The organism is Phenylobacterium sp. GW821-FHT12F10 (assembly GCF_058806695.1).
Window position 1 is genome coordinate 2,400,952 of the sequence record NZ_JBXAPY010000001.1, and the last position, 84,868, is coordinate 2,485,819.

General features: G+C 69.9%; 81 protein-coding genes and 1 pseudogene (1 of these 82 cut by a window edge). 42 read left to right on the forward strand and 40 right to left on the reverse strand.

Features of this window, described 5'->3' with window-relative positions; translation table 11 throughout:
- The 6 genes from rpoD to AC1RN5_RS12095 all read right to left on the reverse strand — a co-directional run.
- On the reverse strand, positions 1 to 1,001 hold the 5' portion of the coding sequence (rpoD, locus tag AC1RN5_RS12070; RefSeq protein ID WP_493041384.1) for an RNA polymerase sigma factor RpoD. 958 nt of this gene lie to the left of the window's left edge; the window shows 1,001 of its 1,959 coding nt (coding positions 1-1,001); its start codon is at positions 999 to 1,001; the stop codon falls past the left edge of the window.
- A gap of 102 nt (positions 1,002 to 1,103) precedes the next feature.
- On the reverse strand, positions 1,104 to 2,981 hold the full coding sequence (dnaG, locus tag AC1RN5_RS12075; RefSeq protein ID WP_493041385.1) for a DNA primase: 1,878 nt from the start codon (positions 2,979 to 2,981) through the stop codon (positions 1,104 to 1,106).
- A 38-nt stretch (positions 2,982 to 3,019) separates the two neighbouring features.
- A complete protein-coding gene (gene sigJ / locus AC1RN5_RS12080; RefSeq protein WP_493041386.1) occupies positions 3,020 to 3,877 on the reverse strand; it encodes an RNA polymerase sigma factor SigJ in 858 nt (285 codons plus the stop codon).
- A 3-nt stretch (positions 3,878 to 3,880) separates the two neighbouring features.
- Positions 3,881 to 4,429: a hypothetical protein gene (locus tag AC1RN5_RS12085; protein WP_493041387.1), complete on the reverse strand. Its 549-nt coding sequence runs from the start codon at positions 4,427 to 4,429 to the stop codon at positions 3,881 to 3,883.
- A 1-nt stretch (position 4,430) separates the two neighbouring features.
- Positions 4,431 to 4,814 carry a hypothetical protein gene (locus AC1RN5_RS12090; RefSeq protein WP_493041388.1) on the reverse strand — a complete coding sequence of 128 codons (384 nt, stop codon included), beginning with the start codon at positions 4,812 to 4,814 and terminating at the stop codon, positions 4,431 to 4,433.
- Between the two features lie 59 nt (positions 4,815 to 4,873).
- A complete protein-coding gene (locus tag AC1RN5_RS12095) occupies positions 4,874 to 5,575 on the reverse strand; it encodes an HAD family hydrolase (protein ID WP_493041389.1) in 702 nt (233 codons plus the stop codon).
- A 194-nt stretch (positions 5,576 to 5,769) separates the two neighbouring features.
- On the opposite strand from AC1RN5_RS12095, the gene AC1RN5_RS12100 reads away from it, so the two are divergent.
- Complete coding sequence (locus tag AC1RN5_RS12100) at positions 5,770 to 6,912, forward strand: response regulator (RefSeq protein ID WP_493041390.1); 1,143 nt, start codon at positions 5,770 to 5,772, stop codon at positions 6,910 to 6,912.
- A gap of 27 nt (positions 6,913 to 6,939) precedes the next feature.
- On the opposite strand, the gene AC1RN5_RS12105 is transcribed toward AC1RN5_RS12100, so the two are convergent.
- The 3 genes from AC1RN5_RS12105 to AC1RN5_RS12115 form a co-directional block, all read right to left on the reverse strand.
- Positions 6,940 to 7,731, reverse strand: a complete 792-nt coding sequence (locus AC1RN5_RS12105) for a DUF4328 domain-containing protein (protein ID WP_493041391.1) — start codon at positions 7,729 to 7,731, stop codon at positions 6,940 to 6,942.
- Between the two features lie 523 nt (positions 7,732 to 8,254).
- The gene (locus AC1RN5_RS12110; RefSeq protein ID WP_493041392.1) at positions 8,255 to 8,497 is read right to left on the reverse strand and encodes a DUF1272 domain-containing protein; all 243 of its coding nucleotides are present in this window, start codon (positions 8,495 to 8,497) and stop codon (positions 8,255 to 8,257) included.
- 80 nt (positions 8,498 to 8,577) lie between these two features.
- Positions 8,578 to 9,012, reverse strand: coding sequence for a DUF1330 domain-containing protein (locus AC1RN5_RS12115; RefSeq protein ID WP_493041393.1), 435 nt, complete (start codon positions 9,010 to 9,012; stop codon positions 8,578 to 8,580).
- A gap of 135 nt (positions 9,013 to 9,147) precedes the next feature.
- Between AC1RN5_RS12115 and carA the strand changes: the two genes are divergently transcribed.
- Positions 9,148 to 10,317, forward strand: coding sequence for a glutamine-hydrolyzing carbamoyl-phosphate synthase small subunit (gene carA / locus AC1RN5_RS12120; protein ID WP_493041394.1), 1,170 nt, complete (start codon positions 9,148 to 9,150; stop codon positions 10,315 to 10,317).
- A gap of 3 nt (positions 10,318 to 10,320) precedes the next feature.
- On the opposite strand, the gene AC1RN5_RS12125 is transcribed toward carA, so the two are convergent.
- From AC1RN5_RS12125 to AC1RN5_RS12145, 5 genes are all read right to left on the reverse strand, one after another.
- Complete coding sequence (locus AC1RN5_RS12125) at positions 10,321 to 11,040, reverse strand: anti-sigma factor (protein ID WP_493041395.1); 720 nt, start codon at positions 11,038 to 11,040, stop codon at positions 10,321 to 10,323.
- A complete protein-coding gene (locus tag AC1RN5_RS12130; protein ID WP_493041489.1) occupies positions 11,037 to 11,552 on the reverse strand; it encodes a sigma-70 family RNA polymerase sigma factor in 516 nt (171 codons plus the stop codon). The genes AC1RN5_RS12125 and AC1RN5_RS12130 overlap by 4 nt, the downstream gene beginning before the upstream one ends.
- Positions 11,553 to 11,614: 62 nt before the next feature.
- A complete protein-coding gene (locus AC1RN5_RS12135) occupies positions 11,615 to 13,117 on the reverse strand; it encodes a tetratricopeptide repeat protein (protein WP_493041396.1) in 1,503 nt (500 codons plus the stop codon).
- Positions 13,118 to 13,232: 115 nt separating this feature from the next.
- A complete protein-coding gene (locus tag AC1RN5_RS12140; protein ID WP_493041397.1) occupies positions 13,233 to 16,160 on the reverse strand; it encodes a TonB-dependent receptor domain-containing protein in 2,928 nt (975 codons plus the stop codon).
- A gap of 171 nt (positions 16,161 to 16,331) precedes the next feature.
- Positions 16,332 to 16,754 (reverse strand): cupin domain-containing protein, encoded by a 423-nt coding sequence (locus tag AC1RN5_RS12145; RefSeq protein WP_493041398.1) that lies wholly within the window; start codon positions 16,752 to 16,754, stop codon positions 16,332 to 16,334.
- A gap of 248 nt (positions 16,755 to 17,002) precedes the next feature.
- Between AC1RN5_RS12145 and AC1RN5_RS12150 the strand changes: the two genes are divergently transcribed.
- Together AC1RN5_RS12150 and carB are read left to right on the forward strand one after the other, a co-directional pair.
- Positions 17,003 to 17,209 carry a cold-shock protein gene (locus AC1RN5_RS12150; protein WP_421930643.1) on the forward strand — a complete coding sequence of 69 codons (207 nt, stop codon included), beginning with the start codon at positions 17,003 to 17,005 and terminating at the stop codon, positions 17,207 to 17,209.
- A gap of 218 nt (positions 17,210 to 17,427) precedes the next feature.
- Positions 17,428 to 20,718: a carbamoyl-phosphate synthase large subunit gene (gene carB / locus AC1RN5_RS12155; RefSeq protein WP_493041399.1), complete on the forward strand. Its 3,291-nt coding sequence runs from the start codon at positions 17,428 to 17,430 to the stop codon at positions 20,716 to 20,718.
- A gap of 4 nt (positions 20,719 to 20,722) precedes the next feature.
- Here the strand turns inward: carB and AC1RN5_RS12160 are convergent, their stop codons facing one another.
- On the reverse strand, positions 20,723 to 22,060 hold the full coding sequence (locus AC1RN5_RS12160; RefSeq protein ID WP_493041400.1) for an NRAMP family divalent metal transporter: 1,338 nt from the start codon (positions 22,058 to 22,060) through the stop codon (positions 20,723 to 20,725).
- A gap of 228 nt (positions 22,061 to 22,288) precedes the next feature.
- Here AC1RN5_RS12160 and AC1RN5_RS12165 point away from each other — a divergent pair, with 228 nt between their 5' ends.
- Positions 22,289 to 22,468, forward strand: a complete 180-nt coding sequence (locus AC1RN5_RS12165; RefSeq protein WP_421930640.1) for a hypothetical protein — start codon at positions 22,289 to 22,291, stop codon at positions 22,466 to 22,468.
- 37 nt (positions 22,469 to 22,505) lie between these two features.
- On the opposite strand, the gene AC1RN5_RS12170 is transcribed toward AC1RN5_RS12165, so the two are convergent.
- The gene (locus AC1RN5_RS12170; RefSeq protein ID WP_493041401.1) at positions 22,506 to 23,024 is read right to left on the reverse strand and encodes a GNAT family N-acetyltransferase; all 519 of its coding nucleotides are present in this window, start codon (positions 23,022 to 23,024) and stop codon (positions 22,506 to 22,508) included.
- A gap of 101 nt (positions 23,025 to 23,125) precedes the next feature.
- On the opposite strand from AC1RN5_RS12170, the gene AC1RN5_RS12175 reads away from it, so the two are divergent.
- Both AC1RN5_RS12175 and AC1RN5_RS12180 read left to right on the forward strand, forming a co-directional pair.
- Complete coding sequence (locus AC1RN5_RS12175) at positions 23,126 to 23,926, forward strand: SDR family NAD(P)-dependent oxidoreductase (RefSeq protein ID WP_493041402.1); 801 nt, start codon at positions 23,126 to 23,128, stop codon at positions 23,924 to 23,926.
- 10 nt (positions 23,927 to 23,936) lie between these two features.
- Complete coding sequence (locus AC1RN5_RS12180; protein WP_421930637.1) at positions 23,937 to 24,437, forward strand: P-loop nucleotide/nucleoside kinase family protein; 501 nt, start codon at positions 23,937 to 23,939, stop codon at positions 24,435 to 24,437.
- A 6-nt stretch (positions 24,438 to 24,443) separates the two neighbouring features.
- On the opposite strand, the gene AC1RN5_RS12185 is transcribed toward AC1RN5_RS12180, so the two are convergent.
- Positions 24,444 to 25,076: a glutathione S-transferase family protein gene (locus tag AC1RN5_RS12185; protein WP_493041403.1), complete on the reverse strand. Its 633-nt coding sequence runs from the start codon at positions 25,074 to 25,076 to the stop codon at positions 24,444 to 24,446.
- Between the two features lie 227 nt (positions 25,077 to 25,303).
- On the opposite strand from AC1RN5_RS12185, the gene greA reads away from it, so the two are divergent.
- The 6 genes from greA to AC1RN5_RS12215 all read left to right on the forward strand — a co-directional run bounded on the left by greA (position 25,304) and on the right by AC1RN5_RS12215 (position 30,681).
- Positions 25,304 to 25,777 (forward strand): transcription elongation factor GreA, encoded by a 474-nt coding sequence (gene greA / locus AC1RN5_RS12190; protein ID WP_421930635.1) that lies wholly within the window; start codon positions 25,304 to 25,306, stop codon positions 25,775 to 25,777.
- Between the two features lie 87 nt (positions 25,778 to 25,864).
- Positions 25,865 to 26,857 (forward strand): mitochondrial fission ELM1 family protein, encoded by a 993-nt coding sequence (locus tag AC1RN5_RS12195; RefSeq protein ID WP_493041404.1) that lies wholly within the window; start codon positions 25,865 to 25,867, stop codon positions 26,855 to 26,857.
- The gene (locus AC1RN5_RS12200; RefSeq protein ID WP_493041405.1) at positions 26,854 to 27,315 is read left to right on the forward strand and encodes a GNAT family N-acetyltransferase; all 462 of its coding nucleotides are present in this window, start codon (positions 26,854 to 26,856) and stop codon (positions 27,313 to 27,315) included. The genes AC1RN5_RS12195 and AC1RN5_RS12200 overlap by 4 nt, the downstream gene beginning before the upstream one ends.
- A gap of 105 nt (positions 27,316 to 27,420) precedes the next feature.
- Entirely contained in the window at positions 27,421 to 28,185 is a 765-nt protein-coding gene (locus tag AC1RN5_RS12205; protein ID WP_493041406.1) for an SDR family oxidoreductase, read from the forward strand.
- Between the two features lie 67 nt (positions 28,186 to 28,252).
- Complete coding sequence (gene pseG / locus AC1RN5_RS12210) at positions 28,253 to 29,320, forward strand: UDP-2,4-diacetamido-2,4,6-trideoxy-beta-L-altropyranose hydrolase (RefSeq protein WP_493041407.1); 1,068 nt, start codon at positions 28,253 to 28,255, stop codon at positions 29,318 to 29,320.
- A gap of 89 nt (positions 29,321 to 29,409) precedes the next feature.
- Positions 29,410 to 30,681 carry a flavin monoamine oxidase family protein gene (locus tag AC1RN5_RS12215; protein WP_493041408.1) on the forward strand — a complete coding sequence of 424 codons (1,272 nt, stop codon included), beginning with the start codon at positions 29,410 to 29,412 and terminating at the stop codon, positions 30,679 to 30,681.
- Here AC1RN5_RS12215 and pseI read toward each other — a convergent pair.
- The 3 genes from pseI to AC1RN5_RS12230 all read right to left on the reverse strand — a co-directional run bounded on the left by pseI (position 30,678) and on the right by AC1RN5_RS12230 (position 34,642).
- The gene (pseI, locus tag AC1RN5_RS12220; RefSeq protein ID WP_493041409.1) at positions 30,678 to 31,733 is read right to left on the reverse strand and encodes a pseudaminic acid synthase; all 1,056 of its coding nucleotides are present in this window, start codon (positions 31,731 to 31,733) and stop codon (positions 30,678 to 30,680) included. The two genes, AC1RN5_RS12215 and pseI, sit on opposite strands and share 4 nt — an antisense overlap.
- Positions 31,734 to 31,807: 74 nt before the next feature.
- Positions 31,808 to 33,019, reverse strand: a complete 1,212-nt coding sequence (locus AC1RN5_RS12225; protein ID WP_493041410.1) for a calcium-binding protein — start codon at positions 33,017 to 33,019, stop codon at positions 31,808 to 31,810.
- A gap of 99 nt (positions 33,020 to 33,118) precedes the next feature.
- A complete protein-coding gene (locus AC1RN5_RS12230; protein ID WP_493041411.1) occupies positions 33,119 to 34,642 on the reverse strand; it encodes an MFS transporter in 1,524 nt (507 codons plus the stop codon).
- Positions 34,643 to 34,839: 197 nt separating this feature from the next.
- Here AC1RN5_RS12230 and trxB point away from each other — a divergent pair, with 197 nt between their 5' ends.
- Both trxB and AC1RN5_RS12240 read left to right on the forward strand, forming a co-directional pair.
- Entirely contained in the window at positions 34,840 to 35,850 is a 1,011-nt protein-coding gene (gene trxB / locus AC1RN5_RS12235) for a thioredoxin-disulfide reductase (RefSeq protein WP_493041412.1), read from the forward strand.
- A gap of 64 nt (positions 35,851 to 35,914) precedes the next feature.
- Positions 35,915 to 37,216 (forward strand): UDP-N-acetylglucosamine 1-carboxyvinyltransferase, encoded by a 1,302-nt coding sequence (locus AC1RN5_RS12240; RefSeq protein ID WP_493041413.1) that lies wholly within the window; start codon positions 35,915 to 35,917, stop codon positions 37,214 to 37,216.
- A gap of 6 nt (positions 37,217 to 37,222) precedes the next feature.
- Here AC1RN5_RS12240 and AC1RN5_RS12245 read toward each other — a convergent pair whose 3' ends face one another.
- Positions 37,223 to 37,414: a YgaP family membrane protein gene (locus AC1RN5_RS12245; RefSeq protein ID WP_493041414.1), complete on the reverse strand. Its 192-nt coding sequence runs from the start codon at positions 37,412 to 37,414 to the stop codon at positions 37,223 to 37,225.
- A gap of 155 nt (positions 37,415 to 37,569) precedes the next feature.
- Between AC1RN5_RS12245 and AC1RN5_RS12250 the strand changes: the two genes are divergently transcribed.
- The gene (locus AC1RN5_RS12250) at positions 37,570 to 38,394 is read left to right on the forward strand and encodes an AraC family transcriptional regulator (RefSeq protein ID WP_493041415.1); all 825 of its coding nucleotides are present in this window, start codon (positions 37,570 to 37,572) and stop codon (positions 38,392 to 38,394) included.
- 20 nt (positions 38,395 to 38,414) lie between these two features.
- Complete coding sequence (locus AC1RN5_RS12255) at positions 38,415 to 38,897, forward strand: GNAT family N-acetyltransferase (RefSeq protein WP_493041416.1); 483 nt, start codon at positions 38,415 to 38,417, stop codon at positions 38,895 to 38,897.
- A 3-nt stretch (positions 38,898 to 38,900) separates the two neighbouring features.
- Here the strand turns inward: AC1RN5_RS12255 and AC1RN5_RS12260 are convergent, their stop codons facing one another.
- Positions 38,901 to 40,064: a cell wall hydrolase gene (locus tag AC1RN5_RS12260; protein ID WP_493041417.1), complete on the reverse strand. Its 1,164-nt coding sequence runs from the start codon at positions 40,062 to 40,064 to the stop codon at positions 38,901 to 38,903.
- A gap of 168 nt (positions 40,065 to 40,232) precedes the next feature.
- Between AC1RN5_RS12260 and AC1RN5_RS12265 the strand changes: the two genes are divergently transcribed.
- The 6 genes from AC1RN5_RS12265 (at position 40,233) to AC1RN5_RS12290 (ending at position 47,544) form a co-directional block, all read left to right on the forward strand.
- Positions 40,233 to 42,611 (forward strand): hybrid sensor histidine kinase/response regulator, encoded by a 2,379-nt coding sequence (locus AC1RN5_RS12265; protein WP_493041418.1) that lies wholly within the window; start codon positions 40,233 to 40,235, stop codon positions 42,609 to 42,611.
- 155 nt (positions 42,612 to 42,766) lie between these two features.
- The gene (nadA, locus tag AC1RN5_RS12270) at positions 42,767 to 43,849 is read left to right on the forward strand and encodes a quinolinate synthase NadA (protein WP_493041419.1); all 1,083 of its coding nucleotides are present in this window, start codon (positions 42,767 to 42,769) and stop codon (positions 43,847 to 43,849) included.
- A 1-nt stretch (position 43,850) separates the two neighbouring features.
- The gene (locus AC1RN5_RS12275; RefSeq protein WP_493041420.1) at positions 43,851 to 45,377 is read left to right on the forward strand and encodes an L-aspartate oxidase; all 1,527 of its coding nucleotides are present in this window, start codon (positions 43,851 to 43,853) and stop codon (positions 45,375 to 45,377) included.
- The gene (nadC, locus tag AC1RN5_RS12280) at positions 45,374 to 46,219 is read left to right on the forward strand and encodes a carboxylating nicotinate-nucleotide diphosphorylase (RefSeq protein WP_493041421.1); all 846 of its coding nucleotides are present in this window, start codon (positions 45,374 to 45,376) and stop codon (positions 46,217 to 46,219) included. The genes AC1RN5_RS12275 and nadC overlap by 4 nt, the downstream gene beginning before the upstream one ends.
- 59 nt (positions 46,220 to 46,278) lie before the next feature.
- Positions 46,279 to 46,476, forward strand: coding sequence for a hypothetical protein (locus AC1RN5_RS12285; RefSeq protein WP_493041422.1), 198 nt, complete (start codon positions 46,279 to 46,281; stop codon positions 46,474 to 46,476).
- Between the two features lie 84 nt (positions 46,477 to 46,560).
- Positions 46,561 to 47,544, forward strand: coding sequence for an NADP-dependent oxidoreductase (locus AC1RN5_RS12290; RefSeq protein WP_493041423.1), 984 nt, complete (start codon positions 46,561 to 46,563; stop codon positions 47,542 to 47,544).
- A 125-nt stretch (positions 47,545 to 47,669) separates the two neighbouring features.
- On the opposite strand, the gene AC1RN5_RS12295 is transcribed toward AC1RN5_RS12290, so the two are convergent.
- Complete coding sequence (locus tag AC1RN5_RS12295) at positions 47,670 to 48,287, reverse strand: TetR/AcrR family transcriptional regulator (protein WP_493041424.1); 618 nt, start codon at positions 48,285 to 48,287, stop codon at positions 47,670 to 47,672.
- 191 nt (positions 48,288 to 48,478) lie between these two features.
- Here AC1RN5_RS12295 and AC1RN5_RS12300 point away from each other — a divergent pair, with 191 nt between their 5' ends.
- From AC1RN5_RS12300 to AC1RN5_RS12310, 3 genes are read left to right on the forward strand one after another with little or no spacing between them, the layout of a single operon-like run.
- Positions 48,479 to 49,861, forward strand: a complete 1,383-nt coding sequence (locus tag AC1RN5_RS12300) for an efflux transporter outer membrane subunit (protein ID WP_493041425.1) — start codon at positions 48,479 to 48,481, stop codon at positions 49,859 to 49,861.
- A 38-nt stretch (positions 49,862 to 49,899) separates the two neighbouring features.
- Positions 49,900 to 51,012 carry an HlyD family secretion protein gene (locus AC1RN5_RS12305; protein ID WP_493041426.1) on the forward strand — a complete coding sequence of 371 codons (1,113 nt, stop codon included), beginning with the start codon at positions 49,900 to 49,902 and terminating at the stop codon, positions 51,010 to 51,012.
- Positions 51,013 to 51,025: 13 nt separating this feature from the next.
- Positions 51,026 to 52,564 carry a DHA2 family efflux MFS transporter permease subunit gene (locus AC1RN5_RS12310; protein WP_493041427.1) on the forward strand — a complete coding sequence of 513 codons (1,539 nt, stop codon included), beginning with the start codon at positions 51,026 to 51,028 and terminating at the stop codon, positions 52,562 to 52,564.
- On the opposite strand, the gene AC1RN5_RS12315 is transcribed toward AC1RN5_RS12310, so the two are convergent.
- The gene (locus AC1RN5_RS12315; protein ID WP_493041428.1) at positions 52,561 to 53,253 is read right to left on the reverse strand and encodes a DJ-1/PfpI family protein; all 693 of its coding nucleotides are present in this window, start codon (positions 53,251 to 53,253) and stop codon (positions 52,561 to 52,563) included. The two genes, AC1RN5_RS12310 and AC1RN5_RS12315, sit on opposite strands and share 4 nt — an antisense overlap.
- A gap of 85 nt (positions 53,254 to 53,338) precedes the next feature.
- Here AC1RN5_RS12315 and AC1RN5_RS12320 point away from each other — a divergent pair, with 85 nt between their 5' ends.
- Positions 53,339 to 54,277, forward strand: a complete 939-nt coding sequence (locus tag AC1RN5_RS12320; protein WP_493041429.1) for a GlxA family transcriptional regulator — start codon at positions 53,339 to 53,341, stop codon at positions 54,275 to 54,277.
- Here AC1RN5_RS12320 and AC1RN5_RS12325 read toward each other — a convergent pair.
- Entirely contained in the window at positions 54,274 to 54,834 is a 561-nt protein-coding gene (locus AC1RN5_RS12325) for a DUF1003 domain-containing protein (protein WP_493041430.1), read from the reverse strand. The genes AC1RN5_RS12320 and AC1RN5_RS12325 overlap by 4 nt on opposite strands.
- Positions 54,835 to 54,949: 115 nt before the next feature.
- Positions 54,950 to 56,032 carry a cell wall hydrolase gene (locus AC1RN5_RS12330; protein ID WP_493041431.1) on the reverse strand — a complete coding sequence of 361 codons (1,083 nt, stop codon included), beginning with the start codon at positions 56,030 to 56,032 and terminating at the stop codon, positions 54,950 to 54,952.
- 337 nt (positions 56,033 to 56,369) lie between these two features.
- Between AC1RN5_RS12330 and AC1RN5_RS12335 the strand changes: the two genes are divergently transcribed.
- The 4 genes from AC1RN5_RS12335 to AC1RN5_RS12350 all read left to right on the forward strand — a co-directional run bounded on the left by AC1RN5_RS12335 (position 56,370) and on the right by AC1RN5_RS12350 (position 58,404).
- Positions 56,370 to 56,552, forward strand: a complete 183-nt coding sequence (locus AC1RN5_RS12335; RefSeq protein WP_421930606.1) for a hypothetical protein — start codon at positions 56,370 to 56,372, stop codon at positions 56,550 to 56,552.
- A gap of 187 nt (positions 56,553 to 56,739) precedes the next feature.
- Positions 56,740 to 57,138 carry a hypothetical protein gene (locus tag AC1RN5_RS12340; protein ID WP_493041432.1) on the forward strand — a complete coding sequence of 133 codons (399 nt, stop codon included), beginning with the start codon at positions 56,740 to 56,742 and terminating at the stop codon, positions 57,136 to 57,138.
- Between the two features lie 176 nt (positions 57,139 to 57,314).
- Positions 57,315 to 57,677: a hypothetical protein gene (locus AC1RN5_RS12345; RefSeq protein ID WP_493041433.1), complete on the forward strand. Its 363-nt coding sequence runs from the start codon at positions 57,315 to 57,317 to the stop codon at positions 57,675 to 57,677.
- Positions 57,678 to 57,915: 238 nt separating this feature from the next.
- Positions 57,916 to 58,404 (forward strand): DUF4136 domain-containing protein, encoded by a 489-nt coding sequence (locus AC1RN5_RS12350; RefSeq protein ID WP_493041434.1) that lies wholly within the window; start codon positions 57,916 to 57,918, stop codon positions 58,402 to 58,404.
- Here the strand turns inward: AC1RN5_RS12350 and AC1RN5_RS12355 are convergent.
- From AC1RN5_RS12355 to AC1RN5_RS12370, 4 genes are all read right to left on the reverse strand, one after another.
- Entirely contained in the window at positions 58,401 to 60,614 is a 2,214-nt protein-coding gene (locus AC1RN5_RS12355) for a CHASE2 domain-containing protein (protein ID WP_493041435.1), read from the reverse strand. The genes AC1RN5_RS12350 and AC1RN5_RS12355 overlap by 4 nt on opposite strands.
- A 3-nt stretch (positions 60,615 to 60,617) precedes the next feature.
- Positions 60,618 to 61,925, reverse strand: coding sequence for a FecR domain-containing protein (locus AC1RN5_RS12360; RefSeq protein WP_493041436.1), 1,308 nt, complete (start codon positions 61,923 to 61,925; stop codon positions 60,618 to 60,620).
- Complete coding sequence (locus AC1RN5_RS12365) at positions 61,922 to 62,629, reverse strand: response regulator transcription factor (protein WP_493041437.1); 708 nt, start codon at positions 62,627 to 62,629, stop codon at positions 61,922 to 61,924. The genes AC1RN5_RS12360 and AC1RN5_RS12365 overlap by 4 nt, the downstream gene beginning before the upstream one ends.
- Before the next feature lie 91 nt (positions 62,630 to 62,720).
- Entirely contained in the window at positions 62,721 to 63,593 is an 873-nt protein-coding gene (locus AC1RN5_RS12370) for an alpha/beta fold hydrolase (protein ID WP_493041438.1), read from the reverse strand.
- 161 nt (positions 63,594 to 63,754) lie between these two features.
- Between AC1RN5_RS12370 and AC1RN5_RS12375 the strand changes: the two genes are divergently transcribed.
- A complete protein-coding gene (locus AC1RN5_RS12375; protein ID WP_493041439.1) occupies positions 63,755 to 64,342 on the forward strand; it encodes a thioredoxin domain-containing protein in 588 nt (195 codons plus the stop codon).
- A gap of 2 nt (positions 64,343 to 64,344) precedes the next feature.
- On the opposite strand, the gene AC1RN5_RS12380 is transcribed toward AC1RN5_RS12375, so the two are convergent.
- Positions 64,345 to 64,935 carry a TetR/AcrR family transcriptional regulator gene (locus AC1RN5_RS12380; RefSeq protein WP_493041440.1) on the reverse strand — a complete coding sequence of 197 codons (591 nt, stop codon included), beginning with the start codon at positions 64,933 to 64,935 and terminating at the stop codon, positions 64,345 to 64,347.
- 56 nt (positions 64,936 to 64,991) lie between these two features.
- Here AC1RN5_RS12380 and AC1RN5_RS12385 point away from each other — a divergent pair, with 56 nt between their 5' ends.
- The 4 genes from AC1RN5_RS12385 (at position 64,992) to AC1RN5_RS12400 (ending at position 69,916) form a co-directional block, all read left to right on the forward strand.
- Entirely contained in the window at positions 64,992 to 65,984 is a 993-nt protein-coding gene (locus AC1RN5_RS12385) for an alpha/beta fold hydrolase (protein ID WP_493041441.1), read from the forward strand.
- Positions 65,981 to 67,036 (forward strand): alpha/beta fold hydrolase, encoded by a 1,056-nt coding sequence (locus AC1RN5_RS12390; RefSeq protein WP_493041442.1) that lies wholly within the window; start codon positions 65,981 to 65,983, stop codon positions 67,034 to 67,036. Before AC1RN5_RS12385 ends, AC1RN5_RS12390 begins: the two co-directional genes overlap by 4 nt.
- 145 nt (positions 67,037 to 67,181) lie before the next feature.
- Positions 67,182 to 69,428 (forward strand): excinuclease ABC subunit UvrB, encoded by a 2,247-nt coding sequence (uvrB, locus tag AC1RN5_RS12395; protein WP_493041443.1) that lies wholly within the window; start codon positions 67,182 to 67,184, stop codon positions 69,426 to 69,428.
- A 191-nt stretch (positions 69,429 to 69,619) separates the two neighbouring features.
- Entirely contained in the window at positions 69,620 to 69,916 is a 297-nt protein-coding gene (locus AC1RN5_RS12400; protein WP_493041444.1) for a GIY-YIG nuclease family protein, read from the forward strand.
- 193 nt (positions 69,917 to 70,109) lie between these two features.
- Here the strand turns inward: AC1RN5_RS12400 and AC1RN5_RS12405 are convergent, their stop codons facing one another.
- From AC1RN5_RS12405 to AC1RN5_RS12415, 3 genes are all read right to left on the reverse strand, one after another.
- Complete coding sequence (locus tag AC1RN5_RS12405; RefSeq protein ID WP_493041445.1) at positions 70,110 to 70,991, reverse strand: alpha/beta hydrolase family protein; 882 nt, start codon at positions 70,989 to 70,991, stop codon at positions 70,110 to 70,112.
- Positions 70,992 to 71,183: 192 nt separating this feature from the next.
- Positions 71,184 to 71,570, reverse strand: coding sequence for a hypothetical protein (locus AC1RN5_RS12410; RefSeq protein WP_493041446.1), 387 nt, complete (start codon positions 71,568 to 71,570; stop codon positions 71,184 to 71,186).
- A 224-nt stretch (positions 71,571 to 71,794) separates the two neighbouring features.
- A complete protein-coding gene (locus AC1RN5_RS12415; protein ID WP_493041447.1) occupies positions 71,795 to 73,201 on the reverse strand; it encodes an aldehyde dehydrogenase family protein in 1,407 nt (468 codons plus the stop codon).
- A 237-nt stretch (positions 73,202 to 73,438) separates the two neighbouring features.
- Between AC1RN5_RS12415 and AC1RN5_RS12420 the strand changes: the two genes are divergently transcribed.
- The 3 genes from AC1RN5_RS12420 (at position 73,439) to AC1RN5_RS12430 (ending at position 74,338) form a co-directional block, all read left to right on the forward strand.
- Positions 73,439 to 73,708, forward strand: a complete 270-nt coding sequence (locus AC1RN5_RS12420; RefSeq protein WP_493041448.1) for a hypothetical protein — start codon at positions 73,439 to 73,441, stop codon at positions 73,706 to 73,708.
- 55 nt (positions 73,709 to 73,763) lie between these two features.
- Positions 73,764 to 74,108 carry a hypothetical protein gene (locus tag AC1RN5_RS12425; protein WP_493041449.1) on the forward strand — a complete coding sequence of 115 codons (345 nt, stop codon included), beginning with the start codon at positions 73,764 to 73,766 and terminating at the stop codon, positions 74,106 to 74,108.
- Between the two features lie 86 nt (positions 74,109 to 74,194).
- Complete coding sequence (locus AC1RN5_RS12430) at positions 74,195 to 74,338, forward strand: hypothetical protein (RefSeq protein ID WP_421930585.1); 144 nt, start codon at positions 74,195 to 74,197, stop codon at positions 74,336 to 74,338.
- On the opposite strand, the gene AC1RN5_RS12435 is transcribed toward AC1RN5_RS12430, so the two are convergent.
- A complete protein-coding gene (locus AC1RN5_RS12435; protein WP_493041450.1) occupies positions 74,335 to 76,746 on the reverse strand; it encodes an ATP-binding protein in 2,412 nt (803 codons plus the stop codon). The two genes, AC1RN5_RS12430 and AC1RN5_RS12435, sit on opposite strands and share 4 nt — an antisense overlap.
- 213 nt (positions 76,747 to 76,959) lie before the next feature.
- Positions 76,960 to 77,226 carry a GNAT family N-acetyltransferase gene (locus AC1RN5_RS12440; RefSeq protein WP_421930583.1) on the reverse strand — a complete coding sequence of 89 codons (267 nt, stop codon included), beginning with the start codon at positions 77,224 to 77,226 and terminating at the stop codon, positions 76,960 to 76,962.
- Positions 77,227 to 77,300: 74 nt separating this feature from the next.
- Here AC1RN5_RS12440 and AC1RN5_RS12445 point away from each other — a divergent pair, with 74 nt between their 5' ends.
- The gene (locus AC1RN5_RS12445; RefSeq protein WP_493041451.1) at positions 77,301 to 77,861 is read left to right on the forward strand and encodes a DUF3617 domain-containing protein; all 561 of its coding nucleotides are present in this window, start codon (positions 77,301 to 77,303) and stop codon (positions 77,859 to 77,861) included.
- 20 nt (positions 77,862 to 77,881) lie between these two features.
- Here AC1RN5_RS12445 and AC1RN5_RS12450 read toward each other — a convergent pair whose 3' ends face one another.
- Both AC1RN5_RS12450 and mnmA read right to left on the reverse strand, forming a co-directional pair.
- Positions 77,882 to 79,072 carry an acetyl-CoA C-acyltransferase gene (locus AC1RN5_RS12450; RefSeq protein ID WP_493041452.1) on the reverse strand — a complete coding sequence of 397 codons (1,191 nt, stop codon included), beginning with the start codon at positions 79,070 to 79,072 and terminating at the stop codon, positions 77,882 to 77,884.
- Between the two features lie 136 nt (positions 79,073 to 79,208).
- Positions 79,209 to 80,375 (reverse strand): tRNA 2-thiouridine(34) synthase MnmA, encoded by a 1,167-nt coding sequence (mnmA, locus tag AC1RN5_RS12455; RefSeq protein ID WP_493041453.1) that lies wholly within the window; start codon positions 80,373 to 80,375, stop codon positions 79,209 to 79,211.
- A 216-nt stretch (positions 80,376 to 80,591) separates the two neighbouring features.
- On the opposite strand from mnmA, the gene AC1RN5_RS12460 reads away from it, so the two are divergent.
- Complete coding sequence (locus AC1RN5_RS12460; RefSeq protein ID WP_493041454.1) at positions 80,592 to 80,777, forward strand: hypothetical protein; 186 nt, start codon at positions 80,592 to 80,594, stop codon at positions 80,775 to 80,777.
- 16 nt (positions 80,778 to 80,793) lie between these two features.
- On the opposite strand, the gene AC1RN5_RS12465 is transcribed toward AC1RN5_RS12460, so the two are convergent.
- Both AC1RN5_RS12465 and flgK read right to left on the reverse strand, forming a co-directional pair.
- Entirely contained in the window at positions 80,794 to 81,723 is a 930-nt protein-coding gene (locus AC1RN5_RS12465; RefSeq protein ID WP_493041455.1) for a flagellin, read from the reverse strand.
- A 16-nt stretch (positions 81,724 to 81,739) separates the two neighbouring features.
- Positions 81,740 to 83,821: a flagellar hook-associated protein FlgK gene (flgK, locus tag AC1RN5_RS12470; RefSeq protein WP_493041456.1), complete on the reverse strand. Its 2,082-nt coding sequence runs from the start codon at positions 83,819 to 83,821 to the stop codon at positions 81,740 to 81,742.
- A gap of 408 nt (positions 83,822 to 84,229) precedes the next feature.
- Between flgK and AC1RN5_RS12475 the strand changes: the two are divergent.
- Positions 84,230 to 84,868 (forward strand): annotated as a pseudogene (locus AC1RN5_RS12475) (hypothetical protein); the annotation flags it as partial.

Below are 84,868 nucleotides of genomic sequence, written 5' to 3' on the forward strand. Positions count from 1 at the left end.
TAGCTGTCGGCCAGGCGCAGCAGGCGGCCTTCCAGGCCCATCAGGCGCTTGTTGATGGCGTAGAGCTGCTCGACCAGGGCCTCGATGCGGTTGTTGTTCAGCTTCAGGGTCTTGAGGTGCTGAACGATCGCCAGGCTGGCGGTCTCGTAGGCCTTGCGGTCGGCGTCGGAGAGGTCCTCGCCCTTCAGACGCTTGCCCACCAGCTTTTCCTGCAGGGCGCGGAAGGCGTCGAACTCAGCGGCGATAGCGTCCAGGGTCGCCATGACCCCTTCGCGCAGTTCGCCTTCCATGGCGCTGATCGTCGGGCCGGCCCCGTCGTCGAAGTCGTCGTCGTCGTCGCTTTCGCCCTTGGCCACGGCCTCGCCGTCGGCGGTGACCTCGGCTTCGGCCTCCTCGGCCTCTTCTTCCTCGGGCGGCGCGTTGGCCAGGGCCTCGGCGGCGGCGGCGGCGTTGATGCCGTTATAGGTGAGGTCGAGGTCGATGACCTCGCGCAGCAGGATCCGGCCGGTGCCCAGTTCCTCGCGCCACACCATGATGGCTTCGAAGGTGAGCGCGCTCTCGCACAGACCCCGGATCATGGTGTCGCGGCCGGCTTCGATCCGCTTGGCGATGGCGATTTCGCCCTCGCGCGACAGCAGTTCGACCGAACCCATCTCGCGCAGATACATGCGCACCGGGTCATCGGTGCGGTCGTAGGCGGCTTCCTTCGGGGTCTCGACGACCGCGGTCTCCTCGCGGACCGCGACCTCGCCGCCCTCGGCGTCTTCCTCGGCCTCGACGACGTTGACGCCCATCTCCGAGAGCATGGCCAGCGTGTCTTCAATGGCCTCGGAGGTGACTTCCTCGCTCGGCAGCACCTTGTTCAGCTCGTCCATCGTGACGTAGCCGCGGGCCTTGGCCTGCTTGATGAACTTCTTGACGCCGGCATCGGTCAGGTCGAGCAGGGGCCCGTCGCCGCCAGTGGTTTCCGTCGGTTCAGCTTCAGCCGTGGTCGTGCTCATCTAGGTCTCCGATTCAGCCGCGACCCTCATGCAAGGGTCGGGCCGAAGATGGTGAATGGCGGTCAAAACAGGATCGCACCCAAGTACGACCCGTCATCCGCCCTAATCGTTCCATTCTCTGATGGCGCGTTTCAGTGCGTCGCGTTCACCCTTCAGGCGCTCGAGGACCTCCATGTCGGAGCGGCCGCGAAGGTTGCCCTTGGCGGATCCGATAGCCTCGTCGAGCGCCGCCAGCCTGGAAAGGCGGGCGAAGGCCTGCGACCACTGCGATCTAGCGGCTTCGAGGGAGACATCCGGTTTCATGAAGGGCGCGCCCGCTTGCGTGGCGGCCCGGTCGATGTCTGTCAGGAGCGCGTTAAACCCGCAAGACGCCAGATGGCGTGTGAGGGTCGCAGAGTCAAGGTGTTCGGCCTCCAGACGCAGACGGATGATTTCCTTCGCCAATTCCGAAAGGGCCGGATCGCCGAACCCCTTGGCGGTGAAGGACTCCTCCAGATGGTCGTCCAGGACCGCCGGATCGTTAAGGGCGTACTGGGCCAGGGCCGCCAGGGTCGGATCAAGGCGTGAGCCCGTGGCCACCATGTTCCGGGTCTGGGCCAGGGCCGATTGCGGGCGCATGGCCTCGTCCTCGGGCTTCCAGAACCGCCCCTTGGTGTAGGGCCTGCGCCCCTGTTGGGGCTGGAAGGCCTGCTGCGGCGGGCGGCCGAAAGCGGCGTCGAACCGTTTTAGCAGTTCCTCGCGATAGGCCTGCTGCAGGTCCTTGTCGGCGATGGTCGCGGAGATCTGGCGTAGGCGGGCCTTGAAGCCGGCCTTGCGCTCCGGCGTGTCCAGGTTCTCCAGGTCCCGCTCGCGGGCGAACAGGGCCTCGACGAAAGGAATGGTGTCGGCCAGCTGGCCGCGCAGGGCCGCGGGTCCCTGCTCGCGCAGCACCTCGTCGGGGTCCTTGCCGCCTTCCACCACCGCGAACTGGAAGCTCTTGCCGGGCTTGAGGATCGGCAGGGCGCGGTCAATGGCGCGGCCGACCGCTTGGACGCCGGCGCGGTCACCGTCGAAACAGAGGGTCGGCTCGGCGTGGTGGCGCCACAGCAGCTCCATCTGCTCCTCGGTCAGGGCCGTGCCCATGGGCGCCACGGCGGCGATCCCCGCTCGCTGGCAGGCGATGGCGTCCATATAGCCCTCCACCACCGCCAGCGGCGGGGTCTCGCCGGAGGGGGCGGCGGCCAGGATCTTGCGGCTCTCGGCCAGGCCGTAGAGCAGGTGACCCTTGTGGAAGAGCGAGGTCTCGGGGCCGTTCAGGTACTTGGCGCGAGCCTGGGGATCGAGGGCCCGGCCGCCGAAGGACACCACCCGGCCCCGGGGGTCGGTGATGGGGAAGATGATGCGGTCGCGGAACCGGTCATAGGGCGAGCCGCCCTCCTCCGGCGCGATCAGCAGCCCGGTCTCCACCAGCTCACCGGGCAAGGCGCCCTTGGCGATCAGATAGTCCTTCAGGGCCGTACGGCCGGCGGGGGAATAGCCCAGGCGGAAACGGGCCCACTCGCTCTCCGGCAGGCCCCGGCGTTCCAGATAGTCCCGGGCGGCCTTGCCCACGGGGCGCCGCAGCTCGGCCTCGAACCACTGGGCCGCCAGCTCCAGCCAGTCCGACAGGCCCTGGCGAACCTTCTCCTGCTCGGCGGCGCGGGGATCGACGGCGGGCAGCGGCACGCCGGCCTCGGCCGCCAGCCGCTCCACGGCCTCCACGAAGGACAGCCGCTCGGTCTCCTGCAGGAAGCTGATCAGGTCGCCGGTCTTGCCGGAGGAGAAGTCGAAGAACTGGCCCTTGTCGTCGTTCACATAGAAGGAGGGCGTCTTCTCCTTGGTGAAGGGCGACAGCCCGACATACTCGCGCCCCTGCCGCCGCAGCTTCACCGTCTTTCCGATGACATCGGAGGGGCGAAGGCGGGACTTGATCTCGTCGAGGAAGCGTTCGTCGAAGCGCACGGCCTATCTAGGCCCTCGCTAAGCGCCGGTCGACAACCTCAGTGCGGCAGATGCCCCAGCTTGTCGGGATTGCGCACCATGTAGATGCCGGCGAGCTTGCCGTCCGCGCCGGGCTGGAAGGCGACGGTCATCGGGCCGTCCTCGCGGATCAGCACCAGGCCCGGATAGCCGTTGATCCGCACGGAACGGAAGCTGAGGGGAAACGCCTCCGCGCCCCGCCAGGCCAGTCCCTCCAGCAGGCGCACGATGTCCTCTCGGCCGATCAGGGGGCGCAGGGCCGCCTTCCGCTTGCCGCCGCCGTCGGTGACCATCACCGCGTCCTCCGCCAGCACGGCCGACAGGGCCGCCATATCCCCCTGGGCGGCGGCGGCCATGAAGGCCGCGGCCAGCTTGGCGGCGTCCGCCTGGCTCACGGTGAAGCGGGGCTTGGTCTCCTTGACGTGGGCCCGGGCGCGGGTGGCCAGCTGGCGCACGGCGGGCTCGGTCTTGCCGAGGGTTTCGGCGACCTCCGCATAGTCCTCATCGAAGACGTCGTGCAGCAGGAAGACCGCCCGCTCCAGGGGCGACAGCCGCTCCAGGGCCAGCAGGAAGGCCACCGAGACATCCTCGGCCCGCTCCACCGGATCGACGGCGAGGTCCTCGATCAGGGGCTCCGGGAGCCAGGGGCCGCGATAGGCCTCGCGCCGGGTCTTGGCGGCGCGCAGCCGGTCGAGGCAGAGGCGGCTGGTGGCGCGCACCAGCCAGGCGGCGGGGTCGGCGACATCCTCGCCCGCCCGCGTCCAGCGCAGCCAGGCGTCCTGCACCGCGTCCTCGGCCTCCGCCACCGAACCCAGCATGCGGTAGGCCAGGCGGATCAGTCGGGGGCGCTGGGCTTCGAAGGCGTCGGTGTCCGTCATGGATCAGGCTGCGAGCTTGTGGACCACCGGCGCGGCCTCGCCGGCCACCGTGACACGGGAGCAGGCGCGGCCGTGGCCGAGGGCGTATTTCAGGGTGGGATACATCCGCGCGGTGGTGAGGGCGAGGCCGATGGCCACCAGGCCCTTGTCGCCCCAGCGGCGGACGATCTCGTCGCGCAGGGGGTCAGCCGCCGCCATGTCCCGGGCCAGGCTCGCCTGGGCGAAGCGCCAGGCGAGGGCCGCGGTCTCCCCCATGGCCGCCTCGTCGCCGGCCAGGATGGCGCGCAGGATCGCGGGCTTCACCCCACCGGCGGCGGCCATGTCCACGGATATCTGGGTGCAGGGGCCGCAGTCCTCCGCCAGGGTCCCGGCGATGCCGGCGGCGGCCAGGGCCGCGGCGGGGGCGGCCTTGCGGTCCACCATCTGACTGACGAAGCCGAACTTCAGGAAGCTCATCGGCGAGGCGCGCAGCACGTCGCGCATGTACGAGGCGTCATAGCCCCAGGTGCGCTCCATCTTGTCGATCTGGCCTTTCAGCAGGGCTCTCAGCATCTCAAATCTCCTTCGGCTTGCGGACAAGGGCGATCGCGGCGGCCAGCAGGGTCGGCAGGTAGACGCCCGGGAAATCGCGGATCAGGTCGGGGACGGGGCTGGCCGAGCAACTGGCGTCGAACAGGTGGATGCCGGTGTGCAGGGCCAGGAAGGTCGCTCCGGCCACCAGGGCCGGCCAACCCTGCACCGGCCGCCAGGCGAACCAGGCCAGGCCCAGAGCGGTCACCAGATAGGCCGCGCCGATGTCGCGGACGAAGTGCGGATTGAAGGCGCCGGTGCTCGGCACGCCCGGCACGGCGTCATACCACCAGAGCGGCGCCCCCAGCTGGACGAGCGCATTGGCGCCCAGGACCACGGCCAGAACCCCGGCGATGATGCGTGTCATCGAAATCCTCCCGATCAACACCCCTAGGACGGGGCGGACCGGGCGGCTGTGACATCAGGTCAGGGAATCTTCGCGATCCAGGCCGGAAGGTCCTCGATGGAGGCCAGCTCCACAAAGCGCGGATGGTCCACCGGGGCGTCGGCCATCTCGTGGGCCCAGGTCAGGGGATAGGGCACGTGGGCGCCATAGGCCCCGGCCGCGATGGCCGGCAGGATGTCGGAGCGCATGGAGTTGCCGCACATCACCGCCTCCGCCGCGCCCGACCCATGGCGGGCGAAGACGCGTTCATAGGTGCCGGCGTCCTTCTCGCTGACGATCTCCACGGCCGCGAACAGGTCCCCAAGCCCCGACGCCGCCAGCTTCTGCTCCTGGTGCAGCAGGTCCCCCTTGGTGATCAGCACCAGGCGGTAGCGTTCGGCGAGCGCGGCCAGGCAGCGCTCGACGCCCGGCAGGGGCTCCACGGGCTCGGTCAGCATCTCGCGGCCGGCGGCCAGGATCTCGCGGATCACGGCGGGGGGCGCCTCGCCGTCGGTCAGCTCCATGGCGGTCTCGATCATGGAGAGGGTGAAGCCCTTCACCCCGTAGCCGTAGAGCCGCAGGTTGCGCTTCTCCACCTCGGCCAGGCGGGCCTCCACCTCGGCGGGATCGGCGACTCCCGTCAGCAGGGCGCTGAACCGATCGTGGGTCAGGCGGAACAGGGTCTCGTTGTGCCAGAGGGTGTCGTCGGCATCGAGGCCGACGGTGGTGATGGTCGCGGACATGGCCCCTGAATACGCCGCGCCGGGCCGAGAATGGAAGCCGGTCACGCCTGCGGCGCCAACGGCCAAGCTCTGCCCAATCGGCAGGCGCCGGAACGATCCTGCTATCAGGGATGGCGCGGGTCGCACTTTCGCAACCAATTCCGGCTGTCCTGCGCCCCGTAGTCTGATTGATTCCTCCCCCGGGGACTTTGTGCATGGCGGTTGCTGGGTTTTCCGGCTGGTTCGGGCGTTTGCTTCGCAGGCTCAGCCGACGTCTCGGCGACCACGCCGTGGCGGCCGCGGAGGCCGACGCCGCCATCGCCCAGGACCGCTTGCGGGAGGCCATCGACCTGCTGCCGGAGGGCGTCGTCTTCCTGGACGCCGAGGGGCGCTACATTCTCTGGAACAAGCGCTACGCCGAAATCTACCACCGCTCGGCCGATCTCTTCCGTCCGGGCGAGCGGCTGTTCGACACCCTGAAGATGGGGGTGGCGCGGGGCGACTATCCCGACGCCATCGGCCGCGAGGACGCCTGGCTGGCCGAGCGTCTGGACAAGTTGAAGAACCCTTCGGGCGAGCGCCACGAGCAAAGGCTGGCCGACGGCCGCTGGCTGATGATCGAGGAGAAGCGCACCTCCGACGGCGGGGTCATCGGCCTGCGGGTCGACATCACCCAGATGAAGCGTCAAGCCGAGGCCCTGGAGGAGGCCCTGCACCGGGCCGAGGCCGCCAGCCGCGCCAAGACCGAGTTCGTCGCCGACATGAGCCATGAACTGCGCACGCCGCTGAACGGGGTCATGGGCCTGGGTCAGGCCCTGGCGGCCACCGAACTGACCGGGCAGCAACAGGCCCTGCTCCGCGACATGCTGGCCTGCGCCCAGGACCTCGACGGCCTGGTGAGCGGACTGCTGGACTATGGCGACGCCGCCCGCGCCGCCGACGCCGCCCCGCCGGCCCAGGTCCACGGCCATGAGGCGCCCGACGCCCCGCCCCTGCGGGTTCTGGCCGCCGACGACAACCCCACCAACCGCAAGGTGGTGGAGCTGATGCTGGGCGCCGCCGGCGCCGAGGTGGTGAGCGTGGAGAACGGCCAGCAGGCGGTGGACGCGTGGCGCAGCGGCGCCTTCGACGTGGTGCTGATGGACCTGCGGATGCCGGTGATGGACGGGCTGGACGCCATCCGGGCGATCCGCAAGGCCGAGGGGGCTGGCCTGCCCCGGGCGCCGATCATCGTCATCAGCGCCAATACCTCCACCGACGACGTGGAGGCCTCGGCCGCCGCCGGCGCCGACCGCCACATCGGCAAGCCCCTGCGCGCCGAGGCCCTGTTCGAGGCGATCTCCGGGGTTCTGGACTAGGTCGAATCTCTGGCGCGGGTCCGCCACCTAGGCGTCCGCTGGTGGTTCGAGTGGGGGCGTCGAAGGCCGGCTGACCAGGATCACGCCCGGACCGCTCAAGGTCGGCGTCCGCCGGGAGAGGTGCAGGGACGAATTGCCGGCCTCAACGAAGCGGGGAGGATCAACCGTCTCCACGGTGGTGGGCGGTGGTCGGAAGGCAGGGTCCTCGGGGACCACGTGATCTTGCTCAGGCGCCTCGCCGAACTCGGCCGCCATGGCAGCGAGCCGCTGGAAGCCGTCAATGCGGCGGGCGAGAATGAGAAAACTGAGCGTCGATCCCGCAAAGACGCCTTGAATGAACAGAGGCGCCTCGAAACCTAAGATCCATACTGAGCCGCCGTAGATGGATAGGACGGTGAAGCTCCACCATGTGATGAGGATCTTCGCCCGCTCCGGGCCACCGCTCCGCGTCCAGATTTCGTAGACGACCGACAGACTGAAGAGGAAGTTCAGAGCCGGTACAAAGAACCAGCCGACAGCCGCGCGCGGAGAGTGCTTCATACCGGGTGAAAGGGCGTGAGCATTGGCGCTCGCTCGGTAGAGCCAGGCAAGCCCGACCCCGGCGCTTGCCAAGAAGAGGCCTTTTAGCGCGAGATCCACCGGCGTCTCCACCGACGAGTTCAGCCAGGTTTCGCCGGCGCTTGCGGCCGCGAACGTCATCAGCCCCGCGCGGCCCGCGTGCAGCACCAGGCAAAGCAGCGAGACGGCGGTCAGAGCCCGGGTCCAGGGGGAAAGATCCCGGTAGTCGCCAGCATAGCGGTCGTCGATGTCCGCAGCCAAGACAAGCCCCCCAATCACTCGATCCTAGCGGGACGACGCAGCCTCTCAAGTTCGGCGCTGGCTCTGTTGCGCCAAGAGATTGGCATGACGCATTACCCCAGAGAAGGTCTCAAACCCGAGCCCGGAGCTGGCGTTGTTGCAGGCATACGCCAAGGACTGATCATCAGAAATATTTACAGAAGGGATACGATTGTTGGAAATAGCCGAACCGACCTCAACACTATTGAGTACATTTCCACGATCGTCGAGAAATTTAGAGGAAATCGATGCAGTATATTTCTCGTCACATGAATATCCGTCGCACGCTCGGCCGCGAAGGCTTGCTCCCTCGCCTGCCTCTTCGCGTTTGCGTTGTAGGCCTCGACGAACTGCCAAACCAGAAAGAGCGCGACAATCACCGCCGCAACCAGCGCGATGCGCTTCATCGATGACCGCGCCATTCCGCAACCAAGCCACTAAGGCGGGGCCAAGGTTTCCCGTCAAGGCTGTATCGGCCGTAGTGTAGAGCTGGTGACTATAGGCCCTAGGCGCGGGTCTTGTGCTTGCCGACCACCCGCTCGGTGGAGGCCGGGTACTTCACCAGCAGGGCCGCGGGCCGGATCGGTCGCACGGCGAAATTCCCGCTGCAGTTGGGACAGACCCCGCCGAGCGGACCATCCGCGCAGTCGGCGCAGAAGGTGCACTCGAAGGTGCAGATGCGGGCGTCGGCGCTGTCCGCCGGCAGGTCGCGGTCACAGCATTCGCAGTTGGGGCGAAGGGCGAGCATGGGAATCTCCAGGGCGTCTGCCGATCATCATGGCCTCGAAGGGACTTGGCCGAAATGACGTGGTTCCCTCGATTTCCGCCCTATTCCCCGAACCCCTCCCCGGGCTCGACCGGTTCCAGCCGCAGCAGGCGCGAGTCGGCCACGGCGGCGGTGCGGTGCTTGACGAACTCCCGGTAGTCGGGGTCCCGAACCATGGCCATGAAGGCTTCCGAGCTGGGATACTCGGCGATGAAGGCCAGGTCCCAGACCTCGTCCTGGGGCCCGGTCACCATCACCTGCGGCTTGCCCGCCCAGACCTGCCGCCCGCCCAGCCGCTTGAAGATCGGCGCGGTGGTCCGGCCATAGGCGCGATAGGCCTCCAGGCCGGAGATGTCCTTGCCGTGGTCGGGATGCCCCTCCGGGTACTCGGCTTTCGCCCGCACCCGCACAAGGTTCAGCATCTGGATCGGCTGGTCGCGCGGCAGGGACTTGAACAGTTCCCAGGCCTGGCGATCCGGGTCGATATGTCCGCTCATGGCTGGCTCCTCCAGAGGATCGCATTGACCCAGGGTCCGGGACTCACTACCTACGCGCCCGTTTACCCGGCGCAGATGCTATAGCCGGGCGGGCCTCGACGCCCACCCCTTTGCGACAAGATGGAGCCCCGGAACATGAGCGAGCTGCTGCCTGGCGTCACCGGGGTCCTCGTCCTCGCCGATGGGACCGTTCTGCAAGGCTTCGGGGTCGGCGCGACCGGCGAGGCGGTGGGCGAGGTCTGCTTCAACACCGCCATGACCGGCTACCAGGAGATCCTGACGGACCCCTCCTACATGGCCCAGATCGTCGCGTTCACCTTCCCGCACATGGGCAATGTCGGCACCAATGTCGAAGACCTGGAGCAGATGTCGGGCGGCGCCAGCACGGCGGCCCGCGGCGCGATCTTCCGCGACGTCCCCACCGCCCCGGCCAACTGGCGCGCCGACAGCGACCTGGCGGGCTGGATGACCCGGCGCGGCGTCATTGGCCTGGCCGGGGTCGACACCCGGGCCCTGACCCGGGCGATCCGCGAGAAGGGCATGCCCAACGCGGTCATCGCCCACGCGCCGGACGGCAAGTTCGACCTGGCGGCTCTGAGGGCCAAGGCGGCGGCCTGGGGCGGCATCGAGGGCCTGGACCTGGCCAAGGACGCCTCTTGCCTGCAGCCCTTCGTCTATGAGGAGGGCCTGTATTCCTGGCCCGAGGGCTACGCCAAGCCGGCCGAGACGCCCAAGTACGACGTGGTGGTCATGGACTACGGCGTGAAGCGCAACATCCTGCGCTCCCTGGTCTCCATCGGCGCCCGCGTCACCGTGGTGCCGGCCTCGACCACCGCCGAGGAGGTCCTGGCCCGCAAGCCCGACGGCGTCCTGCTGTCCAACGGCCCCGGCGACCCGGCGGCCACCGGCGAGTACGCCGTGCCTGAGATTCGCAAGCTGGTGGAGAGCGGTACGCCGGTGTTCGGCATCTGCCTGGGCCACCAGATGATGGCGCTGGCCCTCGGCGCCAAGACGGTGAAGATGGAACAGGGCCACCACGGGGCCAACCACCCGGTGAAGGACCTCACCACCGGCAAGGTGGAGATCGTCTCCATGAACCACGGCTTCACCGTCGACCGCGACAGCCTGCCCGAGCCGGTGAAGGAGAGCCACGTCTCCCTGTTCGACGGCACCAATGCCGGCCTGGAGCTCCAGGGCCGCCCGGTCTTCTCGGTGCAGCACCACCCGGAAGCCTCCCCCGGGCCCACCGATTCCCTCTACCTCTTCCAGCGCTTCGCCGACCTGATGGACGCCAAGAAGGGCTAAGCCCTAGATCTTCGCCAGCTTGCCGATCGCCGCCACCGGGCCCGAGGGACCGTCCGCCTTCGAGCCGCCCGGCGGCTCGACGGAGACGGCGATGGACGCGCCTTCCTTGGCCAGGGCCGAGAGGCCCGAGGGCACCGGCAGGGTCTTCGATGTCCCCGGCTCGATGAGGCCGAGCGAGCGCGCCTTGCCGTCGGCGGGGATCAGCCACAGCTCGTGCACGTGCACCGGGTCGGTCCCCGGGGTCACCAGGGACGTGACGATCAGCTTCTTGCGCACCGGGTCATAGGCCGCGACGAACAGGTGCTGGCCACCGCTGGTGTCCAGCCGGGCGTTGAGAAGTTGGGCGAAGTCAGGCTGGGGCGGCGTCACCACCTGCGGCGGCCGCACGGCGAGCACGATCACCGCCACCAGGCTGGCGGCCGCGACGCTCATCCCGCCCATGGCTAGGCCGCGCCACAGCTTCACGCTGGATCCGGCGTTGTCGTTGGCCGGCAGGGCGCGCTCGATCCGCGGCCACAGGCCCACCGGCGCCGAGACGGACGGGATGGCCGCCAGCATGGGGGCCAGGCGCTCGCGCCAGGCGTCGACGTGGGCGGCGAAGGTCGGATCGCGAGCCATGCGCACCTCGGCCGCGGCGCGCTCGGCGGCGGTCAGCACGCCCAAGGCGTGCTCGGCGGCCAGGGCCTCGTCCTCGGGCAGGTTGGGGGTCAGGGGCTCGCTCATGACTCAAGGCACCCCTTGAGCTTGGCCAGGCCCCGGCGGATCCAGCTCTTCACCGTGCCGAGCGGCGCATCCATCCGCGCGGCCAGGGCCTCATAGGTGACGCCGTCGAAGAAGGCGGTGCGGATCACCTTCTCGGTGCGCTCGTCGAGTTCGGACAGGCACTTGCCCAGGGCCTCGCTGGATTGGGCGGCCTCCAGCAGGGCCTCGGCGCGCGGCGCGCCGTCCTCGATCTCCAGCTCTTCCACCGGCTCGGCGTAGGCCAAGGGCCCGCGGGCGCGCAGCCGGTCGATGGCGCGGTTGCGGGCGATGGTGGAGATCCACGTCATGACGCTGGCCCGGCCCGCCTCGAAGCGGTCGGCGCGACGCCAAATCGTGATGTACACCTCTTGCAGCACGTCTTCGCTCTCATCCCTGTTGGAGAGGATACGAAGGCAGACGCCGAAAAGCTTCGAGGACGTGGCCTGGTAAAGTTGTCGCAGGGCCGCGCGGTCGCCCGCGGCGATCCTCGGCATCAACTCGGTAAGCGGATCGATCGCGGAGGTCGCGGGCAAGGGAAGGTCTTTGCTGTGGGAGGTCAGCCCCGAAGCTGCCCCATGCCGTGGTCCGCTGGCAAGGGGGAACGGCGCAACAGGAAGTAGTCTCCCCGCACCGGCGCACCGGCTTCCTGGCGCAGCACGCCGGTGGACTGGTCGACGATCTCGAACAGACCCGCCGCCAGGCCCGAGATATAGCCCCGGGCGTGGGTGTAACGGCCGTTCAGGCGCAGGGAGAAGCTGCCGCCGTCGCCGCCCTCGGTGGAGAAGACGAACCAGCCGCCGGGCTTCAGGGCTCCGGCGGCGGCCTCGAAGACCTCGTCCAGGGCGCCAAGATAGGGCAAGGCGTCGGCGGCGGCGATCAGGTCCCACTGGTCGGGCGTCTGGCGCAGCATGTCGGTGAGGTCGGCCACCTCGAGGGCGTCATAGAGCCCCCTCGCCTGCGCCTTGGCCAACATGCCGGGCGAGAGATCCACCCCGACCAGGGCGCGGGCGTAGGGCCGCAGGACCGGGCCGCAGAGGCCGGTGCCGCAGCCGGCGTCCAGCACCGCCAGGGCGCCGTCGGCGGGAATCTTCGAGGCGATCAGGGCCTGGAGGCGGTCGGGACCCTGATAGCCCAGGCGGCCCACCAGTTTTTCCTCGAAGTCCTCGGCCAGGCCGTCGAAATGCTGCGCCACCAGGGCGGCGGGCTGCCGGGCCACCTTGCGGCCCAGGGCGGCGTCGGCCAGGTGGCGCGCCTCCAGGTTGTCGGGACGCTGGGCCACCCAGGCCTTCGCGACCCGGCCCGCGGCCTGCGGCTCGCCGGCCCAGTCGAGGCACAGCAGGGCGGCCTTGAACAGGACGTCGGCGGGGGCGGCGAGCTTGCCGCAGAGGGCGGCGGCCCGGGACATGTCGTCCTCCAGGGCGGCCACCACGAACTTGGACAGCCGCGCCATCTGGGCGATGTCGGCGTCGTCGGGGCAGAGGGCGGCGGCGGTCTCGAGGTCGCGCTCGGCCTCGTGGAATCGGCCGCACTTGAACAGCGACACCCCCAGGTTGGCGCGCAGCGGGCCGTCCTCGCCGATGATGGCGAGCGTGCGGGCGAAGGCCTCGGCGGCGCCGGCGAAGTCGTCGCGGCCGGCGCGGACCATGGCGCGGATCTGCCAGGCGCCGCCGTTGTCGGCCTCCCGCAGGATGGCCGCGTCACAGGCCGCCTCGGCCTCCTCGAAGCGCTGGGACTGCAGGGCCGCGGCGGCCAGGCTGACCCAGATCGCCGTCTGGGTGGGATCCAGGTGCAGGGAGCGCCGCAGGAACTCGACCGCCTGCTCGTGATCGCCCAAGCCCCCCAGCGCCAGGGCCAGGTTGTTCCAGACCATCGGCTGCCGCGGCGCGGCGTCGGCCACGGCTCGGAAGGCCTCGACGGCGGCCTGGAAATCGCCCCGGGCCTGGCGTTCCAGCCCGTAGCGGGTCAGGGCCACGAGGGAGGCAGAGGTCCCCGCCCCGGCCTCGGCCTGCGGCGTGGCGGTCTCGGCCGGCGGCCCCAGCTTGCGCGCGAATGCAGACATAGCGATCTCCCCAGCCTGACTCAGTCAGGTCGAAGCTGCGCTCGGCGCATGAAATCATGGTTAACGGCGGCCTAAGGTCTCGCCCCGGCCCAGGTCGGCCGGGGCGAGGTCTTGGCTAGAAGCGGGCCTTCACCCCGGCGAAGACGTAGCGCCCGTAGATGTCATAGGCCGCCGTGGTGGAGGTGTTGCCGGTGAGGCCCACGGGGATGTGCTTGTCGAAGGCGTTGTTGATCCCGACATAGACCTCGGTCCCCGCGCCATAGTCGAATTTGTAGCGGGCGATGAAGTCCTGGTACCAGACGGCCTCCACATAGGGCCGGTCGTTGCGCTCCAGGGAGGTGTCCTTGTTGCGCCGGACCTTGTCGATGTACTGGCTCTCCCAGGTGAGGGTCCACGGGCCCTGGCTGTAGGCCACCGAGGAGATGAACGACCAGCGCGGGTTGCCCAGCTCCCCCTCCTGGCGGTCCACCTCGTCTGGACTGTCGGCGAAGGCGTAGGTGCGCAGCTTCTCGGTGTAGTTGGCGGTGATCGAGGAGTTGATCCGCCCGTCCAGCCGCTTCATCGGCCCCCACCAGTCCTGACTCCAGTCGCCGATCGCCCGGCTGTAGGTGAGCTGGATGTCGTAGCCCGCCGTCGTCAGGGCCGCCTGGTTCAGGAAGCTCGACCGGTAGGAGACGATCTGCTTGCTCACCGGATCGCGGATGATCAGGGCGCAGTACTGGGCCGCCAGGGTGGGCCCGTCGACGCACTTGTCGGCGGCGTCCTGCGGATCGAGGAAGCTGATCGCGTCCTCGATCTGGATGTCATAATAATCGACCGTCAGGGCCAGGCCCGGGGCGAAGCGGGGCTGCAGGATGAAGCCCGCCGTCCAGGTCTCGGCGGTCTCGGGCTTCAGGTTGACGTTGCCGCTGGTGACCCCCGGAAACTGGTTGTCCGTGGCGTCCTGGAAGGTCACCCCGAGCGCCGCGCAGTTGGCCGGGCGGTTGGGATCCACCGCCAGGGACGACGCCTCGCAGGGATCGAAGACGCCGCTGAAGCCGGCCGTCGCCGGCAGGAAGGCCTCTGTGATGTTCGGCGCGCGCACCGCCTTGGAATAGGTGCCGCGGAAGCTGAGGTCGCCGATCGGCGCCCAGGTCCCGCCGATCTTGTAGGCGGTGGCGTCCCCGGCGTGGCTGTACTCGGCCTGCCGCACCGCCCCGGTCAGGGTCAGCTCGTGGAAGAACCGGCGGTCCCGCAGGATCGGGGCGTTGAATTCCAGGAAGGCTTCCTTGACCTCGAAGCCGCCGATGGCGTCGGGCTGCGGCGCCGTCTCGGTGATGCCGCTCTGAACCAGCGGGTCGTTGATGTTGCGGCTCTGCTCCTTGCGCCACTCCAGGCCGCCGGCGAAGGCCAGCGGACCGCCGGGCAGGTTGAGGAACCGACTGGTGTCGAAGGTGAAGGTGGCGTCGGCCACCTGCTGGGTGATGGTGTGGCTGCGGTCGGCCTCGAAGCTCACATAGTCGATGGCCGCCCGGGAGTTCTGCGCCCCGAACAGGTTGAAGGGCACGCAGGGCCCGCCCAGCAGTTGGTCGGCCGGCACGGGCGCGTAGCCGGGATACCAGGCCGAGGGCACGTCGCGGCGGCAGCGGATCTGGCCGCTGGCCGGGTCCACCACCGCGTCGATGGCGGAGTTGAAGTTGCCCGGGATCAGGCCGTTGGTCCCGTGGAAGGCGTTCTTGGTGCGGCCGAAGTTGTAGGAGGTCTCCCACTTCAGGTCGGCGAACCCGGCGTCCACCTCCCCTTCGAGCTGGCCCACCACGCGGAAGGTCTTGCGGGTCGTGTCGTCGTTGCGGCCGCCGATGTCGTAATTGACCCGGTTCACATAGAAGAAGGGCTCGGTGGGGAACCGGTCGAGCTGAGCCTGGATGGCCGGGGTGATGAAGGCGTTGTCGGGATCCAGTCCGTATTCGAAGGTTGTGAAGGACGGGCTGAAGGTGTCCAGGACATGGGTCTCGACATACTTCACGTCGCCGATGAACCGCAGCCTGTCGCTGAACTCGTAGCGGAAGGTCGAGGCCGCCCCGAACCGCGCCAGGCGCGGGATCACCACCGCCCCCTCGTCGCTGGATTCGCAGACCGCGCAGGGGCCGGCGAAGGAGCCGAAGAACAGGTTGTTGTCCCCGGTCCGCGGCGGGATCGCCGCCGGATTTCCGGCCGCGTCGAAACCGGTCACCGGGGTCAGGCTGCCGCCGCCGACGATGTTGCCGTAGCGGCTGAAGTACTCGGTCAGGACATAGGGCCGGAAGAGGCGGTCGGGGACGCCGTCGCGGGGTCCGGTGTCGGCGGGGTTCTCGATGGTCGCCCAGTCGGCCAGTCCGTCGATATTCGGGCCGCGCACCCGCTCCTGCTTGTCGCCGAACAGGGTCAGGGTGACGTTGCCGCGGTCGTCGGCGAAGTTCCAGCCACCGGTGGCCGACAGCGAGTAATTCTGGCCGTAGTTGCCATTGATCGGCGAGCCGTACTCGGCGCGGACCTCATAGCCCTCGAAATGATCCTTGAGGATGATGTTGATCACACCGGAGACCGCGTCAGAGCCGTAGATGGCCGAGGCGCCTCCGGTCACCACCTCGACCCGGTCCACCAGGGCCGTCGGAATGCTGTTGAGGTCGACGGCGGTGTCGCCCGCGTCGCCGGCGACATGGCGGCGGCCGTTCACCAGGGTCAGCGTCCGCGAGGTGCCCAGCCCCCGCAGGTCGGGGAAGCTCAGGCCCCCGAGATTGGCCCCGGAATCGGAATTCGCCCGCACGGTGCCCGAGGAGGCGAGCGCCGGAAGCTGGGCCAGGACATCCCCAAGGCTGGAGGTGCCGGCGTTCTCGATGGCGATCGAACCGACCGTGGTCACCGGAGTCGGCTGGTCGAGGTTGGGACGCGGAATCCGCGACCCGGTGACCACGACCTCCGAGACCGAGACGTCCTCCTGGGCAAGGGCCGGCGAGACCCCCAGGAGCAGCGCCGCCGCGCCCGACAGCAGCGAGGTGGACAGCAGATGTGATTTCAACAGCACGAGGTGACTCCCCTTGATATGTCAGGGGAAATCACGGACCCGTGGCGACCTAAGCGGTCGTTTCCCCAACCCAAGGGTGAAACCAGATCAACCCCAGGGCGGGTTCCGCTCGCCTGCGAAGAGAGTTCGCACTGCGGCTTTCATGTCACATTTGTTACGGATTGGCGGGTCCTAGGGCGCCTTGCGGACGATATTGACCTGGCCCGGCGGCGCCTGGTCGATGACCAGCAGCGTCACCGGCTTGCCGTCGAGGGCGACCGCCTGGTGCCACTGGTCGCGGGACTCCACCGCGAACATTCCGGCCCGCAGCACCTGAACCGTGCCGGTGTCGAGGTTGGTGACCTCCAAGGCGCCCTCCTGGATATAGCCGTAGCGCGGGAAGGGATGCTTGTGGGCCGCGATGACGCCCCCGGCCGGGAGGGTGGTCTCGGTGACCGTGACCCGTATCGGCCCCTGGGGCAGCAGGATCGGCTGGCCCGACATGGTGGTGTCGATCACCGCCACGGGCTTGGCGATCGCGCCGGGCGGGGCCTGGGCGGCGGCCGGCGCGGCCAACAGGGCCAGGGCGGCGGCCAGCGGGAACAGCTTCGTCATGTGCAGTTGGCTCCGAATGGGGCGGCGCGGGCGCGCGTTGCTCTGTCTATCAGGGGCTCGTCAGCAACGCCCGCCCGTCTTGCTTTCAGGCGGCTTTTGCGACAAGATGGAGAGGTCAAACTCGTAGGTTCGGCTGACTTTCGACGTGTCCATGGACGCACCGGACCTGCTTCCGATCCCCCCGAAATTTGATCCTCCGTCCGAGAGCTTCGGGCGCGGGGAATATCTATCCAAGGACGAATATCTCTATGTCTACCGGCACCGTGAAATGGTTCAACGGCACCAAGGGTTATGGCTTCATTCAACCCGATGAGGGCGGCGCGGACGTGTTCGTGCACATCTCCGCCGTTGAACGCGCCGGGCTTCGTTCGCTGAACGAAGGCCAGAAGGTCACCTACGAGCTCGAGCGCGACAAGCGCAGCGGCAAGATGTCTGCGGGCAACCTGCAAGTCTAGCTTCGCTGCGGGCCTCGCGCCCTGACGAAGCCTACAGGAATGGGTCGGCGCTTCCCGCGCCGGCCCATTTTCTTTGGCCGGCCGCGCCGCATCCTCGCCTGCGAGCCCCTGCCCGCTTGCGCAGGCCCGACTCCCTCTCTAAACGGGCGCCTTAACCTACAGATTGAACGGGAACGGCGCGCGGCAACGCGCAGCCGCCCTTACGCGCGGACGCAACGATGCCCAAACGGACAGACATTTCCTCGATCCTGATCATCGGCGCCGGTCCCATCATCATCGGTCAGGCCTGCGAGTTCGACTATTCGGGGGTCCAGGCCTGCAAGGCCCTGCGCGCCGAGGGCTACCGCATCGTGCTGGTCAATTCGAACCCGGCCACGATCATGACCGACCCCGATGTGGCCGACGCCACCTATATCGAGCCGATCACCCCGGAGATCGTCGAGAAGATCATCGCCAAGGAGCGCCCGGACGCCCTGCTGCCCACCATGGGCGGCCAGACCGCGCTGAACACCGCCCTGGCCCTCGAGGCCTCCGGGGTGCTGGCCAGGTACGGGGTGGAGATGATCGGGGCCAAGGCCGACGTCATCGACAAGGCCGAGGACCGCCAGAAATTCCGCGACGCCATGGACAAGCTGGGCCTCGAGAGCCCCAAGTCCAAGGCCGCCCACTCCATGGACGAGGCCCTGGAGGGCCTGGAGTTCGTCGGCCTGCCGGCCATCGTCCGCCCGTCCTTCACCCTGGCCGGAACCGGCGGCGGCATCGCCTACAATCTCGAGGAGTTCCACGAGATCGTCGCCCGCGGCCTGGACCTCTCCCCCACCACCGAGGTGCTGATCGAGGAGAGCGTGCTCGGCTGGAAGGAGTACGAGATGGAGGTGGTCCGCGATAAGGCCGACAACTGCATCATCGTTTGCTCCATCGAGAACATCGACCCGATGGGGGTCCATACCGGCGACAGCATCACCGTCGCCCCGGCCCTCACCCTGACCGACAAGGAATACCAGATCATGCGCGCGGCCTCGATCGCCGTGCTGCGCGAGATCGGCGTCGAGACCGGCGGCTCCAACGTCCAGTTCGCGGTCAATCCCGCCGACGGCCGGATGGTGGTGATCGAGATGAACCCGCGGGTGTCGCGTTCCTCGGCGCTGGCGTCGAAGGCCACCGGCTTCCCCATCGCCAAGGTCGCCGCCCGCCTGGCCGTGGGCTACACCCTCGACGAGCTGATGAACGAGATCACCGGCGGGGCGACGCCGGCCTCCTTCGAGCCCAGCATCGACTATGTCGTCACCAAGATCCCCCGCTTCGCCTTCGAGAAGTATCCGGGCTCCGAGCCGCACCTGACCACCGCCATGAAATCGGTGGGCGAGGTCATGGCCATCGGCCGCACCTTCGCCGAGAGCCTGCAGAAGGCCCTGCGCGGCCTCGAGACCGGCCTGACGGGCCTGGACGAGATCGACATCGAGGGCGCCGACGATCCGGACACCGGCCGCGCCGCCGTGCTGCGCGCACTCGGCATGCCCACCCCTGATCGCCTGCGGGTGATCGCCCAGGCCTTCCGCCACGGCCTGTCGGTGGAGGAGATCCACGGCGCCTGCTCCTACGAGCCCTGGTTCCTGCGCCAGCTGGAGACCCTGGTGCGCACCGAGGGCCACATCCGGGCCGCCGGCCTGCCCGTCACCGCACAGGGCTTCCGCGCCCTGAAGGCGCAGGGCTTCTCCGACGCCCGCCTGGCCAAGCTCACCAATACCCCCGAGGCCAAGGTCCGGGCCCTGCGCCAGGAGTTGGCCGTCCGCCCGGTCTTCAAGCGCATCGACAGCTGCGCCGGCGAGTTCCGCGCCGCCACGCCCTACATGTATTCGACCTACGAGACCGGCGCGCTTGGCCAGGAGCCCGAGTGCGAGAGCGACCCCACCGACCGCAAGAAGGCCATCATCCTGGGCGGCGGTCCCAACCGGATCGGCCAGGGGATCGAGTTCGACTACTGCTGCTGCCACGCCGCCTTCGCCCTGGCCGACCTGGGCGTCGAGTCGATCATGGTCAACTGCAACCCGGAGACCGTGTCGACGGACTACGACACCTCCGACCGCCTCTATTTCGAGCCGCTGACCGCCGAGGACGTGCTGGAGCTGATCGCCGTCGAGCAGCGCAACGGGACCCTGCTGGGGGTCATCGTCCAGTTCGGCGGCCAGACCCCGCTGAAGCTGGCCCAGGCCCTCGAGGACGCCGGCATCCCGATCCTGGGCACCAGTCCCGACGCCATCGACCTGGCCGAGGACCGCGAGCGCTTCCAACAGCTGCTGCACAGGCTGGAGATCGCCCAGCCGATCAACGCCATCGCCCGCAGCCGCGACGAGGCCTTCGCCGGCGCCCACGCGGTGGGCTACCCCATCGTGATCCGTCCCTCCTACGTGCTCGGCGGCCGGGCCATGGAGATCATCCGGGACGACGAGCAGCTCGAGCGCTACGTCAACACCGCCGTCCAGGTGTCCGGCGATAGTCCGGTCCTGATCGACCAGTATCTCAGCCGCGCCACCGAGGTGGACGTCGACGCCATCTGCGACGGCAAGGACGTGTTCGTGGCCGGCGTCATGGAGCACATCGAGGAGGCCGGGGTGCACTCGGGCGACAGCGCCTGCTCCCTCCCCCCCTTCTCCCTGAAGCCGGAAACCATCGCCGAGCTGAAGGCCCAGACCGTGCGCATGGCCCTGGCGCTGAACGTGAAGGGCCTGATGAACGTGCAGTTCGCCATCGAGGAGCCGCACTCGGAGACCCCGCGGATCTTCGTCCTGGAGGTGAACCCGCGCGCCAGCCGCACCGTGCCCTTCGTGGCCAAGACCATCGGCAAGCCCCTGGCCGCCATCGCCGCCAAGGTGATGGCCGGCCGGCCCCTGTCGGAGTTCGACACCAGCGAGCCTCCCTATGACCATATCGCGGTGAAGGAAGCCGTCTTCCCCTTCGCCCGTTTCGCCGGGGTCGACACCATCCTGGGCCCGGAAATGCGCTCCACCGGCGAGGTCATGGGCCTCGACTGGCGTCGCGAGGGTGAGGACCTGGCGCCGGCCTTCGCGCGCGCCTTCGCCAAGGCCCAGCTCGGCGGCGGCGTCACCCTGCCCAAGACCGGCTGCGTGTTCGTCTCGGTCCGCGAGGCCGACAAGCCTTGGATCGTCGAGCCGATCCGCCTGCTGCTGGGCCAGGGCTTCCGGGTCCTCGCCACCGGCGGCACCGCGGCCTATCTGGGCGAACAGGGCCTGGCCGTCGAGCATGTGAAGAAGGTGCTGGAGGGCCGGCCCCACATCGTCGACGCCATGAAGAACGGCGAGGTCCAACTGGTCTTCAACACCACCGAGGGCAAGCAGTCAGTGGCCGACAGCTTCGAGATCCGCCGCACGGCCCTGATGATGAAGACCCCCTACTTCACCACCGCCGCCGGCGCCCTCGCCGCCGCCCAGGCCATCGCCGAGACCGCCAAGGCGCCCCTCGAGGTCCGTCCGCTGCAGAGTTACGCCTGATCGGCTAGAGCGCCCCGGCCATCTGGGCGAACATCACCCCGGCCGCCGCCGCCATGATCGCCACCGCCGCCCAGCCCACCACGCGCTGGACCGGGGTGGCGGTGAAGGCGCCCATGATCGACTTGCGGGTGGCCACCAGCATGATCACCACCATCAGCGGCACGGCGATCACGCCGTTGATCACCGCGCTCCAGAACAGGGCGCGGATCGGGTCCAGGGGCGAATAGTCGAGGATCACCCCGGCCAGGATCGCCACCCCGATCACCCCGTAGAAGCCGTGGGCTTCGCTGAAGCGGCTCTCCAGGCTGGCCTTCCAGCCCATGGCCTCGGAGAGCGCATAGGCCGCCGAGGCCGCCAGCACCGGCACCGCCAGCAGGCCGGTGGCGACGATGCCCAGGGCGAACAGGATGAAGGCCAGGTCCCCGGCCATCGGCCGCAGGGCCATGGCCGCCTGGGCCGCGGTCTGGATCTGGGTGATCCCGGCCGCGTGCAGGGTGGCGGCGGTGGCCAGCATCACGAAGAAGCCGATGCCGTTGCCGTAGGCCATGCCCAGATAGGTGTCCCAGCCGATCCGCTTGAGTTCGTACTCGGCCTCCTCGGGGTGCTCGGTGAGGGGGTGTTCGTTGGGGTGAAGGGTGACGTCCTCCACCTCCTCGGCGGTCTGCCAGAAGAACAGGTAGGGACTGATGGTGGTGCCGAACACCGCCACCACCACCGTGGCCGTCGCCAGGTCGAGCTGGATCCGAGGCGCGATGGTCTGGGCCACCACCTCGGTCCAGGGGATGTGGGTCGCGAACGCCACCGCCACATAGGAGAACAGGGCCAGCGTCATCCACTTCAGGAAGCCCACATAGCGGTGGTAGGGCACGAAAACCTGAAGTAGCAGGGAGAAGACCGCCAGGCCCAGGGTGAAGACGTGCCGGCTTCCGCCGAACACCAGCTGGGCGGCCTCGCCCATGGCCGCGACGTCGGCGGCGATGTTGAGCACATTGGCCAGCAGCAGCAGACCCACGACGCCCAGCACCACCCAGCGCGGGAACGTCCGGCCGATATTGGCCGCCAGGCCCCGGCCCGTCACCCGCCCGATCCGGCCGCAGACCGACTGGAAGGCCGCCATGAAGGGATAGGTGAGGAAGGCGGTCCACAGCATGCCCAGCCCGAACTGGGCGCCGGCCTGGCTGTGGGTGGCGATGCCGCCCGGATCCTCGTCGGCCGCTCCGGTGATCAGACCCGGACCAAGGGCGGTGAAGGGATTGAACCGCCGCCGCGTCGCCGTGGTGGTCGCCTCCGCCGGGCTTGAAGCCGGAGCCCTGCGCGCGTTCTCGCCCTTGTCGATGTCCATGCCTCGACATCTCATAGTCCGCGCCCGCTACACAACAGCTTGACCAGAGGCCGCGACAATTGACCGAACGCGGTTTGGGGAGCACGCTTCGGTTGTCGCCTTGCTTCGGCAGGCGCGAAGGGCGTGCTTCCGGCGGCCCCTGATGACTGACCGGACTAAGCCCTAGAGGGCGCCTGTCGCAGTCTGGCGTGAGGACTTGTTCCTCCAACAGAATGCGAGGGAAACGCCATGTCAGAAGATCTCAAGACCGGCGAAGGCGCCGTCCATCACCACAAGAACCGGCACCTCTATGAACGTTTCGAGGGGCTGATCGGCGTGTTGATGGTCGCCGCGGTCGTCGTGCTGGCCATCGGGCTGATCTACGGCGTCATGACCACCGGCGACTCGACGCCCGCCTGGATGCGCTAGAGCCCACCGGCGGCCTGGTCTGGCCGCGGGACGCGCTTCAGAGCGTCCGCGCCAGCACCGGGTCGTCGTAGACCCTGGCGCCCACCTTGAACTTGCGCACGCCCACCTCCACGAAACCCTGGCGGGCGTAGAAGGCCATTGCGCGCTCATTTTCGCGATAGACCCCCAACAACATGCGGCCAGATCCCGCCGCCCGGGCGCCCTCCAGCGCCGCCGCCATCAGCCTCCCGCCCAGACCCGAGCCGTGGAACCTGTGCAGCAGGTAGATCCGCTTCAGCTCGACATCGCCGGCCTCCGAGGGTGTCGGCAGGTCCGGCGGACAGAGCACGGCGTAGCCCACCGGCGCCTGGCCCTCCGCCATCTCCGCGATCCACAGCCGATGATCGGGCCGGGCCAGGGCCCGGGCGTAATAGGCCTCCCCATGCTCCGTCGCGCAGTGATCCAGGATGTCGGCCACCGGCAGGGTCCCGGCATAGGTCTCGAGGAAGGTGGCCTGCCCCACCAGGGCGAGCGCCGCGGCGTCGCCGGGGCCGCAGGGCCGGATCGTGATGCTCATGCTCGCGCATCTAGCACGGCTGACGCTGCGTGATGCTGGCGAAGACCCCGGCCCTGCGCTAGGCGTCAGGCAAGTTCGAACAACAGGTCTGGGGAAACGACATGACGGGACGCGTTTCAGGCAAGGTGGCGCTGATCACCGGCGGGGCGAGCGGCATCGGGCGCGGTTGCGCCGAGCGTCTGGCCGAGGAAGGCGCGATCGTCGTCATCACCGACCTGCAGGACGACAAGGGCGCGGAACTGGCCGCGGCCATCACCGCCAAGGGCGGCAAGGCCCAGTACCATCACCACGACGTCACCTCCGAGGAGGCCTGGATCAAGGTGGCCGCGGCCATCAAGGCCGACCACGGCCGGCTCGACATCCTGGTCAACAACGCCGGCATCGGCATCTCCGGCTCGGTGCTGGACATGGCGCTCAGCGACTTCCAGCGCCAGGTGGCGATCAATCTGGACGGGGTCTTCCTGGGCGTGAAGCATTCCATCCCGGTGATGCGCCTCAGCGGCCAGGGCGGCTCGATCATCAACATGTCCTCGGTGGCCGGCCTCAAGGGCTCGGCGATCCTGGCCGGCTACTGCGCCACCAAGGGCGGCGTGCGCCTGTTCACCAAGGCCGTGGCCATGGAGTGCGGGAACGCCAAGGACGGCATCCGGGTCAATTCCGTCCATCCGGGCATCATCGAGACCCCGATCTGGGACGACATCATCGGCACCGGCGAGCCCGGCGACAACGCCCGCCCGCCCCGGCCGCAGGTGCTGGACGCCATGAGCGCGGACGCGGTGCCCCTGGGCGGCAAGGGATATCCCCTGGACATCGCCAACGGCGTCCTCTGGCTGGCCTCCGACGAGAGCCGCTATGTCACCGGGGCCGAATTGGTCATCGACGGCGGCCTCTCGGTGAAGTAACCGGCGGCCCATGACCGCCACCCTGCACGTGATCTTCGGCCCCTCGGGCGCCGGCAAGTCCACCTACGCCCAGCAGCTCGCCCGCCGCGAGCCGGCGATCTGCTTCGCCATCGACGAGTGGATGGCCCGGCTGTTCGCCGCCGACATGCCCGAGCCGCTGGAGTTCGAGTGGATGATGAGCCGGGTCGAGCGTTGCGAGGCGCAGATCTGGTCGGTGGCCGCCGCCGCCATGGCCGCCGGGACCTCGGTGGTCCTGGACCTCGGCCTGATGCGCCGGTCGGACCGGGCGCGGGTCGCCGAGATCGCGGAGGCCTGCGAACTGCCGATCCAGTTCCACTTCGTCACCGCCGCCCCGGAGGTCCGCCGCGCGCGGGTCCTGGAGCGCAACGAGGTGCGCGGCGAGACCTTCGCCATCGAGGTCAGCCCCGACATGTTCGACTTCATCGAGGGCGTCTATGAGGCGCCCGAGGCCGAGGAGCTGAGGGGCGCCATCGTCTCCGAGAGCGCCTGACCGCGCTCAGCGCATCGGCGGGAACAGGTGGGCCGGCCAGGTGGCGTCGGCGGCCCGGTGATAGGCCTCCCGGTGGGTCAGGCGGGCGTTGTAGTCCAGCAGCACCGGATGCTCCGGCAGCTCCTTGCGGTAGAGCGAGGTGGAGATCACCGAGCCCAACATGACGTCGGCGGCGGAGAACCGGTCCCCCAGCAGGTAGTCTCGGCCCTTCAGGCTCTCGGTCAGGACGTGGACGACGTCCTCATAGTCGCCGAAGCCGGTCTCGCGGCCGGGCAGGTCGATGTGCTTGCCGTGCAGCACCAGCAGCGGCTCCAGCACCGCCGTCGAATAGACCATCCACTTCAGATAGGCGCCGCGCTCCACCTCGTCGATCCTGGGCGCCAGGGTCCCGTAGCCGTAGCGGTCGGCCAGGTAGAGGCAGATGGCCGGGTTCTCGCTGACCACCACCTTGCCGTCGGTGATGGTGGGCACCTTTCCCGACGGATTGAGCTTCAGGTATTCAGGCTTCTTCTGGTCGCCCTTGGCGATGTCGACGGTCTGGACCTGGAAGGCGACGCCCAGCTCCTCCAGCAGCCAGTAGGCCGTGAAGGCCCGACTGGCGGGCGAGTGGTAGAGGGTGATCCCTCGTTTGGCGGCCATTAAGTGTCGTCTTTCGTTGCAGCGCCAATCTAGGCGCCCCGTCAGACCGGCGCCACCGCGCGCCGCCGTTTGCGTCCCGGTTCTGCGACGCAAATCTGGCCGCGGGGATTATGCTGCATTGCACCCCTTGAGTTTTCACACCCTGGCTTCTATCCTCTATCCCCCCGGTCGCCTGCGCCCGCGGCCGGAACACAAACCCAAGGGCGAACCCGAGTCACCTATCTGCCATGGAAAAAGTCCCGATGACCGCCGAGGGCTATCAAGCCCTCGACGAAGACCTGAAGCGTTTGAAAACCCTGGAGCGACCAGCAGTGATCGCGGCCATCTCGGAAGCTCGCCAGCATGGCGACCTCTCGGAAAACGCCGAATACCACGCTGCGAAGGAGCGCCAAGGCTGGATTGAAGGCCAAATCGCCGACATTGAAGATCGGATGGCCCGCGCACAGGTCATCGACGTGTCCAAACTTTCCGGCACTCAGGTAAAGTTCGGCGCCACGGTCTCCGTCGTCGACGAGGACACCGAGGACGAGGCTCGCTACCAGATCGTTGGCGAGCACGAAGCCGACGTGAAGTCGGGCAAGATCTCCATCGCCTCTCCGATCGCGCGCGCGATGATCGGCAAGGAGATGGGCGATGTCGTCGAGGTCAACACCCCCGGCGGCACCAAGGCCTACGAGATCCTCAAGGTCGAGTGGGTCTAGCTAGGTCTTAGCTGAGACAAAAAGGTCGTTATTGTGAAGCTGGCGAGAGTCAGCTTCCCGACTCGCGCCTGAACACGGAACCTGCGCTTGGCGAAAACCCCCGACACGCCGCCGCTCGTCATCTGGGCCGTCTCCGACGGGCGCGCCGGGATGGAAAGCCAGGTCGTGGGCCTGGCCAACGCCATCGCGGCCAAGCGCAAGGCGCAGGTGGTGGTCAAGCGCGTCGCCTGGAAGGGCCGCATCGGCCGTCTGCCCTGGTGGCTGAATCCCTTCCCGCTGCGGGCCCTCAAGCCTGAGAGCGGGATCGTTCCGCCGTGGCCCGACATCTGGCTGGCCGCCGGCCGCGCCACCCTGCCGCTCTCCATCCGCCTCAAGGCCTGGTCGAAGAACACCACCTTCGTGGTCCAGACCCAGGACCCGCGGATGCCCACCGGCCTGTTCGACCTGGTGATCCCGCCCAAGCATGACCGGCTGCAGGGGGAGAACGTCTTTCCCATCACCGGCTCCCCCAACGGGATCAACGCCAAGCGCCTGAAGGCCGAACTCGCCCGCTTCAAGAAGCTGATCGATCCCCTGCCCCGGCCCCGGGTGGCCGTGGTGATCGGCGGCAAGTCCAAGGCCCACAACCTGTCGGTGGAGCGCGCCGCGGCCATCGCCCACGAGATCGAGCTGCCGATCGCCCAGGAGGGCGGCTCGGTGATGGTCACCTTCTCCCGCCGCACCCCGGACGCCGCCCGGGCCCTGCTGACCGCGCGGTTGAAGCACATGCCCGGAGTGATCTGGGATGGCGAGGGCGAGAACCCCTATTTCGCCTTCCTGGCGGCGGCCGACTACATCCTGGTGACCGAGGATTCCACCAACATGGCCACCGACGCGGCCTCCACGGGAAAGCCGGTCTTCATCGTCAAGATGGAGGGGGAGAGCCTGAAGTTCCGCCTGTTCCACGAGGACCTGGAACGGCTTGGCGCCGCCCGACCCTTCGGCGGCGCCTTCCACAAGTGGAAATATCCGCCGCTGGCCGAGACCGACCGCGCCGCCGCCGAGGTGCTGCGCCGCTATGACGAACGGACTCCCGCGTGAGCGTCGAGATCCGCCCCGCCACGCCGGCCGACCTGGCCGCCATCCTGGCCCTGGACCCGGTGGCCCGCCGCGAGGAGCGCCGCCACGACTATGTCAGCCGCGCCGTCGCCGGCGACCGGGGCATGGATGTCCGCGTGCTGGTGCTGGACGACGAGGTCGCCGGCTACGCCATCATGGCCGAGTTCTTCGGCCACCCCTTCCTGGAGCGGATCTACACCGGCGAACGCTTCCTGCGCCGGGGCGTGGCCGCCGCCCTGATGGCCAATATCGAGGCCAATTTCGAGGGCGACCGCATGTTCGTCTCCTGCAACGAGTCCAATGAGGTCATGCGCACCCTGCTGGTGGCGCGCGGCTACCGCGTCTCGGGCATGGTGGAGAATCTCGACCCCGGCGATCCGGAGCTGTTCTTCGTGATCTTCCGCGACGCCCTGGACGCCGCCATCGAGGCCGCCAGTTAGGGGCCGATGCCGGGTCCGGTCGCCGCCAGACCCCGTCTCTACGCCCGCCTATGAACCCCACCTCGGCGGGCCCCTCCGGCCCGCTCATGTCGGAAGGGTGGTCTCATGGCCGTGCTCAGCAACAAGGTCGCCATCGTCACAGGCGCCAGCTCAGGAATTGGGGAAGCCGTAGCCAGGCTCTTTGCCCGCGAAGGCGCAAAGGTCGTGGTCACGGCGCGCCGTGCGGCGGAACTGTCGGCCCTGGTCGAGGAGATCGCGCGTCACGGCGGCGAGGCGGTCGCCGTGCCAGGCGACGTCCGCCACGAGGCCCTGGCCGAGGCCCTCGTGGCGACCGCAACCGCCCGGTTCGGCGGTCTGGACATCGCGTTCAATAACGCCGGGGTCCTGGGCGAGATGGCTCCCGCGCCGGGGATTTCGGCCGACGGCTGGCGCGCCACCCTGGAGACCAACCTCACCAGCGCCTTCCTCTGCGCCAAGCACCAGATTCCGGCCATGGTCCTGCGCGGAGGCGGTTCGATCATCTTCACCTCCAGCTTTGTCGGCCACACGGTCGGGTTCCCCGGCATGGCGGCCTATGCGGCCAGCAAGGCCGGCATGGTCGGGCTGACCCAGGTGATCGCCGCGGAATTCGGCGCCCAAGGGGTCCGCGCCAACGCCATCCTGCCCGGCGGGACCGACACCGCCGCTGGCCGTGAAGTGGCCAACACGCCGGAGGCCCGCGCCTTCATCGCCCAGTTGAACGCGCTGAAGCGTCTGGCCGAGCCGGAGGAGATCGCCCGCTCGGTGCTTCACCTGGCCTCCGACGCCTCCAGCTTCATGACCGGGACGGCCATGCTGGTGGACGGAGGTGTCTCCATCAACCGGACCTGATCCTCCACAGCCTGTGCTTTAGAGCCGCCTTCCCAGCGCCCCGCTTTGGGCCTTCCATGCACGGGAAATGATTCCCGCCCGCCCCCGCATCCTGTTCGTCGCCAACGCCGGCCCCGAGGTCGGCGGCGGCCACGTCATGCGCTGCATCACCCTGGCGCGGGCCCTGGGAGAGCGGGGCGCCGACTGCGCCTTTGTCTGCACCCCGGCGGTGGCGGCCCTGCTGGAGGTCTTCGGCCCGGAGATACCCCGCGAGGAGGCCACCTCGCTCGAGCCCGACGACATCGCCGACGCCCTGACCGGCGTGCGCTTCGACGCCGTGGTCTTCGATCACTACGGCCTGTCGCGCGGCCACCACGAGGCCCTGGCCAAGGGGCGCTCCAGCCTGGTGATCGACGATCTGGCCGACCGGCCGCTGGCGGCCAATGTGGTGCTGGACTCCGGTCCCGGCCGCCAGGCCAGTGACTACGCCCTGTTCACCGACCAGAAGACCCGCCTGCTGCTGGGCCCCGAATACGCCCCCGTCCGGCCGGAGTTCGCCCATCTTCGCAACGCCGCCCTGTCGCGGCGCGGGGGCGAGGTGCGCCGCGTGCTGGTGGCGCTCGGCCTCACCGACGTCGGCGGCGTCACCGCCCGGGTGGTGGAGCGCCTGCGGCAGAGGCTGAGCGGCGTCGCCCTCGACGTGGTGCTGGGGGCCGGCGCGCCGAGCCTGCCTGGACTGCTGAAGATCGCCGCCCGCGACCCGCGCATGACCATCCACGTCGACACCCAGGAGATGGCGCGACTGATCCTCGAGGCCGATATCGCCATCGGGGCGGCGGGCTCCAGCATCTGGGAACGCTGTGTCCTGGGCCTGCCCTCCGCCATCCTGGTCCTGGCCCAGAACCAGCAGGGCGCCGCCGACGCCCTCGCCGAGCGCGAGGCCGCCCTGGTGATCGACGTCAACGCCGACAATCTGGACGGACGGATCGACCGGGCCATCGTGCGGCTGATGACCGACGCCCCCCTGCGCGCCCGGCTCAGCGCCGCCAGCGCCGCCATCTGCGACGGCCTGGGGGCCGGACGGGCGGCCGAGGCCTTCCTGCAGGTGATCGCCAGCCGCGACAGCCTGCCTCACCCCGAGCCGTCTCAACCTTAACGCTCTTTTCGCAACCGGGGGCGCACGATCCTCGAAACGCGGGGAGGGCGCCGAACGCGCCCCATGACGACGGTATGGACGAACTTGGCTTGATCCGGAGCTCGCAGGCTCCGAGCGTCCGCATCATCGGCGGCGGGCTCACCGGCATACTGGCCGCCTTCGAGGCCCATCGCCTCGGCTGTCGCCGCATCGAACTCCACGAGCGCTTCGACCAACTCGGCGGAAGCGCCTGGCCCCGCCGCGACCATGGCCTGGAACTGCGCCCCGAGCGCCTCTATTTCGGCCAGGCCGGCGACCCGGCCCGCGCCCTTCTGGAGGCCAACGGCCTGGCCTTCGAGGACTTCGAGAACCGCTTCGGCTCGGTCAGCCCGGCCCCCGGCGGCGACCTGGTCTTCACCCACGACTTCGAAGGCCCGGCCCTGCGCACCCGAAAGCTGGACCTGGGGCCGGTCACCGGCGACAGCCTGGCCGACAGGATCCGCGCCTATCCCCATGATATCGCCCAGCAACTGACTCGCTATTGCCAGTGGGCCCTGGGCGCCTGGCTCGACGAAGTTTCGGCCGAGGCGGCCATGCCCCTGGGGATCAGGCGCGTCCACGCCACCCAGATCGAGACCTGCGAGCTGGCGCGGGCCAAGCGCGCCGACCCTATCTATGACGGCATGTACGGCATCCCCCGCGCCCTGTGGGGCCGGCTGCAGAACCTGACCGCCAGCCTGCCGGCGGAGGGCTTCCAGACCTTCTTCCAGCGCTGCCGCGCGTCCCTGGAGCGGCTGGGGGTGACGATCCACACCGCCTCGATGGTCTCGCCGCAGCGGGCCTTCGCCGCCCGCGAGGCGGGCGAGCTGGTGGTCTGGGCGGCTGACCCGACCCCGCTGTTCTCGCCGCTGGATCTGGAGCCGCCCAAACGTCTGGCCAAGAGCCTGGTGAGCTACATCTTCAAGGCCCGCTATGCCGGTCCCCTGCCCTTCCACGTGCGCAACTTCACCGCCGAGGGCGCGGTCTTCCGGATCCACCTCTATGAGTGCCGCGGTCAGGCCCTGCTGAGCGCCGAGTGCGTGGCCGAGGTGTCCGACAGCGACCTGCGCCGCGAGGTCCACCGGCTGATGTCGGGCTTCGGCGGCGCGTCCCTGCACCTGGACGAGACCCTGTCGATCCAGATCGAGCCGCGCTGGGGTCAGCACTCTGTGGACGCCGCGCGCAAGCTGTCGGTCCTGCACGGCGCGCTGGCCCGCAGCCAGGGGGCCAGCTTCGTGGCCGGGGCCTGGGAGGCCCAGGACCCATCGGCCTCCTTGGCGGAAATCTCGGCGTCCCTCGTCCGCGCGCTCGACCTGCAGCAGGCCGAGGCGGTCGCCGCCTAACCCACCATTTCCCAGGTCAGGGGCTCGCCCCGCTTGAGATCGCGAGCGGCGGGCTTGCCCAGCACCTTCTCGAGATCGGCCGGCGGCAGGCCGTTTCCCGGCCGGATCGAGCGGACATTGGCCCGGCTCAGCACCTCCCCCGCCTTCACGTCGGCGCTGACATAGAGGGAGCGGCGGAACTGGCGGTTGGCCTTTTCCGAGCCCAGCAGGTCGTAGTGGGCGACGCCCAGCGCCGTCCAGGCGTCCTTGCAGTCGCGCACCAGGCCGGTGAATTCCGCGGGCTCCAGGCTGAAGGCCGCGTCCGGCCCGCCGTCCGACCTCGCCAGGGTGAAGTGCTTCTCGATCACGCAGGCGCCCAGAGCGATGGCGGCGATGGAGGCCGCGGCCCCATGGGTGTGGTCGGAGAGACCGATGGGGCAATCGAAGCGCCGGGCCATGTCGGCGACGGTGCGAACATTGGCGTCCTCGAGCGCTGCCGGATAGCTGGAGACGCAGTGCAGCAGCACCACGCCGGGCGCGCCGGCGGCGAGCGCCGTATCGCGGGCGGCGGCCATCTCAGCCAGGTTGGCCATGCCGGTGGAGATGATCAGCGGCTTGCCCCTGGCCGCGGCGTAGGCGATCAGCGGCAGGTCGATCGCCTCGAAGGAGGCGATCTTGAAAGCCGGCGCGCCCAGGCTGTCCAGCAGGTCCACCGCGGTCTCGTCGAAGGGGCTGGAGAACAGGGTCACCCCCCGCTCGGCGGCGCGCGCGAACAGGGCCGCGTGCCACTCATAGGGGGTCTGGGCCTCCTGGTAGAGCTCGTACAGGCTGCGCCCGTCCCACAGGCCACCGTGGATTTTGAACTCCGGGCGGTCGACGTCCATGGTGATGGTGTCGGCGGTGTAGGTCTGGATCTTTATGGCGTCGCAGCCGGTGTCGGCGGCCGCGTCGATCATGGTGAGCGCCCGGTCCAGACTGCCGTTGTGGTTCCCCGACAACTCGCAGATCACATAGGGCGAGTAGCCCGCGCCGATCCTGCGGCCGGCGATCTCGATATGGGGGGCGTCAGGCATGGGGCGACCGGAAAGCTTGAACCCCGACCTTAGCCCCCCCCGTTGAAGCAGGCGTTAACCACGCGACCCGGCGTCTAGCCCAGGGAGATCCAGCCGGAAGGCAGCGCAGAGGCCGTCACGCCGACGAGGACGATGCGATCCGCGCCGCCGAGGTCGATCACCGTGTCGGTGCCCTCCTGATGGACGCTGTAGGGTGGCGCGCCGTCGACGATCACCCGATCACCCTCGGCGTAGTTGAAGTCGATCACCCGATCGAGCCCACCGTCGACGAATGCGTGGAACATGTCGGCCCCCGCGCCGCCCGAGATGGTGTCATCTCCCCGATCGCCCCAGAGCAGGTCGTTCCCACCGCCGCCATCGACACTGTCATTGGCCTGCCCGCCGCGCACCCAGTCATCGCCGTCCCCGCCGAGACAAGTGTCGGCGCCGAGATTGCCGTAGACCACGTCTCCACCGGCCTCGCCCACCAGCAGGTCATCGTCCTTGCCGCCGACCACCCAGTCGTCACCCGCCCCCCCCCGCAGGGTGTCGTTCCCCATGTTGCCGTGCATGTCGTCGAAGGCTTCGCCGCCGGTCAGACTGTCATTGCCGGCCTCACCGCGCAGGAGGTTGAAGCCACCGGCCGGCTCCACCCCGTTGACACCCGCGCCCGCAAATAGAATGTCATCCCCGTCTCCCCCCATCAGGGTGTCAGAGCCAAGCCCTCCGCCCAGGGTGTCGGCGGCGGCCGAACCCACCAGGGAATCGTTGCCCTCGCCGCCTTCCAGGCCCTCGATGGAAACGAAGGTGGCGAAGGTTCTCGGGTAGTAGTCGTATAAGGGCCCGCTTCGGCCCCAGCCCTCCGCGCTCTGCGCGAAGCCTAGTGACAGGTCGGCGATCACATTCCCTGCAAAGGGTGACTGGCCGTCGCGTATGGTCCCAAACGATATGGTGTCCCGGCCAGGCCCGCCGTCGATGCGATTCTCGGACGCCCCACCGCTCATCGTCGAGTGGTCGATGATGAAGAAGACGTCGTCGCCCCCACCACCACTTAGCGTGTTGGCGCCCTGCCCTCCAAATATGGCGTCAGTCTGCTCGGTCCCGACGATGCTGTCGTTGCCGATCCAGCCGTGAAGCCAGGCAGCATAGGCTGGGTTGTGGGCGGCGCCGACCACGGTGTCGTTCCCCGCGTCGCCGTAGGCTTCCTGCCCGCCGGACAGACTGTCGTCGCCGCCACCGCCGCGGATGGAGCTATTGTCCGGAGTACCGACCAAGGTGTCGGGCCCGATCGTTCCGATGATCGACATGCGTGAATCCCCACCTCCGATAGAAAGGGGTGGCCGCAACACGTCAAGAGTGCTCGCCCGCGGCGGCCTGCCACGCCCTCACGATGACGAGGGGCGGTCCTAGATTGGCTTGGCGCCCGGGACCGCCAGGTCCGAACCGTCGACGCCGCCCTCGGTCTCCACCACGACCGCCCCTAGGGCGGCGACCTCCTCGAGCTTGGCGAGGTTGGCCTCGTGGCCGGCGCGGTCGAGGCGGTAGAACATGATGGCGCCTATGGCCATCAGGGCGAACAGGGCGGTGGACGGCAGGTAGAGCAGGGCCAGGTGGGTCATGACGGCCGGGTCCAGGGTCTCGGGCTTGGCCTTGTCCGGCATGCCCACCCACAGCAGCAGGAAGCCTGGGATGATGCTGGCCACCGACCCGGCGATCTTCTGCAGGACGTTGTCGGCCGACAACAGCAGGCCTTCCGAGCGGCGGCCGGTGGCGAGCTGCGACTCCTCCACCACGTCGGCGATCATCGAGGCGGTGAGGATGGCGGCGGCCGTGGCGAAGGCGCCGTAGAGCGTCCGGTCCAGGAGCAGGATGGCGGTCAGCCCGCTGGTGCCGTTCCACGACTGGGGAATGATCCCCAGCAGGCGCAGGGTGATCGGGGTCAGAGTGGTCGCCAGGGCCAGACCCATCAGGATCGCACAGGCCCGCTTCTTGCCGTAGAGGCGCGACACCAGGGGCGCGAGAATGAGGGCCAGCAGACTGCCCAGCATGGTCCCCCCGACGATGAAGGCCAGGTTCCCCGACCCCATGCCCCACAGATAGGTCTGGAAGTAGATGTTGAGCCCATTGCTGAGGCCGGCGCCGACCCCGACGAACAGGGCCGAGAGCGACACCACCAGGAAGTTGCGGTTGGACATGGTGACCAGCATCTCCTTGACCACCGTCAGGATGCTGATGCTGCGCGCCGCGGGCTGGTGCAGGAAGGGGATGAACCTCTGGGTCGCCAGGCAGGCCACCAGGATGGAGAAGATCATCAGTCCCCCCACCACCAGGGCGTAGGGGGCGTAGCCCTCGGGATTGAGCTGACCGCGGATCCTCTCGCCGTTCGGCCCCACCTTGTCCTTGAGGAAGACCAGCCAGCCCATGACCGCGGCCGCGCTGCTGGCGAAGATGGCGAAGAAGTAGCGGAAGGTCAGAAGCTGGGTGCGGTCGTGATAGGCCGGCGCCAGTTCCGGGGTCAGGGCCGTGGCCGGCACCTCGTAGAGGCTGATGGTCGCCTTGGCGGCGATGACCATCACGATCATGTAGCCGGTGATCGCCGCGTCGGACCAGCCCTGCGGCGGATGGAACAGGGCCACCAGGGTGACGGCGGCCGGCAGGGCCGCGAAGTACATGAACGGGTGCCGCCGCCCCCAGCGGGAGCGCCAGTTGTCGGAAATCTGTCCGATGAAGGGGTCCCAGAGGGCGTCGAAGAGGATGGTGACCGCCAGGCCGATGCTGACCCAGTGCGGCGGCAGGCCGACGATCTGGTTGTAGTAGAGCAGCAGCAGACCCATCAGCTGGGTCTTCACGCCAAACGCAACGGTCCCGAAGCCATAGGCCAGCTTGATGGGCAGGGTCAGCTTGGGCCGACGGGCCGCGACGTCGCTCACGAGGTTTCCTCCTTTTGCCTGAGCCGATTGCGCCTGAATTCCGCGCCTCGACCAAGTCACGTTCTGGCGCCGCGACCTCCGCGGTCACAGGCCTTTTGCTGAAGTTGTCCTGGCGTCATGTTGCGGGGATGTTTCTGGCGCGGGCCGATCGTCGGCCCCAGGGTGCGCAAAGGCGGAATCTCTCCTACATAGGCGACATGTCCGAGACCAAAGCCCCCCGCTCCGTCCGCTGCCTGATCGTGGGTTCCGGCCCCGCCGGCTACACCGCCGCCGTCTACGCCGCGCGCGCCCTGCTCAAGCCGGTGCTGATCCAGGGCATCCAACCCGGCGGCCAGCTGACCATCACCACCGAGGTGGAGAACTATCCCGGCTTCGCCGAGGCCATCCAGGGCCCCTGGCTGATGGAGCAGATGCAGGCCCAGGCCGAGCACGTGGGCACCGAGATCATCAACGACATCGTGGTCAGCGCCGACCTGTCGCACCGGCCCTTCCGCCTGACCACCGACAGCGGCGAGACGTGGCTGGCCGAGACCCTGATCATCGCCACCGGCGCCCAGGCCAAGTGGCTGGGCCTGGAGAGCGAGCAGAGGTTCCAGGGCTTCGGCGTCTCGGCCTGCGCCACCTGCGACGGCTTCTTCTATCGCGGCAAGAACGTGGTGGTGGTGGGCGGCGGCAACACCGCCGTCGAGGAGGCCCTGTTCCTCACCAACTTCGCGGCCAAGGTCACCATCGTCCACCGCAAGGACGAGTTCCGCGCCGAGAAGATCCTGCAGGAGCGCCTGTTCGCCCACCCCAAGATCGAGGTGATCTGGGACTCCGCCGTCGACGAGGTGACCGGCGACACCGACCCCATGGGGGTGACCGGCGTGCGGCTGAAGAACGTCAAGACCGGCGAGACCCGCGAGGTCCCCTGCGACGGCGTGTTCGTGGCCATCGGCCACGCCCCGGCCTCGGAGCTGTTCAAGGGCCAGTTGGAGATGGACGCCGCCGGCTATCTGAAGGTGAAGCCCGGCTCGGCCGCCACCGCCATCAAAGGCGTCTACGCCGCCGGCGACGTCACCGACGACGTCTACCGCCAGGCGGTCACGGCCGCCGGCATGGGCTGCATGGCCGCCCTGGAGGCCGTGCGCCTGCTGGCCGAGGAAGACCACGCGCGGGACAACCATCCCATCAGCCACCACGAGGCCGAACGCATCGGCGTCTGGTGACTTTCCACCCGGCCTGATCTAGTCCGACCCAACACTTCCGCCCGAAAAGACGAGGCCGCCGGCCATGACCAACCTGATCGTGAGAGGCGGACGCGCCCTGCGCGGAACCATCACGCCCTCGGCCAACAAGAATGCGGTGCTGCCGGTCCTCTGCGCCACCCTGCTGACCGACCAGCCCATTGTCCTGCATCGCGTCCCGGACATAACGGACGTCCGCAAGATCCTGGAATTCTTCGGGAAACTGGGCTCCTCCGTCGACATGGACTACGCCACCGGCACGCTCAAGCTGCGGCATGGCGAGGGACTGAACCCCAAGGAGGCGCACCTGCCGCTGGGCATGCGCTCGACCCTGATGCTGATCCCGGCCCTGCTCTACCGGTTCGGCGCGGCCAGCATCGAGGAGGACGTCACCGGCTGCACCCTCGGCGTCCGCGAGATCGACCCGCACATCGAGGTCTTCGAGAGCTTCGGCGCGCAGATCGACCGCAAGCCCGAAGCGATCTTCATCAAGACGCCCAAGGGCTTCGCCACCACCGACCACTGGCTGGACTACGCCTCGGTCACCACCACCGAGAATTTCATCCTCTGCGCCGCCACCGCCAGGGGCCGCTCACAGATCACCAACGCCGCCTGCGAGCCTCACGTGCAGGAATTCTGCAGCTTCCTCTCCATGATGGGCGCCCGGCTCGAGGGGGTCGGCGGCTCGCGGATCATCGTCGAGGGCGTGAGCAGCCTGTCGGGGGCGGAGTTCACCTTCGCCGACGATTTCCACGAGGTGGCGACCTTCCTGGCCATGGGCGCCATGACCGGCGGCGACATCGCCGTGAAGAACGGCTCGGTGGACCAGTTCCCCCTGCTGGACCGCACCTTCGCCAAGTTCGGCGTCGAGATCACCCACAAGGACGGCTGGAGCCGCGCCAAGGTGGACGGCGGCGGCATGCGGGTGCGCCAGCCCTTCACCGCCAACATCCTGCAGAAGGTGGAGGCCGCGCCCTGGCCCTACGTGCCGGCCGACCTGCTGCCGATCTTCGTGGCGCTGGGGGTGCGCTCCGAGGGCCAGTGTATGTTCTGGAACAAGGTCTATGAAGGCGCGCTCGGCTGGTCCTCGGAACTGGGCAAGTTCGGCGCCCACTCCCTGCTCTGCGACCCGCACCGCCTGATCACCTTCGGCGGCAAGCCGCTGGTGCCGGCCGCGGTGGAGAGCCCCTACATCATCCGCGTGGCCATCGCGCTGTTCATGCTGGCCGCCAGCATCGAGGGCGAAAGCACCATCCTCAACGCCACCCCCATCCAGCGCGCCCACCCCAAGTTCGTCGAGAACCTCAACGCGCTGGGGGCCGACGTGTCGTGGGTGGCGGGGGACTGATCGCCTTCAGCCGGCGCGGCCGCAGGTGTTGATGCGCAGCAGGGCGTAGAGCGGGCAGTAGCCGACAAGGCCGGTCAGCAGCGGCACGAGGCCGACATAGCCCCAGGGAGTCTTGGGCCCGACGAAGACCAGGGCCAGGAGGCACAGGCCGACCACAACACGCAGGGCGCGGTCGAGACCGCCTTCGTTCGTCTTCACCTTCATCTCCATCCGGAATTGCGGCCGCTTTGCGGGTCGCTTCGATACCAGCATGCCGCCCGGCGTGACGGGGCGCTTTGAGACGCATCAATCCCCACGGAAGCTCCCCCAAACTCCGCAAGCGCGATCAACGGGGGTTCGGCTAGGCTCCTCCGATGAACCGGCGCGTCACCCGCGAGACCTATGCCCGCCGCCTGAGCAGGGTGGCGGAGCACATCTGGGCGCACCTGGACGCGCCCCTGGACCTGGCGCAGTTGGCGGAGGTCGCCTGCCTGTCACCCTTCCATTTTCACCGCATCTATCGCGCCATGATGGGCGAGACCGTCGCCGAGACCGTGAGCCGCCTGCGCCTGCAACGGGCCTCGATGGAGCTGGCCCGCGGCCAGGCGCCGATCGGGGAGATCGCCGTCCGCGCCGGCTACGCCTCGAACCCGGCCTTCACCCGCGCCTTCCGCGCCGCCTATGACCAGACGCCCGCCGCCTTTCGCGCGGCGCGGCGCCGAAATTCGGGAGCCGAGCCCATGACAGTCGAGATTCAGGACCGCGCGCCGATGCGGATCGCCACCGTGCCGCACAAGGGACCTCCGCAGCAGATCGGCCAGGCCTTCGACCGGCTGATGGCCTGGGCCGGACCCAAGGGCGTGGTGATGCCCCCGGCCGTGGGGGTGGCGGTCTATCTGGACGACATGTCGGTGGTTCCGCCCGCCGAACAGCGGGCCCTGGCCGGGATTACGGTCGGGCCGGAGGTGGCCGGCGACGAGACGGTGACGATCCACGAAGTCCCGGCGGGCCGCTATGCGGTGCTGCTCTATCGGGGCCCCTACGCCCAGATCGGCAAGGGCTACGAAGAGTTGTTCGGCTGGCTGCCCGCCAGCGGCGAGGAGCCGGCCCACGCCCCCTGCGTGGAGGTCAATCTGAACGATCCCCGCAAGACCGCGCCGGCGGACCTGCTGACCGAGCTTTGCCTTCCCTTGAAATAGGACGAGCGTAGAGTTCAGGCATGATCCGTCACGCCACCGCCGCCGACCACGCCGCCATCCGCGAGGTCAATGTCGCCGCCTTCGGCCAACCCGACGAGGCCGACCTGATCGAGCGGCTGAGGGCCGACGGCGACAAGGTCTTCGAGTTGGTGGCCGAGGAGGACGGCGCGGTGGTGGGCCACATCCTCTACAGTCGGCTGTGGGCCGACAGCGTGAACCTCTACGCGGCCCTGGCCCCCATGGCCGTGCGCCCCGACCGGCAGAAGTCCGGGCTCGGTTCGCAGCTGGTGAAGGCCTCCATCGAGACCGCCCGCGAGTTCGGAGCCCACGCGGTCATCGTCCTGGGCCATCCGGACTACTATCCCAGGTTCGGCTTCACCCCGGAGGCGGCCAGGACGGTGAAGGCCCCCTACTCCGGCAGCCCGGCCTTCATGGCTTTGGAGATCGAGGACGGCGCCCTGGCCGAGCCGGTGATGGTCGCCTATCCCGACGCCTTCGGCTGATCCCTATTCCGGCGGCGGGACCGCGAGGGGCGCGGCCGGTGTGGCGACAGGGGCCTCCATGGCGGCCAGGGACTCGTTGATCTTCTTGATCTCTTCCGGGGTCGGCTTGCGGCGCGGGGCGAACAGGGTTCCCAGCACGCGGGTGCGCTCGCCCCCCACCGCCAGGGGATCGACCACATTGTAGGTGCGGACCTCGCCGGCGACGGAGAGGGTGACCGTCCGGCCGGCCGGCACGCCCTGGCCCTCCGGATCGAACAGGCCCTGGGTGCGGGCGTCCAGGCCGCCGAGGATGGCCGGCGACAGATAGGCCTCGCCCCCGGCATAGCGGCCGGTGAAGGCCGGCGGCTCGCCCCAGGGGCCGGTCCAGCGATAGAAGATGTGGGCCCCGATCTGCTTCATCTTCACCAGGGTCGGCGCCCAGTAGGGGGCGACATAGACGGCGTGATAGTGGGTGGCCGAGCCCACGCTCTTGACCACGTAGCCATTGAGGGCGTGCTGGGCGACGTCCAGCGCCCGGGTCCACAGGCCGGGCTCCGGCGCATGGGCCAGGGCGCCGTCGCAGGTGAAGGTGAACTGGCACCCGGTGGCCCGCGCCGCGCCCTGATAGACCACGCCGCAGACACTCTTGGGATAGGCCGGGTGGCGCAGGCGGTTCAGCACCACCTGGGCCACGGCCTCCTGCCCCAGCTGCGGCTCGCGGGCGGATTCGTAGTAGACCGCCTGGGCCAGGCACTTCAGGGCCCGGCTGCCGTCCTGGCTGTCGACGGCCAGCTTGAAGGGCTTCATCGGCCGGATCGGCAGGGTGGAGAAGGGCCGCAGCGCATTGATCTCCTCGGCCGCCTGGTCTACCGCCGCGCCGAAGCCGAGGTCGGGCGGGGTGCGGAGATCCAGGCTCGCCCAGCCGACCGGCCGGCCCCAGAGATCGGGCTTGCGCACCGGATCGTGGCGCCGCGCCAGGGCGAACATCGCGGGGTCCATGTCGGCGGTCAGGCGCCTGAGCCCCTGGTCGGACAGACCGTCGGCGACCGTGGCCACGCCCTTCAGCCGGCCGTCGCCGCGCGGGACGTAGTAGGTGGTGGCGCACCCTGCCAGCAGGGCCACGACGCCCAGGAGGGCGATGGCGGCGGCGCGGCGGTCGAGGCGGGAACGAAGGCTCAGCTTGCGCACTTTTCGGTGTTCGGGTCGGTCAGTCTAGCAGGGAAGGCGGCGGAGATTCGACGGCCAACGGGCGAAACCAGGGAAAGGCTGCGGGACGGGGAATATCCTCAGTTGCGCGCGCCTGCCAGCCGTCCCATGCTCGGGGCAACGAGAACCGGGACCGCGGGATCCTTGGCCATGACGCCCGACGAGTGGCCGTTCCGACTGATCCCGCGACGTCCGCCCGGTTTCCTGGCCGCCCTGGCGCTGAGCTTCGCCGCCATGGCCCTGGCCATCGGCGTGCGCGGCGTGCTGCTGGGCTGGCCCAACGCCACCGGCCTCTCGACCACCTACTTCCCCGCCTTCATCTTCATCACGCTCTATGGCGGCCAGGGCTGGGGCTGGGGCGGGCTGGCGGCGGCCCTGCTCCTGGGCCTGACGAACCGGGCCAGCCTGCCGGTGGGGATCTCCGAGTCGGGGATCTTCATCATGTTCATGGTCTCCGGGGCCGTCACGGTCATGGTGGCCAACGCCCTGCGCCAGAGCCTGGTGCGCCTGGAGGCGGCCCGCCGCGACCAGGAGACCACCCAGACCGCCCTGGACCGCAGCGAGGCGCGGCTGCGCCTGGCCCAGGACGCCGGCAGCGTGGGCCTGTGGGACTGGGATGTCGCCACCGGCGAGGGCGTCTGGTCCCCAACCCTTTACCGAAATCTCGGCCTCGATCCGGTGCGCGACGCCGATGTCCGCAGCCTGCTGGACATGGTCCATCCCGACGACCGGGCGCGGGTGCGCCAGGTCAACATCACCGCGGTCAAGGAAGGCCGCATGGATCCCATCGAGTACCGGGTGATCTGGCCGGACGGCTCGGTCCACTGGCTGCTGTCGCGCGGCGAGATGCTGCGGGACGACGAGGGCAGGATCGTGCGGGCCGTGGGGGTCAATATCGACGTCACAGAGCGGCGCATGGCCTTCGAGCAGGTGCGCGAGAGCGAGGCCCGTTTCCGGGCCCTGGCCGACAGCGCCCCGGTGCTGCTGTGGGTCTCCAAGTCCGACGGCCAGCGGGAGTTCGCCAACCAGGCCTATCTGGACTTCCTGGGCGCGCCCTATGAGGAGGCCCTGAGGTTCGACTGGCGCCAGCGCCTGCACCCCGACGACCTGCCCCGCATCCTGCAGGAACAGGTGGCCGGCGAGGCGTCGCGCAAGCTGTTCAACCTGGAGGCCCGCTATCGGCGCGCCGACGGGGAACTGCGCTGGATCCGCTCCGCCTCCCAGCCGCGCTACGGCCCCGACGGGGAGTTCATCGGCTTCATCGGCATCGCCTTCGACGTCACCGACGCCAAGCGGGCGGAGGCGGACCTCAAGCATATCAACGACCTGCTGGCGGAGCGTGTTCAGGCCGCCCTGGCCGAGCGGGACGAGGCCGAGGCCGCCCTGCGCCACGCCCAGAAGCTGGAGGCCGTGGGCCAGCTCACCGGCGGGGTGGCCCACGACTTCAACAACCTGCTGACGGTGATCATCGGCGCCCTGGACCTGATCCAGCGCCGCCCGGAGGACGCCGAGCGCCGCGACCGGATGATCGAGGCGGCCCTGGGCGCGGCGCGGCGCGGCGAGCGCCTGACCGGCCAGCTGCTGGCCTTCTCGCGCCGCCAGGCTCTGAAGCCAGAGGCGGTGCGGGTCGATGACCTGCTAACCAGTTCGGAGCCCCTGCTGCGCCGGGCGGTGGGCGAGGCGGTCAGCCTGATCATGGCCCCGGGCGCCGCCGGCGCCGTGGCCATGGTCGACACCGGACAGTTCGAGGCCGCGGTGATGAACCTGGTGGTCAACGCCCGCGACGCCGTGGCCAGCGGCGGCTCCATCCGGGTGGAGAGCGCCGCCTGCGACCTGGCCGAGGGCGAGGTTCCCGAGATGCCCGCCGGCCGCTACGTCCGGGTGGCCGTGCACGACACGGGGATCGGCATGGACCAGGCCACCATGGCCCGGGTGTTCGACCCCTTCTTCACCACCAAGGAGATCGGCAAGGGCACGGGGCTGGGCCTGTCCCAGGTCTACGGCTTCGCCCGCCAGAGCGGCGGCGGGGTGGCCATCGACTCCGCCCCGGGCAAGGGCGCCTCGGTGCGGCTCTACCTGCCCCGCTCCGAGCTCACGCCGGAGGCGGCCGAACCGGAGGCGGCCGCCACGGCGCGCGGACCGGGCCTGCGGGTGCTGCTGGTGGAGGACGACGCGGAGGTCGGCGACCTGGTGACCGCCATGCTGGAGGACCTGAACCACCAGGTGTACCGGGCCGACGGCGCCGTGGCCTTCGAGCGGTTCATGGCCCGCGGCCAGGCCTTCGACCTGCTGCTCACCGACCTGATCATGCCGGGGACGAAGACCGGGGTCGACCTCGCGCACGAAGCCGTGAAGGCGCGGCCCGGCCTGCCGGTGATCCTCTCCTCCGGCTATACGGGTGAGACCCTGTCCTCGGCCGACGGCGCGCCCTGGCCCTTGCTGCGCAAGCCCTACTCCGCCGACGACCTGGCCCAGGCCATCGAGGCGGTCATGGCCGACCGGCCCCACGCCCTGGCCGCGCCGCCGTGAACAACGCCCCTTGTGATGCGGTGAACACGGGTCTATATGACTGTCATTGGTTTTGCTCTAATTGAGCATATCCAAGACGCCGAGGAGGCCGAGAGTGTTTCCCGGCGTTTTTTGAGGCGGAAGAAATGCTCACATTGAGCATAAGGAGGACGCCAGTGGCCGACGGTTTCCAGTTCGCGTTCACGCCGGAAGTGGACAAAGCCACCCTGCCCCTGTGGGAAAAGGTGAAGAGCCACGTCACCCCGATGGAGTGGCGTCTGCAGGCTCCTCTGATCGCCGAGATCAACAGGCTCAAGCGCGAGAAGAACGCGGTGATCCTGGCCCACAACTACATGACGCCGGAGATCTTCCACGGGGTCGGCGACTATGTCGGCGACAGCCTGGGCCTGGCCAAGGAAGCCGCCAAGTCGCAGGCCAGCATCATCGTCCAGGCCGGCGTGCACTTCATGGCCGAGACCTCCAAGATCCTGTCGCCCGACAAGACCGTGCTGATCCCCGATCTGCGCGCCGGCTGCAGCCTGGCCTCCTCGATCACCGGCGCCGATGTGCGCCTGATCAAGCAGCGCTATCCGGGCCTGCCGGTGGTGACCTATGTGAACACCACCGCCGAGGTGAAGGCCGAGACCGACGTCTGCTGCACCAGCGCCAACGCCGTCCAGGTGGTGGAGCATGTGGCCCGCGAATGGGGCGTCGACCGGGTGATCCTGATCCCCGACGAGTTCCTGGCCCGCAACGTCGCCCGTCAGACCGACATCAAGATCATCGCCTGGAAGGGCCGCTGCGAGGTGCATGAGCGCTTCACCGCCGCCGACATCCTGGAGCTGAAGGCCGCCTATCCGCAGGCGCAGATCCTGGCCCACCCGGAATGCCCGACCGAGGTGCTGGAGGTCTCCGACTTCGCCGGCTCGACCGCGGCGATGAACGACTATGTCCTGACGCGGAAGCCCAAGCAGGTGGTGCTGATCACCGAGTGCTCCATGGCCGACAACGTCGCCATCGACGCGGTGGACACCGAATTCGTGCGGCCGTGCAATCTGTGCCCGCACATGAAGAAGATCACCCTGGAGAACATCTACGAGGCCCTGGTGGAGAACCGCTACGAGGTCACCGTCGATCCGGCGATCGCCGACCGCGCCCGCCTGGCCGTGCAGCGGATGATCGACCTGCCCCCGCCCCTGGTTCCGGCCCGCTACGACCTGGTCAAGGCCCGCCACCACGTGGACGTGGAGCTCATCTGAGGTGGCCGACCGCATCCACCATGACGGCGTCCTGATTATCGGGGCGGGCCTGGCCGGTCTGTCGGCCGCGCTCTCGGCCGCGCCGCGCAGCGTGCTGCTGCTCACCGGCGCGCCGTTGAACCAGGGCTGCTCCTCGGCCTGGGCCCAGGGCGGCATGGCCGCGGCCCTGTCGGCCGACGACGCCCCGGCCCTGCACGCCGCCGACACCATCGCCGCCGGCGCGGGGCTGGTGGATCCGGCCATGGCCCACCTGCTGGCCAAGGAGGGCCCCGCCGCCGTCCGCCACCTGGCCGACCTCGGCGCCCCGTTCGACCGCGACGCCAGCGGCGCCTTCGCCACCAGCCTCGAGGCCGCCCACTCCCGGAGCCGCGTCGCCCGGGTGAAGGGCGACCAGGCCGGCCGCGCCATCATGGAGGCGGTGGTCCAGACCGCCCTGTCCTCGCGCCATATCGAGGTCCGGGCCGGCATGCGCCTGCGCGGCGTGCTGCACGACCTGAGCGGTCGCATCCGCGGCGTCGTGGCCGAGCAGGCGGGACGCCTGATCGAGATCACCGCGCCCGCCACCCTGTTCGCCACCGGCGGCATCGGCGGCCTCTACGCCGTCACCACCACGCCCGCCGAACTGCAGGGCGAGGGCCTGGCCCTGGCGGCGCTCGCCGGGGCCACCATCGCCGATCCCGAGTTCGTGCAGTTCCACCCCACGGCCATCGACATCGGCCGCGATCCCGCGCCGCTGGCCACCGAGGCCCTGCGCGGCGAGGGCGCCAAGCTGATCAATTCGGCCGGCGAGCTGTTCATGGCGGCCTATCACCCCGACGCCGAGCTGGCGCCCCGGGACGTGGTGGCCCGCGCCATCCACGCCGAGCTGGCCGCCGGCCGCGGCGCCTTCCTGGACGCGCGCGCCGCCGTGGGCGCCCACTTCCCCGAGGAATTCCCGGCCGTCTTCGCCGCCTGCCTGTCGGGGGGCATCGATCCGCGGATCCAGCCGATCCCGGTGGCCCCGGCCTGCCACTACCACATGGGCGGCATCGTCACCGACGCCAACGGGCAGACCTCGCTCGAGGGTCTGTTCGCCGCCGGCGAGTGCGCGTCGACCGGCGTGCACGGGGCCAACCGCCTGGCGTCGAACTCCCTGCTGGAGGCCGCCGTCTTCGGGACGCGCGCCGGCAAGGCCGCCCGCGAACAGCGGGAGGTCCCCACCGGTCCCCTGCGCCGCATCCTGACCCCCGAACTGCCGCCCGAGGCCCTGGCCGCCCTGCGCATCGGCATGAGCCGCGACGCCGGGGTGGTCCGTGACGCCGCGGGCCTGACCAACCTGCTGTCCGAGATCGACCGCTTCGAGGCCGCACACGGCCGCGCCGGCCCGCTGGTGGCCGCCCGCCTGGTCGCCCAGTGCGCCCTCGACCGCAAGGAGAGCCGTGGCGGCCACTACCGCAGCGACTATCCCGAACCCCTGCCGCCCAAGCGGACCTTCGTCACCCTCGCCGAGGTCGCCGCCAGCGATCCCCTGAGCTTCGCGGCCGAATGATCGAACCCCTTCCCGACCTGCTGATCGAACCTATCGTGCGCCTGGCGCTCGCCGAGGACCTCGGCCGGGCGGGCGACGTCACCGCCCAGGCCTGCATCGACGCCGACGCGGTGATGAGCGTGGTGTTCGCCACCCGCCAGGCCGGCGTGGTCTCGGGCCTGGCCTGCGCGCGGCTGGCGATCCTGGCCCTGGACCCCGGGGCCAGCTTCGAGGCGATCGCCGCCGATGGTCAGTCGGTCCAGGCCGGCGCGGTCCTGGCCAAGGTCACCGGCAATGCGCGCGCCATCCTCTCGGCCGAGCGCACCGCGCTCAACCTGATGGGCCGCCTCTCCGGGGTCGCCACCCTGACGCGGGCCTATGTGGATCGGATCGACGGGACCGGCGCCCGCATCGTCGACACCCGCAAGACCACCCCGGGCCTGCGCCACCTGGAGAAGTACGCCGTGCGCTGTGGCGGCGGGGTGAACCACCGCTTCGGCCTGGATGACGCCATCCTGATCAAGGACAACCACGTCGCCGCCTGCGGCGGGGTCGCCAATGCGCTCAAGCGCGCCCGCGCCGCCGCCGGCCACCTGACCAAGATCGAGGTCGAGGTCGACAGCCTTCAGCAACTCGCCGAGGCCCTGCCCCACGGCGCGGACGTCATCATGCTGGACAACTTCACCCCGGACGACCTGAAGACGGCCGTCGCCCTCACCGCCGGCAGGGTGGTCCTGGAGGCGTCGGGCGGCGTGAACCTGCAGACCGTGCGCGCCATCGCCGAGAGCGGAGTCCAGGTGATCAGCGTCGGCGCCCTGACCCATTCGGCCCCGGTCCTCGACATCGGCCTCGACGCGGTCTGAAATCCGGGAACAAGCGGCAGCGTGAAGGGGTTCTCCTTCCAGACGAGGAAACCCAGACCATGTCCAAAGCCCCTCCCATCCCGCCCGCACAGCAGCCGCGCGGTGGCGCGAAGACCGATATCAAGGGCGACGGCCTCGACCGAGGCGACGCCAGTCTTCAGACCGGCGATGGGGACCCGAACCTGCGTGAGGAGGGATCGCAGGGAAACATCCGCCAGAACGTCGACACGGTTCAGCATAAGTCCCGCGGCGACTGAGCGGCTTGAGTTTTTCTGGCATGACCCGAGGTCAGGGCCCGGCTAGCGTCCGAACGATTGTTTGAAATCATTTCAGGACGCTCCATGACCACCGCCCGCCAGATCCATCTCGTCCGCCGCCCGAACGGCAAGCCCGTCGCCCAGGACTTCGCCCTGGTGGAGGCGCCCGTCGCCGACGCCGGCGAAGGCGAGATCCAGGTCACCGCCCTGCTGATGTCGGTGGACCCCTATATGCGGCCGCGCCTGGACGCCGATCAGGCCCTGGACGCGCCCCTGCTGGGGGGCGGGATCGGCCGGGTCGTGCAGTCCAGGAATCCCAAGTTCAAGGAAGGCGACCTGGTTCGCCACGGCGCGGGCTTCCGCGAGGTCTTCGTCTCCGATGGCCGCGGCGTCTCGGTGCTGCATCCCGATCCCGACCTGCCCCTGACCGTCTACATGCACGCCCTGGGCGGCACCGGCATCACCGCCTATGGCGGCCTGCTGGAGACCGGCGCCCTGAAGGACGGTGAGCAGGTGATGATCTCGACGGCCGCCGGCGCCGTGGGCTCGGTCGCCGCCCAGATCGCCAAGATCAAGGGCTGCTACGTGGTGGGGACCACCGGCTCGGACGACAAGGCAGCCTGGCTGCGTGACGAGGTCGGGCTGGACGCGGTGATCAACTACAAGACCCAGCCGCTCGCCGAGGCGGTGAAGGCCGCCACGCCCAAGGGTATCGACGTCTATTTCGAGAACGTCGGCGGCGCGCACCTGGACGCCGCCCTGCCGCGCATGAACGTGCGCGGCCGCATCCCGGTCTGCGGCATGATCTCGACCTATAACGGCGACGGCGAGGGGGTGAAGAACCTCTTCAACCTGATCTATGGCCGGGTGCGGATGGAAGGGTTCGTGGCCAGCGACTTCCCCCACCTGAACCAGGCCTTCCTGGCCGACATGACCGGCTGGCTGAAGGCCGGGAAGATCAAATACCAGGAGACCGTGCTCGACGGCTTCGAACGCGCGCCGGAGGGCCTGATCGGCCTGTTCGAGGGCCGGAACATCGGCAAGATGCTGATCCACATCGCCGACTAGAACCCTCCCTCCCCTTCATGGGGAGGGACAGGCCGGCTTGCCGGCCGGGGTGGGGGAGTCTGACAGGTTTCCCCACCCGTCCGGCGTTCCGCCGTCCACCCTCCCCATGAAGGGGAGGGAGAACGCTACCTCGGTCCGTAGGCGGCCAGGAAGACGTTCACCGCGATCTCGACCTCCTGCGCGATACGCTCGGCCGACGGCTCGGGCTCGATGCCCAGCATGCGGCGCAGGTGCATCTCACCCTTCAGCAGGCCGCTCAGCACGTGGGCGGCCTGGAGCGGATCGGGGGCGTGGATCGTGCCGCGCTCATGGGCCTGGGCCATATAGGCCGCCAGCCGCGCGGATCCCTCCTGCGGACCGGCCTCGTCGAAGCGGCGCGCGAGCTCGGGATTGCGCGGGCCTTCCTCGATCACCAGCTGCATGGTCCGCACGGCCTGGTCCGAGACGATGGCGGTCATCAGCTCGATACCCAGCTTGGTCAGGGTGGTGCGGACGTCGGCGCCGCCATCGTCCATGACCAGGGCGCTCTGTATCACCGAGCACTGCTCGGTGATGATCGCCGAGAACAGGTCTTCCTTGTTCTTGAAGTAGGCGTAGAGGGTCGCCTTGGAGCCCCCGAGGCGCTCGGCGATCATCGACATCGTCGACGCCGCGAACCCGTGTTCGAAGAACACCTCGCGCGCAGTCTCCAGAATCCGCTCCCTGCGCTGGTCGCGGATGCTCTGCGCGATCCCTGGTTTCATGAATCGTACCGTACCGTACAGTTTCGCCTTGACGCAAGTCCTGACGCAGGGGTAAGGCGAAAATATGAACCGTACTGTACGGTTCTGTTCCTGGTTAACGAGCTCCCCCCATGCGTCACCTGTCTCTCCTCCCCCGCCGCGAAGGCGGCGCATGGCCTCGTCGACTGGCGAGCGCGGCGAGCGCCGCGGCCGTGGTCGCCGCGCTCGCCGCTTGCGCCACCCTCCCCTCGACCCCCCAGCGGGCCACGCCGCTCGCGGCCGAAGCTCTCGCCTCCGGCCAGACCCTGGCCGCCAAGGATAGCGCCTGGCCGGCGGACGGCTGGTGGCGCGCCTATGGCGACCCGCAGCTCGACACCCTGATCGACGAGGCCCTGGCCCAGTCCCCCGACCTCGCCGCCGCCCGCGCCCGCCTGGTCAAGGCCGAGGCCCTGGCCGGCCAGAGCCGCGCGGCCCTGGCGCCCCGGATCGACGCCACCGGCCAGGTCCAGGCGGTGAAGCAGAGCTATAACAACGGCTTCCCGGCCGCCTTTGTCCCCAAGGGCTATGACAACAGCGCCCGGGTCGCGCTGAACCTGGCCTATGACCTGGATCTCTGGGGCGGCAAGCGCGCGGCCCTGGCCGCGGCCGTCGGCCAGGCCAAGGCCGCGGCCATCGACAGCCAGGCCGCCCGCCTGGCCCTCTCGGCGGCGGTCGCCGAGGCCTATGGCGACCTGGCCCAGGCCCATGCCGACCTCGAGGCCGCCCGAGAGGCCCTGCGCATCCGCCAGGAGACCGCCACCCTGATCGACAACCGGCTCGCCAGTCAGCTGGAGAACCGCGGCGCGTTGCTACGCGCCCAGTCCGGGGTGGCCGCCGCCAGGGGCGACGTCGCGGCCCTGGAGGAATCGGTCGCCCTCACCCGCAACCGCGTCGCCGCCCTGCTGGGGGAAGGCCCGGATCGCGGCCTGACCATCGTTCGGCCCCAGGTGGGCGGCCTGCGGGCCTTCGGCCTGCCGTCCGATGTCCGGGTGGCCCTGGTTGGCCGCCGTCCCGACCTGGCGGCCGCCCGGCTGCGCGCCGAGGCCGCCGGCCAGAAGATCAAGGCCGCCAAGGCCGACTTCTATCCCAACATCCAGCTCTCGGCCTATTTCGGCCGCCAGAGCCTCGGTCTGGACGCCTTCACGATGAAGGGCTCCGATATCGGCGGCATCGGCCCGGCGATCACCCTGCCGATCTTCAACGGCGGCCAGCTCCGCGCCGCCTATGGCGCGGCCGGCGCCGACTACGACGCCGCGGTGGCCGACTATGACGCCACCCTGGTCCAGGCCCTGCGCCAGGTCGCCGACGCCGCGGCCAGCAGCCGGGCTCTGACCGAACGCCTCGCCCAGAGCCGCCAGGCCCTGGAGGCGTCCCGCCAGGCCCACGACGTCGCCGTGGCGCGCTATCGCGGCGGGCTGTCCACCTATCTCGACGTGCTCACCGCCCAGGACGCCCTGATCGCCAACCAGCGGACCGTGGCCGACCTGCAGACCCGCGCCTTCCTGATCGACATCGCCCTGACCCGCGCCCTTGGCGGCGGGTTCGCCGCCGCCTGACCGACCTCTCCCCTCCCCCTCCTCAAGGCCTCCCCGCCATGTACGATTCCGAAGACGTTCCCGCCGAAGCCGCCATCGCCGCTCCGCTCGCCGCCCCGCCCGTCGCCGCCTCCAACCGCCGCCGTCTGTTCGCCCTGCTGGGCGGGACCGTGGCCCTGGCCGCCCTCCTGACCGGCGGCTGGACCGTCGCCGAGGGCGGCAAGCGTGTGGAGACCGACAACGCCTATGTGGACGCCGCCACCGCCCAGGTGACGCCGCTCACCGCCGCCGCCGTGACAGCCGTGCCGGTGATCAACACCCAGGCGGTCAAGGCCGGCCAGCCCCTGGTGGTGCTGGACAGCGCCGACGCCCGCCTGGCCCTGGCCCGCGCCGAGGCCGAGCTGGCCCAGGTGCAGCGCCGCGTCGTGGGCTACTACGCCAGCGACGACGCCCTGCGCGCCGAGGTGGCCGCCCGCGCCGCCCAGGTGCAGAGCGCCCGGGCCAACCTGGCCCGCGCCAGCGTCGACTATGACCGCCGCAAGGCCCTCGCCGCCGGCGGGGCGGTCTCCGGCGACGAGCTGACCCAGGCGCAGAATTCCCTGGCCACCGCCCAGGCCGCCGTGGCCGCCGCCGTGGCCCAGGAGCGGGCCGCCGAGGGTCAGAGGGCGGTCAACAGCGCCCTGATCTCCGGGGTCGGCCAGGCCGACAATCCCGAGGTGGCCGCCGCCCGCGCCCGGGTGGAGCAGGCCAGGCTCGACCTCGCCCGCACCGTGATCCGCGCGCCCATCGCCGGCGTCGTCGCCAAGAACGACGTCCAGGTGGGACAGAGGGTGCAGGTGGGCCAGGCCCTGATGAGCATCGTCCCGGTCGAGCAGGCCTATGTGAACGCCAACTTCAAGGAGCAGCAGCTGCGCAAGGTCCGCATCGGACAGCCAGTCGAACTGAAGTCCGACCTCTATGGCGGCGGCGTGAAGTATCGCGGAACCGTGGTCGGCGTCTCCGGGGGCACCGGCTCGGCCTTCGCCCTGATCCCGGCCCAGAACGCCACCGGCAACTGGATCAAGGTCGTGCAGCGCCTGCCCGTCCGCGTCGCCATCGACCCCGCCGACCTCAAGGCCCATCCCCTGCGCGTGGGCATGTCCATGAGCGCCCAGATCACCACCGGCCGCTGAGGCCAGATCCGTCATGGCTCTCGCAACAGTCGCCAACGGCCGCGCCCAGCCCCTGAGCGGCGCGGCCCTCTGGGGCGCCGGCATCCTGCTGGCGCTCGCCAACTTCGTGGCGGTGCTCGACCTCAGCATCGCCAATGTCTCGGTGCCCAACATCTCCGGCGCGCTCGGCGCCTCCACCAGCCAGGGGGTGTGGATCATCACCTCCTACGCCGTGGCCGAGGCCATCACCGTGCCGCTGACCGGCTGGCTCGCCGCCCGCTTCGGACCGGTGCGCACCTTCGCCACCGCCTTGATCGGGTTCGGGATCGCCTCGGCCCTCTGCGGCCTGGCGCCGTCCCTGGGGCTCTTGGTGTTCTTCCGGGTGCTGCAGGGGATCTGCGGCGGGCCGCTGATGGCGCTCTCCCAGACCCTGCTGATGCAGATCTTCCCGCCGGACAAGCGCCCCGCGGCCATGGGCCTGTGGGCGGTCACCACCCTGGTGGCGCCGGTCTGCGGCCCCATCCTCGGCGGCTATCTGTGCGACACCTTCGGCTGGGGCTCGATCTTCCTGGTCAATGTGCCGGTCGCCATCCTGGCCGGGGTGATGGTCTGGCGCACCCTGTCGCGCTACGAGGGCCTTACCCGCCGCGCGCCCTTCGACGGGGTGGGCCTGGCCCTGCTGGTGATCTGGATCGGGGCCCTGCAGATTCTGCTGGACCTGGGCAAGGAGCGCGACTGGTTCCAGTCGCCCCTGATCGTGGCGCTCGGCCTGGTGGCCCTGGTGGGCTTCGCGGCCTTCATGATCTGGGAGCTCACCGAGAAGAACCCCATCGTGAACCTCAAGGTGTTCCGCCACCGCGGCTTCAGCACCTCGATGATCACCATGTCCCTGGTGATGGGGGCCTTCTTCGCCACCAATGTCCTGACCCCGCTCTGGCTGCAGTCCAACATGGGCTACACCGCCACCTGGGCCGGCTACGTCACCGGGATGATCGGCATCCTGGCCATCTTCAGCGCCCCGATCACCGCCCAGGTCATGGCCCGGGTCGACCCGCGCAGGATCCTGTTCATCGGGGTCTCGTGGCTGGCCTTCACCACCTTCATGCGCAGCCATGGGGAGAGCCAGATGACCTTCGGCCAGATCTCGCTGTGGCTGTTCGTGGCCGGGGCGGCCATGCCGATGTTCTTCCTGCCGGTGACCACCGTGGCGCTCGGCGCGGTCGATCCGGAGGAGACCGCCGACGCCTCGGGCCTGCTCAACTTCATCCGCACCATGTCCGGCGCGGTGGCCACCTCGATCGTCAACACGGTCTGGGAGAACAACGCCACCAGCAACCACGCCGATCTGGTGAGCGCCATGCCCAACGCCCAGGCCACGGTCGACGGCCTGACCCCGTCCCTGGGGGCGGCTCAAGCCCTCGGCGCGGTGAACAACCTGGTGGGCTCCCAGGCTGTGATGCTGGCCACCAACCAGCTGTTCCTGGCCTGCGCCGGGGTCTTCGCCCTGGCCGCCGCCCTGGTCTGGCTGACGCCGAAGCCCGCCCGGGAGGTGGACACCAGCGCCGCCCACTAGGGCGCGGCGGCCTCCAGCCGGCGCGCGGCCTCCTCGGCCGCGCCCTGGCGGGACGCCATGGCGCCCGACATCATCGCCCGTACGGCGGCCAGGATCTCCGGCGGGGCCGTCTCTGGGCTGCCGGCGTCGAAGGGCGGGGCCGGTGAATATTCCAGGCCAAGCTGGATGGACTGGGCCAGGGTCTCACCGGCCAGTTCGGCCACCATGGTGAAGGCGAAATCCAGGCCCGCGGTGACCCCGCCGCCCGTGATGACATTGCCGTCGCGCACCACCCGGCCCTCGGTGACGATGACGCCGAAGGGCTTGAGCTGGTCCTTCCAGGCCCAGTGGCAGGTGGCGCGCTTGCCCTTCAGCCGGCCGGTGGCCGCCAGGATCAGCGAGCCGGTGCAGACGCTGGTGAGGTACTTGGCCCCGGCCGCCAGCCGGTTGATGTCGGCCATGAAGGCCTCGTCCAGCATGGCCGCGGTGGTCCCGAAGCCGCCGGGAATGCAGAGCACGTCGCAGGCCTCCACCTTGGCGAGGTCGGTCAGGCCGGTGAAGGTCAGGCCGTCGGCCTCGATATCGGCGCCGCCGGCCGAGGCGACGATGATCTTGGCGCCGGGGATCCGCGACATCACCTGGTGCGGGCCGGTGAAGTCGAGGTGGGTGACGCCCGGATAGAGCGGGAAGACGATGGTCAGGTCGGACATGGCGGCGGTTCCCTGAAAGTTTGACGCGGGGAGGATCGCAGCCCTAGGGTCTGGCCGAAATGACAATCTTACCTCGGATTCCGCCATGGCCCGCAGGATCGGCTTCCTGATCTTCCCCGACTTCCAGCTGCTGGACGCCGCAGGTCCCCTGGGCGCCTTCGAGATCGCCGGGCGCTACCGGCCCGAGGCCTACAGCCTGAAGGTGATGGCCGCCGAGCCCGGCCAGGTGATGAGCTCCTCGGGCGCCGGCCTGGGGGCGCAGGCCCTGGACGAGGACCTCGACACCCTGGTGATCTCCGGCGGCATCGGCGCCAGCAAGGCGTCGCGCGATCCGCGCGTGAAGGCCTATATCCAGGCGGTGGCCGCCAAGGCGCGCCGCACGGCCAGCGTCTGCTCGGGCGCCTATCTGCTGGCCGAGGCCGGCCTGCTGGACGGCAAGCGCGCCACCACCCACTGGGCCCGCAGCGCCGAACTGCAGAAGCGCTATCCCGAGGTGCGGGTGGAGGCCGACCGCATCTTCGTGCGCGAGGGGCCGATCTGGACCTCGGCCGGGATCACGGCGGGGATCGACCTCTCCCTGGCCCTGATCGCCGAGGACCTGGGGGAAGAGGTGGCCCGCCAGACGGCCCAGACCCTGGTGGTCTATCATCGCCGGCCCGGCGGTCAGTCTCAGTTCTCCGCCCTGATCGAGATGGGCGGCCAGGGCGGGCGGTTCTCGGGCCTGCTGGACTGGATGCGGGAACACCTGGCCGAGCCGCTGACGGTCGACCAGCTGGCCGACCGGGCGGCCATGAGCCCGCGCCACTTCGCCCGCGCCTTCGCCGCCGAGACCGGCATGACGCCGGCCAAGGCCGTGGAGCGCCTACGCCTGGAGACGGCGCGGGAACGGGTGGAGGCGTCGGCCGATCCCATCGACAGGGTGGCGCAGAGCGTGGGCTTCGGCGATCCGGAGCGCATGCGCCGGGCCTTCCTGCGCGCCTTCGGCCAGCCGCCCCAGGCCCTGAGGCGCGCGGCGCGGGCCTAGTCGTCCTTCGTCTTCGCGATGGCCGCCATCTGGGCCTTCAGCAGGTCGAGGGTCTCGTTCTGCGCCTTGACCAGCTTCACCAGCTCCTCGTTGCGCAGGGCGTCGAGCTTGTCGTGCAGGTGCATGATCTCCAGCTCGGCGCGCAGATTGACCACGTAGTCGTGTTCGGCGTTGGCGCGATCGCGCGCGGCGGCGCGGTTCTGGCTCATCATGATCACCGGCGCCTGCAGGGCCGCGATCATCGACATCACCAGGTTGAGGAAGATGAAGGGATAGGGGTCGAAGGCGAGCGTCTTGGTGAGCGCGTTCCAGGTCACCCAGGCGATCAGGACCCCCAGGAAGCCGAATATGAACCGCCAGGAGCCCCCCACCTCGGCGATGGTGTCGGCCAGCCGCTGCCAGAAGGTGCGGTCGTCATTGGTGAGCTGGGGGTTCAGCCCGCTGGGCGCCTCGGTGGCGATCAGGTCGATGACGCTGCGCTGGACCGGCGTCAGGTCCTCGTAGCTGCAGCCCAGCAGGGCCTGGGCCAGCTCGGCGTTCCGTTCCAAGGCGTTCAACGGCGCACTCCTTCGCTCAGGCTTCCGAGGCCGCGAGCATCATCGCGCGCGCGGCCCTGCCGCAAGCGGCAATGCGCCGTTCAGGCGTCCGGATTGCGGCGAAGCCGCCGGACCGTCAGGAGCTGGCGGCCGAGGAGCTGGTCTTCATGGCGGTCTCGGCCGGCTTGGCGGGCGCGGCGGGAGCCGGCCTGGCCTTGGGCGCCTCGGCCTTGGCCTTGGCGTCCGGCGCGGGCGGCAGGACCTCGGCGGCCTCGGAGGCCTTGACCAGCGGACTGTCGGCGGGACCGGAGACCACCACGGCCGAGGCCAGGCGGAAGTCCGGCCCGCTGGCGACCGAGCTCGAAGCCGGGGTCGGGGCCAGGCTGGCATAGGCCACCGGCGCTTCGTTCAGATCGCGGCCACCGGCGCGGGAGTCGGCCACATAGGTCGCCGGCGCGGCGCCACGGCCGAAGCGGTAGAAGACGTGAGTCCCCACCTGGGCGACGCGGATCATGCGACCGCCCCAGTTGGGGGAGACCCCGGTGGTGTGGAAGTTGGTGGCGTCGCCCACCGAGGCCATGACGGCCCCCGACAGGGCGCGGGCGGCGACCTGCTTGGCGCGGTTCCAGGCGATGGCCTCGCGGCCCCGGCGCATGGAGCCGTCGCAGGCGAAGCTGAACTGGCAGCCGCGCGCCCGGGCGGCGCCCTGGAACACGACGCCGCAGACGCTCTTGGGATAGGCCGGGTGACGGACGCGATTGAGGACGACCTGGGCCACGGCCTGTTGGCCGGTGGCGGCCTCGCCGCGGGCCTCGAAATAGACCGCCTGGGTCAGGCATTCGAGCTCACGCGAGCTTTCCATGACCCCGGCCATTCGGAAGGGCGCGGCGGCGGGAGCGAGGGGGCCGGCGAAGGCGGCGCGCAGGACAAGGGCCGAGGCCGGGTTGCGGTCGCGCTGTTCGAGGCGGGCGGTGAGGATCGCGGTCTGGCGGTCGCGCTCGGCGCCGCCGGCCACGGTGAAGGGGTCATGACGGCGGGCGATACGCAGCACGCCGGGATCCATGGCGGCGGCTTCGCGTTGAAGAACGGACTCGGAGAAACCGCCGGCGGCGGCTTCGGCCAGCCGGGCGGCGCGTTGGTGATCGGTGGTCGCGCGGGCCATGCCGCCGGCCAGATAGGCCGCGCCGAGGGCCAGGCCGACGCCTGAACCCAGCAACACAGCGCTGGTCAACGCTCGCCAATCGGCGCGCGCCTGAGGTTTAGCTAGCAAAGGGTGGTTGTCCCGTGTGGCGAGGGCGAAGGCGCCCCCAGACATCGTTGCTGCTAGACGCCCCTGCACTTGCTGGCGGCGTTTCGCGGCGGGCCTGCTCCTTACACGTCGGAAGACAAGCCATGGCGAAGTTGCCGGTGCTTATGACGGCTAGCTTCACGATTCGCAACCCCATATTGCAGCGCAGCATAAATTGCCTGTGGATTTCTTGCCGGGCGGCCCCGTCCGGAACCTCCACCGTTGTCCGCCGTTCCTCCGCCCGAGACCCTTCAACCGGAGCCATGTCATGCGCAAAACCCTGAGCCTGATCGCCGTCGCGGGCGTCGCCCTCACCCTGGCGGCCTGCGGCCACAACGTCGAACAACGCGCCGCCACCGGCGCGGCCACCGGCGCCGTCCTGGGCGGCCCCGTCGGCGCCGTCGCCGGCGCAGCGGTCGGCACCGCCGTCAGCAAGTCGGTCGACAAGTAGGACCAGCCTGGCCCCGCCTCGCGCGGGGCCATAGTCCAACTGCGTCATGCCCGCGGCTGGCCCCTGACTAGGATCGTGTTTCCAAACGCGATTCTGGGGGCCCCGCCGTGGGACACGTCATCTATGCCGTCCTGGCCCTGGCCGTCGTGGTTGCGATCACCCTCCTGGGCGGGCATCCTCTCTGAGCATGAAACGCCGCCTGCCCCTTCTGCTCCTGGCCGGACTCACCGTCTGCGCCTCGGGCGCCGAGGCCGCGCCGGCTTGGCGCGTGCAGCAGTCCTGCGCCCTGAAGCGCTATCTCGGCGCCACCCCGGCCTTCGCCACCGCCTGGGGACGCGACACCGCCCAGGTCTCCTATGGCGGCCGGCCCGCCGCCACGGCCTGGCGGGAGGAGCCCGGCCGGGTGAACTACGTCAGGGCCATGGCCTCGGGCCGCGCCTTCGCCGACCGCGCCGCCGACCTGCTGGCCCGCCGCAACCGCATCACCCGCGAGGACGCCCTGCGCGTGATCGGTTCGGATCGCGGCCCCTGGCCGGAGGTGACCGAGGCCAAGTGCGACGCCCTGGAGCGGATGGCCTCGCGCTAGCCCCCGGCGCCCGCCAGGGTCGAGCCCCTGGTCCGAGACGTCTGGCCTTGCGGCGGCGATCGGCCGCGGCGACCAACTGTAAAGCAATGTAAAATCGAGACCTGCACAGGGGTTTCCACGCTCAAGCTCTGCTAGGACTTCGTTAAGGGTATCCCTCAACGCAAGGTCGCACGCAGATGCCGGACACAGATGAAGTCGCCCTGGCGCGGCGCATGAAGTTGGCCAAGACGTGGAACATCAATCCGCTGGTGGCCGAGATCGTCGAGATTCTGCTGATCTATGGCGGGTCGGCCCACCGCAACCTGGTGGCCGAACGGATCGCCATGCGCCGGACCGAGGAGCGCATCTCCGACGGCCTGCGGCGCGAGATCTTCGAGGCCTTCGACGCCCACTGCGAGGGCGCGGCCCGGACCGGCCAGCCCAGCATGATCTTCCTGCCCTTCGGCGAAGGCTCCCACCGGTGGGCCCTGACCCGCGACGTCCAGAGCTTCCTGGAGCGCGGCCCCCTCAGCCTGGCCCGGCCGGCCTGTTCGCGATGACCTCGATCCCCACCTTCCTCAGGCTGGCCCTGCTGGTCGCCGCCTCGGCCTCCGTCTGCGGCCTCGTCCTCGGCCTGGCCCTCTTCCATGCCTGATGTCATGAACCCGCTGCTCCGGCGCCTGCTCCTAGCCTTCGCCCTGGCGGTGAACTTCGCCGCCTGGATCTTCATCCTGCGCGAGGTGCTGCTGCCGCTGGTCTCCGATTGACGCCGCCGCCGCCGGATCGGAGAGTCGCCCCATGGCCGCCAAGATCCTGACCTGCCTCGCCGCCGCGGCCCTGCTGGCCGGATGCGCCACCCCGCCCCGGGTGGTGCGCGCCGGCGATCCCGCCTTCGCCGACGGCAAGACCCTGGCGCTGGCCCCCAGCGCCGCCACGCCGGGGGACAGGGCGCGGATCGACCAGGCCGGCGCCCTGGCGCTCGACCGCCTCAAGGCCCGGAACGCCCGCCTCGGCGATCCGGCCGCCGCCGACTACCTCCTGCAGGTGACCTTCGCCGCCTTGCCCAAGGGCGTCGGGGTGATGCGCGACAAGGCCGGAGACTGGCTGGCCGATCCGAAGGCGGGCCGGCGCTGGGGTCTGCGCGGCCCGGCCTATGCGCTTAGCCTCACGGCCATCGACACCCGGACCGGCAAGGCGACCTTCTCGGCCACCGCCACCGAACGCGCCCACGGCGAGCCCGCCGCGGCGGTGGATCGCCTGGTCACCGCGGCCCTCGCCAAACCCTAGGCCATCTCCGGCAGGTCGACGGTGAAGTGGGCGCCGCCGCCGGGCGCGGTCTCGTAGCGCACCTGGCCGCCGTGGCGCACCACCACCGAGCGCACGAAGGCCAGGCCGAGCCCCGCCCCCGGATCGCCGGCCTGGGGCCGGTCGAAACGCTGGAAGGGCTCGAAGACGGCGGCGGCCTCCTCCGGCGTCAGCCCGGGGCCCTGATCGGTCACCGAGACCATGATCCGCCCCGCCTCGCGGGTGAGGGCCACGGCGATCCTCGCGCCGGGCGGGCTGTATTTCACCGCGTTGTCGAACAGATTGGCGAAGGCCCGCGCCAGCAGGGAGTGGTCGCCCAGCGTGAAGGCCGGCTCGTCGCAACCGGCCTGGACGAAGGTCACCTTCTTCTGCTGGGCCTGGGGCCAGAGCTCGTCGGCCATCTCGCAGACCATGTCGGCCAGGTCCACCGGCTCGCGGCCCAGGGGGGCGGCCTCGGCCCGGGCGAACTGCACGAAGCCGTCGGCCAGGGCCAGGGTGCGGCGGGCGTTGGCGGCGATGCGGCCGACCACGGTGGGCTCCAGCCCCGGAGACTGCTGCAGCAGGGCCAGGATCGAGGTCTGGGGCGAGCGCATGTCGTGGGTCAGCAGTTGCAGGGCCTGCTCACGCTGGCGGGCGGTGGCCATCAGCTCGGTGGCGTCGGCCAGGCCGATCACCTCCCCGGCCGGCCCCTCCCCCTCGCCCCGGCGCGGGGCGGTGTGCAGCAGCAGGGTGCGGCCGTCCCGCAGGGCCAGGGGCCGCGACTGCGGTCCGGTCAGGTCGCCGGCCTCCAGCGCCACCGGCTCCAGGCGGCGCAGCAGGTCGACCAGGGGGACGCCCACCAGGCCCTCCCCCAGCAGGGCCTGGGCCGGAGCGTTGGCCTGGATGACGACGCCGTGCGCGTCGGTGACCAGGGTGGCGTCCGGCAGGCTGGCGAGGATGTCGTCGGCAAAGCGGCGCAGGGCGTCCATGCGCGAGATGGCGCCGCTGAGCGCCCGGGCCTGGCTGGCGACCACGTCGGCCACCGGGCCGTGGGCGGTGGCGGCCGGGGGAGCCGCCGTCTCCAGGCGGCCGCCGAGCCGCTCGAACTCGGCCTTCAGGAAGTCGCTGGCCATGGCCAGCCGCCGCCAGCCCCAGACCGGGAAGACCAGCAGCAGGATGGCCAGGGTCGTCACCGGCGACAGCCACAGGTGCGCCAGGCCGAACAGGCCGACGCTGAGGGCCAGGACGGCCGCGCCCAGTCCGGCGGCGAGGCCGAGGTTCTGGGCGGGCTTGAGGGTCAGGAAGCCGGCCATCAGGGCCCACAGCGGCAGGATCGCCAGGGCCAGCCGCCAGGGCCGCCCGGCCTCGTCCCGGGTCAGGCCATGGTCGAGCGCGTCCAGGATATTGGCCTGCAGCTCCACCCCCGACATGCCGCCGCCCAGCCGGTCCATCGGGGTCTGGAAGTGGTCGGTCATGCCCAGGGCCGTGGCGCCCACCAGCACGCGGCGGCCGGTGAAGAAGGCGGCGGGAACCTCGCCCCGCAGCACACTGCCGAAGCTCACCGTCCGATAGGCGCCCGGGGGGCCGGCGAAGGGGATCAACTCGCCGACGCAGGGCGCCGCCCCGGCCGCGGGCAGGGGCCGGCGCTGGCCCAGCACCACCTCGGCCAGGGGACGCGGCGCCGGCCGGGCGCAGCGCTCGCGGTGTCGCACCACACCGTCGGGATCGGGGCGCATGATCACCTGGCCGACCCCCTCAGCGGCCACGGCCAGGGGCCCCGCCGGTGGGACCTCCCGCAGGCCCGCGCCGTTGAAGCCCTGCTCCACAAGCACCGGCAGGAAGACCGGGCCCAGGTCGGTCATCGCCCGGGCCAGGTCCGCATCGGCCGGATCGGGCTCGGTGAACAGGACGTCGTAGACCACCGCCCTCGGCGCCATGGGCGCAAGCACCCTCAGCAGCTCGGCGTGCCGGGCGCGCGGCCAGGGCCAGCGGCCGAGCTCGGCCAGGCTGCGGTCGTCGATGGCCACGATGATGAGATCGGGATCGGCGGGCCGGCCGTTGATCAGGGCCAGGGCGTCGTAGACCGCCCCGTCGGCGCGGGCCAGCAGCCCGTTCCAGCTGGCGAGCCCGGCCGCGGCGGTGGCCAGGACCGCCACCAGCAGCCACTCCAGGAGCAGTCGTCGGAAGGCCGGCGATCGCCCGGGCTCCGGCATGGGCTATCGCCCGACGACGAGGTCTTGCAGGCCGCCGACCTTCTCGGTGATCTTGCCGCGGTTCAGCCGCGTGGCGATGACCCGCCAATAGTAGGCGCCCGGCGGCAGGTCGGTGAGCACCACCTGCGGCGCCTCCAGTCCCGGCTGGTCCACCAGGGCGGTGGTGGCCTGGGCCTCGCCGAACAGCTGGAAACGGTAGGTCCGCACCCCCTGGCCGGTGGCCGTCCACCGGAACAGGTACTGGCGCAGCTTGCCGGACCTCTCCGGCGTGGCCTGGCCGGGCTCCAGGATGTTGAGGTCGCGCTCGAAGGCGTAGTTGGAGGCCGCGCCCTCCAGGCCCTGGGCGTCGATGGCGGTGGCGCGCACGAAATAGGCGCCGTCCGGCACGCCGTCGAAGGTGACCACGGTCTTGTCGGTCCGGGTCTCGGCGAAGGTGTCGATGAAGCCCGCGTCATTGGCCAGTTGCAGGCGGTAGGCCACGGCTTCGGCCACCGGCTCGATCTCGAAGGTCACCACCGCGTCTTCCTGGGCCCGGCCGCCATGGGCGAGCCTGGGGGTCGGGGGCAGCGGCGTGGGGGCGCCTACCGCGTCGGGGGTGACCCTGACCCCGAAGGTCTCGGCCACGGCCACCTCGCCGCCGGGGCCACTGACCCCCACCAGGCCCTTCAGCACCTCGGTGGTGGCCTGCCCCCCGCCGAGGGCGGCGACCCGGAACTCGGTGCCCCGCACCGCCGACACCGACAGCGGCGTGCGGATCTGGAAGCGGGAATTGGGATTGGCGCCCGGGGTGGCCGAGGTGGAGCTGCGGCCGGTGTCCAGGTCGAAGACCCGCAGCAGGCCGCCGGTCATCGGGACCTCCCGCAATTGGCGGACCCGGGCGCTGGAATTGGAGGGCAGGGTCAGGCGGCTCTCGTCGGAAAGCTCGACGGTGAGGAAGCCGTTGGCCTGGGTGCTCAGGGTCATGCCCTCGACGATGGGCAGGCCCACCCGCGGCGTCACCGGCCGGCCGCCCTGCTCGATCCGAACCGCGCCCGAGAAGGCCACCAGTTCGGCGGTGATCGGGACGGTCCGCATCACCCGGTAGGGCACGACCACGGTGGCGCCCGGCCGCAGGCGCCGCGGATTGGGGATGCGATTCAGCCGCCGCACGGTCTCGTAGTCGCCGGGGCGGGCGAAGTAGCGTCGGCCGAGGTCGTAGAGGTTGTCGCCCTTCTTCACCACATAGCGGGCGTCCGGAGCGGGGAGCGGTCCCTGCTGGGCCAGGGCGGCGCCGGGGACCGCGAGCGCCAGGAGCAGGGCGAGCACCTTCACTGGGCGTCCTCCAGGACCGGTTGGCAGCGCTCCAGCCGGTAACCGAAGCCGTAGACCGTCACAAGCCGGAAGCCGCTGGCCGGCCGCAGGGAGAGCTTGCTGCGCAGGCGCGAGATGTGGGCGTCGAGGGTGCGGGTCTCCAGGTCCGCCCGGTGGCCCCAGACCCGCTCCAGCAGGTAGTCGCGGCTGAGCGCCCGGGACATGTTGCGGAACAGGGTGACGGCGAGCTGGAACTCCTTGGAGGTGAGCTGCTCGGTCCTGCCGTCGCGGGTGGCGGTCTCGGTGGCCGGATCGAAGGTCCAGCCCTCATGGGTCTCGCCGCTGGTGGGGGGCGAGGTCGGATAGGCCCGCCGCAGCAGGGCGGCCACCCGCGCCAGCAGGATCGAGGGCTCGAAGGGCTTGACCAGATAGTCGTCGGCCCCGGCGTTCAGCCCGGCAACCACGTCGCTCTCCACCGAGCGGCTGGTGACCAGCAGGACGGGCGGGGTGGCGGGCAGCAGCTCAGGCAGGCGCTTGAGGACCTCGATGCCGCTCATCTCCGGCATGTTCCAGTCCATGATCAGCAGGTCGAAGGTCTGTCGGCGCAGGTCGGCCAGCAGGGCCGCCGGCTTTTCGTAGACATGGCAGCGATGACCGGCCTGGCGCAGCATGGCGGCCAGCAGGTCGTTGTGGGCCTGGTCATCGTCCAGGACGGCGATGTTCATCCTTGCGCTTCCCACGACACGTTCGACTGGCGGCAAGCTTAACCTTCGCCGGTTCGTCCGGCCCCTGAATTCTGGCCCAGGTTACATTCCTTTACAGTCCCGCTTGCGGCGGGTTGTTGCGGGCCACGAAGGCGGCGTAGCCCTCGACATATTCGGCCGGAATGAAGCCGGCCATCATGGCGCTCAGGTGCCCCTTGCCGGGCAGGACTAGGTTGGTGAAGTCCGCGAGCTCCCGGGCCAGGCGGTGGGTGCGGGCGTTGGGGCGGTCGTATTCGCCGTTGATGGCCATGACCGGGAAGTCGATCCGCGTCAGGTCGAGCTTGTGCAGCGTCGCCATCATGCGCCCAGCCATGTCCTCCATCTTGCGCACCGCGCCGGCTCCGGCGACGGCCTGGACCTTGGCGCGAATCTTGTCGCCGAGGTCGTTGCCCACCTCCTCGCCCTTGGCCTGGCGGCGCGCCTTGACCTGGGCGTTGGCGGCGGCCTCGTCGGGAGCCTCGCCGGTGACATCGGGCGGGACCTTGTCCTTCCACTCGGCGGTCTCGCTGACGCCGGAGCCCTGGAAGCAGGCGGTGATGAACCGCTCCGGCGCCCGGGCCAGCAGCTGCAGGGTCACCCCGCCGCCCATGGAGTAGCCGGCGATGTGGGCCTTGCCGATCCCCATCTGGTCCATGAACTCCAGCACGTCGTCGGCCATGTTGAAGTGGCTGTGGCGGGCGCCGCCCGACAGGCCGTGGGCGCGCATGTCCAGGGCATAGACGTGGTTGGTCTCCGCGAGCCTCGGGGCGATGCCGTTGGAGAACCAGTTGCCGATGGCGCTGCCGCGGGCCCCATGGATCAGGATCACCGGAACGCCGGCGCCGGCCTCCACATAGTGCAGGCGGGCACCGTCCCTGACCGTGAAGAAGCCGTCCGGCCAGCGCGGCGGCGGTGCGGCGCTCTGCGCCGCGGTCGAAACCGACATGAAGTCCCCAGGAATGAACGCGACTGAAAAGGGTCCCACGGCGGGCAATGAATCCGCCGCGCCCCACTATGACGGCTCGCGGCCCCCGGCGCCAACGGCCTCGGTTGACAGGCGAGCCCCGCCCGGTGTCCTGGAGCGGTCACAGTTCCAGGAAGCTTCCCTTGCGCCTCCCCCTGCTCGCCCTCCTGCTGCTCACCGCCGCGGCGCCCGCCCCCTACCCCGCCGGCGACCTGTCGCTGGGCAAGCCCAAGGCCAGGATCGTGGTGGAGGAGTACGCCTCCCTGAGCTGCACCCACTGCGCCCACTTCAACAACGAGATCTTCCCGGCCTTCAAGGCCAAGTACGTGGACACCGGCAAGGTCCGCTACACCCTGAAGGAGTTCATCACCGAGCCCGCCAACGTGGCCGCCGTGGGCTTCATCACCGCCCGCTGCGCCGGGGCGGGCAAGTACTTCCAGGTGGTGGACGGCCTATTCCGCCGCCAGGCCGAGATCTACGAAACCCGCCAGCTGCGCCCGGTGCTGCTGGACGTGGCCAAGGCCGCCGGCCTCAGCGAGGCCCAGGTCACCGCCTGCGTCGCCGACCCGGCGAACCGCGAGGCCCTGGAGACCCGCGTCAGCGAGGGGATCGCCCGCGGGGTGGACGGCACGCCCACCTTCTACGTCAACGGAGTGAAGCTGGCGGCCGGTGTCGTCTCCCTGGCCGATCTCGACGCCGCCATCGCCGCGGCGGGGAAGCGCAAGAAGTAGGGCTAGCGCACCGCGCCGCGGGCCAGGGCGTCGAAGGCGGCGCGGATCGCCTGTTCGGTCACCGCGTCCGGGGTGAGCTGGTGCTGATGCAGGAAGCCGAGACTGAGGGCCTGAAGCGCCGCCACCAGGTCGGCGGCGGGCATGACCAGGACATCGGCATAGTTCGCCTCCACCGCCGCGGTCAGGGCCGCCAGGCCTTCCAGCTGCAGGGCCGCGGCGCGGCGGCGCAGCTCGGGCTCCGCCATCATATAGACCTGGAACTCGACGATCAGCCGCTCGACGCCCCCCACCCGCGGCAGGGTGGCCACCAGGGCGTCGGCGGTGGCGCGCAGCTGGTCGGCCAGGCTCCCGCCGGCCACATAGGCCGGTTGCAGGGTCAGGGACTGGCTCTGCGCCACCGCGAACATCAGGTCGGCCTTGCCTGCGAAGTTGGCGTAGATGGCCCCCTTGGTCATGCCGGCGCGGGCGGCGATCTCGTCGAGGCCCGCGCCCACGAAGCCCTTCTCCAGGACCACCTCGAGCGCGGCGGCGATGAGGCGGGCCCGGGTTCTGTCGCGCTTTCCGGAGCCGGGTGCGGGAGCGTCCTCTGTCATGGGTTGCCACATACCATGGGTATAATATACTGCGAGTATATTCTCGGGAGGGCGCGATGGGCTGGGTCATCAAGGGCGGGCTGGGGCTCATGGTCGTGGCCGGTGTCGTCCTGGGCATGGCCCTGTTGGCCGAGAGCCTGGCGCGTCGGCGCGACGCCGCCCTCTACCCGCCGCCGGGACGCATGATCGCGGTGGAGGGGCGTCGGCTGCATCTCCGCTGCCTGGGCCACGGCGAACCCACGGTGGTGCTGGAGGCCGGCGGCGGCAATCCGGCCATGCTCGCCTTCCCGGTCCAGGATCGGGTCGCCCGAACCACGCGGGTCTGCAGCTACGACCGCGCGGGGCTAGGTTGGAGCGACCCGGCGCCTGACGGGCGATCCTTCGAGGACCGCGCCCGGGAACTGCACGCCCTGCTGGCGGCGGCCGGCGAGCGCGGCCCCTATGTGCTGGCCGGTGAGTCCTTTGGCGGCCTGGTGGCGCGGACCTTCGCGCGGCTCTATCCGGACGAGGTGGCGGGCGTGGTGCTGGTGGACGCCGCCGAGGAACAGTTCTTCTTCAGTAAGCTGGCGAGGTTCCAGGCGCAGCGGTCCCAGCTGAAGGCCTACGCCGTCGCCGCGCGCCTGGGCCTGACCCGGTGGTTCATCGTCCATCGGCCCGAGCAGGCCGGCCTGCCGCCCGGCATGCCCCTGGAAGAGCGCCGCCGCTTCGCCGCCCTGTTCAACCGCCCGGCCTATCTCGCCGCCCTCCCCCAGGAAATCCAGGCCTATGAGCTGACCCCGCCGGAGCAGCGCGTGGCCGGCGGCTTCGGCGGCCTGGGGGACCGGCCCCTGGCGGTGATCGCCCACGGCCGGCCCTTCGCCGGCCCCCAGGCCTGGATGGAGGATGGCTGGGCCGCCGGCCAGGCGCGGCTGGCGACCCTATCCACCGACAGCGAGACCGTGGTCGCGACCCGATCCGGCCACGCCATAGCCCAGACCCAGCCTGACCTTGTGGCCCAGGCCATCGCCCGCGTGGTGGCCAAGGTGCGGGCCAGGGGGACGCCGCCATGACGGCGATGCTCGGGATCTTCGGCGCGCTCGCCGGCCTGCTGGCCGCGGCCCTGGTCTACCGGGCCTGGCGCAGGCTGAGCGTGGCCCGGCGGCTGGCGATCCGCGCGCCGAACGGGATCGACCAGGCGGGCTTCGTCGAGATCGGCGGCCTCCCGCAGTGGATCTCGATCCGCGGCGAGGACCGGGCCAATCCGATCCTGCTGGTGGCGCACGGCGGGCCGGGCGGCAGCATGCTGCCCTTCACCTACCTGGCCTGGCGGTCCTGGGAGAAGGACTTCACCGTCGTCCAGTGGGACCAGCGGGGCGCCGGGCGCACCTTCATCCGCGGCGGGCCGCGGGGCCAGGGCGAACTCTCCATCGACCGCATGGCCGCCGACGGGATCGAGGTCGCCGAGCACGCGGCGCGGACGCTCGGCCAGTCCAAGGTGATCCTGGCCGGCCTCTCCTGGGGGACGATCCTCGGGGTGGAGATGGTCCGCCGCCGCCCCGACCTGTTCCACGCCTATGTCGGCGCGGGCCAGGTGATCGACATGCAGGCCAATGAGGCCGTCGGCTATCAGGGCCTGGCCGACCGCATCGCCCGCACCGGCGACGCCAGGGCCGCCGCGGCGCTCGCCGCCATCGGCCCGCCCCCCTATGCGGACCTCAAGACCCTGCTGGCCCAGCGGAAGATCCTGCAGCGCTTCCCCCCGGCCAGCGAGAAGGGCGTCATGGGGCGGCTGATCCTGGGCATGCTGTTCCTGCCGGGCCTGTCCCTGCGGGCGGCTTGGTTGCACGGCAAGGCGCCCTACTTCGCCGCCGGGAAGCTGGCGCCGGCCCTGATGGCCTACCGCGACTCCGGCGCCCCCTTCGCGGTCCCGGTGGTGTTCATCCAGGGGGAGGAGGACATCCAGACCCCCACCTCCGAGGTCGCGAAATACTGCGCGGCCATCACCGCGCCGTCCAAGCAGATGGTTCTAATCCCGGGCGGCGGCCACATGGCCATGGTGGCGATGGCGGAGGATTTCCGGCGGGCGCTGGTGACGCATGTGCGGGGGTTGGGGGTGCATTGATCTCTCAAACCATCCCGTCATCCCGGACGGCCGTCAGGCCGATCCGGGATGACGGACGGGGTGTGGGAGCCCAATCTTGCTGCTGCCACATCCTGTCACCGGGGCGCCCTAGCCTTCCGGGGTCATGCACCCTAAATTCGACCTCATGCCCCGTCCCCCGAAGTCCGCCCCCGCGTCCGGCGTCGCCGAGGCGCCGGCCGTGTTCGACTATGACGAATCCAGCGCGCCCATGCTGTGGGTGCCGCACCGGCCCGACCGCCCGCAGAAGTCCGAGGGCGGGCGCCGGTTCAAGCTGGTCAGCGAGTATGAGCCGGCCGGCGACCAGCCCACCGCCATCGCCGACCTGGTGGCCGGGCTGGAGGGCAAGGAGCGCGACCAGGTGCTGCTGGGCGTCACCGGCTCGGGCAAGACCTTCACCATGGCCAAGGTCATCGAGCAGACCCAGCGACCGGCCCTGATCCTGGCGCCCAACAAGACCCTGGCCGCCCAGCTCTATTCCGAGATGAAGAGCTTCTTCCCCGAGAATGCGGTGGAGTTCTTCGTCTCCTATTACGACTACTACCAGCCCGAGGCCTACGTGCCGCGGACCGACACCTATATCGAGAAGGACTCCTCGATTAACGAGCAGATCGACCGGATGCGCCACTCGGCCACCCGGGCGATCCTGGAGCGCGACGACGTCATCGTGGTGGCCTCGGTCTCCTGCATCTACGGCATCGGCTCGGTGGAGACCTATTCCACCATGACCATCCAGCTGGAGGTCGGCCAGCGGGTGGACGAGAAGAAGCTGATCGCCGACCTGGTGGCCCTGCAGTTCAAGCGCAATGACGCCAGCTTCGAGCGCGGCGCCTTCCGCCGGCGCGGCGACACGATCGAGATCTTCCCCGCCCACTACGAGGACCGCGCCTGGCGCGTCAGCCTGTTCGGCGACGAGATCGAGGCCATCGTCGAGTTCGATCCGCTGACCGGGCGCAAGACCGCCGACCTGCCCAGCATCAAGCTCTACGCCAACAGCCACCACGTGACCCCGCGCCCGACGCTCCACCAGGCGATGATCTCCATCAAGGCCGAGCTGAAGGAGCGGCTGGAGTGGATGGTGGCCAACGGCAAGCTGCTGGAGGCCCAGAGGCTGGAGCAGCGCACCACCTTCGACCTGGAGATGATCGGCGCCACCGGCTCCTGCGCCGGGATCGAGAACTACAGCCGCTACCTGTCGGGCCGTAGGCCTGGCGAGCCGCCGCCCACCTTCTTCGAATACATCCCCGACAACGCCCTGCTGTTTGTCGACGAGAGCCACCAGGCGGTGCCGCAGATCGGCGGCATGTACCGGGGCGACTACCGCCGCAAGTTCACCCTGGCCGAATACGGCTTCCGCCTGCCCTCCTGCCTGGACAACCGCCCCCTCAAGTTCGAGGAGTGGAACGCCATGCGGCCCGACACCATCTGCGTCTCGGCCACCCCGGCGGCCTGGGAGCTGGAGCAGTCGGGGGGCGTCTTCGCCGAGCAGGTGATCCGCCCCACCGGCCTGATCGACCCGCCGGTGGAGATTAGGCCCGTCTCCAAGGACAACCACAGCCAGGTGGACGACGTCATCGCCGAGGTGCGCGAGACCACGGCCAAGGGCTACCGCTCGCTGATCACCGTGCTCACCAAGAAGATGGCCGAGGACCTGACCGAGTACATGCACGAGCAGGGCCTGCGGGTCCGCTACATGCACTCCGACATCGACACCATGGAGCGGATCGAGATCATCCGCGACCTGCGCCTGGGCGCCTTCGACGCCCTGATCGGCATCAACCTGCTGCGGGAGGGCTTGGACATCCCCGAGTGCGGGCTCGTCGCCATCCTCGACGCCGACAAGGAGGGCTTCCTGCGCTCCGAGACCTCGCTCATCCAGACCATCGGCCGGGCGGCGCGCAACGTGGACGGCAAGTGCATCCTCTATGCCGACCGCATCACCGGCTCCATGGAACGCGCCATGGCCGAGACCTCACGCCGCCGGGAGAAGCAGGCCGCCTACAACCTCGAGCACGGCATCACGCCCGAGAGCATCAAGTCCTCCATCAAGGACATCCTCGCCTCCCCCTACGAGAAGGACCGGGTCACCGTGCCGGTCGGCGTGGCCGAGGACTCCAAGCCCTTCATGGGCGACAACTTCAAGACCACCCTGCGCGACCTGGAAAGCCGCATGCGCCAGGCCGCCGCCGACCTGGAATTCGAGACCGCCGCGCGCCTGCGCGACGAGATCAAGCGCCTGAAACTGATGGACCTGGAATTCGCCAACGACGCGCTCACGGCGCCGGGGGAGACGGTGGACCGGACCGCAGTGAAGAAGGTGCGCGCCGAGGCGCGGGCCGAGGCGCAGGAGCGGTTCCGGAAGGGGAAGCGGTAGGTTTCCACCACCGCCACCCCACACTCCGTCATCCTAGGCCTTGTGCCTAGGACCCCTCTCTCTGCTGTTGCTGAGCTGGAGGATGATGCGTAGAGTTCCCGTTATGTTCCAATGCGTAGAGACGCGGACAGAGGGGTCCTAGGCACAAGGCCTAGGATGACGGTGTTGGAGATGACGGGGGTTGGGAACCCATGCGGCGCGACGCCTATATCGCCGTCTACATCATGACCGACCGGATGCGCGGGACACTCTATATCGGCGTCACCAACAAGCTCTCGCGCCGCATCTACGAGCACCGCGAAGGGGTCTATCCCGGCTTCACCAAGACCTACGGGCTGAAGCGGCTCGTCTGGTATGAGCCGTTCGAGATCATGACCAACGCGATCCGGCGTGAGAAGTCGCTCAAGCGCTGGCCGCGCGACTGGAAGATCAACCTTATCGAGCGAGAAAACCCGCACTGGGACGACCTCTATCCGGGAATCCTCTAGCGGCCGCACCTTCCCCGTTCGTCATCCTAGGCCTTGTGCCTAGGCCCCCTTTGTCCGCGTTTCGGCAAGTAGGGACGTAGTGGAGACGTCGAGCCTCAACCTGCAGCTCAACTGCGACTGAGAGAGGGATCCTAGGCACAAGGCCTAGGATGACGAGTGCGGGAAATGAGGCGTTGGAGAGTTACGCTCGCCTCTACAACCCCGCCAACCAGTTGATCACCAGCGCCTGAAGCGTGAGCCGCTTGTCCGACCAGCCGTGGTCTGTGGCCACGTGAAGATCCTGCACCTTGGTCCCGCCCGCCGCATGGATCGCGGCGATCAGGCGCTCGGCGTCGGGGGCCAGGCCGTCGTCGCTGTGGAGGACCAGGAGGCGGGTGGTCTTCAGGCCGGGGCCTAGCTGGTCCAGCCGCCAGGCCTCACCCCCGGCGATCAGTTCCTGCGCCATGCTCTGGCCCGTGGCGCCGGCCAGGGTCTCGCGGTTGTCGTCCATGGCCGCGGCCAGGGCGGCGGGCGCCGCCTTGCCCGACACGCCGCGCTGGCCCATGTCGGCCGCCGAGATCAGGATGGCGCCCAGCAGGGCCGGGTCCTTGGCGGCGGTCTGCGCCGTCGCCCAGCCGCCCATGCTGTGGCCGGCGATGGCGATGCGCCTGGGATCGACCCCCAGCTTGGCGGCGTTGGCCGGGTCGCGCAGATAGGCCAGGACCAACTTGGTGTCGATCAGGGTCTGGCCGAAGCTGAAGGGCCCCGGGCTGCCCCAGGCGCCGCGATAGTTGAAGGTCACCGCGTTCCAGCCGGCGCGGCGCACGGCCTGGGCCAGGTCGAGGTTCTTCTCATTGCCCGGCAGGCCGTGGAGGATCACGAGCGTCGGGTGCGGCCCCTCCCCTTGCGCCACATAGACCACCCCATTGATCGCCACCCCGCCGACGGGGACGTGGATCACCTCCATGCGGGCCTTGGCCTTGGCGTCGGGGGCGGGTTCGGAGGTGACCGCGGGGGGGAATTTCGTCGAGACCGTCTGGGCGGCGGCGGGGACGGCGGCCAGCGCCAGGACGGCGGCGAGCAGGATCGGGCGCATGGGGCGGGGTCCTTGGAGGAAGGGCTGGAGGGTGGCGCGCCTCACCTCACGTGTCATCCCGGTTTCGCGCAGCGAAGACCGGGACCCAGAAGCGCCGACCTCTCCGGAGAGCCCCGCGCCTATGGGTCCCGCACTTCCGCGCCTGCGGCGCTGCATGCGGGATGACACCCGTGGGGGATCGGCCGGTTGGGACTACCGCCGCGTGACCTTCCAGCCGTTCCCGTCCCGCGTCGTGGTCCAGGCGACGCCGTCCCAGTCGGTGAAGTTGAGGATGGTGTCGGGGTGGCCCGCGCCGCCGCCCTTGGGGCTGTGGAAGAAGCGGCCGCCGATCCACTTGGCGCTCCAGCAGCTCCCGTCCCAGGTGCGGTAGTCCATGTGGTCGTCGGGATGGCCCGCGCCGGTCTCCGGCCGGTGGTAGAAGTTGTCGCCCTGCCAGCTGGCGCTCCAGCGGGAGCCGTCGCAGGTGGTATAGGGAATGTCGCCGACCGTCTGGCCCGACTGCGGCTGGGCCTGGGCCGGGGCGGCGAGCGTCAGGATCGCCGCGGCCGCGGCCGCCGCCGTCATTGTCCGTCCACCCATGGTCGTTCTCCCGAGCTGGAGCTCAACCGTATAGGTTGCGGCGGCGGGGGCAAGGGCGCGCCCTCCCTCCCCCACCCGTGTCATCCCGGTTTCCGCGCCAGCGGAAGACCGGGACCCATAGACACCGATGTCTCCGGCACGGCCCGCGCGTCTGGGTCCCGCACTTCCGCGCCTGCGGCGCTGCATGCGGGATGACACGGAGGGATGAGCGGGTTTTGGCGCCCCTAAACCTTCGCCATGTTGATCACGTGCATCTGGGTGAACTCGGCCAGGCCCTCCTCCCCCAGTTCCGTGCCCACCCCCGACAGCTTGGCGCCGCCGAAGGGGATGTTGGGGGCTAGGTCGGCGTGCTTGTTGATCCAGACGGTGCCGGTGTCCATGCGGCCGGCCAGGTCCATGGCCTTGTCCAGGTCCTTGGACCAGACCGAGCCCCCCAGGCCGTAGGACGAGGCGTTGGCGCGGGCCAGCGCGTCCTCGCCGTCGCGGATCTTGATCACCGGCAGGACCGGGCCGAACTGCTCCTCGTCCACCAGGCGGGTGCCGTCGGTGATGTCGCGCACGATGGTGGGGCGGATGAAGTAGCCCTTGCCCTCCGGCCGCCCGCCCCCGGCGATGACCTTCCCCTGGGTCCTGGCCTCGGCGATGATGCCCAGCACCTTCTCGAACTGGGTCTTGTTCTGGAGGGGCCCCATGGTGGTGCCCTGCTCCAGGCCGTCCCCCACCACGGCGGCGTCGGCGAGCTTGGCCAGCTCGTCGCACATGGCGTCGTAGATGCTCTCGTGGACATAGGCCCGCTTGATGGCGATGCAGACCTGGCCGGAGTTCTGGAAGGCGCCGGCGAAGATCTTGCCCGCCGCCGCCTTGGGGTCGTTGTCCTCCAGGACGATGGCCGCGTCATTGCCGCCGAGCTCCAGGGTGACGCGCTTGAGCGCCTCGGCGGCGCCGGCCATCACCTTCTTGCCGGTCTCGGTGGAGCCGGTGAAGGAGACCTTGCGGATGTCGGGGTGGGCGGTGATGGCGCCCCCCAGGTCGTTGGCGTCGGCGATGACGTTGAGCACGCCCGGCGGCAGCAGGTCCTTCACCAGCTCGGCGATGCGCAGGGTCGAGAGCGGGGTGGTGGCCGCGGGCTTGAGGATCACGGTGTTGCCGGCCAGCAGGGCGGCCGGGACCTTGAAGGCCATCAGGATCAGCGGGAAGTTCCACGGCACGATGGCGCCCACCACGCCCAGCGGGCGGCGGCGGCTGACCACCCGGCGGGCGTCGCTGTCCTCGATCACCTTCTCGGGCAGGTCCAGGCTGGCGAAGTAGCGGAAGAAGGCCGAGGCGCCGAACACCTCGCCCATGGCGTCGGCCAGGGGCTTGCCCTGCTCCTGGGTCAGCAGGCGGGCGAGGTTCTGCAGGTCCCCCTGGATGGCGTCGGCCATGGCGACCAGGGCCTTGCGGCGCTCGGCGATGGGGGTGTCGCGCCAGGCGGGGAAGGCGCGCTTGGCGGCGGCCACGGCCTGGTCCAGCTGGGCCTTGGAGGCCCGGGCGCAGACCGCCAGCTCGGTCTCGGTGGCCGGATTGATCACCGACATGGTGGAGTCGCCGTCCACCAGCTGGCCGTCGATGAGGAGCTTGAACGGGCCCATGGAAACCTCCCAGATTGTGATTGGGCCGAAAGATGCGCCGGTGACGCTAGGCCAATCAAGGGGCCGGGCGGCCTGTTGCGTGAAAGCCTCACCTGCCCAGTCTGGGCGCCACCGCCCTGGAACCGCGGCCCAGGTCGGTGCGTAGACTCCGCCATTGGGGGAGCGCCGGTTGTGGCGGTCCGAGGATGGATCGATGCGCTGGGGCTCCTCGCCGCCTCTTTGCTGGGAATAGCAAACATGTCGCCGTCGCTGTCCGTCGTCTCCGAGCTTCCGCGTTCCGAGGCTCTGTCCCACCGGGTCCGCCGCCTGCAGGTGGAGGCGCGCAGCCTGGCCCGCGAACATATCGCCGCCCTGGTGGCCGCCCTGCACGAGGTCGAGGTGCTGGCCGGCGAGATCGCCGACGGCGGCGAGGCCTATCCCGCCGGGGTGCGGGAGATCTCCCGCCGCCTGGCCGAGGAGTTGGAGACCAAGGTCGCCACCATCGAGGCCATCACCTCGCGCAACTGATCTGGCGCCGCTTCTGCACATCGCTCCCCGAACGTCCCGGTTTGGAGCGAAAACCATGGTCAGTCGTGTCGCGCGTACCCGTCCCCGCCTGGTGGAAGCCGAGGCCATGAACGTCGTGGCCCTGCAGGCGCCAGCGCCGCCGCCGGTCAAGAAGGCCCCCGAGCCCAAGCCCGAGACCCTGGCCGAGCAGATCCGCCGGCTGCAGTCGGAGGCCAAGACCCTGGCCCGCGGCCATGTGGACGCCCTGAAGGACGCCCTGCTGGAGGTGGAGCGCCTGGCCGCCGAGATCGGCGAGGGCGGCGACGTCTATCCCAACGGGGTGCGCGAACTGGCCCGCCGCTTCGCCAGCGAGACCGACACCAAGGTCCAGGCCCTGATGGCGATCGTCGCGCGCTCCTGAGCGCATCCAATTTCCAGGTCCTGCGTTAGGCGTCTTGCTGTTCGTAGGGCCGCCCTCCCCGGCGGCCGAGCTGGGGATTTGAACCGATGTCCGACACCTATTCGCGCGTGCTGATCGCCGCCTTCGCCGCCGCCGTCATGACCGTGGTGGCCATGGCCGGAACCATGGTCGCCGCCTCCCAGCCCGTGGCCTTCGGCCAGGGCCTCAGCCAGTCCTCCCAGGGCCGCTAAACCCGCTCCAGGGTCCGTTCCAGGGCCGCGAAGAGCAGGGCCGCCTCCAGGGGCTTGGGGACGAAGTCGTCCATCCCGGCCCCATAGTACTCGGCCACCTGGTGGGCCATGGCGTTGGCCGTCAGGGCCACGATCGGGGTGCGCGGCCGCCCCAGCCTGACCTCCTCGTCGCGGATCGCCCGCGTCGCGGTGGGGCCGTCCATCACCGGCATCTGCACGTCCATCAGGATCACGTCCCAGGCGCCCGCGCGCCAGGCCTCCAGGGCCTGGGCCCCGTCGGCCACCATCACCGGCTCTATGCCCGCCTGGTGCAGCAGGGTCTGCAACACCAGCTGGTTGATGATGTTGTCCTCCGCCGCCAGCACCCGCAGGGGCGGCAGCTCCTCCTGGGCGGGCGGGGCCTCGGCCGCCGCCTGGGCCTGGATCGATCCCGCCGGGGCGGGCGCCATGGGCAGGCGGGCGATGAAGGTGGTCCCCTCCCCCTCCACGCTGACCGCCCCGATCGCCCCGCCCATCAGGTCGCAGAGCTCCCGGCAGATGGCCAGGCCCAGCCCCGTGCCCCCATAGCGCCGGGTGGTGGAGGCGTCGGCCTGCTCGAACTTGCGGAACAGCCGGTCGAGCTGGTCGGGGCTCATGCCGACCCCGGTGTCGGAAACCTCGACGCAGAGGTCGCCGCCGTCCCGGGACAGCCGCACCCGGACCTCGCCGGACGGGGTGAACTTCAGGGCGTTGGAGACCAGGTTGTAGATCACCTGGCGCAGGCGGGTGGAGTCGCCGAGATAGGCGCCGCGCGCCTGCGGCTCCACCACCAGGTTGAAGGACAGGCCCTTCTTGTTGGCGATGGCGGTGAAGGCCGCGTGCGCCCCCAGCGCCAGCTCTTCCAGGTCGAAGGGCGCCACCTCCAGCTCCAGCTTGCCGGCCTCGATCTTGGAGAGGTCCAGCACATCGTTGAGAATGGCCAGCAGGGTCTCGCCGGACTGGCGCACCACGTCCAGCCGGTCGCGCTGCACCGGCGACAGCTCGTCGCGGGCCATGGCCTGGGCCATGCCCAGCACCCCGTTCAGCGGGGTGCGGATCTCGTGGCTCATGGTGGCCAGGAAGGTGGACTTGGCGCGGTTGGCGGCCTCGGCCTCCTCCTTGGCCTGGACCAGGGCGGCCTCGGCCTGCTTGCGGGCGGTGATGTTCTGCAGGGCGCCCAGCAGCCGCAGGGGCTGCCCGGCCTCGTCGCGCACCAGCTTGACGGTGCAGGCGACCCAGACCTCCTTCCCGTCCTCGCGGGCGACGCGGTATTCGGGGAAGTAGGGCTCGTCCCTCTCCACCGCCCGCGCCCAGGGCTCGGCGATCAGGGCCCGGTCCTCGGGATGGATGGTCAGGCTGGTGTCGGCGGCCAGGTCCTCGAAGGTCAGGACGCGGCCGAAGATCTTGGTCATGCCCTCGTCCTGCACCAGGGTCTGGCGCTGGTAGTCCAGTTCCCAGACGTGCAGCTCGGCGATCTGGGCGGCCACCTGCAGGCGCTGCTCGGAGCGCTCGGCGGTCTCCACCGCGCGGACCAGGTCGGTCACCTCGAGGGCGGCGCAGACCACGCCGCCGATCTCGCCGGCCTCGTCGCGCCAGGGGGTCATCTCCACCCGCGCCCAGGTCACCCGGCCGTCGGGCCGGGTGATGCGCACCTGCGGCGCGCGCATGGTCTCGCCCGCCACACAGCGCTCGTGGGCGCCCCGGAGGCGCTGGAAGAGGGCCTCGTCGAACTCGCCGATGGCCCGGCCCAGGATATCGGGCGCCTCCAGGCCGCTCTCCTGCAGGAAGCGGCGGCTGACCTGGATGAGCCGCATGTCGCGGTCGGTCATCATGATGGCGGCCGGCGCGGCCTCCACCATCGCCTGGAGATGGGCCTGGCTCTGCCGCAGGGCGGCCTTGCCCTGGACCAGCATCTGCTGGGCGCGGGCCTGCTCGCAGGCGTCGGCGATGACGCCGGCCAGGTTGTCGAGATTGGCGGCCAGGGCCGGGTCCTGGGGCCGGGGCTCGGTCCCGACGATGGCCAGGACACCGATCACCTCGCCGTCGGACAGCCGCACGGGGGCGCCGACGCAGAAACGATAATAGGGCGGGCCGCTGACCAGGGGATAGGTCGCGATCTCCGGATCCAGCAGGGTGTCCTCGACCCAGACCGTCTTGCCGGTGGCCCGGACGCGGTCGCCCAGCGGGTCGGCGGCAGGGTCGCGTCCCTCGCGGTCGTGGCTGCGCCAGACGCCGCCGTCGCGGGCGATCACCAGGCTGAACCCAACCTTGCCGAACAGGGCGCTGGCCAGCTCCCGTGCGCGGGTGAAGACCGGCTCGTCGCCGGTCATGCCAAAGGGAGGGCCGACCTGATTCGAAGGCTTGAAGGCGGGGCTGGAGAACTGGGACATGGGCGAAACCTGGGTAGGACCTGTCGCCTAGCCTAGGTCGTATGGTCGACATGCGGGGCGCGGAGCCCCTCTTGCGGCGATTCGCCTCAACGTCCGGGTTGCGTCTCCTGGGCCGCGAAACCAGGCGTGGCCGAATGCACGCGCCGGTGGTCGGGGGACGAAACAGGCGCGGAATCCGGGTGGGAAATCGGCTCCCGGCCCTCCGCGTAAGCCCTAGCCCACCAGGTCTCCGAACTCCTTGCTGCGACGCAGCCAGGCGGCGGCGTAGCCGCAGATCGGCGTGATCTTCAGGCCCTTGGCCCGGACATCGGCGCTGAGCGCGGCCATCAGGCGGCCGGCGGCGCCGGTCCCCCGCAGGGCCGGCGGACTCTCCACGTGGTCGAGATAGAGGCGATCCCCGCTCAGACGATAATCGGCCCAGGAGGTCTGGCCCTGTTCGTCCATCTCGTAGCGGTCGCCGGTGTCGCGTAGGTCGGTCATGGTCGGATCATAACCCTCTCGCGCGCAGGATCGATCCCCACTAGCCTTCGCAAATGCGTGAGCGGGAGAGAGCGATGCGTTGGACTGTGGGGTTGGCCGCGGTGGCCGTGGTGGGACTGAGCGCCTGTAACAAGCCGGCCGAGAAGACCGACGCCCAGGCCGCCGCGCCCGCCTTCCAGCCGTCCCAGACCCCGCCCAAGCGCAAGCCGGGCCTCTGGGAGCAGCGGGTCTCCACCGGCGACTTCGTGCAGGTCACCCGCATCTGCCTGGACGAGACCACCGACCAGAAGATCAGCTTCTGGGGCGCCCAGGCGACCCGGGACATGTGCGAGAAGAACATCTTCTCGGCCCGCGTGGGCGGCGGCTATCAGTTCAGCTCGGTCTGCGACATGGGCTCGGGCGGCAAGACCACCACCAGCGGCACGGCCACGGGGGACTTTGGCGCCAAGTATCTGATCCAGGCCGAGAGCTCGACGGTCGGCGCCGCCGCGCCCCAGATGAACGGCCTGCGCAGGCTGACCGTGGAGGCGGCCTGGCAGGGGGCCTGCCCCGAGGGCTTCAAGCCCGGCGACATGGCCCTGCCCGGCGGCATGAAGATCAACATGCTGGACATGGCGGTTCCGGGGAAACCCTGACCGCCGTCAGGTTTGCTCTCCTAGACCAGCTCCACCGCCACCGCGGTGGCCTCGCCGCCGCCGATGCAGAGGCTGGCGACGCCGCGCTTGCCGCCGCGGGCCTCCAGGGCCGAGAGCAGGGTCGCCAGGATGCGCGCGCCGCTGGCCCCGATCGGATGGCCCAGGGCGCAGGCGCCGCCGTTGACGTTGAGCTTGGCGCGGTCGAGGCCCAGCTCCTGCTCGGCGATCATGGCGACGACGGCGAAGGCCTCGTTGACCTCCCAGAGGTCGACGTCGGCCACGGACCAGCCGGCCTTCTTCAGGACCTTCCGCATGGCGGGAACCGGGGCGGTGGTGAACAGGCCCGGCTCATGGGCGTGGGCGGCGTGGCCCGCCACCCGGGCGACGATCTTCAGCCCCAGCCGCCGCGCGACGGACTCCCGGGTCATCACCAGGGCCGCGGCCCCGTCGCTGATGGAGCTGGCGTTGGCGGCGGTGATGGCGCCGTCCTTGGCGAAGGCGGGCTTCAGGGTCGGGATCTTGGCCGGGTCGGCCTTCATCGGCTGCTCGTCGGCCTCGATCAGCACCGCGCCCTTGCGGCTGACCACCTCGACCGGGACGATCTCGCGGGCGAAGGCGCCGGTCTCGGTGGCGCGCTTGGCCCGCGCCAGGCTCTCGATGGCGTAGTCGTCCATGGCCTGGCGGGTGAACTGGTAGGTCCTCGCCGACTCCTCGGCGAAGGAGCCCATCAGGCGGCCGGGTTCGTAGGCGTCCTCCAGCCCGTCCAGGTACATGGAGTCCGACACCACGTCGTGGCCGATGCGGGCGCCGCCGCGGTGCTTGGCCAGCAGGTAGGGGGCGTTGGACATGCTCTCCATGCCGCCGGCGATGACGATGTCGGCGGAGCCGGCGGCGAGCGCATCGTGGGCCAGCATCGCGGCCTGCATGCCCGAGCCGCACATCTTGTTGACCGTCGTGGCCTCCACCGACAGCGGCAGGCCGCCGCCCAGACCCGCCTGGCGCGCCGGCGCCTGGCCCAGGCCCGCGGGCAGGACGCAGCCCATGATGATCTGTTCCACGGCCTGGGGATCGACCCCGGCCCGATCCACCGCGGCGCGGACGGCGGCGGCGCCGAGCGCGGTGGCCTTGACGGGCGAGAGGTCGCCCTGGAAGCCGCCCATCGGCGTGCGGGCGTAGGAGGCGATGACGACGGGATCGGAGGCTTGGGTCATGGCCGCAGATATATGCCTCCCTCCCCTTCATGGGGAGGGGAAGATCGCGAAGCGATCGGGGTGGGGGAGTCCGGCTGGTATTCCCCAGCCGTCCGAAGCTTCGCTTCGTCCACCCTCCCCATGAAGGGGGGCGCGCCTAGACCCCGAAGGTCGTCTCGATGAAACCGCCGCCCAGCACCCGATCGGGAACCTCGGGGTCATAGAGCACGCAGGCCTGGCCCGGCGAGACGCCGTGCTCGGGCGCGTCGAACACCACGCTGACCGCCCCGTCCCTCAGGGACAGGTGCGCCGGCAGGGGCTCGGCGGTGGAGCGCACCCGGGCCAGCACCGGCAGGCCCACCGCGCAGGCGGCCTCGAGGGTGGCCTGGTCGCCCAGCCAGTTGGTTTCCTTCAAGCAACAGCCGGCCGTCAGCAGGGCCTCGCGCGGCCCGACGATCACCCGGCGGGCGTCGGCGTCGATCTTCACCACGAACAGGGGATCGCCCACCGCGACGTTGAGGCCGCGGCGCTGGCCGATGGTGTAGCGGGTGACCCCCTCGTGGCGGCCCAGGACCCGGCCGTCCAGGTGCACGATGTCCCCCGGCTCCGCGCCATGCGGGCGCAGGCGGTCGATCACCGTGGTGTAGCGGCCCTCGGGGACGAAGCAGATGTCCTGGCTGTCGGGCTTCTCGGCGATGGCCAGGCCCAGCTCGGCGGCGGCGCGGCGCACCTCGCTCTTGGGGAGGGCGCCCAGGGGGAAGCGCAGATAGTCCAGCTGCTCGGCGGTGGTGGCGAACAGGAAGTAGCTCTGATCGCGCGCGGGGTCCGCGGCCCGGCGCAGCTGCGCCCCGGCCGGTCCCAGCTCGCGACGGACATAGTGCCCCGTGGCCATGGCCGCGGCGCCCAGGTCGCGGGCCGTGTCCAGCAGGTCGCGGAACTTCACCGTCTGATTGCAGCGGATGCAGGGGACCGGCGTCTCGCCGCGCAGATAGGCGTCGGCGAACTCCTCGATCACCTGTTCCTTGAAGCGGCTCTCATAGTCGAGGACGTAGTGCGGGATGCCGATGGCCTCGGCGGCCGAGCGGGCGTCGTGGATATCCTGGCCGGCGCAGCAGGCGCCCTTCTTCTGGATCGCCGCCCCGTGGTCGTAGAGCTGCAGGGTCACCCCCACCACGTCATAGCCGGCCCGGGCCAGCAGGGCGGCGGTGACGGTGGAGTCCACGCCGCCGGACATGGCGGCCACCACGCGCGCCCCCACCGGCAGGCCGACGGCGGCGCGAGCGGCTTCCACGGCGTGGTCTGCGAAGAGGGCGGGCGCGTTCATGGGGCTCTATGTAGCGGGTCGCACAGGATTTTGCGAGATCGCGACCTGCTCGCAAGTGTCGGCAAGGCCAGGCCAAGTCATCGCGAAAGGGTGATATCGCGCGAGAGGCGAGTGGTGTAAGATAGGTTAATTACCGCCAAGTAACCGTCACCCGGTGGTGATCAAGAGACACTTCGCCTAGTGCTCCTGCCCCGCCGCTCATATGGGGGAGCCCCCATGAAGCAGTATCGGTTGTACGTGCTGAATCCCGAGGAACGCGTCGCGGCGTCCCGCGAGGCGCCCTTTCCGGACGACATCACCGCCTTGAAAGAGGCCACCGAGATGCGCGCCGACCAGTTCGCCGTCGAGGTGTGGATCGGCGAACGGCTGGTGGGCCGGGTCGGCGGCGAGTTCTCCCTCTAGGCCGGGCGAGGCCGGCCTACTTCAGCACGTTCAGCAACGACGAATTCTGCAGCGACAGGAAGACCTGCGCGGCCGCCTGCACGGCGACGCCCGCCTGTTGCAGCGCCGTGGCCGCCTCCGCCGGATCGGCGTCGGTGATGTCGCCGATCATGCCGGCCAGGCTGTTCTGACGGTTGTTCAGGTCGTTCTTCACCGAGGTCACCCGGGTCTGGACCATGCCGTTCTTGGCGGTGTTGTTGACCAGGTCCTTGCCGATGGAATCCCAGTTGGCCAGGACGCCCTCCAGATAGATGCGCTGGTTGTCGGTCAGGTTGCCCTGGAAGGGGCCGTCGGGGCCCTCCTCGAAGGCCTGGAAGTCCTTGAAGGCCGCCAGCAGGTTGGTCCCCAGCTTGTCGGCCAGCAGGCCGGTGGTGACGGTGGTGGAGTCGTCGACCTTGGCCTCGGTGACGAACTGGTCGTTGTGGAAGAAGTCGGAGATCACCGTGGCCGGCGCCGTCAGGTCGGTGAGCGAGGTGGCCGACACCGGCAGGGTGTCGATCTGGCCGCCGGCGAAGACGTACTTGCCGCCATAGCGGGCGTTCAGGCCGTCGACGGCGTTGCGGAAGAAGCCCTGCACGTCCTGGATCAGGGTGTCGGCCCGGCCGCTGGCCAGGGCCTGGGCGATGGTCTCGCGGGTGCCGGCGGCGGAGTTCGAGACCTGGTTGAGGGCGAAGTCCTGGGTCGTCAGCTTGTCGGTGATCAGCTTGTTCTGCTCGAGATATCCCGAGATGCGCGCGTCGATGGACTTCATCGCGGTCAGCATCTCGGCGCTGCGCGAGAAGGCCTTGAGGTCCGACCCCTTCTTCTGGGTGGCCACCTGGTTTCCCGCCTCCATCTGCCGCTGCTGGGCGGCCTGGATGTTGGCGAGGACGGCGCTGTAATTGCCTGTGGTCGAGACGCGATTCATATGATTTCGCCTGGGCTCAGATCATGTTGGTCAGGACGTCGAACAGTTCCTTGGCCGCCTGGATCATGCGGGCCGAGGCGTTGAACGCCTGTTGATAGGTGGTGAGGCGCACGAGCTCCTCATCGAGATTGACCCCTTCCACCGACTGACGGCGGGCGGTGGCCTCGGTGGCCACGGAGTCGGCCGACTGCTTGCGGGTGTCGGCGGCCTGGGCGCGGCGGCCGATCGAGCCGCCGAACTCCGCGGCGTAGCGCGAGACGGTCATGTTCACCGCCCCAAGCTCGCCCGCGGCGCTGAAGGCGGTGGTGACGTCGCCGGCGGCGGCCAGGCTCAGGGCGCCGCGGCCGTCCCCGGGACGCAGGGAGGAGGCCGGCGGGGCGATCGCCAGGTCGAGCTTGCCGAGCGCCAGCTTCATCGGATTGGCGTTCAGGCCCGCATCGACGCTGAAGCGGCCGGCGCGCGGCGAGCGTTCGCCGGTCCCCAGGCCGAAGAGCTGGCTGATGGAGACCCCGCCGATGCCGTGCTGGGTCTGGTCCTTGGTGACCGAGACCTGGATGTCCAGGGTGCTGTTGCTGCCGAAGGACATCTTGCCGTTCGCGTCCAGGCTGAAGGCGCCGTAGAGCCCGACGCCCGAGGCGCTGGAGTTCATGGCGTTCAGCAGGTCCTGCATGGTGCCGGCCGGCGGCACGGTGATGCTGATGTCGCGGATCGGGCGGCCGTCGGCCTGGGCGAGGCTCAGGGTGATGACGTCGCCCGGATTGAAGCCGTGCTGATCGGTGACCTTGAGGCCGGTGTCGTAGTTGGTGACCCCGGTCGAGCGGATCATGTCGTTCAGGCCGAAGAAGTGGGAGAAGGCCCGGCCGGCCTTCATCGAGGTGCCCTCGTCGATGGCGATGCCGAGCCCGGTGTTCGCCGTCAGGCTGAGCTTGCCGTTGACGAAGTCGGCGGTGGCCGCGCCCCCGAAGGCGGCGTTGAGGTCGGCCTTGAAGTCGCCCGTGAACGGACTGCCGTTGATGGTCTGGGCGTCGAAGTCGATGGCCACCGTGCTCTGGACGACGCCATTGGTGTCGACGATGGCGATGGTGCTCTGGCCGGTGAAGCCGGCGACCGCGGTGGGCAGGTCCAGGCCGGTGTCGCGGCCGACCATGGTGTTGGGGGCGGGCACCGAGGAGTTGGCGTTGTGCGCGGCGTTGATCTGCTCGGTCATCCGACTGACGAACTCGCCGAGCTGGTCGGCCAGGCCCGGCAGGGTGTCGTCGCGCAGATCCATCAGGCCGCGCAGGTCGCCGCTGGAGATGGTGATCGGCTGCACCTGGCCGACCCCGCCGGTGGGCTCGATGGCGATATAGGAGGTGGTGGTGTCGGTGCGGTTGTAGCTGAGCTTGGCGGCGGCGTCCCCGGCCAGCATGAAGCCCTCCGCGGAGCGGATGGTGACCCCGCCCTGGTTCCGCTGCTGGATCTGCACGTTCATCAGGGTGGAGAGCTCGTCGATGAGCTGGCTCTGGATGTTGGCCGAGCCGGAGGCGTCGGCGTTGGCCAGGTTGGCGCGGCTGATGTCGGAGTTCAGGCGGTTGATCTGCTCCAGCAGGTCGTTGGCCCGGTCGATGTCGGCCTTGGCCTGGGCGTCCACCGTCTTGCCCAGCTCATTGATGTGGGTGGTGATGCGGCTGGCCTCGCTCAGGAAGTCGCCGACATTGCCGATGGCCTGGCTGCGCAGCAGGCTGGAGGACGGGTCATCGGCCGCCGCGGAGAAGGCGGCGTAGATGCTGTCCATGCGCGAGAAGAAGAAGTTGCTGCTCGAGGGGTCGCCGAACAGGCTCTGGGCGTTGTCCAGATAGTCCGACACCGTGCCCCAGCGCGCGGCGTCCGAGGTGGCCGACAGGGTCGCCAGCTGCAGGTACTGGTCGGTGATCCGTTTGACGCCGGAGATCTCGACGCCCATCCCCATGCCGCCGACCACCAGGGGCTTCTGGTCGATGGTCTTGCGGACGTAGCCGGGCGTGTTGACGTTGGCGATGTTGTCCGACGTCGTGCGCAATCCGCCCTGGGCGGCCTGCAGGCCGGAGGCGGCGGTCTTGAGGGCGACAGTCAGGGACATCTTAAGGCTCCGCCCGGCAAAGGCTGACGCACGACCCGGCCAAATCTGCCGGTAGTCTGGTGAACGCTCGCGCGTAGGGCCGGAATTTCATCAGCATTTTCAATGTGGTCCCTTTGGGGTCCCGATCAGCTCGGATTCAGGGGCGCAAGACCGGCGCCAGTTTGCGGCGACCATGATCGACGGCGTCGGTCGGGGGCGGCAGGGACGACCTATCGACCCCCGGCGGCCCGGCAAAAAGCGCCGCCGGGCCGCTGAGGAAGCCGACGCACCCATCGCTCTTTCTATTGCTATTTCAATATCTTACGGGCCATTCCCCGGAGTGGCGCGGAGGTTGCTGGGAGGGATGCGAACGAACGCGGCGCAGCAGGCGCCTCCCTCAAGAACGTCCTACCGGACAGCCGGGACTCCATGACCGCGTCGCCCATCAACGCTCCGTCCGCCCTCAACGCCGTCGCCGCCCCCGGCGCCGCGCAGGGCCTGTTCGGCGCGAGCCAGGCCGCCGCGGCCCAGGGCCCCCTGGCGGGCTTCGACGCCCTGCTCGCCGCCTTCTTCGGCGGCCAGGGCCAGGCCGAACCGGGCGCGGCCGCCACCCTGGGCGCGGCCAAGACCAAGGACGGGAGCAAGATCGCTGTCGTCGGCGCCGACGCCGACGCCGACGCCAAGGAGAAGGACGCCGTCGACGGGGCCGAGACCCTCGACACGCCGGCGCTCTCCACCGACGCCCAGGTCCTGGCCGCCTTGCTGGCCCAGCCCATTTCCCTCACCCCCGCGCCGGCCGCCGGCGAAGCGGCCCCGGTCGAGGCCGCCGAGTCGCAAAACGGCGGAACCGCCCCCGCCTTCGCCCCGCAGCTTCCCGATCAGGCGGCCGCGATGGCCCAGGCCGCCCTGGCGGCCAAGGGCGCCACGACCGCCGACGCCAGCGCCGCCCGGGCCGCCGTGGCCGCCGACGCTGCGGTGGAGGCCGAGGCCGACGCCACGACTGACGCCACCGACGAGGGGACGCCGACCGCCGCCAAGACCGCGCCCGGCCAGAGCGCGGACCTCAGC

Excerpts from the sequence above, each read along its gene's own strand:
- sigJ (WP_493041386.1), bottom strand. The coding sequence starts at position 3,877 with ATGACGGACACCGACGCCTTCGAAGCCCAGCGCCCCCGACTGATCCGC.
- AC1RN5_RS12085 (WP_493041387.1), bottom strand. The coding sequence starts at position 4,429 with ATGCTGAGAGCCCTGCTGAAAGGCCAGATCGACAAGATGGAGCGCACC.
- AC1RN5_RS12090 (WP_493041388.1), bottom strand. The coding sequence starts at position 4,814 with ATGACACGCATCATCGCCGGGGTTCTGGCCGTGGTCCTGGGCGCCAAT.
- AC1RN5_RS12095 (WP_493041389.1), bottom strand. The coding sequence starts at position 5,575 with ATGTCCGCGACCATCACCACCGTCGGCCTCGATGCCGACGACACCCTC.
- AC1RN5_RS12100 (WP_493041390.1), top strand. The coding sequence starts at position 5,770 with ATGGCGGTTGCTGGGTTTTCCGGCTGGTTCGGGCGTTTGCTTCGCAGG.
- AC1RN5_RS12110 (WP_493041392.1), bottom strand. The coding sequence starts at position 8,497 with ATGCTCGCCCTTCGCCCCAACTGCGAATGCTGTGACCGCGACCTGCCG.
- AC1RN5_RS12115 (WP_493041393.1), bottom strand. The coding sequence starts at position 9,012 with ATGAGCGGACATATCGACCCGGATCGCCAGGCCTGGGAACTGTTCAAG.
- carA (WP_493041394.1), top strand. The coding sequence starts at position 9,148 with ATGAGCGAGCTGCTGCCTGGCGTCACCGGGGTCCTCGTCCTCGCCGAT.
- AC1RN5_RS12125 (WP_493041395.1), bottom strand. The coding sequence starts at position 11,040 with ATGAGCGAGCCCCTGACCCCCAACCTGCCCGAGGACGAGGCCCTGGCC.
- AC1RN5_RS12130 (WP_493041489.1), bottom strand. The coding sequence starts at position 11,552 with ATGCCGAGGATCGCCGCGGGCGACCGCGCGGCCCTGCGACAACTTTAC.
- AC1RN5_RS12135 (WP_493041396.1), bottom strand. The coding sequence starts at position 13,117 with ATGTCTGCATTCGCGCGCAAGCTGGGGCCGCCGGCCGAGACCGCCACG.
- AC1RN5_RS12145 (WP_493041398.1), bottom strand. The coding sequence starts at position 16,754 with ATGACGAAGCTGTTCCCGCTGGCCGCCGCCCTGGCCCTGTTGGCCGCG.
- AC1RN5_RS12150 (WP_421930643.1), top strand. The coding sequence starts at position 17,003 with ATGTCTACCGGCACCGTGAAATGGTTCAACGGCACCAAGGGTTATGGC.
- carB (WP_493041399.1), top strand. The coding sequence starts at position 17,428 with ATGCCCAAACGGACAGACATTTCCTCGATCCTGATCATCGGCGCCGGT.
- AC1RN5_RS12160 (WP_493041400.1), bottom strand. The coding sequence starts at position 22,060 with ATGGACATCGACAAGGGCGAGAACGCGCGCAGGGCTCCGGCTTCAAGC.
- AC1RN5_RS12165 (WP_421930640.1), top strand. The coding sequence starts at position 22,289 with ATGTCAGAAGATCTCAAGACCGGCGAAGGCGCCGTCCATCACCACAAG.
- AC1RN5_RS12170 (WP_493041401.1), bottom strand. The coding sequence starts at position 23,024 with ATGAGCATCACGATCCGGCCCTGCGGCCCCGGCGACGCCGCGGCGCTC.
- AC1RN5_RS12175 (WP_493041402.1), top strand. The coding sequence starts at position 23,126 with ATGACGGGACGCGTTTCAGGCAAGGTGGCGCTGATCACCGGCGGGGCG.
- AC1RN5_RS12180 (WP_421930637.1), top strand. The coding sequence starts at position 23,937 with ATGACCGCCACCCTGCACGTGATCTTCGGCCCCTCGGGCGCCGGCAAG.
- AC1RN5_RS12185 (WP_493041403.1), bottom strand. The coding sequence starts at position 25,076 with ATGGCCGCCAAACGAGGGATCACCCTCTACCACTCGCCCGCCAGTCGG.
- greA (WP_421930635.1), top strand. The coding sequence starts at position 25,304 with ATGGAAAAAGTCCCGATGACCGCCGAGGGCTATCAAGCCCTCGACGAA.
- AC1RN5_RS12205 (WP_493041406.1), top strand. The coding sequence starts at position 27,421 with ATGGCCGTGCTCAGCAACAAGGTCGCCATCGTCACAGGCGCCAGCTCA.
- pseG (WP_493041407.1), top strand. The coding sequence starts at position 28,253 with ATGATTCCCGCCCGCCCCCGCATCCTGTTCGTCGCCAACGCCGGCCCC.
- pseI (WP_493041409.1), bottom strand. The coding sequence starts at position 31,733 with ATGCCTGACGCCCCCCATATCGAGATCGCCGGCCGCAGGATCGGCGCG.
- AC1RN5_RS12225 (WP_493041410.1), bottom strand. The coding sequence starts at position 33,019 with ATGTCGATCATCGGAACGATCGGGCCCGACACCTTGGTCGGTACTCCG.
- trxB (WP_493041412.1), top strand. The coding sequence starts at position 34,840 with ATGTCCGAGACCAAAGCCCCCCGCTCCGTCCGCTGCCTGATCGTGGGT.
- AC1RN5_RS12240 (WP_493041413.1), top strand. The coding sequence starts at position 35,915 with ATGACCAACCTGATCGTGAGAGGCGGACGCGCCCTGCGCGGAACCATC.
- AC1RN5_RS12250 (WP_493041415.1), top strand. The coding sequence starts at position 37,570 with ATGAACCGGCGCGTCACCCGCGAGACCTATGCCCGCCGCCTGAGCAGG.
- AC1RN5_RS12255 (WP_493041416.1), top strand. The coding sequence starts at position 38,415 with ATGATCCGTCACGCCACCGCCGCCGACCACGCCGCCATCCGCGAGGTC.
- AC1RN5_RS12265 (WP_493041418.1), top strand. The coding sequence starts at position 40,233 with ATGACGCCCGACGAGTGGCCGTTCCGACTGATCCCGCGACGTCCGCCC.
- nadC (WP_493041421.1), top strand. The coding sequence starts at position 45,374 with ATGATCGAACCCCTTCCCGACCTGCTGATCGAACCTATCGTGCGCCTG.
- AC1RN5_RS12285 (WP_493041422.1), top strand. The coding sequence starts at position 46,279 with ATGTCCAAAGCCCCTCCCATCCCGCCCGCACAGCAGCCGCGCGGTGGC.
- AC1RN5_RS12290 (WP_493041423.1), top strand. The coding sequence starts at position 46,561 with ATGACCACCGCCCGCCAGATCCATCTCGTCCGCCGCCCGAACGGCAAG.
- AC1RN5_RS12295 (WP_493041424.1), bottom strand. The coding sequence starts at position 48,287 with ATGAAACCAGGGATCGCGCAGAGCATCCGCGACCAGCGCAGGGAGCGG.
- AC1RN5_RS12305 (WP_493041426.1), top strand. The coding sequence starts at position 49,900 with ATGTACGATTCCGAAGACGTTCCCGCCGAAGCCGCCATCGCCGCTCCG.
- AC1RN5_RS12310 (WP_493041427.1), top strand. The coding sequence starts at position 51,026 with ATGGCTCTCGCAACAGTCGCCAACGGCCGCGCCCAGCCCCTGAGCGGC.
- AC1RN5_RS12315 (WP_493041428.1), bottom strand. The coding sequence starts at position 53,253 with ATGTCCGACCTGACCATCGTCTTCCCGCTCTATCCGGGCGTCACCCAC.
- AC1RN5_RS12320 (WP_493041429.1), top strand. The coding sequence starts at position 53,339 with ATGGCCCGCAGGATCGGCTTCCTGATCTTCCCCGACTTCCAGCTGCTG.
- AC1RN5_RS12335 (WP_421930606.1), top strand. The coding sequence starts at position 56,370 with ATGCGCAAAACCCTGAGCCTGATCGCCGTCGCGGGCGTCGCCCTCACC.
- AC1RN5_RS12340 (WP_493041432.1), top strand. The coding sequence starts at position 56,740 with ATGAAACGCCGCCTGCCCCTTCTGCTCCTGGCCGGACTCACCGTCTGC.
- AC1RN5_RS12345 (WP_493041433.1), top strand. The coding sequence starts at position 57,315 with ATGCCGGACACAGATGAAGTCGCCCTGGCGCGGCGCATGAAGTTGGCC.
- AC1RN5_RS12350 (WP_493041434.1), top strand. The coding sequence starts at position 57,916 with ATGGCCGCCAAGATCCTGACCTGCCTCGCCGCCGCGGCCCTGCTGGCC.
- AC1RN5_RS12355 (WP_493041435.1), bottom strand. The coding sequence starts at position 60,614 with ATGCCGGAGCCCGGGCGATCGCCGGCCTTCCGACGACTGCTCCTGGAG.
- AC1RN5_RS12365 (WP_493041437.1), bottom strand. The coding sequence starts at position 62,629 with ATGAACATCGCCGTCCTGGACGATGACCAGGCCCACAACGACCTGCTG.
- AC1RN5_RS12370 (WP_493041438.1), bottom strand. The coding sequence starts at position 63,593 with ATGTCGGTTTCGACCGCGGCGCAGAGCGCCGCACCGCCGCCGCGCTGG.
- AC1RN5_RS12380 (WP_493041440.1), bottom strand. The coding sequence starts at position 64,935 with ATGACAGAGGACGCTCCCGCACCCGGCTCCGGAAAGCGCGACAGAACC.
- AC1RN5_RS12385 (WP_493041441.1), top strand. The coding sequence starts at position 64,992 with ATGGGCTGGGTCATCAAGGGCGGGCTGGGGCTCATGGTCGTGGCCGGT.
- AC1RN5_RS12390 (WP_493041442.1), top strand. The coding sequence starts at position 65,981 with ATGACGGCGATGCTCGGGATCTTCGGCGCGCTCGCCGGCCTGCTGGCC.
- uvrB (WP_493041443.1), top strand. The coding sequence starts at position 67,182 with ATGCCCCGTCCCCCGAAGTCCGCCCCCGCGTCCGGCGTCGCCGAGGCG.
- AC1RN5_RS12400 (WP_493041444.1), top strand. The coding sequence starts at position 69,620 with ATGCGGCGCGACGCCTATATCGCCGTCTACATCATGACCGACCGGATG.
- AC1RN5_RS12405 (WP_493041445.1), bottom strand. The coding sequence starts at position 70,991 with ATGCGCCCGATCCTGCTCGCCGCCGTCCTGGCGCTGGCCGCCGTCCCC.
- AC1RN5_RS12410 (WP_493041446.1), bottom strand. The coding sequence starts at position 71,570 with ATGGGTGGACGGACAATGACGGCGGCGGCCGCGGCCGCGGCGATCCTG.
- AC1RN5_RS12415 (WP_493041447.1), bottom strand. The coding sequence starts at position 73,201 with ATGGGCCCGTTCAAGCTCCTCATCGACGGCCAGCTGGTGGACGGCGAC.
- AC1RN5_RS12420 (WP_493041448.1), top strand. The coding sequence starts at position 73,439 with ATGTCGCCGTCGCTGTCCGTCGTCTCCGAGCTTCCGCGTTCCGAGGCT.
- AC1RN5_RS12425 (WP_493041449.1), top strand. The coding sequence starts at position 73,764 with ATGGTCAGTCGTGTCGCGCGTACCCGTCCCCGCCTGGTGGAAGCCGAG.
- AC1RN5_RS12430 (WP_421930585.1), top strand. The coding sequence starts at position 74,195 with ATGTCCGACACCTATTCGCGCGTGCTGATCGCCGCCTTCGCCGCCGCC.
- AC1RN5_RS12435 (WP_493041450.1), bottom strand. The coding sequence starts at position 76,746 with ATGTCCCAGTTCTCCAGCCCCGCCTTCAAGCCTTCGAATCAGGTCGGC.
- AC1RN5_RS12440 (WP_421930583.1), bottom strand. The coding sequence starts at position 77,226 with ATGACCGACCTACGCGACACCGGCGACCGCTACGAGATGGACGAACAG.
- AC1RN5_RS12445 (WP_493041451.1), top strand. The coding sequence starts at position 77,301 with ATGCGTTGGACTGTGGGGTTGGCCGCGGTGGCCGTGGTGGGACTGAGC.
- AC1RN5_RS12450 (WP_493041452.1), bottom strand. The coding sequence starts at position 79,072 with ATGACCCAAGCCTCCGATCCCGTCGTCATCGCCTCCTACGCCCGCACG.
- mnmA (WP_493041453.1), bottom strand. The coding sequence starts at position 80,375 with ATGAACGCGCCCGCCCTCTTCGCAGACCACGCCGTGGAAGCCGCTCGC.
- AC1RN5_RS12460 (WP_493041454.1), top strand. The coding sequence starts at position 80,592 with ATGAAGCAGTATCGGTTGTACGTGCTGAATCCCGAGGAACGCGTCGCG.
- AC1RN5_RS12465 (WP_493041455.1), bottom strand. The coding sequence starts at position 81,723 with ATGAATCGCGTCTCGACCACAGGCAATTACAGCGCCGTCCTCGCCAAC.
- flgK (WP_493041456.1), bottom strand. The coding sequence starts at position 83,821 with ATGTCCCTGACTGTCGCCCTCAAGACCGCCGCCTCCGGCCTGCAGGCC.